Origin of the sequence: Candidatus Symbiobacter mobilis CR, from assembly GCF_000477435.1 — a bacterium.
GTDB classification, from domain to species: domain Bacteria; phylum Pseudomonadota; class Gammaproteobacteria; order Burkholderiales; family Burkholderiaceae_C; genus Rhodoferax; species Rhodoferax mobilis.
This window is the reverse complement of sequence record NC_022576.1, coordinates 918,285-1,033,627: the sequence shown is the minus strand read 5'-3', so window position 1 is coordinate 1,033,627 and position 115,343 is coordinate 918,285. Positions and strand designations below refer to the sequence as shown.

The 115,343-nt window shown below is 61.0% G+C and carries 98 protein-coding genes, 2 tRNA genes and 1 pseudogene (2 of these 101 cut by a window edge); 58 read left to right on the top strand and 43 right to left on the bottom strand.

The window, feature by feature from the left end:
* A protein-coding gene (locus CENROD_RS04305; RefSeq protein WP_022771885.1) for an NUDIX domain-containing protein crosses the window boundary here: on the bottom strand, positions 1–37 show its 5' end (the start). It extends 566 nt beyond the left edge of the window; the window shows 37 of its 603 coding nt (coding positions 1–37); its start codon is at positions 35–37; its stop codon lies beyond the left edge, outside the window.
* Between the two features lie 116 nt (positions 38–153).
* Between CENROD_RS04305 and tadA the strand changes: the two genes are divergently transcribed.
* Positions 154–1,224: a tRNA adenosine(34) deaminase TadA gene (gene tadA, locus CENROD_RS04300; RefSeq protein WP_081699817.1), complete on the top strand. Its 1,071-nt coding sequence runs from the start codon at positions 154–156 to the stop codon at positions 1,222–1,224.
* A 270-nt stretch (positions 1,225–1,494) separates the two neighbouring features.
* On the opposite strand, the gene CENROD_RS04295 is transcribed toward tadA, so the two are convergent.
* From CENROD_RS04295 to CENROD_RS04260, 9 genes are all read right to left on the bottom strand, one after another.
* A complete protein-coding gene (locus tag CENROD_RS04295; RefSeq protein ID WP_022771883.1) occupies positions 1,495–2,859 on the bottom strand; it encodes an IS1380 family transposase in 1,365 nt (454 codons plus the stop codon).
* A gap of 36 nt (positions 2,860–2,895) precedes the next feature.
* On the bottom strand, positions 2,896–3,084 hold the full coding sequence (locus CENROD_RS13850) for a hypothetical protein (RefSeq protein WP_022771882.1): 189 nt from the start codon (positions 3,082–3,084) through the stop codon (positions 2,896–2,898).
* A 165-nt stretch (positions 3,085–3,249) separates the two neighbouring features.
* Positions 3,250–3,558 (bottom strand): type II toxin-antitoxin system HicB family antitoxin, encoded by a 309-nt coding sequence (locus tag CENROD_RS04290; RefSeq protein WP_022771881.1) that lies wholly within the window; start codon positions 3,556–3,558, stop codon positions 3,250–3,252.
* 65 nt (positions 3,559–3,623) lie between these two features.
* On the bottom strand, positions 3,624–4,565 hold the full coding sequence (locus tag CENROD_RS04285) for a tyrosine recombinase XerC (RefSeq protein ID WP_022771880.1): 942 nt from the start codon (positions 4,563–4,565) through the stop codon (positions 3,624–3,626).
* A 55-nt stretch (positions 4,566–4,620) separates the two neighbouring features.
* On the bottom strand, positions 4,621–4,953 hold the full coding sequence (locus CENROD_RS04280; RefSeq protein ID WP_041193266.1) for a type II toxin-antitoxin system HicB family antitoxin: 333 nt from the start codon (positions 4,951–4,953) through the stop codon (positions 4,621–4,623).
* Complete coding sequence (locus tag CENROD_RS04275; protein WP_022771878.1) at positions 4,950–5,204, bottom strand: type II toxin-antitoxin system HicA family toxin; 255 nt, start codon at positions 5,202–5,204, stop codon at positions 4,950–4,952. The genes CENROD_RS04280 and CENROD_RS04275 overlap by 4 nt, the downstream gene beginning before the upstream one ends.
* A 221-nt stretch (positions 5,205–5,425) precedes the next feature.
* The gene (locus tag CENROD_RS04270; RefSeq protein WP_041193817.1) at positions 5,426–6,616 is read right to left on the bottom strand and encodes an IS1182 family transposase; all 1,191 of its coding nucleotides are present in this window, start codon (positions 6,614–6,616) and stop codon (positions 5,426–5,428) included.
* Between the two features lie 90 nt (positions 6,617–6,706).
* Entirely contained in the window at positions 6,707–7,846 is a 1,140-nt protein-coding gene (locus CENROD_RS04265; RefSeq protein ID WP_151194581.1) for a PBECR3 domain-containing polyvalent protein, read from the bottom strand.
* Positions 7,847–8,049: 203 nt separating this feature from the next.
* Complete coding sequence (locus tag CENROD_RS04260; protein WP_151194580.1) at positions 8,050–8,256, bottom strand: hypothetical protein; 207 nt, start codon at positions 8,254–8,256, stop codon at positions 8,050–8,052.
* 509 nt (positions 8,257–8,765) lie between these two features.
* Here CENROD_RS04260 and clpB point away from each other — a divergent pair.
* The 4 genes from clpB (at position 8,766) to CENROD_RS04235 (ending at position 15,077) form a co-directional block, all read left to right on the top strand.
* Positions 8,766–11,354, top strand: a complete 2,589-nt coding sequence (gene clpB, locus CENROD_RS04250) for an ATP-dependent chaperone ClpB (RefSeq protein WP_022771874.1) — start codon at positions 8,766–8,768, stop codon at positions 11,352–11,354.
* A gap of 97 nt (positions 11,355–11,451) precedes the next feature.
* Positions 11,452–12,144, top strand: coding sequence for a sensor histidine kinase (locus tag CENROD_RS04245; RefSeq protein WP_022771873.1), 693 nt, complete (start codon positions 11,452–11,454; stop codon positions 12,142–12,144).
* A gap of 75 nt (positions 12,145–12,219) precedes the next feature.
* Positions 12,220–13,833, top strand: coding sequence for a tetratricopeptide repeat-containing response regulator (locus CENROD_RS04240; RefSeq protein ID WP_041193261.1), 1,614 nt, complete (start codon positions 12,220–12,222; stop codon positions 13,831–13,833).
* Positions 13,834–13,937: 104 nt separating this feature from the next.
* Positions 13,938–15,077 (top strand): hypothetical protein, encoded by a 1,140-nt coding sequence (locus CENROD_RS04235; RefSeq protein ID WP_022771871.1) that lies wholly within the window; start codon positions 13,938–13,940, stop codon positions 15,075–15,077.
* Positions 15,078–15,079: 2 nt separating this feature from the next.
* On the opposite strand, the gene CENROD_RS04230 is transcribed toward CENROD_RS04235, so the two are convergent.
* The 3 genes from CENROD_RS04230 to mnmA all read right to left on the bottom strand — a co-directional run bounded on the left by CENROD_RS04230 (position 15,080) and on the right by mnmA (position 18,603).
* Positions 15,080–16,369: a YihY family inner membrane protein gene (locus tag CENROD_RS04230; RefSeq protein WP_022771870.1), complete on the bottom strand. Its 1,290-nt coding sequence runs from the start codon at positions 16,367–16,369 to the stop codon at positions 15,080–15,082.
* The gene (gene rfbB, locus CENROD_RS04225) at positions 16,333–17,400 is read right to left on the bottom strand and encodes a dTDP-glucose 4,6-dehydratase (protein WP_022771869.1); all 1,068 of its coding nucleotides are present in this window, start codon (positions 17,398–17,400) and stop codon (positions 16,333–16,335) included. The genes CENROD_RS04230 and rfbB overlap by 37 nt, the downstream gene beginning before the upstream one ends.
* A 75-nt stretch (positions 17,401–17,475) precedes the next feature.
* The gene (mnmA, locus tag CENROD_RS04220) at positions 17,476–18,603 is read right to left on the bottom strand and encodes a tRNA 2-thiouridine(34) synthase MnmA (RefSeq protein ID WP_022771868.1); all 1,128 of its coding nucleotides are present in this window, start codon (positions 18,601–18,603) and stop codon (positions 17,476–17,478) included.
* Between the two features lie 241 nt (positions 18,604–18,844).
* On the opposite strand from mnmA, the gene CENROD_RS04215 reads away from it, so the two are divergent.
* Both CENROD_RS04215 and pntB read left to right on the top strand, forming a co-directional pair.
* Complete coding sequence (locus CENROD_RS04215) at positions 18,845–20,500, top strand: Re/Si-specific NAD(P)(+) transhydrogenase subunit alpha (protein WP_022771867.1); 1,656 nt, start codon at positions 18,845–18,847, stop codon at positions 20,498–20,500.
* A gap of 16 nt (positions 20,501–20,516) precedes the next feature.
* The gene (gene pntB, locus CENROD_RS04210) at positions 20,517–21,929 is read left to right on the top strand and encodes a Re/Si-specific NAD(P)(+) transhydrogenase subunit beta (protein WP_022771866.1); all 1,413 of its coding nucleotides are present in this window, start codon (positions 20,517–20,519) and stop codon (positions 21,927–21,929) included.
* Between the two features lie 431 nt (positions 21,930–22,360).
* Here the strand turns inward: pntB and CENROD_RS04200 are convergent, their stop codons facing one another.
* A complete protein-coding gene (locus tag CENROD_RS04200) occupies positions 22,361–22,849 on the bottom strand; it encodes an MgtC/SapB family protein (protein WP_202961174.1) in 489 nt (162 codons plus the stop codon).
* 324 nt (positions 22,850–23,173) lie between these two features.
* Here CENROD_RS04200 and CENROD_RS04190 point away from each other — a divergent pair.
* A protein-coding gene (locus CENROD_RS04190) for an IS3 family transposase (RefSeq protein WP_420795897.1) occupies positions 23,174–24,735 on the top strand; the annotation gives its coding sequence in 2 pieces (ribosomal slippage) (positions 23,174–23,627 and positions 23,627–24,735; 1,563 coding nt in all).
* Entirely contained in the window at positions 24,736–24,981 is a 246-nt protein-coding gene (locus CENROD_RS13845) for a hypothetical protein (protein WP_041193260.1), read from the top strand.
* A 38-nt stretch (positions 24,982–25,019) separates the two neighbouring features.
* Here the strand turns inward: CENROD_RS13845 and corA are convergent, their stop codons facing one another.
* A complete protein-coding gene (gene corA / locus CENROD_RS04180; RefSeq protein WP_022771861.1) occupies positions 25,020–26,006 on the bottom strand; it encodes a magnesium/cobalt transporter CorA in 987 nt (328 codons plus the stop codon).
* Positions 26,007–26,373: 367 nt separating this feature from the next.
* On the opposite strand from corA, the gene hpf reads away from it, so the two are divergent.
* The 7 genes from hpf (at position 26,374) to CENROD_RS04145 (ending at position 33,675) form a co-directional block, all read left to right on the top strand.
* Positions 26,374–26,715 carry a ribosome hibernation-promoting factor, HPF/YfiA family gene (gene hpf / locus CENROD_RS04175; protein ID WP_022771859.1) on the top strand — a complete coding sequence of 114 codons (342 nt, stop codon included), beginning with the start codon at positions 26,374–26,376 and terminating at the stop codon, positions 26,713–26,715.
* Positions 26,716–26,837: 122 nt separating this feature from the next.
* Positions 26,838–27,296 carry a PTS sugar transporter subunit IIA gene (locus CENROD_RS04170; protein ID WP_022771858.1) on the top strand — a complete coding sequence of 153 codons (459 nt, stop codon included), beginning with the start codon at positions 26,838–26,840 and terminating at the stop codon, positions 27,294–27,296.
* A 63-nt stretch (positions 27,297–27,359) separates the two neighbouring features.
* Positions 27,360–28,328 (top strand): HPr(Ser) kinase/phosphatase, encoded by a 969-nt coding sequence (gene hprK, locus CENROD_RS04165; RefSeq protein ID WP_022771857.1) that lies wholly within the window; start codon positions 27,360–27,362, stop codon positions 28,326–28,328.
* 78 nt (positions 28,329–28,406) lie between these two features.
* Positions 28,407–28,643, top strand: coding sequence for a helix-turn-helix domain-containing protein (locus tag CENROD_RS04160; protein ID WP_022771856.1), 237 nt, complete (start codon positions 28,407–28,409; stop codon positions 28,641–28,643).
* A 91-nt stretch (positions 28,644–28,734) separates the two neighbouring features.
* Positions 28,735–30,330: a bifunctional phosphoribosylaminoimidazolecarboxamide formyltransferase/IMP cyclohydrolase gene (gene purH, locus CENROD_RS04155; protein WP_041194054.1), complete on the top strand. Its 1,596-nt coding sequence runs from the start codon at positions 28,735–28,737 to the stop codon at positions 30,328–30,330.
* A gap of 61 nt (positions 30,331–30,391) precedes the next feature.
* Positions 30,392–33,112, top strand: a complete 2,721-nt coding sequence (gene leuS / locus CENROD_RS04150) for a leucine--tRNA ligase (protein ID WP_022771854.1) — start codon at positions 30,392–30,394, stop codon at positions 33,110–33,112.
* A gap of 98 nt (positions 33,113–33,210) precedes the next feature.
* Entirely contained in the window at positions 33,211–33,675 is a 465-nt protein-coding gene (locus CENROD_RS04145) for an LPS-assembly lipoprotein LptE (RefSeq protein ID WP_238551823.1), read from the top strand.
* A gap of 126 nt (positions 33,676–33,801) precedes the next feature.
* Here the strand turns inward: CENROD_RS04145 and dnaQ are convergent, their stop codons facing one another.
* From dnaQ to gyrA, 20 genes are all read right to left on the bottom strand, one after another.
* Positions 33,802–34,515: a DNA polymerase III subunit epsilon gene (gene dnaQ / locus CENROD_RS04140; protein ID WP_041194052.1), complete on the bottom strand. Its 714-nt coding sequence runs from the start codon at positions 34,513–34,515 to the stop codon at positions 33,802–33,804.
* 85 nt (positions 34,516–34,600) lie between these two features.
* The gene (fdx, locus tag CENROD_RS04135) at positions 34,601–34,951 is read right to left on the bottom strand and encodes an ISC system 2Fe-2S type ferredoxin (protein ID WP_022771851.1); all 351 of its coding nucleotides are present in this window, start codon (positions 34,949–34,951) and stop codon (positions 34,601–34,603) included.
* A gap of 18 nt (positions 34,952–34,969) precedes the next feature.
* Positions 34,970–36,823 carry a Fe-S protein assembly chaperone HscA gene (hscA, locus tag CENROD_RS04130; RefSeq protein ID WP_022771850.1) on the bottom strand — a complete coding sequence of 618 codons (1,854 nt, stop codon included), beginning with the start codon at positions 36,821–36,823 and terminating at the stop codon, positions 34,970–34,972.
* Between the two features lie 13 nt (positions 36,824–36,836).
* Positions 36,837–37,391 carry a Fe-S protein assembly co-chaperone HscB gene (gene hscB / locus CENROD_RS04125; RefSeq protein WP_022771849.1) on the bottom strand — a complete coding sequence of 185 codons (555 nt, stop codon included), beginning with the start codon at positions 37,389–37,391 and terminating at the stop codon, positions 36,837–36,839.
* Positions 37,361–37,684: a HesB/IscA family protein gene (locus CENROD_RS04120; RefSeq protein ID WP_022771848.1), complete on the bottom strand. Its 324-nt coding sequence runs from the start codon at positions 37,682–37,684 to the stop codon at positions 37,361–37,363. Before CENROD_RS04120 ends, hscB begins: the two co-directional genes overlap by 31 nt.
* A 10-nt stretch (positions 37,685–37,694) precedes the next feature.
* Positions 37,695–38,105, bottom strand: coding sequence for a Fe-S cluster assembly scaffold IscU (gene iscU, locus CENROD_RS04115; RefSeq protein ID WP_022771847.1), 411 nt, complete (start codon positions 38,103–38,105; stop codon positions 37,695–37,697).
* 84 nt (positions 38,106–38,189) lie between these two features.
* Entirely contained in the window at positions 38,190–39,413 is a 1,224-nt protein-coding gene (locus CENROD_RS04110) for an IscS subfamily cysteine desulfurase (RefSeq protein ID WP_022771846.1), read from the bottom strand.
* A gap of 39 nt (positions 39,414–39,452) precedes the next feature.
* Positions 39,453–39,896 (bottom strand): Rrf2 family transcriptional regulator, encoded by a 444-nt coding sequence (locus CENROD_RS04105; protein ID WP_022771845.1) that lies wholly within the window; start codon positions 39,894–39,896, stop codon positions 39,453–39,455.
* A 94-nt stretch (positions 39,897–39,990) separates the two neighbouring features.
* Entirely contained in the window at positions 39,991–40,296 is a 306-nt protein-coding gene (locus CENROD_RS04100; protein WP_022771844.1) for a ComEA family DNA-binding protein, read from the bottom strand.
* 77 nt (positions 40,297–40,373) lie between these two features.
* Positions 40,374–41,393 carry an ADP-glyceromanno-heptose 6-epimerase gene (gene rfaD / locus CENROD_RS04095; protein ID WP_022771843.1) on the bottom strand — a complete coding sequence of 340 codons (1,020 nt, stop codon included), beginning with the start codon at positions 41,391–41,393 and terminating at the stop codon, positions 40,374–40,376.
* Positions 41,390–42,319: a D-glycero-beta-D-manno-heptose-7-phosphate kinase gene (gene rfaE1 / locus CENROD_RS04090; RefSeq protein ID WP_051360297.1), complete on the bottom strand. Its 930-nt coding sequence runs from the start codon at positions 42,317–42,319 to the stop codon at positions 41,390–41,392. The genes rfaD and rfaE1 overlap by 4 nt, the downstream gene beginning before the upstream one ends.
* Entirely contained in the window at positions 42,316–43,467 is a 1,152-nt protein-coding gene (locus CENROD_RS04085) for a hypothetical protein (RefSeq protein WP_022771841.1), read from the bottom strand. The genes rfaE1 and CENROD_RS04085 overlap by 4 nt, the downstream gene beginning before the upstream one ends.
* Positions 43,457–43,777: a LapA family protein gene (locus tag CENROD_RS04080; RefSeq protein ID WP_022771840.1), complete on the bottom strand. Its 321-nt coding sequence runs from the start codon at positions 43,775–43,777 to the stop codon at positions 43,457–43,459. Before CENROD_RS04080 ends, CENROD_RS04085 begins: the two co-directional genes overlap by 11 nt.
* Before the next feature lie 51 nt (positions 43,778–43,828).
* Positions 43,829–44,149, bottom strand: coding sequence for an integration host factor subunit beta (locus CENROD_RS04075; protein WP_022771839.1), 321 nt, complete (start codon positions 44,147–44,149; stop codon positions 43,829–43,831).
* Between the two features lie 145 nt (positions 44,150–44,294).
* On the bottom strand, positions 44,295–45,986 hold the full coding sequence (gene rpsA / locus CENROD_RS04070; RefSeq protein ID WP_022771838.1) for a 30S ribosomal protein S1: 1,692 nt from the start codon (positions 45,984–45,986) through the stop codon (positions 44,295–44,297).
* 219 nt (positions 45,987–46,205) lie between these two features.
* Positions 46,206–48,218 (bottom strand): bifunctional 3-phosphoshikimate 1-carboxyvinyltransferase/cytidylate kinase, encoded by a 2,013-nt coding sequence (locus CENROD_RS04065; RefSeq protein ID WP_022771837.1) that lies wholly within the window; start codon positions 48,216–48,218, stop codon positions 46,206–46,208.
* 111 nt (positions 48,219–48,329) lie between these two features.
* Positions 48,330–49,196, bottom strand: coding sequence for a prephenate dehydrogenase (locus tag CENROD_RS04060; RefSeq protein WP_022771836.1), 867 nt, complete (start codon positions 49,194–49,196; stop codon positions 48,330–48,332).
* A 36-nt stretch (positions 49,197–49,232) separates the two neighbouring features.
* Complete coding sequence (gene pheA / locus CENROD_RS04055) at positions 49,233–50,315, bottom strand: prephenate dehydratase (RefSeq protein ID WP_022771835.1); 1,083 nt, start codon at positions 50,313–50,315, stop codon at positions 49,233–49,235.
* Positions 50,316–50,378: 63 nt separating this feature from the next.
* Positions 50,379–51,470: a 3-phosphoserine/phosphohydroxythreonine transaminase gene (gene serC / locus CENROD_RS04050; RefSeq protein WP_041194042.1), complete on the bottom strand. Its 1,092-nt coding sequence runs from the start codon at positions 51,468–51,470 to the stop codon at positions 50,379–50,381.
* 126 nt (positions 51,471–51,596) lie between these two features.
* Entirely contained in the window at positions 51,597–54,239 is a 2,643-nt protein-coding gene (gene gyrA, locus CENROD_RS04045) for a DNA gyrase subunit A (RefSeq protein WP_022771833.1), read from the bottom strand.
* A gap of 464 nt (positions 54,240–54,703) precedes the next feature.
* On the opposite strand from gyrA, the gene ompA reads away from it, so the two are divergent.
* The 9 genes from ompA to ntrC all read left to right on the top strand — a co-directional run bounded on the left by ompA (position 54,704) and on the right by ntrC (position 65,475).
* Positions 54,704–55,348 (top strand): outer membrane protein OmpA, encoded by a 645-nt coding sequence (gene ompA / locus CENROD_RS14480; protein WP_022771832.1) that lies wholly within the window; start codon positions 54,704–54,706, stop codon positions 55,346–55,348.
* A 538-nt stretch (positions 55,349–55,886) separates the two neighbouring features.
* The gene (locus CENROD_RS04035) at positions 55,887–57,317 is read left to right on the top strand and encodes a bifunctional enoyl-CoA hydratase/phosphate acetyltransferase (RefSeq protein ID WP_022771831.1); all 1,431 of its coding nucleotides are present in this window, start codon (positions 55,887–55,889) and stop codon (positions 57,315–57,317) included.
* Between the two features lie 9 nt (positions 57,318–57,326).
* Positions 57,327–58,514: an acetate/propionate family kinase gene (locus CENROD_RS04030; protein ID WP_022771830.1), complete on the top strand. Its 1,188-nt coding sequence runs from the start codon at positions 57,327–57,329 to the stop codon at positions 58,512–58,514.
* Positions 58,515–58,592: 78 nt separating this feature from the next.
* Positions 58,593–59,432 carry an EI24 domain-containing protein gene (locus tag CENROD_RS04025; RefSeq protein ID WP_022771829.1) on the top strand — a complete coding sequence of 280 codons (840 nt, stop codon included), beginning with the start codon at positions 58,593–58,595 and terminating at the stop codon, positions 59,430–59,432.
* Between the two features lie 2 nt (positions 59,433–59,434).
* On the top strand, positions 59,435–60,325 hold the full coding sequence (locus CENROD_RS04020) for a competence/damage-inducible protein A (protein WP_022771828.1): 891 nt from the start codon (positions 59,435–59,437) through the stop codon (positions 60,323–60,325).
* 255 nt (positions 60,326–60,580) lie between these two features.
* A complete protein-coding gene (gene glnA, locus CENROD_RS04015) occupies positions 60,581–61,996 on the top strand; it encodes a type I glutamate--ammonia ligase (RefSeq protein ID WP_022771827.1) in 1,416 nt (471 codons plus the stop codon).
* A 233-nt stretch (positions 61,997–62,229) separates the two neighbouring features.
* Positions 62,230–62,748, top strand: coding sequence for a hypothetical protein (locus CENROD_RS04010; RefSeq protein WP_041193253.1), 519 nt, complete (start codon positions 62,230–62,232; stop codon positions 62,746–62,748).
* 69 nt (positions 62,749–62,817) lie between these two features.
* The gene (gene glnL / locus CENROD_RS04005; RefSeq protein WP_081699814.1) at positions 62,818–63,924 is read left to right on the top strand and encodes a nitrogen regulation protein NR(II); all 1,107 of its coding nucleotides are present in this window, start codon (positions 62,818–62,820) and stop codon (positions 63,922–63,924) included.
* A gap of 48 nt (positions 63,925–63,972) precedes the next feature.
* On the top strand, positions 63,973–65,475 hold the full coding sequence (ntrC, locus tag CENROD_RS04000; protein WP_022771823.1) for a nitrogen regulation protein NR(I): 1,503 nt from the start codon (positions 63,973–63,975) through the stop codon (positions 65,473–65,475).
* On the opposite strand, the gene CENROD_RS03995 is transcribed toward ntrC, so the two are convergent.
* Both CENROD_RS03995 and CENROD_RS03990 read right to left on the bottom strand, forming a co-directional pair.
* The gene (locus CENROD_RS03995; RefSeq protein ID WP_022771822.1) at positions 65,444–66,307 is read right to left on the bottom strand and encodes an exodeoxyribonuclease III; all 864 of its coding nucleotides are present in this window, start codon (positions 66,305–66,307) and stop codon (positions 65,444–65,446) included. The two genes, ntrC and CENROD_RS03995, sit on opposite strands and share 32 nt — an antisense overlap.
* Positions 66,308–66,376: 69 nt before the next feature.
* A complete protein-coding gene (locus CENROD_RS03990; RefSeq protein WP_022771821.1) occupies positions 66,377–67,486 on the bottom strand; it encodes a 6-phosphofructokinase in 1,110 nt (369 codons plus the stop codon).
* 941 nt (positions 67,487–68,427) lie between these two features.
* Between CENROD_RS03990 and mraZ the strand changes: the two genes are divergently transcribed.
* The 15 genes from mraZ to ftsZ all read left to right on the top strand — a co-directional run bounded on the left by mraZ (position 68,428) and on the right by ftsZ (position 86,284).
* Positions 68,428–68,859, top strand: coding sequence for a division/cell wall cluster transcriptional repressor MraZ (gene mraZ / locus CENROD_RS03985; RefSeq protein WP_022771819.1), 432 nt, complete (start codon positions 68,428–68,430; stop codon positions 68,857–68,859).
* 6 nt (positions 68,860–68,865) lie between these two features.
* A complete protein-coding gene (gene rsmH, locus CENROD_RS03980; protein ID WP_022771818.1) occupies positions 68,866–69,804 on the top strand; it encodes a 16S rRNA (cytosine(1402)-N(4))-methyltransferase RsmH in 939 nt (312 codons plus the stop codon).
* A 26-nt stretch (positions 69,805–69,830) separates the two neighbouring features.
* Positions 69,831–70,157: a cell division protein FtsL gene (gene ftsL, locus CENROD_RS03975; protein ID WP_022771817.1), complete on the top strand. Its 327-nt coding sequence runs from the start codon at positions 69,831–69,833 to the stop codon at positions 70,155–70,157.
* Complete coding sequence (locus tag CENROD_RS03970; RefSeq protein WP_081699813.1) at positions 70,154–72,193, top strand: peptidoglycan D,D-transpeptidase FtsI family protein; 2,040 nt, start codon at positions 70,154–70,156, stop codon at positions 72,191–72,193. The genes ftsL and CENROD_RS03970 overlap by 4 nt, the downstream gene beginning before the upstream one ends.
* The gene (locus CENROD_RS03965; RefSeq protein WP_022771815.1) at positions 72,193–73,704 is read left to right on the top strand and encodes a UDP-N-acetylmuramoyl-L-alanyl-D-glutamate--2,6-diaminopimelate ligase; all 1,512 of its coding nucleotides are present in this window, start codon (positions 72,193–72,195) and stop codon (positions 73,702–73,704) included. The genes CENROD_RS03970 and CENROD_RS03965 overlap by 1 nt, the downstream gene beginning before the upstream one ends.
* 2 nt (positions 73,705–73,706) lie before the next feature.
* Positions 73,707–75,209, top strand: coding sequence for a UDP-N-acetylmuramoyl-tripeptide--D-alanyl-D-alanine ligase (locus tag CENROD_RS03960; protein WP_022771814.1), 1,503 nt, complete (start codon positions 73,707–73,709; stop codon positions 75,207–75,209).
* Positions 75,203–76,381 (top strand): phospho-N-acetylmuramoyl-pentapeptide-transferase, encoded by a 1,179-nt coding sequence (gene mraY / locus CENROD_RS03955; RefSeq protein ID WP_022771813.1) that lies wholly within the window; start codon positions 75,203–75,205, stop codon positions 76,379–76,381. The genes CENROD_RS03960 and mraY overlap by 7 nt, the downstream gene beginning before the upstream one ends.
* 12 nt (positions 76,382–76,393) lie before the next feature.
* Positions 76,394–77,839 carry a UDP-N-acetylmuramoyl-L-alanine--D-glutamate ligase gene (murD, locus tag CENROD_RS03950; RefSeq protein ID WP_238551821.1) on the top strand — a complete coding sequence of 482 codons (1,446 nt, stop codon included), beginning with the start codon at positions 76,394–76,396 and terminating at the stop codon, positions 77,837–77,839.
* Positions 77,836–79,062 carry a putative lipid II flippase FtsW gene (gene ftsW, locus CENROD_RS03945; RefSeq protein ID WP_022771811.1) on the top strand — a complete coding sequence of 409 codons (1,227 nt, stop codon included), beginning with the start codon at positions 77,836–77,838 and terminating at the stop codon, positions 79,060–79,062. Before murD ends, ftsW begins: the two co-directional genes overlap by 4 nt.
* Positions 79,059–80,177, top strand: a complete 1,119-nt coding sequence (gene murG / locus CENROD_RS03940) for an undecaprenyldiphospho-muramoylpentapeptide beta-N-acetylglucosaminyltransferase (RefSeq protein WP_022771810.1) — start codon at positions 79,059–79,061, stop codon at positions 80,175–80,177. Before ftsW ends, murG begins: the two co-directional genes overlap by 4 nt.
* A gap of 92 nt (positions 80,178–80,269) precedes the next feature.
* Entirely contained in the window at positions 80,270–81,727 is a 1,458-nt protein-coding gene (murC, locus tag CENROD_RS03935; protein ID WP_022771809.1) for a UDP-N-acetylmuramate--L-alanine ligase, read from the top strand.
* 29 nt (positions 81,728–81,756) lie between these two features.
* A complete protein-coding gene (locus tag CENROD_RS03930) occupies positions 81,757–82,707 on the top strand; it encodes a D-alanine--D-alanine ligase (RefSeq protein ID WP_041194026.1) in 951 nt (316 codons plus the stop codon).
* A complete protein-coding gene (locus CENROD_RS03925; RefSeq protein ID WP_022771807.1) occupies positions 82,704–83,552 on the top strand; it encodes a cell division protein FtsQ/DivIB in 849 nt (282 codons plus the stop codon). Before CENROD_RS03930 ends, CENROD_RS03925 begins: the two co-directional genes overlap by 4 nt.
* Positions 83,542–84,804 (top strand): cell division protein FtsA, encoded by a 1,263-nt coding sequence (gene ftsA, locus CENROD_RS03920; protein ID WP_022771806.1) that lies wholly within the window; start codon positions 83,542–83,544, stop codon positions 84,802–84,804. Before CENROD_RS03925 ends, ftsA begins: the two co-directional genes overlap by 11 nt.
* A 121-nt stretch (positions 84,805–84,925) precedes the next feature.
* Positions 84,926–86,284: a cell division protein FtsZ gene (ftsZ, locus tag CENROD_RS03915; protein WP_238551820.1), complete on the top strand. Its 1,359-nt coding sequence runs from the start codon at positions 84,926–84,928 to the stop codon at positions 86,282–86,284.
* 99 nt (positions 86,285–86,383) lie between these two features.
* Here ftsZ and CENROD_RS03910 read toward each other — a convergent pair whose 3' ends face one another.
* Positions 86,384–86,641: a hypothetical protein gene (locus CENROD_RS03910; protein ID WP_022771804.1), complete on the bottom strand. Its 258-nt coding sequence runs from the start codon at positions 86,639–86,641 to the stop codon at positions 86,384–86,386.
* A 218-nt stretch (positions 86,642–86,859) separates the two neighbouring features.
* Between CENROD_RS03910 and hemE the strand changes: the two genes are divergently transcribed.
* The 15 genes and pseudogenes from hemE (at position 86,860) to CENROD_RS03835 (ending at position 104,085) form a co-directional block, all read left to right on the top strand.
* Complete coding sequence (gene hemE / locus CENROD_RS03905; RefSeq protein ID WP_022771803.1) at positions 86,860–87,963, top strand: uroporphyrinogen decarboxylase; 1,104 nt, start codon at positions 86,860–86,862, stop codon at positions 87,961–87,963.
* Between the two features lie 380 nt (positions 87,964–88,343).
* Positions 88,344–90,019, top strand: a pseudogene (gene dnaX, locus CENROD_RS03900) (DNA polymerase III subunit gamma/tau).
* Positions 90,020–90,072: 53 nt separating this feature from the next.
* On the top strand, positions 90,073–90,405 hold the full coding sequence (locus tag CENROD_RS03895; protein WP_022771800.1) for a YbaB/EbfC family nucleoid-associated protein: 333 nt from the start codon (positions 90,073–90,075) through the stop codon (positions 90,403–90,405).
* 60 nt (positions 90,406–90,465) lie between these two features.
* Positions 90,466–91,074 carry a recombination mediator RecR gene (recR, locus tag CENROD_RS03890; RefSeq protein ID WP_022771799.1) on the top strand — a complete coding sequence of 203 codons (609 nt, stop codon included), beginning with the start codon at positions 90,466–90,468 and terminating at the stop codon, positions 91,072–91,074.
* 152 nt (positions 91,075–91,226) lie between these two features.
* The gene (locus CENROD_RS03885; protein ID WP_081699810.1) at positions 91,227–92,156 is read left to right on the top strand and encodes a polyprenyl synthetase family protein; all 930 of its coding nucleotides are present in this window, start codon (positions 91,227–91,229) and stop codon (positions 92,154–92,156) included.
* A gap of 55 nt (positions 92,157–92,211) precedes the next feature.
* A tRNA-Pro gene (locus CENROD_RS03880) sits at positions 92,212–92,288 on the top strand.
* Positions 92,289–92,450: 162 nt separating this feature from the next.
* A complete protein-coding gene (locus CENROD_RS14270) occupies positions 92,451–92,852 on the top strand; it encodes a hypothetical protein (protein ID WP_238551819.1) in 402 nt (133 codons plus the stop codon).
* A gap of 39 nt (positions 92,853–92,891) precedes the next feature.
* Positions 92,892–96,077: a DUF499 domain-containing protein gene (locus CENROD_RS03870; RefSeq protein ID WP_022771796.1), complete on the top strand. Its 3,186-nt coding sequence runs from the start codon at positions 92,892–92,894 to the stop codon at positions 96,075–96,077.
* Positions 96,078–96,079: 2 nt separating this feature from the next.
* A complete protein-coding gene (locus CENROD_RS03865; RefSeq protein ID WP_022771795.1) occupies positions 96,080–96,706 on the top strand; it encodes a DUF3780 domain-containing protein in 627 nt (208 codons plus the stop codon).
* Positions 96,707–96,852: 146 nt separating this feature from the next.
* Positions 96,853–97,086, top strand: a complete 234-nt coding sequence (locus tag CENROD_RS03860; RefSeq protein WP_022771794.1) for an antitoxin — start codon at positions 96,853–96,855, stop codon at positions 97,084–97,086.
* Positions 97,083–97,484 (top strand): type II toxin-antitoxin system tRNA(fMet)-specific endonuclease VapC, encoded by a 402-nt coding sequence (vapC, locus tag CENROD_RS03855; protein WP_022771793.1) that lies wholly within the window; start codon positions 97,083–97,085, stop codon positions 97,482–97,484. Before CENROD_RS03860 ends, vapC begins: the two co-directional genes overlap by 4 nt.
* A 113-nt stretch (positions 97,485–97,597) precedes the next feature.
* Positions 97,598–100,459, top strand: a complete 2,862-nt coding sequence (locus CENROD_RS03850; RefSeq protein WP_022771792.1) for an anti-phage-associated DUF1156 domain-containing protein — start codon at positions 97,598–97,600, stop codon at positions 100,457–100,459.
* 78 nt (positions 100,460–100,537) lie between these two features.
* Positions 100,538–100,792 carry a UPF0175 family protein gene (locus tag CENROD_RS03845; protein WP_022771791.1) on the top strand — a complete coding sequence of 85 codons (255 nt, stop codon included), beginning with the start codon at positions 100,538–100,540 and terminating at the stop codon, positions 100,790–100,792.
* Complete coding sequence (locus tag CENROD_RS03840) at positions 100,782–101,282, top strand: PIN domain-containing protein (protein ID WP_022771790.1); 501 nt, start codon at positions 100,782–100,784, stop codon at positions 101,280–101,282. Before CENROD_RS03845 ends, CENROD_RS03840 begins: the two co-directional genes overlap by 11 nt.
* A gap of 7 nt (positions 101,283–101,289) precedes the next feature.
* The gene (locus CENROD_RS03835) at positions 101,290–104,085 is read left to right on the top strand and encodes a phospholipase D-like domain-containing anti-phage protein (protein ID WP_022771789.1); all 2,796 of its coding nucleotides are present in this window, start codon (positions 101,290–101,292) and stop codon (positions 104,083–104,085) included.
* Positions 104,086–104,221: 136 nt separating this feature from the next.
* Here the strand turns inward: CENROD_RS03835 and CENROD_RS03830 are convergent.
* Positions 104,222–104,311 (bottom strand) — tRNA-Ser (locus CENROD_RS03830).
* Positions 104,312–104,488: 177 nt separating this feature from the next.
* On the opposite strand from CENROD_RS03830, the gene ruvC reads away from it, so the two are divergent.
* Positions 104,489–104,998 carry a crossover junction endodeoxyribonuclease RuvC gene (gene ruvC / locus CENROD_RS03825; RefSeq protein ID WP_022771788.1) on the top strand — a complete coding sequence of 170 codons (510 nt, stop codon included), beginning with the start codon at positions 104,489–104,491 and terminating at the stop codon, positions 104,996–104,998.
* 22 nt (positions 104,999–105,020) lie between these two features.
* On the opposite strand, the gene CENROD_RS03820 is transcribed toward ruvC, so the two are convergent.
* Together CENROD_RS03820 and CENROD_RS03815 are read right to left on the bottom strand one after the other, a co-directional pair.
* Positions 105,021–106,163 (bottom strand): anhydro-N-acetylmuramic acid kinase, encoded by a 1,143-nt coding sequence (locus CENROD_RS03820; protein ID WP_022771787.1) that lies wholly within the window; start codon positions 106,161–106,163, stop codon positions 105,021–105,023.
* An 87-nt stretch (positions 106,164–106,250) separates the two neighbouring features.
* The gene (locus tag CENROD_RS03815; protein WP_081699920.1) at positions 106,251–107,651 is read right to left on the bottom strand and encodes a peptidoglycan DD-metalloendopeptidase family protein; all 1,401 of its coding nucleotides are present in this window, start codon (positions 107,649–107,651) and stop codon (positions 106,251–106,253) included.
* A gap of 571 nt (positions 107,652–108,222) precedes the next feature.
* Between CENROD_RS03815 and tyrS the strand changes: the two genes are divergently transcribed.
* Positions 108,223–109,461: a tyrosine--tRNA ligase gene (gene tyrS / locus CENROD_RS03810; RefSeq protein ID WP_022771783.1), complete on the top strand. Its 1,239-nt coding sequence runs from the start codon at positions 108,223–108,225 to the stop codon at positions 109,459–109,461.
* 39 nt (positions 109,462–109,500) lie between these two features.
* On the opposite strand, the gene CENROD_RS12390 is transcribed toward tyrS, so the two are convergent.
* Positions 109,501–113,187: a PAS domain S-box protein gene (locus CENROD_RS12390; RefSeq protein WP_187292331.1), complete on the bottom strand. Its 3,687-nt coding sequence runs from the start codon at positions 113,185–113,187 to the stop codon at positions 109,501–109,503.
* Between the two features lie 438 nt (positions 113,188–113,625).
* Between CENROD_RS12390 and rodA the strand changes: the two genes are divergently transcribed.
* A complete protein-coding gene (gene rodA / locus CENROD_RS03800) occupies positions 113,626–114,780 on the top strand; it encodes a rod shape-determining protein RodA (RefSeq protein WP_022771781.1) in 1,155 nt (384 codons plus the stop codon).
* A gap of 39 nt (positions 114,781–114,819) precedes the next feature.
* Here rodA and CENROD_RS03795 read toward each other — a convergent pair whose 3' ends face one another.
* On the bottom strand, positions 114,820–115,343 hold the 3' portion of the coding sequence (locus CENROD_RS03795) for a hypothetical protein (RefSeq protein ID WP_151194578.1). Its footprint extends 253 nt past the window's final position; the window shows 524 of its 777 coding nt (coding positions 254–777); its start codon lies off the right edge, out of view; the stop codon is at positions 114,820–114,822.

Sequence of the window (115,343 nt, the reverse complement as noted above, 5' to 3'; positions counted from 1 at the left end):
GGATTCGCGTTTTGTCGATGGTGTAGATGCTGGGCATGGTGTGCAGGGGAAGCAAAAGATAGAGATGGCAGGGAATAGCAAAGGGCAATGGGTAGATGAGGGTAGATAAGGTATGGGGTCGATAGGGTAGGGGATCGATCAGGTGAGGGATGGATGAGGCGGGCGATTTTGCGTGCGGCATCGCAGACGTCGTACCCTCGGGCCATGATCTTGCCCGACGAAGAAGCGATGCTCCATGCCTTGGCCCAAGCGCGGCTGGCTGCCCAACTGGGGGAAGTGCCTGTAGGCGCGGTGATCGTTCGCGGTGGCGAGGTGCTTGCCGCCGCGCACAACGAAGTCTTGCAGAAGAACGACCCCACCGCCCATGCCGAAATGCTGGCATTGCGTAGGGCCGCAGCCGCTGTGGGGAATTGCCGGCTTGATGGATGCACCCTGGTCTGCACGCTGGAGCCGTGCGCGATGTGTGTCGGCGCTTTGGTTCATGCGCGGGTGGGCAGGCTTGTGTATGGGGCGCGGGAACCCAAAACGGGGGCCGTGCGTTCGCAAATGCAGTTGCTGGCGCACCCCGCGATGCCTAACCCTCCGGTAGTGATGGAGGGCGTGCTGGCTGCGGACAGCGCGAAATTGCTGCAAGATTTTTTTGTACAGCGCCGCGCAGTCAGCCGCTCGCAGCGTTGGCCCTTGCGTGACGATGCGTTGCGTACACCGGAGGAACGTTTTGCGTGCGTCGCCTCCCCGTATGTGTCGCGGTACGTCGCCGATCTACCCAGCCTGGCCGGGTTGCGGATGCACTACTGGTGCGAGGGCGCGCAGACGGCTACGGTTGCCCCGGCCATGCTGACTCTGCATGGCCCGCAGGAATGGAGCGCGGCGTGGATCGAATGGATGGATCGGGACCTCACAGCAGGGCGGCGTGTACTGTTGCCAGACCGGATCGGCTACGGCCGCAGCGACAAGCCCAAGAAAGAATCTGCGCACAGCTTGCGCTGGCACGCCGCGATTGCGCTCGAATTGCTCGATCGCCTGGGCATCGGCTCGGTCGAGATTCGCACCAGCCTTGCGGGGATGCCGGTGGCCGAAGCGTTGGCTATGCTGGCGGGGGAACGGGTCGTTGCAATCCATCCCGCCACGCCATCGCTGCTTTCCGAAGCAGTACGCGAAGCGCCGTACCCCGACCGGGGGCACCGCGCAGCATTGCGGGCTGCGCAGCGGGGAAGGGCTTGAAGCAAGGTTCAAGCCGAGCGCAACAGGTCAACCTGAATCCGTGTTCCCTTGGACTGGCCCCTTCCTTGCGGGCCTGAACGCATGAATTTTGAGCGTTCTCCCTTGGGTTCTGCCCTCGTCACCGCCGATCCGAGGAACATTCGGTCGGGATATCAGGGCAAATCTGCCATATCAGTGCCTTCCATCAACGCATTTTCCGCACCTCACGCAAACCCACCCCTTCCGAAAATCCGGAATCCGCAACCTGTGGGCCGTGGCGTTCGCGGGCCATCATCCCGAAGACGCGGCAGTTTGCAACCGCGCCTGAAGGGTGACAAACACCTTGGCATGCGCCGCCACACCGCGACCGAAGTCCAGCACCAGGCGGCGGGCATGGGCCACAAACTTCGCCGCCCGATACATGATCTCCTGCAGCACGGTCTTGATGCGTCGGCGCTTGGCCGGATGCCGGATCGGCGTGATCTTGCCGGTCAGTCCCAACTGTCCCAAGAGGCGCAGGCAGTTGTAGGCGAACGCCGCCAGATGCAGCAGGCTGTCGTTGGTATCGAACTTGCCCGAAGGCAGCCGCTCCAGGTCCAAGTCGGTCTTGAACTCGGAATGAAACTGCTCGTGCATGCCGTGATGTTTGTACAGATCAATGACCTCCGCTGCGTCAACGGCCAGCGTCGTCCACCAGCCTTCCAGTTCGATGTCGGGCACCAACAGGCGTTGCCCTCTCTTGTCGATGCTGCGTTCGATCACTCGGGCCACCAGGCGGAAACGGCGTTTCTCCTTGCCAAAGCTTCGTTCCACGTCTAAAGACAGCACGCCCACCCGCTTGCCGGGCCGCGTTTCCACAAAGCTTCCCGCCGCTTGGGCACGCTCCACCCAGGCCGCCTTGTCCTGTTTGCGCGGATTCCACTTGCAGAGAAAGTCGAAGGATCGCCCCAGGCGGGCGAGCCGGTCTCGTTCCGTCGCCTTGGCAAACAACAGGCGGGCGCTGTCGAAACCGCTGTCCTCGCGCAACAGGACGGGCTGGTCGGCTTGGACCAAACGTTCGATGCGAGGAAACATGCGCTCGTAGAAGTATTCCGTCTTGCTCGCAGAGTGCTGGGAACCAGGCCGCAACTCCAGGCCGATGTTCCAGCCTTCGTTACCGATGTAACCGGCGATCGGGGTATACCCGTCGAACCCCTGGTAGGTGCGTTTCACCTCTTCCTTCTTGGTGCCGCTGTTGTCCATGGCGAAGGTGTCGATGTCGACACAGACAAATCCTTTGTGCGGCGTGATGGGGGCTTCGGTGCGCTTCAGCAGGCGCAGCGACAACTCGTCGGTCCATTCACGGATCGCGTCGGCCTTGGCATCCAGGCGCTGACGCAGCCAAACGCTGCCGGGAACCTTGGACAGATGCAGGGCTTCCTTGAAAAAACGGTCATTGCGGAACGATTCGATGGCTTCGAAGTCGCTCTTGCCCAAGCTCAGCAGCCCAATCGCGCTCTTGACGATGTCCGAGGTGCGCATGCCATGCGACACCGGAATCTTCGGGTCGATCACCGCCTCCACCTGGGCGGCCTGACAGCATTGCCCGATCAGCGCCAGTCCGGAATACGAGGTCAGTTGCAGCTTGCTGGTTTGCTTGACTTCAAATTGCGCCATGTTCGTTTGGGTGAGCCTGAAAATACTGTAATTATCTCATATAATCAATGCGTTATGTGTGCATGGCGGCTGGGTGAACACGGATTCAGGGTCAAGAAATTCGTCTAGCACGACGATCCACCCCGCACGACACAGCGCACCGTTGGCGTGCGCCATATCGGCAAAACGGCGTATCGGTACCGCTTGCACTGCGGGGGGAAGACTTTGGTGCTGAACCGAGTGCATTGCGTCGGCACTAGATTTCCACTTTCACGGGAATGACGGAAAGAATTCCTGCGCAAAGCAGGAATGGATCGGAGAAGTCGAATCCCTATTGTTTGGAAAGGATCGCGGAAAAATCGATGGTTCCATCAGTACGTCATTCCCGCGAAAGCGGGCAACCAGTGCCGCTTACTGTGTGACACGGATACGCAAGGCTTCTTGGGTCAGCATGTTGATGCTTTTGCCTTCGGCTTGCGCGGCAATGGCAAGTTGTTCATTGAATTGGCCAGAGAAATGCCTTCTGGGTTCGATGCCTTTTTCCTTGCAAACCTCCAGGAAAACCAGCAAGGATTTTTGGAACTCTGTTTGTAATTCCTGGGGGTTCTTGCCGTAGAAGTCTGCACCACCGTTCAGCCCAAGAATTTCACCCCGACAAAGATCCAGCTCTTCGTCGTATTCGATCTTGGCGTGATAGCCGTCCACTGTCATTACGTTCATGGTTCTACTCCGTGCTGCGCAAGCCGTTTTTGGGTATTTATCGTTGCATGACTTGGCGCCATCGCTTATTTTTTCTGTTCGGGCCGCAGACGCGCCCGTGGGTGGGCGGCATCGTAGACCTTGGCGAGGTGGCCGGTGTCGAGGCGGGTGTAGACCTGCGTGGTTCCGATGTTTGCGTGACCCAGCAATTCCTGCACGCCGCGCAAGTCGCCGCTGGACTGGAGGACGTGGCTGGCGCAGGAGTGGCGCAGCATGTGCGGATGCACGGGGGTGGACACCCCTGCGCGCTGGCTGCGTTGGCGCAGTCGCTGCCACACCGAGTGCGTCGTTAGCCGGGTTCCCCGGCTGCCCACGAACAGCGCTTCGGCATCGGTGATGGTTCCGTGCTCTGCGCGAACGGCCATCCAGGCCCGCATGGCCGTTACTGCCTTGGCACCAATGGGGACGATGCGTTTTTTGCTGCCCTTGCCGGTGACGCGGGCTTCCCCCGCGTCGATGTCGATCCATCCTTTTGCGGTGGGGCTGGCGTGGGCGTCCAGCGCGCACAACTCCCCCACCCGCAAGCCCCCGCCGTAGAGCAATGCCACGATGGCGGCATCGCGCGCTTCGAGCCAAGGGTCGGCATCGTCGTCGTGGAAATCGGCCAGACCCACGGCATCGTCTACACCCAAGGCTTTGGGCAGGGGGCGCGCCGATTTGGGCGCTCGCAGATCGGCAATCGGGTTGGCGCGAATCTCGCCCAAGCGCCCCAGCCAGGTATAGAACCCCCGCCATACGGACAGCGTCAGCGCAATCGTTTTTCCATTTTTGCCTTGAGCATGGAGCTGCGCCATCCATTTCCGCGCCTGCGTCCGTTCCAGCGTTGGCAGCGCGATGCCTGCTTCATCGGCCAGTTTTTGCAGCCGGGCCAGGTCGAAAGCGTAGAGCGAGACGCTGCGTGCGGCCAGGCGCTTTTCAAAGCGGACGTGGTCGAGGTAGCGCAGCAAAAGGGGGTCGGTTGGGGCCATGGCTTCGCGAACGCGCTGCGGCAGGATGGCGACATTGGCACCTTGCTGACCCCGCTTACTGTGTGACACGGATACGCAAGGCTTCTTGGGTCAGCATGTTGATGCTTTTGCCTTCGGCTTGCGCGGAAATGGCAAGTTGTTCATGCAATGCGGGTGGAATGCGAACATTGAATTGGCCAGAGAAATGCCTTCTGGGTTCGATGCCTTTTTCCTTGCAAACCTCCAGAAAAACCTGCAAGGATTTTTGGAACTCTATTCGCAATTCCTGGGGGTTCTTACCGTAGAAGTCAGCTCCGCCGTTCAGCCCAAGAATTTCACCCCGAAAAAGATCCAGCTCTTCGTCGTATTCGATCTTGGCGTGATAGCCGTCCACTGTCATGATGTTCATGGTTCTACTCCGTGCTGTTCAAGCCATTTGCGAACGCTTGCGACGGCACCTTTGTCCGTGTTCGGGGAGGGGTGCTGCCTGTGAAAGACACGCACTTCGCCAAACAACACAACAGCCACACGGCTACCTTCACGCTCGCTGACCTCGGCACCCAGTTCCTCCAACAAGCCTTCGATGTCGCGCCACGGAATGTTTGCGCTCGTTGGTCTGGCAAAGAGGAGTTCAAGCGTGCATTGGTGTTTTCGCTTCATTGTTAAATGGTACTGTTATCTGAGCCTCTTGCAAAATTCCTGCCGAAGCGAATAGCCGACTGCATTTGTCGCCTATAAATTGCGATTTTTTGGAGTCAAAGGGCTGATTCCGGAGTGGAATCGTTCCTGTATCTATCCTGAAGGTCGATATTTCATGATTCAGCGCGAACGGAAGCCGACATCTGCGGATGCCGTGGATTCCAAGGCGGGAGAAAGGGGGATCATGATCGCAATCGCATCAATTGGTCGGCGCACAACGCCAGTACGCCGAACATCAGGTGGCTCATTACTTTGGTAGCGCCCCTGACCATGAGGTGGCTTGCGCCAAACTCGTCCTTGAGGCGAGCGTTGGTGCGCTCTGCAGCGGTACGTTCGTTGTAGCGAATGGCTTCGTGAGGCAAAAACTCGATCTTCTCGCCTCCACGCGGATTGTGGTCAATCAGCGGGACATGGCCCAGGTTTCGGCTGTCCTCCCGGAGATCATGGCTGCAATAGGCTGCATCCATCAGATCGTAGAGATTCGTCACCCGCTGGGCGCTGATCCGCGACAAGGGGATGGCAGCACGACTGTCGTGCATCGAGGCCGAGGACAGCAATGCAGCGATAGGCACGCCACAGTCGGCCGTGTCGAGGTGCAATTTGTAGCCATTCCAACTGACCTTGTAGCCTTGAGCATTGGACTTGGTACCCCGATCACAAGCTGTGGGAATCTCCTCGATCATCTCAGCCAGTGTTTGTATACGCTGACGCGCTAATGGGGAGGTTTTGGCCGTCTGCTGGCGTTCTTCCCCACTCTTTGGGCGCCCACGCCGCCGCTTGGGCGCGACCGGCGTATCGCAGACTGTGGCCGTTGGCTGGGATGCTGGTGGAGCGTCGGTCGCTGGGGTGGTTGTGGGAACGGATGACGGCGCTTGTGTTGCCTTGACCGAACAGGGGCGCTCGCGTGCTTCGATGGCTGTGCCATCCCGGCTGATGTGCCCAATCAGCTCCTTGCCGAGGTGTTTTTGGATCAAGGCTTCATGCACCCGCTCGGCCAAGCGGGCCTTGGCAAATTCGTCGAAGGCGCGCGAGAAGGTGGCTTCCGAAGGCAGCACTTTTTGGGTCGGAAAACCACAGATGCGGCGCAAGGAACGATCCACGGACAGACGTTCGATCAACCCCACCGTCGTGGTAATCCCCAATACCACCTTGGCGACAAAAGCGTTTGCCAGCCACGAGCGTTCGTGCGGCGGGCGACCGAGACCGCACCACGATGCCCGTACATACTCCTCAAGGCGAACCCACTCCAGGGTATGGATCACTTTCTCCAGTTTGGGTGTCAACGGCCCCACCTCATTCCAGAGTTCGGGCAAAAGCTCTTCCTGGACAATGCTCCAGCGTTGCATGAGAAGTTCGCGTCGATTACTATTCATTTTGCGGGCGTTCGATGTCGGATTGAAGAACTTCATCTTGCCAGAAATGGCGCGCCCGCACCCGATTTTCTTGCCTCAACCAGCAAAAATTCAGCCTCGGAATCGGGGTTTTGCAAGAGGCTCAACTGTGTAAGAATTCAAGCGAGCCGACAGCAGGGGATGATTACTCGAAAGAGACTCGCCCCATTGCGATGAAAGCTGATCGGCTCGCTCAACTTCCATCAGCTCGTGGTCGTAGAAAAGTCGGCCACTGGCATCTTCTTCCACCCTGTTTTTATGCGGCAGGTGGACAGGGATGGCCTTGTGCATCTTGGCAGACGATCCAAAATGGACGACAATCGGCTTATCCCCGGTAACGTCTTGGGCGTAGAGTTTGGGGTCGCGCAGCAATGCATCGGCATCACGCGTACCGGGGTACTTCCACATGGTTTGCAGCGACAGTTGTTTTCTGCCTGTACGAACCTCCTGTACCACCATTTGCGTATCGTCAGGCATGTGCTTCACATAGCTTATACATTTCCTTCCTATTCTGTTCAAATCTCCAACCCTTACCGCATCTGGGTTGGATAGAACATCAGGGATGAGAAGGAGATCGTCTTCCGTTACTGGCACTTGTCCGCGCTTCTTTTCCTGTTCAGCGTCACCATGATGGTTCATGATGTGTTGAATCGCGTATGTGTCAATGGAATGGCCAAACCCGTCAATATCCAGCCCTATCGTCGATGCAATGGCAGATATGCGGATGTCAACAGGAAGAAAAGTGGACGCCTTCCCAGAAAAGTCCTTTGACTTCCACTTTTGGATGACGCCTCTTACGACATTTTTTGCAGATTCCATCGCGGTAGTGAACCTGCCCAAATCGTCATGGTTCGGATTCGCCTTGCGCATCTCGCCGCCCCGCCCGAAGTCTTCCTCGTCTCCTTCCTGGTCGTCGTCGCCGCGGTCATCCTGTTGACCATCGCACCGCCCGATCTCCCCGCGAATCCACTCCACAACGTCGGATTCGCTCATCTTGCCCATGCCAGCGATTAGCCCCAGCATCTTCTTTCGTGGGGCATCCGGCGCTTCCTCGATCACTTGCAGCAGGTGTTTGTACCCGCCCATTTTCTGGATCGCCGCGGCCAGTTTTGCTGGCACCTTGCTGCCGGTCGAAGCCGGTTTGGGCGCTTCCCCAAACAACGTATCCTGCACCGGCACAGCGCGTGCCTTGACCTTCGTCGGCTCTTCCACCGCTTGGCGTAGTGCGGCTTGATGTAGTGCCCCGCCTTGTCTGTGTGCCCCTTGACGGGCACCACTGCATCGAATAACGATCGTTGCTCGGACTTGAAGAAAAACAGCAGACGGATTTTCGTGAGATCGCACATAGGGGTACACCTTGTTGGTGGCCTATATGCTTGTGTCACGACGGGCGATACCGGTCGTCGCCCGTCGCCCTATTTTTCTCGCTCTCTTTTTTCCTGCCCCTCTAGGATGCGCCTATTCGTTTCTATTGCCTCCGGGGTTAGTAGCCCCTGCTTTAGGTATTCCGGTAAGCGATCGAATTCTGGCCGCGTCGTAGGATCAACATACTTTGACCCCCTGTAGTCCGGGTAGTCAAACAATTCCGGGTCAGTTTTTATCAGTTCATTGATGTCCTTCATTTTTTCCTCCATAGCAAGATTCTACGCTCATGCAGTGATTTTGTCAAAGCATCCTTCGATTCTGATGAAGAAATTAGTATTGGCGGTTTCCCTTCGGCAACATTGTTATCATGGAACTTCTATCTTTTCACCATCGGTCTGATTTGATCAAAAGACGATTCGTTTTCAGTGTTACCGAGAATAACGTCAATGGGCACGTACCGACCTGATTGCGATTCTTTTCAGGATCCCAGTTTATGCATTTCATGATGGAGCGCCATCGCATTTTTTTCGATTCGGGCCGCAGACGCGCCCGGGGGTGGGTGGAGTCTGCGCGGACGGTTCCTTCCCCCAGCGGGGCCATCGTATGTACCCATTTTCGTTGGGATTCCAAGTCGCGCCAAGCTGTGACGATGGTGACGATGCACTGGATTCCCGCTTTCGCGGGAATGACGGAATCACGGCTTTCACATTGAAAACCCCCGCCAGGCCCCAACCTGTACCCACAACACACTACGGGGAGAACCGACATGCGCACCGAAAAAATGACGAATACCTTGCAGCAGGCTCTGGGCGATGCCCAAACGCTGGCGCTGGGGGGGGATCATCCGTACATCGAGCCTGCGCACTTGGTCGTTGCGTTGCTGCGGCAGGCCGATGGCCCGCTGCCGCTGCTGCAACGCGCGGGGGTACACGTCGCTGGCTGGCTGGCCGCTTCGGAAGCGGCGCTGAAAAAGCTGCCACAGGTTTCCGGGGACGCGCAGGTGCAAGTCGGCAGAGACTTGGTCACGCTGCTCCAGCAGGCGGAAAAGGAGTCGCTCAAGCGCGGGGATGCGTACCTGTCCAGCGAGATGGTGCTGCTTGCGCTGTCCGACGCCAAGAGCACTGCGGGGGAGCAAGCGCGCGCTCATGGACTGGCGCGCAAGAACCTGGAAGCCGTGATCGACACCGTGCGTGCCGGCCAAGGCGTGGATAGCGCCGATGCGGAAAACCAGCGTGAATCCCTGCGCAAATACTGCCTCGACCTGACCGAACGCGCCAGACAAGGCAAGCTCGACCCCGTGATCGGGCGCGACGACGAGATTCGCCGTGCCATCCAGGTGCTTCAGCGCCGCACCAAAAACAACCCGGTGCTCATTGGCGAACCCGGCGTGGGCAAAACTGCCATCGTCGAAGGGCTGGCGCAGCGCATCGTCGCCGGGGAAGTGCCCGATACGCTCAAAAACAAGAAAGTGCTTGCACTCGATCTGGCCGCGCTGCTTGCCGGGGCCAAGTACCGGGGGGAATTTGAGGAACGCCTCAAGAGCGTGCTGCGCGAACTATCGCGGGATGAAGGGCAAACCATCGTCTTCATCGACGAGCTGCACACGATGGTCGGCGCAGGCAAGGCGGAAGGGGCCATGGATGCCGGCAACATGCTCAAGCCCGCGCTGGCGCGGGGCGAGCTGCATTGCGTCGGCGCGACGACGCTCGACGAATACCGCAAGTACATCGAAAAAGATGCGGCGCTCGAACGCCGGTTCCAAAAGATCCTCGTCGGGGAACCTTCGGTGGAAGCGACGATCGCAATCCTGCGCGGGCTGAAAGAACGCTACGAAAAACACCACAACGTCGACATCACCGACCCCGCCATCGTTGCTGCGGCAGAACTGTCGAACCGCTACGTCACGGATCGCTTCCTGCCCGACAAGGCCATTGATCTGATCGACGAGGCTGCGTCGAAAGTCAAGATCGAAATGGATTCCAAGCCTGAGGCCATCGACAAACTCGACCGCAGGCTCATCCAGTTGCAGATCGAGCGCGAGGCGGTCAAGAAAGAGCAGGACGATGCCTCGCTCAAGCGCCTGGAGCTGATCGAGACGGAAATCGGTTCGTTGCGCTCGCAAATCGCTTCGCTCGAAGAAGTGTGGAAGTTCGAGAAAGCCAGTGCGTTGGGCAGCCAACACCTGCGTGAGGAGATCGACGCGCTCAAAACGACGATTGCCCAGCACACGCGCAAGGGCGACTTCAACAAGGTGGCCGAATTGCAATACGGCAAGCTGCCCGAGCTGGAAAAGCGCCTGCGGGAAGCGCAGGTGCGCGAATCGCACCGCGAAGAGGGTGCTGTTCCCCGATTGCTGCGCACGCAGGTCGGCGCGCAGGAAATCGCCGAAGTCGTCAGCCGCGCCACGGGTATTCCCGTCTCCAAGATGATGCAAGGGGAGCGAGAAAAGCTCCTGGCAATGGAGAAGCACTTGCACCAGCGCGTGGTGGGGCAAGACGAAGCCATCGCAGCAGTGGCCCATGCCATCCGCAGGGCGCGTTCGGGCCTGTCCGATCCGAACCGGCCAACGGGATCTTTTCTATTCCTAGGCCCTACAGGGGTGGGCAAGACCGAGCTGTGCAAGGCGCTGGCGGCGTTTCTGTTCGATGCGGAAAACCACCTGCTGCGCATCGACATGAGCGAATACATGGAAAAACACGCCGTGGCACGGCTGATCGGTGCCCCGCCCGGATACGTGGGGTACGAGGAAGGCGGGCATCTGACGGAGGCAGTGCGGCGCAACCCCTATAGCGTCGTGCTCTTCGACGAGATCGAAAAAGCCCACCCGGACGTATTCAATGTGTTGCTGCAAGTGCTCGACGATGGCCGCCTGACCGATAGCCAGGGGCGCACGGTCGACTTCAAAAACACGGTTGTCGTGATGACGAGCAACATTGGCTCCCAGCTCATCCAGAACATGGCGGGGGAGGATGGGGCGCAGATGCGCAAAGCCGTGTTGGCGGAACTCAAAAACTATTTCCGGCCGGAGTTTCTCAACCGCATCGACGAGACGGTGGTTTTCCATGCCCTGGATGCCGCGCACATTGCAGGCATTGCACGCATCCAGCTTGCCGTGTTGACCGAGCGCCTAGCCAAATTGGATTTGCACCTCGAAGTGCGGGAAGCCGCAGTGGCCGAACTGGCCAAGGTGGGCTTCGACCCCCTGTTTGGCGCACGTCCCCTCAAACGGGCCATTCAGCAGCATATCGAAAACCCGCTCTCCACCCTGTTGCTCGAAGGGCGCTTCCCGCCCAAGAGCACGATCACCGTTGACGTCGATACCCAGCACGGGTCGGCGGAATTCGTCTTTGGGTGACGGGCCGCTTGCTGCAGTGCCGTCAGGGGCTACCGATTCGTGGCCCCCTAGAATCCTTTGCAGTTTCATCTCGATCTGGTATCCCCAGACTTCTGCCATGACCGCCGAAGAAATCAGCTTTACGGATTTGATCGCGTCGTCGATCCACGACATGAAAAACTCGGTCAATATCCAGGTCAGTGCTCTCGAATGTATGGCATTGGATGCGCAGTCCCGGGGGGATCGAGACAGCTTCAAGACCCTCGTTGGCGTCATTGCGCAGGCGTATCGCATGAACGCCAATCTGATCCAGCTCTTGACGCTCTACAAATTCGGCAAAGCCATCTATCCCCTCGACATTTCCGAACAATCGGTGCGGGATGTCATCGACGAAGCGCTGTTGCAAACCCATTCGATGATGGATTTCAAAGGCATTAGTGTGCAGGTGGATTGCGACCCAGGGTGTTACTGGTACTTCGACAAGGATTTGCTGTCTGGCGTGTTGCTCAACGCGCTCAACAACGCCTTCAACTACACCAAAGACCAAATACGTATCGCTGCGATCCCTTGCGATGGCGGGCTGTGCCTTCGGGTCGAAGACAACGGCAGTGGTTACCCCGAATCGATGCTCCACTGCCATGGGGTGTGCGCCAACAAAAGTTCCAACTTTTACAGCGGCAGTACCGGGCTGGGGTTTTATTTCTCCGCGCAGGTGGCCAAGATGCACCAGAACGGTGGGCGATGCGGTTCGCTGACGATCGAGAACGGTGGGCTGTATGGTGGCGGTTGCTTTGTCGTGCAACTGCCCTGAACGGGCCTTGCGCTGCAGGGCTCACGGCTATCACTGCCATGACTGCTTCCCCAGGCTCCGTGCGGAGGGCGTGCGATGACTCTTTCTCTCAAGCAAGCCAGTGCGTTGATCATTGATGACTTCCAGGGAATGCGCACGATGTTGCGCGACTTCGTGAAGTACATGGGGGTCCACCAGATCGACACTGCGAACAGTGGCCGCGACGCGATCAGCCACCTGTCGTCTTCCCGGTACGACATCGTGATCTGCGACTTCAACCTCGGCCAAGGCCCCAACGGCCAGCAGGTGTTGGAAGAAGCCAAGATGCGGAATTTGGTCGGGGTCTCGACGATCTGGGTGATGGTCACCGCAGAAAAAACCCCCGACATGGTGATGGGAGCTGCGGAGACGCGCCCGGACGACTACCTCCTCAAACCCATCAACCAGGTGTTGCTGCAGTCGCGCATCGAAAAACTCCTCGCACGCAAACAATCCCTGGGTGTGATCGAAGCCAGCATCCGATCCCAGGACTACGCTGCCGCCATTGCGCATTGCGACAAGCTCTTGCAGTCCCAGGCCGTCAATCCCCAGGAAGTCTTGCGCATCAAAAGTGATTTGTTGTTGACCGTCGGGGACGATGCTTCCGCACGCGAGCTGTTCGAGGTCGTGCTGGCGCAGCGCAATGTCTCGTGGGCCAAGACGGGGCTGGGCAAGGTGCTCTTCAACAGCGCAGACTACGAAGGTGCAGCCTTGCTCTTCAGCCAGGTGCTGACGGACAACCCGATGTATATCGAGGCCGCAGATTGGTTGGCCAAGTCATACCAAGCGATGGGCAACATGGTCATGGCACAGCAGGTATTGCTGGAGGCAACCAAGCTCTCGCCCAATTCCCCGATGCGCCAAAAGGCGCTGGGTGACGTGGCGTACAGGAATGGCGAGTTGGATGTGGCCAAGACGGCGTTCGAGAAAACGATCAAGATTGGCGAGTTTTCTGCGCACAAAAGCCCGGCTGCGTATGCCCGGCTGGCCGATGTGCTGTCCGATTCCAACGAAGCCATGGAAGCGTTGCACGTGCTCAAGCGCAGCAAGGCCGACTTCCGTTTCAACCCCATAGCCGCGTTGCAGACGGCGACGGTGGAAAGCAGGGTCTACCAAAAAATGGGCCAGTCCGACATGGCCAGGGCTGCCTTGGCGAATGCCGAGCAATTGGCCAACCAACTCGGCAGCCAGCTCTCTGCGGATCTGATGATCGATTTGGCCAAGTCGCATCTTCAGCTTGGCGATAAGCACAAGGCGTTCCAACTGCTCGGTGAAGTCGTCAAGAACAACCACGAGAATGCCGAGTTGTCCGGGGAGGTCGAACACCTGCTGGTGCGGGAACATCTGGCCGAGGAGGGGCATGCCCTGATCGAAGCCTCCCGCAAAGAGGTCATCGACATCAACAACCAGGGTGTGTTGTTTGCCAAGCAGGGGGATTTTCAGCAGGGGCTGAAATTGCTGCGCTCCGCCGTCAAGCGCCTGCCTTCCAGCGAGGTGATGATCGTCAATCTGTGTGGGCTGTTGATCGCGCAGATGAGCAAGGAAGGGTACCGAGAAATCCTGGCAGCCGAGGTTCGCGATCTCCTCAACCGGGTGCATGCCATCAACCCTTCCAACAAAAAGTATTTCAGCTATACCCAAGTGCTGGCCAAAATGCAGCGAGGGGCTTGAGCACTCCTGCTCCGTCGTCGGCGGCGGATTCCACCGCTCCCACACTGGCAAAGCAGTCGGTGCGGTATTTCGGTAGCCCAACCCGGCAGTAACAGATTGACAACATGGATGCATTGCAAACCGCGCTCACTCTCTTCGGAGGTCTGGTACTCGTCGCACTCGGCGGGTACACCTACTGGCAGTTCCGTCGCAATGCAACGCTGCATGCTCCCCATCGCAGCACCTTGCGTTCCCGGCTTGAAGGCGTGGAGGACGTCGAGCCATCCTTGGTCGATCACCCGATTACGGAGGACGGCGCTGCCCAGGATGCTGCTATCCCTGCCAATCTCCCCGCCCATCTCCCTACCGCTGCCGCACCGTCTACGGCGCCTGGCCCCGCACCCCGGCCTGCCGCCTGCCCTGTGGTGCGGTCTGCGCGCTTCCCACGGCCTGCGCTGAACGAGGTGATCGACCTATTGATTCCCATTTCGGTGCCTGCTCCCGTGGCCGGTCATACGGCGATGGCCGTGATGCCGGACATGGCCCGTGTGGGAACCAAGGCCTTTGCCATCGAGGGGTGGAATGAAACCCGGCAACGTTGGGAAGGGCTGCAAGCAGACCAACGCTACGGGCGTTTGCGTGCGGGGGTTCAGCTCGTAGACCGTGCTGGCAGTTTGACACCCGCCGAGCTGGTCGAATGTGAAGAAGTGGTTCGCCGTTGCGCCAACGCAATCCATGGGGTTGCCGAACATGTCGCGGAAGACGCAGTGTTGGCGCGTGCGCAAGACCTATACCAGTTTGCCTGCGCCCACGACGGGCGGTTGTTTTTTCAATTGCGCGTCACCCATGGGGCATGGGGGGTGGACTACGTGCAAGAGATCGCCAGGGAGATGGGTTTCGTACCTGGCGCCGTGTTGGGCAAGTGGGTATTGCCCAGCGCAACGACATCTTTTCCCGTGCTGGGCTTGCAATTCGATGTGCGCGCTGCGTGGGCCGATACGAAGTCCGAATCGGAATTGCATCAAATAGAACTGGGTTGGGAAATCGCACTGGTTCCCCGCAGCGAAGCCCCTTTCCAGCGCTTGCGCACAGTGTCCGCAGCCATGGCTGCCAAGCTGGGTGCAGCCATTACCGACGAAGCTGGCGTGGCTTTGCATGCCGAGGCCATGGAAGATATCGCCCAGCAAATCGATTCGCTGTACGACACGATGGATCAGCGCGCCATTCCTGCCGGTTCTGACTTGGCGCGCCGCCTCTGTTCCTGACCCTACGCTACGGGTACGCACACCTCTTTGATCCCCTCATCTCCTGATCCCCTCATCGCATCCCGCACCCGCAACGCGGGCAGGGGGGCGCGGCGCCACCAAGCGACATCGCCACAAGCCAGCAGCAGCGCACACACCAGGGGTTCCAGCGGGGTTGTGTCGGGGTCGATCAAGAGCACGAGGCGTTCAGGCTCTTCCTGTAGTCGGGCCACCCAGTCCAGGGTGACGAGCGCATCCACCACGCCTTCCAGTTGCACGGGTTCCACCCCTAACGCTATGCCCAGCTCATCAAGGGGCAGGCCCCGCCGGGGCGTGTGGTGGGTGGCATCCAGGGCGCACAGCACGTCCAGCGCCAAAGCAAATTGCCATCCTTGCTCCTGGGGCCGTGCGCTCAAGTTGGCTTGCAGACTGGGTAGATACGCCGCCAGCACCGCGCCGAGCAGGACGATGACCCATGCGATGTAGATCCACACCAGCAGGATCGGCACCGTGGCAAAGGTGCCGTAGAGCACGGAATACGTCGGTACCTTGGCCAAGTACCACACCAGCAGGCGTTTGCCGATTTCGAATGCGGCAGCGACGAACCACCCCCCCGCCCATGCGTGGCGCCAATGCACCCGCGTGTTGGGAACATAGCGGTACATCGCCGCCATGCCCGCAGCCAGCAGTACGAACTGCACTGCGTCCAGCGCCAACCCCACTCCGCCGGAAACCGTGCCGAGGATGCCCTTGGACACAGACAGCGCATAGGTAGTCAGGCTCACGCTCAGCGCCAGCAGTAGTGGCCCCAGCGTGATCGTCGTCCAGTACACCAGTACCCGCTGCCACAGTGGACGGGGCTTGCGCACGCGCCAGATGGCGTTGAGTGTGCGGTCGATCGTCAGTACCAGCGCCAGCGCAGTGACGAACAACACCGCCAGCCCCACGCTGCCCAGCCGACTCGCCTTGCCGGCAAATTGGCTCAGGTATCCCAATACCTGGCGGGCGATGCTGTCGGGGATCAGGCTATCGACCAGCCACCTTTGCAAGGTGATTTGCAGCCGTGCGAACTGGGGGAATGCCGTGAACAATGCCAGCGCCACGGTGGCGAAAGGCACCAGCGCGATGGTGGTCATGAAAGTCAGGCTGCTGGCGCTCAGCGCCAGATGATCCTGGCGAAAGCGCTCGCGTGCGATGAGCGCGGCGCGCTTCCAGGGAAAGCGCTGCAGACGGTCCAGCCAGCCGATCTGCGCCTGGGCTGGGGGAAGCGCGGTGCTCAGGCCACCCCCGGGCGGTACTGCTGCGTCATCCATTCGCGATACGCCCCGCTTTGCACGTGCTCGATCCACGCAGGATGGTCGAGGTACCACTGCACGGTCTTGCGGATCCCCGTCGCAAAGGTTTCCGCCGGTTTCCACCCCAGCTCGGCTTCGATCTTGCGTGCGTCGATGGCGTAGCGCCGGTCATGCCCGGGGCGGTCTGCCACGTGGGTGATCTGCTCGCGGTAGGGCTTGCCGTCTGCGCGTGGGCGTAGTTCGTCGAGCAGCGCGCAGATCGTGTGGACGATGTCGAGGTTCGTCTGCTCGTTCCACCCGCCGATGTTGTATGTCTCCCCCAGGCGGCCTGTTTGCAGCACGCAGGCGATGGCGCGGCAGTGGTCGATGACATAGAGCCAGTCGCGCACCTGCTGGCCATCGCCGTAGATCGGAAGCAGCTTGCCCGCCAGCGCGTTGACGATGGTCAGCGGAATGAGTTTTTCCGGGAATTGGAACGGACCATAGTTGTTGGAGCAATTGGTCGTCAATACCGGCAACCCGTAGGTGTGGTGCCAGGCCCGAACCAGATGGTCGCTGGCCGCTTTGCTGGCGCTGTAGGGGCTGTTGGGTTCGACGCGGTGCAGCTCGGTGAACGCCGGTTCCCCAGGCCGAAGACTACCGTAGACCTCGTCGGTCGAGACGTGCAAAAACCGGAACGATTCCTTGCGATCCGGCGGCAGCAGCATCCAGTAGCCATGCACGGCTTCCAGCAAATGAAAGGTGCCGACGACGTTGGTGTGGATGAAGTCGCCGGGGCCGTGGATCGAGCGATCGACATGGCTTTCCGCAGCAAAGTGGACGATGGCGCGAATCTGGTGCCGTTCGAGCAGGGAGGAGATCAGCGCACGGTCGGCGATGTCCCCGACGACGAAGGTGTGGCGGGTATCTTCATGCAGGGCGTCGAGGTTTTCCGGGTTGCCCGCGTAGCTGAGCTTGTCCAGGTTGACCACGGGTTCGCCTGTTTGCGCAATCCAGTCCAACACAAAGTTGGCGCCAATAAACCCAGCACCGCCGGTAACCAAAATCATGGGGAACGCTCCGGAAACAGTTGAGACAAGCCACGGTACCCAAAGTCAAGGGACGCTGTGGAAGGGACGCAAATTTTAGGAAGAGGGTGTTGTCCCTGCTGCATCAATGACTCCTCCGCCGAGGCAAACTTCTCCGTCGTACACGACGGCGGACTGACCGGGAGTAACAGCCCATTGCGGCTGCGCAAAATGCAAGGTGAAGCGCCCGTCTTCTGCTGCGCGCAGGGTGCAGGCCACGTCGCGCTGGCGGTAGCGTGTTTTGGCGGAACCCATCGTTGCCACCCCTGGAGTGGGGGGGGCAATCCAGGAAGCATCGCTGGCATGTAAGGTATCGGACAGCAGCCAGGGATGTTCATGGCCCTGCACAACCCACAGCGTGTTGGCAGGGATGTCCTTGCGCGCCACGTACCAGGAAGCGCCTTCCGGCACGCCACGCACGCCGCCGATGCCAAGGCCCTTGCGTTGCCCCAAGGTATAAAAAGGCAGCCCGCAGTGTTCCCCAAGGGTGACGCCGTTCTCGTCCCGGATCGGCCCACGCTGCAAGGGGAGGTACCGGGTCAGGAACGTGCGGAAATGCCGTTCCCCGATAAAGCAAATTCCTGTCGAGTCTTTCTTGGCTGCATTGGGCAGGCCGATTTCCCGGGCAATGCGCCGTACCTCGGTTTTGAGCAGGCCCCCGACGGGGAATACCGCCTTTGACAACTGCTGCTGCGTGAGCCGGTAGAGGAAATAGCTTTGGTCTTTGGACGGATCCACCCCACGAAGTAGCTCGTACCACCCTGTTTCCGTGTTGTGGCGAACACGTGCGTAGTGCCCGGTGGCGATGGCGTCCGCGCCGATTGCCATCGCATGTTCCAGGAATGCCTTGAATTTGATTTCCGCGTTGCACAGCACATCCGGGTTGGGGGTGCGGCCCCGCCGGTGCTGTTCGAGGAAGTCGGCAAAAACCCGTTCCCTGTACTCGCGGGAGAAATTGACGTGCGCGATGTCGATGTCGAGCACATCCGCCACGGCAGCGGCATCGACGAAATCCACCGCCGCAGCGCAGTGGGATTCGGTGTCGTCGTCTTCCCAGTTCTTCATGAAAACGCCAATTACCTCATGCCCCTGCTTTTTGAGTAACCACGCAGCGACGGCGGAATCGACACCGCCACTCAGCCCGACGACGACCCGGGCAGGACGGTGCAGCAAATCGTTGGACATGGACAAGGGAGTAGAAAAGAAGACAAGGCAGGATGCCGGGGGCCAAAAAAGGCCTGTTCTGTTCCAGCAATGGGACAGGGAAGGCAGCCAATATGGCAGGGGCATTGTGCCTATGTGGAAGCGGCGGTATGCACGAACGACGTGGCACCCTCGCCCCAATCTTGCAACGCAAAATGCGGTAAGCTCATAGGCTTTTCTAAAAGCCCCCCCCTTTTTCCTCATCGAACTCAAGGAGTAGTTCATGCAAGCTGGAACCGCCGTCCAGGGCGCAGTGGGTTCTTCCCCAGCCCCAGGATCTTCCCCATCGCCGCAGTGCATTGGCGTGTTGCGCGAGACCTATCCTGGCGAAAAACGTGTCGCCACGGTGCCCGATGTCGTCGCCAAGCTCATCAAACTGGGCTTTTCCGTGGTTGTGGAAAGCGGGGCGGGGGAGGCATCGAGCATCGGTGACGATGCCTACCAGGCCGCCGGGGCCAGCGTCGTTCCAGATGCGAAGCAACTGTGGGAGCGCGCGGACATCGTCTTCAAAGTACGTGCGCCGTCGATGGACGAAGTCGCTGCGATGCCCGAGGGGCGCACGCTCGTCAGCTTCCTCTGGCCTGCCCAAAACCCCGAACTTCTGCAAGCGCTGGCGGCCAAAAAAGCCACGGTGCTGGCAATGGATAGCGTGCCGCGCATTTCCCGTGCGCAAAAGCTCGATGCCCTCAGCTCGATGGCCAACATTGGCGGCTACCGCGCCGTCATCGAAGCCGCGCATCAGTTTGGGCGGTTTTTCACCGGACAAGTCACTGCCGCAGGCAAGGTGCCTCCGGCGAAAGTGTTTGTCATTGGCGCGGGGGTGGCTGGTCTGGCTGCTATCGGCGCTTCCGTCGGGTTGGGCGCCATCGTGCGGGCCAACGACACCCGGCCCGAGGTGGCGGATCAGATTCGCTCCCTCGGCGGGGAATTCGTTCCCGTCGAATACCAGGAAGAAGGTAGCGGCGTCGGCGGGTACGCCAAGGTGATGAGCGAGGGCTTCCAAAAGGCCCAACGCGAAGTTTTTGCCAAACAGGCCAAAGAAGTCGACATCATCATCACCACGGCGCTGATTCCCGGCAAGCCTGCTCCCCGGCTCATCACGGCGGAGATGGTGCAGTCGATGAAGCCCGGCAGCGTGATCGTCGATATGGCTGCAGAGCAGGGGGGAAACTGCGAACTGACCGAACACGGGCGCGTTGTCGTCAAACACGGCGTGACCATCATCGGCTACAGCGACCTGCCCAGCCGCCTGCCCACGCAGTCCAGCACGCTCTATGCCACCAACCTGCTTCGGCTGACGGAAGAGCTTTGCAAGGCCAAGAATGGCGTGATCAACGTCAACATGGACGACGAAGTCATCCGTGGAACCACCGTCGTCAAGGAAGGCAACGTCACCTGGCCCCCACCGGCGCCCAAGCTCTCTGCCGCACCGGCTGGAGCGCCCAAGCCTGCTGCTGCACCCGTCGCCAAAAAATCGGCGGGGCATGGGCACGGGGCAAGCAGCGAGCCAATGGCCGCAGGCACGCTCACGGCCATGTTCGCCGTGTTTGCGCTGGTCTTCTGGTTCGTCGGCGCCTTCGCACCGGCAGCCTTCCTCGCGCACTTCACGGTGTTCGTATTGGCTTGTTTCGTCGGGTACATGGTCGTTTGGAACGTCACCCCTGCGCTCCACACCCCGCTGATGAGCGTGACCAACGCCATTAGCAGCATCATCGCCATCGGTGCGCTCGTGCAGATCGCTCCCCCGCTGGCGGCGAGTGCTGCGGAACCATCCCCATGGATATTCGGTTTGGCTTTCGTCGGCATCGTGCTGACGGCGGTCAACATGTTCGGCGGATTTGCCGTGACCCAGCGCATGCTGGCCATGTTCCGCAAGTAATTCAAGGAGTACATCGATGTCTGGCAATGTAGCGACGGTCTCCTATATCGGAGCCACCATCCTGTTTGTGTTGAGTCTGGGGGGGTTGTCCCACCCCGAAACTTCGCGCCGTGGAAACCTGTACGGAATGATCGGCATGACGATTGCCGTGCTGGCGACCATCTTTGGCCCGCGCGTGACTGCTGCGGGCATTCCCTGGATCGTCGGCGCCATGGTCGTCGGCGGGGCCATTGGCCTCTACGCTGCGCGCACGGTCAAGATGACGCAGATGCCCGAACTGGTCGCGCTAATGCACAGTCTTGTCGGCCTGGCCGCCGTGCTGGTCGGCTTTGCGAGCTACATCGACCAATCCCTTGGGTTGGAAGGGGCGGAAAAAGCGATCCATGAGCTTGAGGTGTACGTCGGCATCCTCATCGGCGCCGTCACGTTCTCGGGGTCGGTCATCGCTGTCGGCAAGCTCAACGGCAAGATCAATGGCTCGCCGTTGTTGCTTCCGGCCCGGCACTGGCTGAATCTGCTGGGGTTGTTGATCGTCATCTGGTACGGTGGGGAGTTCTTGGATGCGCACACGGTGTCCGATGGGCTGATTCCCCTGTACATCATGACCGCCATTGCCCTGCTGTTCGGGGTCCACATGGTCATGGCCATCGGTGGGGCGGACATGCCTGTGGTGGTGTCGATGCTCAACAGCTATTCGGGATGGGCTGCTGCCGCCACCGGGTTCATGCTGTCGAATGACCTGTTGATCGTCACCGGGGCGCTCGTCGGTTCCAGTGGCGCGATCCTGTCGTACATCATGTGCAAGGCGATGAACCGAGGTTTCGTCAGCGTTATCGCTGGGGGTTTCGGTACCGGTACGCCAACGGCTGCCTCGGCTGCCGGAGCACAGGCTCCTGCGGGGGAAGTCCAGCCCATCTCCGGCACGGAAACGGCGGAACTGCTCAAGGACGCCAAAAACGTCATCATCGTTCCCGGCTACGGCATGGCTGTGGCACAGGCACAGCACACGGTTTTTGAAATCACCAAAGTGCTGCGCGAACGCGGGGTCAATGTCCGCTTCGGTATTCACCCCGTTGCAGGGCGGATGCCGGGGCACATGAATGTGCTGCTGGCGGAGGCCAAAGTGCCCTACGACATCGTGCTGGAAATGGACGAACTGAATGACGACTTTCCGAGCACGGACGTCGCCATGGTCATCGGGGCGAATGACATCGTCAACCCCGGCGCACAGGACGACCCCACCAGTCCGATTGCCGGGATGCCCGTGCTCGAAGTCTGGAAGGCCAAGACCTCAATCGTGATGAAGCGCAGCATGGCTTCCGGCTACGCGGGGGTGGACAACCCGCTCTTCTACAAAGACAACAACCGCATGCTCTTTGGCGATGCGAAGAAAATGCTTGACGAAGTGTTGGTTGCTTTGAAGGTTTGAGCTTGGGTTTGCGCTTGTATTGCAGGAAAGCCACGCAGACTACCCGCTGACAACGCTGACCAGACCAACCCCCGCGCCGCAAGGTTCGGGGGTTTTTTTGTATGCGCCCAGCATGGGCGCGAACTTATGGGGTAGAAGTCGCCCTGTGGGAGAACTGGACTGGGCTTATCGTGAGCAATAGTAACCAGATGTCCAGAACCCCGGTTATCAATCAGGCCCTATCCAACGTGTGGTTACAGGAGCAGGGTTTGCTGAGTGTGAAAGACCTGTGGTGCAAAGCACAGGGGTACATGGTTATGAAGCGAAAGACTTTGTCGAGCGAGCCGACTTGTTGAACCGCCCACTGCGGACCCGCACGGTGGGTGGTGTGGGGGGCGACGGTTAGAAGCCGTTGCCTACCCGATTAGGCTTAACAACACTTTGCCCCCGCTTCACTCTTTACTTTTTCTGTTATCTCGTACGATCCAAGGAACTACGGAAAGGACGAATAGGGCTACAAGAGTGCTCAGGACGGCAGTCGATTCCCGCCCCATTCCTGCAGCCACGCCGATTGCTGCTGTTACCCATATGCCTGCCGCCGTAGTCAACCCCCGAGTTTCCACTTGTTTGGTTCCCAAGATTATGGCTCCGGCTCCAAGGAAACCCACCCCGGCGACCAGGCCCTGCAACACCCGAGTTAAATCTGCGGTTGATGCCCCGGCTTGTTGGGGAATGAGGACGAAGAGCGCCGCCCCGATGGCAACCAGCATATGCGTTCGTACCCCCGCACTCTTGCCTTGCTTCTCCCGCTCGTACCCCAGTAGACCGCCAAGGGCCGCAGCAACCAGAAGGCGTAGTGTGATACGTGTAATCTGCGTTGCATCTGGGATATCGGAGAATTCCGACAGCAGGGTATTCCATATCTCTTGCCACATGCTCATAGTCCTCATCACTTCTCGTTTTTCTGTGCTTCGTCCGGTTCCTTCATAAGCCCGCCCAACGCCTGACATAACAGGTCGGCCGAAGGCAGGTCCGGTTGATGGAAAGGTGCGCGCCCAGCATGGGCGCGAACTTATGGGGTGGAAGTCCCCTGTGGGAGAACCGAATTGGACTCATCGTGAGCAATAGTAACCACTAGCCGACGGCAAGGGCTGCTTCGCGAGAAGTAGTCTGGAGGAAGCCTGAGAGCAAAAGTGCGAGACCCCCCTATGTCACAGTAGATGTCCGATAAATTGTGTAGCCTGGGGGCGGAGAAGGACACCGATATGACGAGATACAGCCTGGAATTTCAGGAACAGATAGCACGCAAGATGATGCCACCGAACAGCCAAAGCATTGCGAAGATCAGCCAAGAGACGGGCGTTTCAGCGCCCACCTTGTACGCATGGCGGAATCGATACCGATCACAAGGTCACGTAGTACCCGCGAAGCCAGAAGACCCGCAAGGCTGGGACTGGAAAGCGAAGGCGGCTGCGGTGCTGAAGACGGTGGCGATGAACGAGGCGGAGAAGGCCGAGTACTGCCGACAAAATGGGCTGCACCCCGAACACCTCCAGGCATGGGAGCAGGTGTTTGAAGAGGCGGACAGTATTCGAGGCCCGGTCAATGCAGGGGATATTGGAGCGGAGCGCAAGAAGGTCAGGCACCTGGAAAAGGAGCTGAAGCGCAAGGACAAAGCATTGGCGGAGGCGGCTGCACTGCTGGTGCTGTCAAAAAAAGTCCAGGCCATCTGGGGCAGCAAAGAGGAAGACTGATCACCTCGGAGCTGAAACAGATGGCCATAGACCTGATCAAGGAAGCGTGCCAGCAAGGAGCACGTGAGAGCAAAGCCTGCGCAGTGCTGGAGATAACGTGCCGTACCCTTCGGCGATGGCGGGAACAGTTGCGCAAAGAGGGAGTGCTTAGCGACCGACGCATGGAAGCGGCGCAAGAGCGCATTCATCCCCAAGCGTTGACGGCAGAGGAGAAGCAGGAGGTACTGGATGTGTGCAACAGCGCGGAATTTGGGAGCTTGCCGCCGTCGCAGATCGTTCCGATACTGGCGGATCGTGGGAGGTATCTTGCATCGGAATCGACGTTTTATCGGGTGTTGAGGGAAGCAGGGCAGTGCAACCGACGAGGTCGAGCGCGGGCACCGAAGCAGACGCAGCGGCCACAGGCATGGGAGGCAAGTAGCCCGAATCGTGTGTGGACGTGGGACATCACGTACATGCCGACACTGGTGAAAGGGGAGTTCTACCGGCTGTACATGGCTGTGGACGTATACAGCCGGAAGATCATGGGCTGGGAAGTGCATTGTGAGGAAACGGCACAGCACGCTGCGATCCTGATCGAGAAGGCGTGCATGGTGCATGAGATCACGCGGGAACAACTGGTGCTGCACTCGGACAACGGAAGCCCGATGAAAGGAGTGACGATGCTGGGAATGTTGCAGAAGTTGGGGGTGGTGCCCTCATTCAGCCGCCCATCGGTGAGTGATGACAACCCATACTCGGAGAGCTTGTTTCGGACGATGAAGTACTGCCCGAAATACCCAGCCAAGCCATTTGGGACGCTGGATCAAGCGCGTGAGTGGGTACTGGGATTTGTGACCTGGTACAACAACGAACACCGGCACAGCGGGATAAGGTTCGTAACGCCAGAACAAAGGCACCGGCGGATGGACCAGGAGCTGCTCGCAACCCGCAGCAGGGTGTATGAACAGGCCAAGGCAGCCAGACCACAACGGTGGAAGAGCCGAGCGGTACGGAATTGGTCACCTGTTGGAACGGTGTGGCTGAATCCAACCAAAGAACATCGGGCGCTCCTCAAAAGCGAGAGTGCCTGAGTGAAAAAAGCGGACATCTTTCTTGACAAACACCGAAACACCAAAGAGCAAATATCTATTTTCGTCATAGGAATGGTCTGGGTCATGGATGCACGAAGAGTGGTCATCACCAAATACCTCCGTAGCTTCCAGAAACGAAACACCATGCATGGTTATCAAGCGAAAGACATCGTCGTCGAGCGAGCCGACTTGTTGAACTGCCCACTGCGGACCAGCACGGTGGGTGGTGTGGGGGCTGGAAGCTAGAAACTCTTGGCTACCCGATTGCCCCAAGTGGCAGCGCGTTACTTCAGCCACCCACGGCGGCGGAAGTACCACATCGGCAGCAAGGCGCTCGCGGCCATCAGTGCGAGTGCAGCAGGGTAGCCCCCGCGCCAGGCAAGTTCCGGCATGTACCGGAAGTTCATGCCGTACAGGCTGGCAATCAGCGTTGGTGGCAGCAAGGCCACGCTGGCCACGGAAAAGATCTTGATGATCTTGTTCTGGTTGATGTTGATAAAGCCGACGGTGGCATCCATCAAAAAGTTGATCTTGTCGAAGAGGAAAGCTGTGTGGGAGTCGAGCGAGTCGATGTCCCGCAAAATTTGCCGTGCTTCTTCGACTTGCGATGCCGTCAACATCTTGATGCGCAGCATGAAGCTCACCGCACGGCGCGTGTCCATCGCATTGCGGCGGATGCGCCCGTTCATATCCTCTTGGTGGGCGATGGCGGCCAGTACGCTGCTGGCCAGGTCATCGGTCACGTCCCCGGATAGCACCAGGCGGCTGACGCGCACCAGTTCGTCGTAGATCCCTTCCAGCGTATCGGCGGAGTACTCGGCATCGGCATCGTAGAGCTTGAGCAAGACGCCCTTGGCATCCTCGATCAAACCCGGCGCCCTGCGCGCGCGCAGGCGCAGCAGCCGGAACACGGGAACGTCTTCATCGTGGATCGAAAACAGCACGCCTTGGCTGGGGAGGGCTTCTTCGGCAAGGTTCAGGATGAACGCCACCCGCACCGTATGGGGGTCTTGGATGTCCGCGACCAGAAAGTCGCTGCGAATGTGCAAGTCCCCGTTGTCTTCCTTGTGGAACCTGGCGGACTCTTCGATGTCCTCGTTCATCGCATCGTCCGGGATCGACAGCCCGAAATACTGCTTGATCCACTGCTTTTCCTCCGGAGTGGGAGACTCCAGATCCACCCAGATCGGACGCAATCGGGACAGCTCCTCCAGGGAATCGATTTCTTCCTGAAAGAGGCGGCCGTTGGCAAGAGTGAAGGTGTTGAGCATCAATGACCCCTGGCACGCATCGCTATCACTCCAAGAACCGCACCAACACAAGGAAGAGTGGTAGGTATGGGGGAGGTATGGGAACAGTGCAAGCAGAGTGGGCAAAGATCGTAGCATCGCGCACCACATGGATGCACTGGTGCATCGGTGGTGTAGCCTGGGAACCATGCCCAGAGTTGGGGCAAACGATGCAGTGGGTCACTTTCGGTACGTTCTTTGTCGCTACTGCGAATGCATTTCTTCGCATAATGGAGTACATCGCTTGGCGTGCTCTTGTGGGGGGGCAGCGACGAATCCAGTTCTGTAGAGCGCTTTCCCGCCATCGATGGTTTCGATGGCATTTCAACCAGAAGCTAGGAGGCTTTGTATGAACTTGACGATCAGTGGTCACCATCTGGAGGTCACACCTGCGTTACGCAGTTACGTCACCACCAAGCTCGACCGCATTCGAAGGCATTTCGACCAAGTCGTCGACGTCAAAGTGCTGTTGACCCTCGAAAACCTCAAGGAAAAGGAGCGCAGGCAAAAAGCGGAGTGCAACATCCACATCAAGGGTATCGATCTGCACGTGGAAAGTGCGCATTCCGATCTGTACGCAGCCGTCGACGAGCTTGTCGACAAGCTCGATCGGCAAGTCGTTCGCCACAAGGATCGCATCCAGTCGCACCATCATGAGGCGCCGAAGCGTGACGCCTCAATCATTGGCTGAAGCCTTGCTTGGAGCGTTTTTCGCTTCGATACACTCCCGCCGCCCGCCCCTCAGGGGTGGGCGGCTTTTTTTTCCCCGGCGGGGTGGAATGCAGTACGGCTGCACCCCAGGATGAGGCCACGATGAATAGACTCGCTTCCATTCTTTGTGTCGAGCAGGTGCTCGTACAGGTGGATATCACCAGCAAGAAAAGGGCTTTCGAGGAAGTGGGACTGCTGTTCGAAAGCCTGCATGGGTTGAGCAGGGCACTGGTTACCGACAGCTTGTTTGCTCGCGAGCGCCTGGCTTCGACCGGGCTGGGGCATGGGGTGGCGATTCCGCATGGGCGCATCAAAGGGCTGAAAACGCCCATGGCTGCCGTCATCCACGTGGAACACCCCATCCCTTTTGAAGCGCCGGACGATGCCCCTGTCCACCTGATGGTGTTCCTGCTGGTGCCGGAACAATCGACCCAAAAGCACCTCGAAATCCTTTCTGAAATTGCCGAAATGCTGGGCGATGAGCATCTGCGTGATCGCATGTTTGCGTCCACGTCCGCCGAAGAGCTGTTTCGGACGATCGCTGGCTGGCGCCCGGTCTGATCGCCCAGTCACCCGATCACCCGATCGAATCGTTCCCCTGACCGTTGTTCCCGGCACCCCTGGATGAAACCCGAAGTCATCAACGCGGACTCCCTGTTCGAGGAGTTCCGCTCCAAGTTCCAGTGGGAGTGGGTCGCCAGTTTGGGGGCTTTTGATCGCACCTTTGATGCCGTGGCGGTTCGGGCCGCCCGTTCCGGCGCGGACTTGGTCGGGCACCTTAACTACATCCATCCGTACCGAATCCAGGTGCTGGGTGAGCGGGAAATCGATTACTTATGCAATACCTCTACCGAGGACTGCGCCCAGCGTATCTCCCGCATCGTGACGCTGGAACCCCCGGCGCTGATCCTTGCCGATGGGCAACTCGCCCCGGGAGCGCTGACCTCGATGTGCGAACGGGCGCAGATCCCCATGTTCGCGACGCGGGCTTCGTCTGCACTGGTCATCGACGTGTTGCGCGCCCATCTCTCCAAGCATTTTGCGGATCGCTGCATGATGCATGGGGTCTTCATGGACATCCTGGGGCTGGGGGTGTTGATCACCGGGGAATCCGGCCTGGGGAAGAGTGAACTCGGCCTCGAACTCATCTCACGCGGCAACGGGCTTGTTGCGGACGATGCTGTGGACTTTTACCGGGTGAACCAAGACACGATCGAAGGCCGTTGCCCCGAGCTACTCAAAAACATGCTCGAAGTGCGTGGCCTCGGGCTGCTCGATATCTGCTGCATCTTTGGCGAAACGGCGGTGCGCCGCAAGATGCGCCTGCACTTGATCGTTCACCTGGTTCGCTGCGAGTCGCTGGATCGCGACTACGAGCGCATCCCCAGTGAACCGTGTACCCAGGAAGTGCTCGAAGTGCCGATTCGCAAGGTCGTCATCCAAGTCGTTGCAGGGCGTAACTTGGCCGTGCTTGTCGAAGCCGCAGTGCGCAACACGATCTTGCAGTTCCGGGGCGTGGATACCTACAAGCGCTTTGTTGAACGGCACCGGCTGGCCAGCGAGGCCGCGAGCAACGACAGCGCTTTGCCCTGAAACGGCCGAATTACGTTGCACTGACGTTGAATTTACGTTGCACTCTTGCGCGATGCGCACAAGGCGCTTTGCCCTCCCATGAAAACCATTCCCATCGCCGAGTCCGTTCGCGCCAATCTCCAGAAATATCTCGACGATTTGCAGGGCATTCCTCCGACGAATTTGCACGCCATGCTGATGGCTGCTGTCGAAAAACCCTTGCTGGAATTCGTTCTGGAACGCACTGGCAACAACCAGTCTCTTGCCTCCCAATGGCTGGGCATCCACCGCAACACGCTGCGCAAAAAAATGCAGGAGCAAGATTTGTTGCTGTAGTTTTGTTGCTGTAGTCGTTCCTGTGCAAGTTGTCTATTTTTTCGTTGTCTACTTTTTGTTGTTTTCCTATCCTTGATCGACCATGAACGCCATGAACGTTTTGATTTCCGTCTCCGACAAAACCGGTATCCGCGAATTTGCCGCAGGGCTGCATGCACTGGGCATGCGCTTGCTTTCGACGGGGGGAACGGCCAAGTTGCTCCGGGACGATGGCCTACCGGTGACGGAAATCGCCGAATTCACCGGCTTCCCCGAGATGCTCGACGGCAGGGTCAAGACGCTCCACCCCAAGGTTCATGCAGGTTTGCTGGCGCGGCGGGATGTGCCCGAGCACATGACCGCGTTGCAAGCCCATGGGCTGGAAACCATCGACTTGCTCGTCGTCAACCTCTATCCCTTTGAAGCCACCGTTGCCCGTGCGGACTGCCCGCTGGAAGACGCCATCGAAAACATCGACATCGGTGGCCCGGCGATGGTGCGCAGCGCGGCCAAAAACTGGAAGGACGTCGGCGTCGTCACCGACCCATCCCAATACACCCAGGTGCTGGAAGAGCTGCGCGCCCACAAATCGCTCTCGCCCCGGAGCCGTTTTGCGCTGGCCGTTGCTGCGTTCCAGCGCATTGGCCAGTACGACAGCGCGATCAGCGACTACCTGTCTTCGATCCGGTCTTTCGACGACATCGACGAAACCGGCCGTGTCCAACGCCAGGCTTTCCCTGCGCAGACCTGCTTGCAGTTCGTCAAGCTCCAGGATTTGCGCTATGGCGAAAACCCTCATCAGATTGCGGCGTTCTATCGCGACCTGCACCCCGCGCCCGGAACGATCGTGACTGCCCGGCAGCTTCAGGGCAAGGAACTGAGCTACAACAACATCGCCGATGCCGATGCGGCGTGGGAATGCGTCAAGAGTTTCGACCCCGTGCAAGACGGCGTTGCCTGCGTCATCGTTAAGCACGCCAACCCTTGCGGCGTGGCCGTCGGCACCGCTGCTGTGGAGGCCTACGACAAGGCTTTTCGCACGGACCCCACGTCTGCTTTCGGCGGGATCATCGCGTTCAATGATGTCGTTGACGAATGCGCTGCGCACCTCATCTCGAAGCAATTCGTCGAAGTGCTCCTCGCCACGGACTACACGCCCGGAGCCTTGGAGGTGTTCAAGAACAAAGCCAATGTCCGCATCCTGCAAATTGCGCTGCCCCCCCAGGGATGTGCATCTTCCCAGGCAATCGACTGCAAGCGTGTCGGGTCGGGGTTGCTGATGCAGTCTGCGGACGATGCGCAACTCGATCCTGCCAGCCTACGCACCGTCACGAAGCGCGAGGCTACCCCCCAGCAAATGCGCGATCTGCTCTTTGCATGGAAAGTGTGCAAATTCGTCAAGAGCAATGCGATCGTCTACTGCAAGGATGGCATGACCCTGGGCATCGGCGCGGGGCAGATGAGCCGCCTTGATTCCGCACGCATCGCTTCGACCAAGGCGCAGGCTGCGCAACTGTCGTTGCAAGGTTCCGTCGTAGCCAGCGATGCCTTCTTCCCCTTCCGGGACGGGCTTGATGTGCTAGCCGACGCTGGCGCGGCCTGCGTCATCCAGCCTGGCGGTTCGATGCGTGACCAGGAAGTCATCACCGCTGCCGATGAGCGCAACGTGGCCATGGTGTTCACCGGGGTGCGGCACTTCCGGCATTGAGCGCCGTTTGCCCCACCCTAACCCTTCTCCGCTGGAGGAAGGAATGTAGGAATCAATGACCATGTTGGACAAATACCTCCCCCAAGATATAGAACGCCTGGCCCAGGAACAGTGGCGCGTGCGGGACGCCTACCGCGTCACCGAACACGCCACCGACGAAGCCGGGCGCCCCAGGCATAAGTACTACGCATGTTCGATGCTGCCGTACCCCAGTGGCAAGCTGCACATGGGCCATGTGCGCAACTACACGATCAACGACATGCTGACCCGGCATCTGCGGATGAAGGGCTACAACGTCCTCATGCCGATGGGGTGGGATGCCTTCGGGCTGCCTGCGGAAAACGCTGCGCTCAAGCATGGCGTGCCCCCCGCGCAATGGACTTTTTCCAACATCGCGGCGATGAAGGCCCAGATGCAGGCGCTCGGCCTGGCCATCGACTGGAGCCGCGAAATCGCCACCTGCATCCCGGAGTACTACCGCTGGAACCAGTGGATGTTCCTGCGGATGCTCGAACGCGGTATTGCATACCGCAAAACACAGGTGGTCAATTGGGATCCGGTCGACAAGACGGTATTGGCCAACGAGCAAGTCATCGACGGACGTGGATGGCGCACCGGCGCCCTGGTCGAAAAACGCGAGATTCCGGGGTACTACCTGAAGATCACGGACTACGCCGAGGAATTGCTCAGCCACGTGCTGCACGACAACCTGCCTGGCTGGCCCGACCGGGTCAAAAAGATGCAGGAAAACTGGATCGGCAAAAGCGAGGGCGTTCGCTTTGCCTTCCCCCACGACATCCGTGACGAAGCCGGGAATCTGATCCAGAACGGCAAGCTCTACGTCTTCACCACGCGCGCCGACACGATCATGGGGGTGACGTTCTGCGCCGTCGCCCCCGAACACCCGATTGCTGCGGCAGCGTGCCAGCGCAATGCGGAACTGGCCCAATTTGTCGAAGCCTGCCAGCGTGGCGGAACCACCGAAGCGGAAATGGCGGTGCGCGAGAAAGAGGGAATGCCGACGGGCTTTGTCGTGACGCACCCCTTGACGGGACAAGCCGTGCCGGTATGGGTGGGCAACTACGTTCTGATGGGCTACGGGGACGGCGCTGTGATGGGCGTTCCCGCGCACGACGAACGCGACTTTGCCTTTGCCAACAAATACGGCTTGCCGATTCAGCAAGTCGTTGCGCTGGCTGCCAATCCCGGCGAAGCCTTTGACCCCACGGTCTGGAAAGACTGGTATGCCCAGACACACGGAACGGTAGCGGTGCATTCCGGTTCTTTTGATGGGTTGGACCACAGGCACTGCGTCCACGCCGTCGCGCAAAAACTGGTGTACATGGGGCTGGGGGAAAAAACTGTCACCTGGAGGCTGCGGGACTGGAGCATCTCCCGCCAGCGGTACTGGGGCACTCCGATCCCGATCATCCACTGCGAAGAGCACGGAGCGGTTCCTGTTCCAGATAGCGATTTGCCCGTTGTGCTGCCGTTGGACTGCATCCCCGACGGCACGGGCAACCCGCTCGTCACGCACGAAGGCTTTCACGCCGGGGTCACCTGCCCGATCTGCGGCAAACCCGCACGGCGCGAGACCGACACGATGGATACCTTCGTCGATAGCGCGTGGTACTTCCTGCGGTACCTTGACCCCCACGATACCCAAGCCATGGTGGGGGAGGGGGCACGGTACTGGATGCCGATGGATCAATACATCGGCGGCATCGAACACGCCGTGCTGCACCTGCTCTACGCCCGTTTCTGGACCAAAGTCATGCGTGACCTGGACCTGATCGAGGAAGACGAGCCATTCACCCGCCTGCTGACGCAGGGGATGGTGCTGAACCAGATTTATTCGCGCCGCACCCCGCAGGGAGGCAAAGAGTATTTCTGGCCCCAGGATGTCGAACCTATCCTTGATGAGGAAGGCAAGATCGCGGGCGCCACGCTGCTGCGCTCCGTCGGCGGGCTGCCTGCGGGAACCAGGATCGATTACGAGGGCATCGGGACGATGTCCAAGTCGAAAAACAACGGCGTGGATCCCCAGGCGCTGATCGACAAATACGGTGCTGACACGGCCCGGCTGTACACGATGTTCACCGCGCCGCCGGAGTCTTCCCTCGAATGGAACGACGGCGCCGTGGAAGGCAGTTTCCGTTTTCTGCGCCGGGTGTGGGCGTATGCGGCGCGGTTCGACGTTGTCAATGCCAACGCCGATGCCGAGGCCGTGCAGGCCAGCATCGCGGGGGTGACCCGGTTGCAGGATGTGCCTTTTGGCGACAAGGCGCGGGCATTGCGCAGGGAAGTGCATCAAGTGCTGGGGCAAGTCAACCACGATTACGACCGCATGCAGTACAACACCGTCGTCAGCGGGACGATGAAGATGCTCCATGCGCTCGAAGACTTCGACCCCGCAGCGTGCCCCGGCGCCATCGTCGCGATGGCGGAGGGATTCGGCATCCTCCTGCGCTGCCTCTATCCCGTCGCTCCCCACCTGTGCTACGTGCTGTGGCAGGAGCTGGGCTATGCAGCCGTTCTGGGCGACCTGCTTGATGTGCCCTGGCCCAGGGTGGATGCCACCGCGTTGCAGCTTGATGAAGTCGAACTCGTCTTGCAAATCAACGGCAAGCTGCGCGGTGCGGTGCGTGTTCCTGCCGATGCCGGGCGCCATGCCATCGAACAGGCCGCGTTGCAAAGCGAGGCGTTTGCGCGGTTTGCGCACGGGGCTACGCCCAAGAAGATCGTCATCGTCCCTGGCCGGCTGATCAACGTGGTGGTGTGATGCTGCTCTTCGGCGCAGTGGTAGGCACCCCCCGTGTGTGCCAGATTCGGGGAAGGTTCCGGGCGTGCCGAAGGTTCTTGTGGTGGATGCTGTGCGCCTTGGCTCTTTCCCTCTCCCTTGCGGGCTGCGGATTCCACCTGCATCAAGGCCCTGGTTTTGCCTTTGACCGCATCGCCATCGCTCCCCACCCGGGCGGGGCCGTAGCCCAGGAGTTGCGGCGCGAACTGTCCCGCTCAGTCACTGTGCTGGAGCCAGGGGATGTTGCAGCCCAATTGCTGGTGCGCATCGACCACGAGCAGTCGGAAAAAACCGTCGTCGGCATCAATGCTGCCGGGCAGGTGCGCGAATTGCAGTTGCGCTACAAGGTGCGTTTTGCCGTAACCACCCCCACTGGCGAAGAACGCATCCCCGAAACCGAACTGCGGCAACAACGCGACTTTGGGTTCCATGAATCCTACGCACTGGCCAAGGAAGTCGAAGAAGCCGCCCTGGTGCGTGACATGCAAAGCAGCATCGCCAGGCAACTGGTGCGTAGGCTTGCGGCGATACAGGATGTGCGTTGAGCGTTGAGCGTAGGGAAACGCAAGCCGAGGCACAGCGTGTGGTCGGGTTGATCTGGGCTTCGCAAATTAGGGCAGTGGGAAAAGCGAAACGGTGCATTGGGGATGGGGGATGAGGGATTGCTGCGGTCAATGGGGGAATGCAGGTTCCACCTTGCGCCAAACCGTCCCCCCCTTGCTGGCTTTGTCGATTTGGCACAGCACTTCCTCGTGCGCTGCGCGTTCTGCTTCGTCGGCGTACACGATGGGCAGATCCAGACCACGGAAGTCGATGGTCACCCCTATCGCAGCGTGACCTGGGCCGTGCGCGGCATCTTGGATGGCCAGGACGTTTTGCCCACGGGTCATGCAGATCGTGACATCGGCAAGCAGCTCTGCATCCAGCAATGCGCCGTGCAGGCTGCGTCCTGAGCGGTCGACTTCGAGCCGGTCACATAGGGCATCGAGCGAATTGCGCTTGCCGGGGTAGGCGTCGCGGGCCATCGCCAGCGTGTCGGTGATGCTGGCCACCCAGGACTTCAGCGGTGTCTTGCCGATGCGTGCAAGCTCCATATCCAGAAAACCCGTGTCGAACGGCGCGTTGTGGATGTAGACGTCAGCCCCACGCAAGTAGGCCAAGAGTTCCTCGGCGATTTGCGCGAAGACCGGTTTGTCTTGCAGGAATTCGCTGGTGATGCCGTGTACCCGCAGCGCGCCCTCTTGGATGTCGCGTTCCGGGTTGACGTAGCGGTGGAAGTGCTTGCCCGTCTTTTTGCGCTGGACGACTTCGACGCACGCGATTTCGACGATGCGGTCGCCCTGGTCGGGGGATAGGCCGGTTGTTTCGGTGTCGAGAAAGACCATCCGTTTGCGGGCGGCCCCTTTTTTGTTTGCAGGGTGATCGCGACTTCCATCGCTCCTACCTTGGGCATCCACCTTGCTGGCGGGATTAGCGTGCGGCATGGGGTTCCTCGCGGGCATGGTTGAGCGAGTATTTGGGAATCTCTACGGTCAAATCCGCCTGCGTTATCCGGGCTTGGCAGGCTAGGCGGGACTGCGGTTGTAGCCCCCATGCGCGGTCGAGCAGGTCGGCTTCCGCATCGTCGGGTTCTTCCAGCGTGGCAAACCCTTCGCGGACGATGACGTGGCAGGTGGCGCAGGCGCAGCGCATTTCGCAAGCGTGTTCGAGCGCGACGCCATGCTCCAAAAGCGCCTCGCAAATCGATGTGCCAGCCTCTGCGGGAACCTGTGCGCCCTGGGGGCAGCATTGGGGGTGGGGAAGTACCGTGATCGTGGGCATGGTTCGTGCAGTGCAAGGCTATAGGGTGCGGACATCCTTGCCCGTAAGCGCACGCTGGATGTAGCGGTTCATGCGCAGCGCGGCAAAGGCTTCGGTGCCCTGGATAAGGGCTTGGGTGGCGGTTTCGATGCGGGCCACGTCGCTGGTGTCGAGGTTGGCGCGCACGGCGGCCAGCAAAGCGTCGATGTGGGTGCGTTCCGTGGGGTGGAGCAGGTCACCATCGCTGTGTAAGGCGGAGTCCGTCGCCAGGGCGATGCGGTCTGCTTCCACCCGGGCCTGGGCAAGGGCGCGGGCTTGCTTGTCGGCTTGCGCCATCGCCATGCCATCTTGGAGCATGTGCGCGACTTGGTCGTCGTCCAGCCCATACGAGGGCCGCACACGCACGCTGGCTTGGACGCCGCTGGTGCTTTCCTGCGCGCTGACTTGCAGCAGCCCGTCTGCGTCGATGGTGAAGGTGACGCGGATGCGCGCAGCTCCGGCGGCCATTGGCGGGATTCCCCGCAGTTCGAAGCGCGCCAAGCTACGGCAGTCTGCGGCCATGTCGCGTTCGCCCTGCACCACGTGCAGCGCCAGCGCAGTCTGCCCCTCCACATAGGTCGTGAAGTCCTGCGCACGGGCACAGGGAATGGCCTCGTTGCGCGAGACGATGCGCTCCACCATCCCCCCCATCGTTTCGATGCCCAGCGAGAGGGCGACGACATCGAGCAGTAGTACGTCGTTGGCGTTGCCGCAAAGTTGGTTGGCCTGGATGGCCGCGCCGAGCGCGACGACTTCATCGGGGTCGAGGTCGGTCAACGGCGGCTTGCCGAAAAAGGATTCCACTGCATGGCGCAGGTGCGGCATCCTCGTCGCGCCGCCGACCAGGACGACGCCATGCACTGCTGCTGGTTGCACGCGGGCATCGCGCAGCACGGCGGCGACGGCATCGAGCGTGCGTGCGGTCAGCGGTGCGGCGATGGCGTCGAAATCGGCGCGGGACACATCGAGTGTGATGGGGATTTCTGACCACGTGACCTCGAAGAGCGCCACGTCATGGGTAGAGAGGGCTTCGCGGCAGGCGCGCGCCGTGGCCCGGATCGCTGCGCGTTCCGCAGCAGGGGCCTGTTCGATGGGAGGCAGCCCCAGGCGTTGGAGCACCCATTCAGCCAAGAGCAGGTCGTAATCATCCCCTCCCAGCGCGGTATTTCCCCCGGTCGCGATGACCTCGAACACGCCGCTCGACAGGCGCAGCAGCGAGACATCGAAGGTCCCACCGCCGAGGTCGTAGACGGCGTAGAGGCCCTCGCTGGCGTGGTCCAGCCCATAGGCCAGTGCAGCGGCGGTCGGTTCGTTGAGCAGGCGCAGCACGTCCAGGCCGGCAAGCTGTGCGGCATCTTTGGTGGCTTGCCGTTGCGCATCGTCGAAGTACGCCGGAACGGTGACGACGGCTGCCGTCACAGGTTCGTGCAAGGCGTTCTGCGCACGCTGGCGCAGCGTGTCCAGAATGGCTGCGCTGACTTCGACGGGAGACCGCTCCCCACTGCGGGTGCGCAACCCCAACATGCCGGCATGGGCAACGAAGTCATAGGGCAGGCGTCGGAAGCCGACCACGTCGTCGAGGCTGCGGCCCATGAAGCGTTTGACCGATGCGATGGTGTCGTGGGGATGCGTCACGGCGTGGGGCAGTGCGTCCCACCCGATGGTGCGGCTACCGTCCTCCGCGTAGTACACGACGGAGGGCAGCAGCTTGCGCCCCTGCGCATCGCCGAAGCAGACGGGACGCCCTTCCAGCACGGTCGCGACGAGGGAATTCGTCGTTCCCAGGTCGATGCCCATCCCGATACGCCGGGCTTTGGCGGGGGCAGCAGGTTCGAGGATGTCTAGCAAAACCATGGCAGTGGGGGCATCAGGCGGGGGGGAGGGTTTGCAGCCGCTGTTCCAGCCGGGAACGGAACCGCTGCACGAACATCATCGTGCGCAGTGCTTGCGCGGCTTGGGCGTAGTTTTGCTGGTCATCGATCAAGGTGGCGATGTTGGACCACATCCGGTCGTGCAGCAGGGTCACTTCGGATTCCAAAGCGTGGAGCTGTTCGGGGGTTGCAGCGGCATCAAGTCGTTCCCCCCATTCGATCTGGCGCAACAGGACGTCTTGCGGAACGTGCGCGCCGCCCATCGCGCCGGGTTCGATGGAAACGCCGCCCAGTGCGCATAGCGTTTGCGCACGTTGCAGGGGGTCGCGCAGGCGCTGGTAGGCCTCGTGAACGCGCACGGACCATTGCATCGCGACCCGTTGTGCAGCCGCGCCTTGGTCTGCGAAACGATCTGGATGTACCAGCTTTTGCAGCGCCCTGCGGCGTTCCTCGATCTGGGCGGAATCCTGTTGGAACCGCCGCTCCAGGCCCAGCAGGGCGAAGTCGTCGTCGTGCAGGTTCACACCCGAAAAGACCCCCCGCAACCGCATTGGTCGCGTTCCTGGGGGTTGTGGAATTTGAAGCCTTCCTTCAACCCTTCCCGAACGTAGTCGAGGGTCGTTTCTTCCATGTACACGGCGCTGCGCGGGTCGACATAGACCTGCACGCCGTGGTCGGTGAACACCATGTCGTCGGGGTCGGCTTCGTCGACGTATTCCATGCGGTATGCCATGCCGGAGCAACCCGTGGTAACGACGCGAACCCGGATTCCCAAGCCCTGCCCGCGTTTGGTCAGAGCCTGTTCGATGCGCTGCGCTGCGCTGTCGGTAATGGTGATTGCCATGGGGGCCTCTTTAGGGGGTGTCGGGTTGCGCAGGGGTATCGCCGTGCTTGTTGCGGTAGTCGGATACGGCGGCTTTGATCGCGTCTTCGGCCAGGATCGAACAATGCACCTTGACGGGGGGGAGCGCGAGTTCGCGGGCGATGTCGCTGTTGCGCAGCGCCACGGCTTCGTCGAGCGTCTTGCCCTTGACCCACTCGGTCACCAGCGACGACGACGCAATTGCGGAACCGCAGCCGAAGGTTTTGAACCGCGCATCTTCGATCTTGCCGGTATCAGGGCTGACCTTGATTTGCAGCTTCATCACGTCGCCGCAGGCGGGCGCGCCGACCATCCCTGTGCCTACCGAGTCGTCCCCTTTGTCGAAAGACCCGACGTTGCGGGGGTTGTTGTAGTGATCCATCACTTTTTCTGAATACGCCATGCCACACCTCCTTCGATTTGTGATCCACCTGGGCGATGTCTATCTCTGTTGAACTCTATTGATCTCGGCGATGTCCGCCTGGGTTCAATGCGCCGACCATTGAATGGTCGAGGGATCAATGCCTTCTTGCACCATCTCCCACAGCGGGCTGAGCGCCCGGAGTCTCGCCACGTTACTGCGGATCGCGGTGATGGCGTAGTCGATGTCTGCTTCGGTCGTCCATCGTCCCATCGTGATGCGCAGGCTGCTGTGCGCCAGTTCGTCACTGCGCCCCAGGGCACGCAGGACGTAGCTGGGTTCGAGCGACGCGGATGTGCATGCAGACCCGCTCGACACCGCCAAATCCGGCATACCCATCAGCAGGGATTCGCCTTCGACGTACGGGAAGCTGACGTTGAGGTTGTGCGGAACACGCCGATCCAGCGAACCATTGACAGCGGACTGGTCGATCTCGCGTAGACCGGCAAGCAAGCGCTGATGGAGGCTGCGGATTCGCAATAGCTCGGTGTCCATTTCTTCGCGGGCGATGCGGTAGGCCTCGCCCATTCCGACGATCTGGTGCGTGGGCAGGGTTCCGGAGCGCATTCCGCGTTCGTGCCCGCCGCCGTGCATTTGGGCCTCGATACGCACCCTGGGCTTGCGCCGCACGTAGAGCGCGCCGATGCCTTTGGGGCCGTAGGTTTTGTGCGAGGCCAGGCTCATGAGGTCGACGGGGAGGTTTTGCAGGTCGATGGCCACGCGCCCCGTGGCCTGCGCGGCGTCCACGTGAAAAAGTACGCCCTTGTCCCGGCAGATGGCGCCGAGGGCCGCAATGTCCTGGATCACGCCGATTTCGTTGTTGACGAGCATGACGCTGGCAAGCACCGTATTGGGCCGCAGCGCAGCGCGGAACACTGCGGGATCGACCAAGCCATCGGGCTGCACGTCGAGGTAGCTGACGTCGAAGCCTTGGCGTTCGAGTTCTCTGCAGGTATCGAGCACCGATTTGTGCTCGGTTTGGAGCGTGACGAAGTGTTTGCCCTTGGATTGGTAGAAGTGCGCAGCGCCTTTGAGCGCGAGGTTGTTCGATTCGGTCGCCCCAGAAGTCCAAACAATCTCGCGTGCGTCGGCGCCGACGAGTTCTGCCACCTGGAGTCGGGCCGCTTCCACGGCTTTTTCCGCGCGCCAACCCCAGGCATGGCTGCGGGAGGCAGCATTGCCGAATTCCTCGCGCAAATAGGGCAGCATGGCATCGACCACCCGCGCATCGCAGGGGCAGGAGGCGCTGTAGTCCAGGTAAACAGGTGCGTGGGTGGGGGTGGGTTCCATACGCTGCTCGAAAAAGGATACGGAGTGCAGGGCGGGTGGTCAGGGTACGGGAATCAGCTCGGCAGATGCAGTCCGGGCATGGTGGTCTTCAACGAGATGTTGGAGGGTGACCGATTCGAGAAATTCCATCATGCGGATGTTGAACAGGTTCCACAAACTATGCGTCAGGCAGCAGCAGCCATCGCCCAAACAATTCGCCTCGCCTTGGCAGCCTGTGGCATCCAGGGGCTCCTCTACGGCAAGCAATACCGCAGCAACGGACACTTCTGCCGGGGAACGCGCCAGTTGAAACCCCCCTTTGGCACCGCGTACTGATTCGACGAGCGCAGCCTTGCGCAGCCGATGGAGAAGCTGTACCAAAAACGGCAGAGGGATGAGCTGTCGTTCGCTGATAGCCGATACCGACACAGGCCCCTCGCCCCAGCGCAAGCCCAGATCGACCATTGCAGTGACGGCAAAGCGGCCCCGAGAACTCAAACGCATTTGGCGAAACCTCAGGCTGGATTATGAAAGCTGACTATTTTGGTCAAGTATAAACCCATTGTGCAGGACAGACAACCAGCGCATAGGCTGGAGTTCAGGGCTGGCTGGCCATTGGCGATGGGGGCGTTGCGTAGTAGGGCACCCCGTTGACGGTGATGCCCTCCGCAGAAAAACGTGCTGCCTTGATTTGTGCGATGCCTTGCACGCGGTCGATCAGGTCTGCCCAGTCCCGAAACGGGGCTTTGCTGCGTTCGGCCAGGATCTTGCTGGATGTGCCGGGGCCGATGCCCTTGATGCTGTCGAGCTCGGCCTCGGAAGCCTTGTTGATGTCGAGGCCGGCAAAGCACACTGCGCAGACCAGGGAACTGGAGAGAAGAAAGAAGGTGTTGCGCGCCATCATGGCAAAGCTCCTAGGGGGGTGGAAATACAAGGGGAAATACAAGAGGGGGTGCAAGGAGGAGGGAATGGGGGAGCGGTTCAGCCGTGTTGCAGCATCCAAGCCACATAACGAGAGACGCCTGTATGGACATCGGCAAAGTCGTGCATGCAACCCGTAGAACGCAATTGGGTCAGATCGGCCTCGGTATGGCACTGGTATTTGCCGTGCAAGGCCTCGGGAATCGCGATGTACTGGATCAACCCCTGTAGCGTCATTGCGTCGAGGCTGAGCGTTGACAGCCCTTGCGCAGACCGCATCGCGTTAACGACTGCGTAGGCCAGGTCGTTGAAAGGTTGGGCCTTGCCGGTGCCGACGTTGTAGATGCCGGAGACGGCTGGGTGGTCAAAAAACCAAAGGTTGACCGCGACGACATCGTCGACGTAAACGAAGTCGCGCCGTTGTTCCCCAGGGCCGTAGCCTCCATATTCGCCAAAGAGCCGCACCTTGCCGTCTCGCAGGAATTCCTTGTACTGGTGGAATGCGACGCTGGCCATGCGGCCCTTGTGTTGTTCGCGGGGGCCGTAGACGTTGAAGTAGCGCAGCCCCACGACCTGCATCACGCGGCCCGAAAAGGCGCGTTCAAAAGCCAGCCCGCATTCGCGGCGCATACGCTGGTCGAGTAGCAGCTTGGAGTAGCCATAGACGTTGAGGGGGCGTTCGCAAGCAGGCTCTTCCCGGAACCCGGTGCTCGCCCCGTAGGTGGCTGCGCTCGATGCGTAGATCAGCCGCGCCCCCCGCTTCTGGCAAGCCTGGTACAACTTGACCGAGGTGGTGAAGTTGTTGTGCATCATGTACTTGCCATCGGTCTCCATCGTGTTGCTGCATGCACCTTGGTGGAAGATGGTTTCAATCTGCCCGTAGGAGCCTGCGGCAAATTCCGGGTAGAACACATCGGCGTCGATGTAGTCCGTGATCTGGGCATCGACCAGATTGCGGAATTTGTCGCCTTCGGTGAGGTCGTCGACGGCCAGGATGTCCGTGAAGCCGCGTGCGTTCAGCCCTTGAATCAGATTGCTACCGATGAATCCGGCTGCGCCGGTGACGACGATGCGGGTCATGCGAACAACTCCTCGTAAGTGATGGTGGCGGTGCCGAATTTTTCGACGACCAGCCCGCCGGCGCGATTGGCCAGGGGCACTGCGTCGCGCAGCGACTGCCCGGCGGCGACCAGGGCAGCCATGGTGGCGATGACGGTGTCGCCCGCTCCGGTTACGTCGAACACCTCGCGGGCTTGCGTGGCGACGCTGTAGGGGCCTGTTTCGTCAAAGAGGGTCATGCCCTCTTCGCTACGGGTCAGCAGGATGGCTGCAACGCCCAGGCGCGTGCGCAGCGTCTGCACCCATTCCTGAAGCTGTGCTTCGCTGCCCCAAGCGCCGATGACCTGTTGCAGCTCCAAGCGGTTTGGGGTGATGAGCGTGGCCCCGGCGTAGCGCGAATAGTCGCAGCCCTTGGGATCGACCAGCACGGGCAGCCCCCAACGGGTTGCGTGCGCGATCATGTCGGCAATATGGCCCAGCCCCCCCTTGCCGTAGTCGGAAAAGAGCACGGCATCGTGCGTAGGCAGCAATTCCGCGAAGGCGGCAGTTTGGGATGCCAGCACTTCCCGTTGCGGGGTGTTTTCAAAGTCGACGCGGACGAGCTGCTGGTGCCGTCCAATCACCCGGAGTTTGACGGTAGTTTTGAGCGAAGGATCGCGGGCGAGGTGAGGGCGAATCCCTGCACGTTCCAGCAGGGCTTCGAGGCTACGCGCTGCGTCGTCTTCCCCTACCACCGAGAGCAAGGTGGTGCGTACGCCCAGCGCAGCGAGGTTGGCTGCCACGTTGGCCGCGCCGCCGTTCCGGTCTTCCTCGCGCTGGATGCGTACCACAGGTACCGGCGCTTCGGGGCTGATGCGATCGACATCGCCATACCAGTAGCGGTCGAGCATCACGTCGCCGACGACGAGTACCCGGGCCTGGGAAAGTCTGTCCTTGGTCAGGTTCATAGTTCTTCGACCCGGCGCGGGGGGAAGGTTTCCCACCCCAGGCAGCCAGGGCATTGCCAAAAGTGTTGGGTGAGTTCGAAGCCGCATGCGGCGCAGCGGTACCGCAACAAGGGACGTGCTGCATGATCCAGCGCCCGCAGGACGAGGGCGCGCGGCTCCGGCGGGGCGAAATCCTGCCGTTCCAGCCACCGTGACGCGGCAATGAGCGAAGGCTCTTGCTCAAGATGGCGCAGATACCAACGTTGCGCTGTGCCGTCTTGCGCATGGGTACCAAGCTGGACGAGGGCCTCCAGGATGTCGATCGAGGGGCGGCTTTGGTACGTGGAGCGCAGCAGGTCGAGCGAGGCTTCCACGTTGTCGCAGCGGATTGCAGCCTGTGCCAAGGGCAGTGCGATCAGCGATTCCGAGGCTTGACAGGCCGTCAGCGCATCGCACAAGGTTTGCCAAGCGGCTTCCTCCTTCCCCGTCGAAGCGAGCCACTGCGCCAGCGCTAGGCGCGGGCGGGCGTTGTGGCTACACAGGCGGATGGCGTGGACCCAGTGTTCCTGGGCTGTCTTGGTGTCGTCCAGGGCAAGGGCTTGTTGGGCTTGTTCGCAGGCGTAGTGCGCCATGCGGCCGCTGAAGTCGCCGTCGCCGGTGCCGTGGAGTTGCTGTGCAACGTCCATGGCTCGGCCCCAGTCCCGGGCGCGCTCGTAATTGCTGAGCAGCGCAAGCTGTGCCTGGGCTGCCATCGCAGTGCCTTGCAAGGGCAGTAGCGCGGCTTCGGCATGGTCGAGCAGGCCAGCGTGGATGTAATCCAGCGCCAATGCGTACTGTGCTTGGCAGCGGTCGCCGTCGCTCAGGTCGGCGCGGGAGAGCAGGTGTTCATGCACGCGCACGGCACGGTCGAACTCTCCGCGTCTGCGGAAAAGATTCCCCAGCGCGAAATGCAGCTCGGACGTGTCGGGGTCTTGCTGCACGGCTTCGATGAAGGCATCAATGGCCTGGTCGTGCTCTTCGTTGAGCAGGTGGCGCAGGCCCGCAAAGTACGCCCGGGGAGCCTGTGCGGACTCCCATCGTGCCTGGCGCAAGTCGATGCGGGAGGCGAACCACCCCAGCATGAACGCGACGGGCAAGGCCCACAAGGCCCAGCTCCAGTCAAACTCCATCGAGATAGGAATCGGGGAGGGAACTGGGGGACGGCGCAGCCGCCGGGGCCGCAGCCGTGTCTCGCGGTGGAACCGGCGCAGGGCTTTGCAACTGTCGGTGGCGCCACCACCAGGGGAGCATGCCCAGCACCCCGACGACGACCCCACCGGTGAACGCGATGAGTACGATCAACGCGAGCGATGCGCTCCACGATGTTCCAAAGAAAAAGTGGACGTCGACGGGATCGTTGTTGTTCAGCGCAAAGGCAAACAGCACGAAAAACACTGCGCACCGCAGCGTCCACCGCACCAGGAATTGCAGCAGTTTCATCGGTGCCAGGGTTCCTCAAAGGATGCAGGGAAAAACCTCAACCATCAACCATCAGCCCTCGAAATGCGATGGCTCGGCGACGGCGGTATCGACGCCATCGTTGACGGAAAGTCGCATCGTTTTGCCAGGCTTGAAGTGCAACACCCGCTTGGGGGGAACTTCCACCTTGTCGCCATTGCGGGGGTTGCGACCGACCCGGGATGCGCGGGAGCGTAGGGAAAAGCTGCCGAATCCGCGTATTTCGATGCGTTGTCCGTGTACAAAGGCGCTGGTCATCATGTCCAAGATGGCCAGAACGACGTATTCGGCATCGTTTTGGGTCAGGGAACCAAATTGGGCCGACATTTCTGCGATCAGATCAGACCGTGTCATAAAACACCTTTCCGGGAAGCCACACAGCGTTCGCAGGAATGCGGCAGTATGGTGGATACGGAAATATCGTGGGTGTCAAACCGGGGCGCCTGCCGTGGTTCCCGGGGGGAACGCAAGGCAGGGCCTGCACCGGAACCAGAAGTCTTTAGGACTCCAGGTTGTCGAGTTTGGCACGCAACAACGCGCCAAGGTTCGTCGTCCCTGCGTTCTCGCGGGAAGCTTGCTGCTGCAAGGTAGCCATCGCTTCGCTCTGGTCGGCGACATCCTTAGCCTTGATCGAGATTTGGATGCTGCGGGCCTTGCGGTCGATGTTGAGGACGACAGCGGTGACTTCGTCGCCTTCCTTGAGCACGGTCCGGGCATCTTCCACACGGTCGCGGGAGATTTCGGAAGCGCGCAAGTACGCAATGACCTCCGGGCCTAGAACGACTTCGGCGCCCTTGACGTCGACAGTCTTGACCTTGCCGGTCACCACGGAACCCTTTTCTTGCACAGAAGCGAAGGTGGTGAAGGGATCGGCGTCAAGCTGTTTGATCCCCAGCGAAATGCGTTCGCGCTCGATATCCACGCCGAGCACCACGGCTTCGACTTCCTGGCCCTTCTTGAATTCGCGCACGCAGTTTTCGCCGGATTCCGTCCAAGATAGATCGGACAGATGCACCAGCCCGTCGATACCAGCAGCCAGCCCCACGAAGATGCCGAAGTCGGTGATCGATTTGATCGGGCCTTTGACACGATCGCCACGCTTGGTGTTCTGGGCGAATTCTTGCCAAGGGTTGGCGCGGCATTGTTTCATTCCCAGGCTGATGCGGCGCTTGTCTTCGTCGATGTCCAGCACCATCACTTCGACTTCGTCCCCCATGTTGACCACCTTGGCCGGAGCGACGTTCTTGTTCGTCCAGTCCATTTCGGACACGTGGACGAGGCCTTCGATGCCAGGCTCGATTTCCACGAAGGCGCCGTATTCGGCGATGTTGGTGACCCGCCCGAACATGCGCGTGCCGGAGGGGTAACGGCGGCTGACGCCGAGCCAGGGGTCGTCGCCCATCTGCTTGATCCCCAGCGAGACACGGTTCTTTTCGGTGTCGAACTTGAGCACCTTGGCCGTGATTTCCTGCCCCGCCTGCACGACTTCGGTGGGGTGCCGCACGCGGCGCCACGCCATGTCAGTGATGTGGAGCAGGCCGTCGATGCCGCCAAGGTCGACGAAGGCGCCGTATTCGGTGATGTTCTTGACGACGCCCTGGACGATGGCTCCTTCCTTGAGCGTGCTCATCAGTTTGGTGCGTTCTTCGCCCATCGATGCCTCGATGACAGCGCGACGGCTCAACACGACGTTGTTGCGCTTGCGGTCGAGCTTGATGACCTTGAACTCCATCGTCTTGTTTTCGAAGGGAGTGAGGTCTTTGGTCGGGCGGGTATCAACCAGGGAACCAGGCAGGAAAGCCAGGATGCCGTTGACCATGACCTTGAGGCCGCCCTTAACTTTGTTCGTCGTCGTGCCGGTGACGAATTCCCCGGACTCGAGCGCACGTTCAAGGCTCATCCACGATGCCAGACGCTTGGCGGTGTCGCGGCTCAGGATGGTGTCGCCGTAGCCGTTCTCGACCGAGCCGATGGCGACGGAGACGAAGTCGCCGCCCTGTACCTCGACCTCTCCATGGTCGTTCTTGAACTCTTCGATGGGGATATAGGCTTCGGACTTGAGGCCGGCATTGACCACGACGAAGTTGTGTTCGACGCGGAGCACTTCTGCGGTGATGACCTCACCGGGGCGCATCTCCGTGTGCTGGAGGGATTCGTTGAACAGATCGGCAAAAGACTCTGACTCTGACATGGGAAGTACGGAAAAAACCGTCGTGGATAGGGTACACGGACAAGCCGTGAAAGGGACAAAAAAACACCTCGCCAACGCTGGGTCAGCGTTACGGCGAGGAACGACTCTTCGTGGCAAACCGGTAGTGCCCGGGCAGGGACACGGAACGGACGCAGCGGAGCGGGAGAGAAGGGGAAAAAGCGGGGGAATAGCGGTGAAAAGCGAGGGGAGAACCCAGAGTCAGCCTGTCAGGCCAAAGGGCCGCCGCTGCTGCCACCAATCCCACACCAGCTCCACGGACTCCTCGACCGACAGAGCGGAGTTGTCCAGCAACACGGCGTCCTGAGCGGGCACGAGGGGCGCAACGCTGCGGGATCGATCCCGCCGGTCGCGCTCCATCAGGTCAGCGCAAAGATCATCAAGTGTAGTCGATACACCCCGCGCAACCAGTTGGGCGTGGCGGCGCCGGGCGCGTTCTTCGGCGCTGGCATTGAGGAAGATTTTGAGGGGGGCATCGGGAAAAAGCACGGTGCCCATGTCTCGTCCATCGGCCACCAAGCCGGGGGATGTGCGGAAGGCGCGCTGCACGTCGAGCAGTGCCCGGCGCACGGCAGGAAGTGCCGAAACCTGCGAGGCCAGCATGGCGCAACGCTCGGATCGGATCGCTTCAGTCACGTCCGCGCCATCAAGCCACACCTTGTCTTGGTCGAAGACGATCTTGCATTGGGGCAACAGCGTGGCGATGGCCGTTTCCCCTTCAGGCCCGATGCGCAGGCCTTGCCGTTCTGCGGCCAGCGCAGCGATGCGGTACAACGCGCCGGAATCAAGGACGTGGTAGCCCAGGCGGCGTGCCAGCGCAGCGGCGAGAGTACCCTTGCCGGATGCGGTGGGGCCGTCGATGCACAGCACGGGAATGTGTTTGGATGCACTGTGGGCGACGGCAAACCAGGTATCGAAAAACGTAGGAAAAGTCTTGGCTACGCATCCCGGTTGCTCGATGCGCACCGGCAGCGCAGCGGGGTTGCACGCGGCGAGCGCGCAGCACATGGCCATGCGGTGGTCGTCGTAGGTATGGATGCTGGCCGTTTTCCAGCACGTGGGCGGGGCGATGCGCAAAAAGTCCGGGCCTTCCTCTACCGTGGCACCCAACTTGCGTAGTTCGCATGCCATGGCCGTGATGCGATCCGTTTCCTTGACCCGCCAACTGGCGATGTTGCGCAAGGTCGTTGGCCCTTGCGCGTAGAGCGCCAGGGCCGCCAAGGTCATCGCGGCGTCGGGGAAGTCATTGGCGTCGATGTCGATGCCGTGCAGCAATCCCCGGTGGATGGCGAGCGCGTCCTGGCTCGCACTGACGTGGGCGCCCATAGCCCGCACTGCATCAACGAAACGCAGGTCGCCCTGGATCGAGTCCGTGCCAAGATGCTCGATGCGAATGGGGTCGTTCGCATCGGCGGCGATGGCTCCGAGTGCAATGAAGTAGCTGGCGGACGAGGCATCAGGCTCGATCGCGTAGGCGCCCGGGGATCGCAACACGCTGCCAGCGGGAATCGTGAAGCGTTGCCACCCCGCCTGCCGTACCACCACGCCGAACCGCGCAAGCAAATGCAGGGTGAGGGCCACATAGGGGCGGGAAATCAGCTCTCCCTCGACGTCGATGGTCACGTCTTGCGTGGCCACCAACGGCAAGGCCAATAGCAAGGCTGTGAGGAACTGGCTGGAGACATCGCCACGAACCCGCACGGGAGCGTCCAGCCGGAGTGTGGGACTTTGGATGCGCAGAGGCGGATAGCCGGGGGTGCCCAGGTGCTTGATGACGCAGCCTAGGCCGCGCAGCGCGTCGACGAGGTCAGCGATGGGGCGCTCGTGCATCCGGGGCACACCGCGCAAGGTGTATTCCCCACCGGTTAGTGCGAGCACGGCAGTCAATGGGCGCAGTGCTGTGCCGGCGTTGCCAAGATAGAGGTCTGCCTTGCGTTGGACAGGTGCATTCCCCATTCCATGGACGATGCAGCGCGTTTCTTCCTGCTTGATGGTGCAACCCAAGGCACGCAGTGCGGAGAGCATCACCTGCGTATCGTCGCTGTCGAGCACGTTTGTCAGGACGGTATCGCCCGCGCAGAAGGCGGCAAGCAGCAGTGCGCGGTTGGAAATGCTTTTGGAACCGGGCAGGACGATACGGCCCCCGGCCCGGGCAACGGGGGGCAGGTCCAGAAAGGCCACAGGCGGGTGGGCAGGTAAGGCGGTAAGACTCATGGGCTACGGGGCAGGCCGCGAAGATCGGGCAGGTAGAGAAGCGGAAAAGGCCGACTGGGTTGGATAGGCGGGGAGGTCTGACAAGGCCGGGGATGCAGGCCGTGCCCAGTGTCAGGATGAGGTCATCGTCCAGCGTGCGCGGGCGGTGCTGGCGCGGTGCAACAGGCTATCGAGCGCCGGGGCATCGCCTGCACGCATGGCGGTGGTGAAGGCTTGCAGTTGCGAGTGCAAATGCTCGCATTGCTGTAACACGTTGGCGCGGTTGGCCAGCAGGATGTCGCGCCAGACTGCGGGGTCGCTGGCGGCGATGCGGGTGAAGTCCCGAAAACCCGGCCCGGCAAGCGCGAGGTATTCCGCTGCATGGGTTTGCCCCAGGATGGCATTCATCGCGGCAAAAGCGACCAAGTGCGGTAAGTGGCTGACTGCCGCAAACGCAGCATCGTGCTCCTGCGGCGTTGTGCGCACCACAGTGGAACCCAGCGCAGTCCACAAGGTCTCGGCGGCTTGCAGCAAGTCTGTACGTCCCTGTTCCAGGGGGGTAAGGATCACCTGTCTGCCTGCGTACAGCTCTGCATCGGCGTGCTCGATGCCGGCACATTCCTTGCCCGCGATGGGGTGCGCGGGGACAAAAGACTCCAGATGTTCCCCCAAGGTTTGCAGCGCGGCATCAACCACGTCGCACTTGGTGGAACCCACGTCCATCAGGAGTGTGCGGGGTGTGAGGGTGTCGCGAATCGCGGCAAATGTCGCAGCGGTGGCGGATACAGGAACGGCGATGAGCACAAGGTCAGCGCCGGAGGTAGCGTCGAAGGGCGAGGATGCTGCGATGTCGATAGCGCCCATCGCCAGCGCACGTTCCAGCGATTGGCGCCTAGGGCTGTACCCCACGATGCGCCGAACCAAGCCCCGGCGGCGCAGCGCCAGCGCGAACGATCCACCCATCAACCCGCAGCCAATCAGGCCCAGTTGCTCGAACATGGTCGTTGTGTGTCGTTGTGCCTCGTTGCCGAGTGTCTACGCTGGTTCCGCGACGGGGTAGCAGCCCAGCACCCGGTACAACGAGCACAGCGCTTGCAGTGCCTCCAGCGCAGCCTGGACGTTGGGTTGGTCGGGGTGGCCCTCAATGTCGAGGAAGAAGTGGTACTCCCACTGCCCGGAACGAGCGGGGCGCGATTCGAAGCGGGTCATCGAAACGCCGTGCTGCTTGAGGGGCGCGAGCAGGTCATGCACGGCGCCTGGGCAGTTGGGTACGGAGACGACGAGGCTGGTGCGATCCTTGCCGGTAGCTTGCGGCTGGGGCAGCGTCTGCGGAAGGCAAACCACTGCGAACCGCGTCCGGTTGTGGGGTTCGTCCTGGATTGCGCGGCAGACAAGATGCAGCCCATGTTCCATCGCTGCGCGTTCCCCGGCGATGGCTGCCCAAGAGGGGTGGGTCGCGGCCATCGCGGCGCCTTGGGCATTGCTCGATACGGCGTGGCGTTCCGCATGGGGCAGATGCGCTTGCAGCCAGTTCTGGCACTGGGCCAGCGCTTGGGCGTGCGCTGCAACCACGTCGATGCCCGCCAAGTCCTGGGTACTGCGCAGCAGGTTGTGCTGGACAGGCACATTCGTCTCGCCAACGATATGTAGCGGGGACTGGAGCAGCAAGTCCAGGCTGCGCGAGATGACACCTTCCGTGGAGTTTTCGATGGGGACTACGCCAAACTGCGCGCTCCCGGCAACTGTTGCGCGAAATACCTCGTCGATGCCATGGCAATGCACCAACGCGACGCCATGGCCGAAGTGGCGCCAGACTGCCTCTTCGCTGAACGTTCCCGTAGGGCCTAGGCAGGCGACGTGCAGCGGAGCTTCGAGGGCACGGCATGCCGACATGATTTCCCTCCAGATCGTCACGGTGGCCGTTGCAGGCAAAGGGCCGGTGTTGTGGGACTGGACACGGTCGAGCACCTGTCGTTCCCGATCTGGGTGGAACACGGATGCCCCGGTTTCGCGCTTGAGGTGGCCGACTTCGAGCGCCAACGTCGCGCGGCGGTTGAGCAGGGTAAGCAAATCCCTGTCGATGGCGTCGATCTGGTTGCGGAGTTCGGTCAGGCGCATGCAAATCTCCGGGGATGCAGCAGGGGTCGTCGTGGGTACTGTGCTCGGTGGAGACGCCTTGCGTCAGCCATGAGTCTGTTCGAAGTCGCGCAGGTACTCGACCAGCGCCAACACGCCTTCCATCGGCATGGCGTTGTACAGGCTTGCGCGCATCCCGCCCACCGATTTGTGGCCTTTGAGCTGTAGCAGGCCCCGATCCCTTGCGCCAGCCAGAAAAGCGTCTTGCAGTTCTGCGTCACGCAGGTGAAAAGGAATGTTCATCCGCGATCTGCATGCGGGGTCGACCGGGTTGGTATACAGCGCAGACTGGTCGATGGCCTCATAGAGACAGCGGGCTTTGGCGGTATTGCGTGCCTCAACTGCCTTGATCCCCCCAAGACGCAGCAACCATTGGAAGACGAGCGAGGCGATGTAGATCGCGTAGGTCGGCGGCGTGTTGAACATCGACCCGTGTTGCGCGACGGTCTGGTACGTGAACGCAGAGGGGCAGGTGGGCAATGCGCGGTCGAGGAGGTCTTCGCGGACGACGACGAGCGTTAACCCGGCAGGCCCCAGGTTTTTTTGCGCCCCGGCAAATGCCAGCCCTACGCGAGACCAATCGACCGGGCGTGAAGCGACATGGGAGGAAAAGTCGATCACCAGCGGGGCATCGCAACCCAGCGCACGCAAGTCGGGCAGCTCGTGGAATTCGACGCCGTGGATCGTTTCATTGCTGCAAAGGTGGATATACGCTGGGCGATCGCTGAGCTGCCAAGTCGCCGGGGCGGGCAAGGTCGTGAACCCGGTGTCCTCGCTGCTGGCGGCAATGTGCGCCCGGCAGTATTTCTGCGCTTCCTTGGTGGATTTTTGGCTCCATGCGCCGGTGACGACGAAGTCCACCGTCTCACCACGAGAGAGGTTGAGCGGAACGATGGCGTTCTGCGCCCATGCACCCCCTTGCATGAAAAGCAAATGGAAGTGTTCGGGAATGGCCAGCAGCGTGCGCAGATCGGCCTGTGCCTGGGCATGGATTTGGCCGAACTCCTTGCCACGGTGGCTCATTTCCATCACGCTCATTCCGCAGCCGTGCCAATCGAGCATCTCTGCTGCGGCAATAGCAAGCACCTCTTCGGAAATGGCGGCGGGGCCGGCAGAGAAGTTGTAGGGTCTAGACATCATCGAAGCGACTTCTCGAAGCTCCCCTCGCGCAGCGGGAGAGGGGTTGGGGGTGAGGGAAATGGCCTGGACTTTCCAGATTCAGGGCGGTTGCGCAAAGTCATGGCAGTGACAGGGGGTCATGCATTACTGCGGCCCATCGCCACCCGATTCGTCTTCTGCCACAGTTTCTGCCGTGGCAGACAAGCTCTCGCTTTCGGCGATGCGTTCCAGTCCGATCAATTGCGAGCCTTCGTCCAGCCCGATGAGTGTGACTCCTTGCGTGGCGCGGCCTAGCTCTGGAATTTCGTTGACACGGGTACGCACGACGACCCCACGGTCGGTCATGAGCATGATTTCGTCGCCTGGGTGTACGAGGGTGGCCGCGACGACCTTGCCGTTGCGGTCGGATTGCTGTATCGCGATCATTCCCTTGGTTCCGCGCCCATGTCGCGTGTACTCGGCGATGTTCGTTCGCTTGCCATAGCCATTTTGGGTGGCGGTCAGGACACTTTGGTTTTCGTCTTCGGCGACGAGCATCGCGATGACGCTTTGCCCTTCTTCCAGCATCATCCCGCGCACGCCGCGAGCGGTACGACCCAGGGGACGCACATCGCCTTCGTCGAAGCGAACGGCCTTGCCGCCGTCGCTGAAGAGCATCACGTCATGGTTCCCGTCGGTCAAGGCGGCGCCGATCAGGTAGTCGCCTTCGTCGAGGTCTACGGCGATGATCCCCGCCTTGCGCGGGTTGCGGAATTCGTCGAGCGCGGTTTTCTTGACCGTTCCCATCGACGTGGCCATGAACACGTAGCGATCTGCGGGGAAATTGCGCATCTCCGCAGTCAGCGGGAGCACGACGGTAATTTTTTCCCCCTCCTGCAAGGGGAACATATTGACGATGGGCCGCCCGCGCGAACCCCGCGAACCCTGGGGAACCTCCCACACCTTGATCCAGTACAACCGCCCACGGTTGCTGAAGCAGAGGATGTAGTCGTGCGTGTTGGCGATGAAGAGCTGGTCGATCCAGTCGTCCTCTTTCGTCGTCGTGGCCTGCTTGCCGCGGCCGCCCCGGCGCTGGGAACGGTACTCTGCCAAGGGCTGGCTTTTGATATAGCCGGTATGACTGAGCGTAACGACCATGTCGGTCGGGGTGATCAAGTCTTCGGTCGATAGATCGAACGACCCCGTTTCAACGACGCTGCGGCGCAGCCCCAGCTTCGTCTGCCCAAACTCGGCGCGGATGGCGCGCAGCTCATCGGCAACGATCGTCGTGACGCGCTGCGGGCGGGCCAAGATGTCGAGCAGATCGTCGATCAGGGCGATCACTTCCTTGTAGTCAGCAACGATTTTTTCCTGCTCCAGCCCAGTCAGCCGTTGTAGGCGCATCTGCAAAATTTCCTGCGCCTGCGCTTCCGAAAGCCGGTAGAGGCCGTCAGCGCCCATGCCACAACGGGGATCGAGCTGCGCAGGGCGGTAGTCGTCTGCGCGAACCGGGGTGCCGTCTTCGCGGGAGCGGTTGAGCAAATCCTGCACCAGCCTGCTTGGCCATGCGCGTTCCATCAGCCCGGTGCGTGCGACTGCGGGAGTGGGGGCGTTGCGGATGATCGCGATGAAGTCATCGATGTTTGCGAGTGCCACCGCCAAGCCTTCGAGCAGATGACCACGCTCCCGGGCCTTGCGCAGCTCGTACACCGTGCGGCGGGTGACGACTTCGCGGCGATGGTCGAGGAAGACATCGACGAGCTGGAGCAGGTTGCACAGCTTGGGTTGCCCATTGATCAAGGCCACCATGTTCATGCCAAAGGTGTCCTGGAGCTGTGTCTGCTTGTAGAGGTTGTTGAGGATGACTTCGGGCGATTCCCCGCGCTTGAGTTCGATGACGAGCCGCATCCCCGACTTGTCGGATTCATCCTGGATATGGCTGATGCCGTCGATCTTTTTCTCATGCACCAGCTCTGCCATGCGCTCTTGCAGCGTTTTCTTGTTGACCTGGTAGGGCAATTCGTCGACGACGATGCATTGGCGCTGGCCACGGTCGATGTCTTCGAAGTGGCACTTGGCACGCAACACGACCCGGCCACGCCCGGTACGGTAGCCTTCGCGAACGCCATGCAGCCCGCAGATCGTCGCCGCAGTGGGGAAGTCTGGCGCTGGGATGATCTCCATGAGGTCCTCAATCATGGCCTCGGGATGTTCCAGTCTATAGAGGCAGCCATCGATGACTTCGTTGAGATTGTGCGGTGGAATATTCGTCGCCATACCTACGGCAATGCCGCCGGAACCGTTGACCAGCAAGTTTGGCAGGCGCGTAGGCAACACCAGTGGTTCGCTTTCGGAACCGTCGTAATTGGGGCCGAAATCGACGGTTTCCTTGTCGAGGTCGGCCAACAATTCGTGCGCGATCTTGGCGAGGCGAATTTCGGTGTACCGCATCGCCGCTGCGCTGTCGCCGTCGACCGAGCCGAAATTGCCCTGGCCGTCGACGAGCATGTGGCGCATCGAAAAATCTTGCGCCATACGCACGATCGTGTCGTAGACCGACTGATCCCCGTGCGGGTGGTACTTGCCTATGACATCGCCCACGATACGCGCAGACTTTTTGTAAGGCTTATTCCAGTCGTTGCTCAACTCGTGCATGGCGTAGAGCACACGCCGATGCACAGGTTTGAGGCCATCGCGCGCATCGGGCAAGGCGCGCCCGATGATCACGCTCATGGCGTAATCCAGGTAGCTCCGGCGCATTTCGTCGGAGAGACTGGTGGGGAGGGTTTCTTTGGCGAAGGCAGTCATGGCTGGAATCCCGCTAGGGCTGGCACTGCACCGCAGACCGGCGGGAAAGAGCCTCGTTACAAAGCCGTGGGCCGTTGGTCATGAAGCCCATGATGCCCTGGAGGGGGCAGATCAACGGATACGCTTGATCTCGTCCCGATCCCGTCAAGGGTGCAGGGCATCCCGAACGCGCTGAGCGAGCGGGTCTGCGCACCAGGAAACCCAAGATTCTATCCAGCAGGGGGGCAATGTCGTTGTCGTGCAACGAGCACTTGGTTTGTAACCCGGGAAACGTGTCCTGCTGGCACGGGGAAACTAGTTGGAATGCGCTCTGCAGGGAGTCTGTGGCAAAATCATCGGAGCGTTTCAGCACTAAGGGTGTAGGGCGTCGGGGTAGTTTCGAGATGTTTTCTCGTACTTCTCCCCACCTGCTATTTATCCGTACGTTCGCAGCTTGGCTGCGGTTTCATTTCTGAAGGAGAACCATGAAGAAGCTCAATCAAGTCGCCACGCTGTTGGCCTGCGCCACGTTGGCGGGGGGGGCGGCTGCGGCCCAGGATATCGACAACTGGCGTGCCACCGACGGAACGGTCTGGAGGAACGGGACGAACGAGCTCTGCTGGCGTGACGCGTTCTGGACTCCTGCCACTGCCGCAGAAGGTTGTGACGGTGCCTTGATCGCCGCCAAGCCACAGTCCGCGCCCAAGCCTGAACCTGCTCCCGAGCTTGTCGCCCCCATCGTTACGCCGCCTTCTCCGCCTCCTGCGCCGGTAGTGATGCCCGAAAAAGTGACGTACTCTGCGGATGCGTTCTTCGACTTCGACAAAGCCGTGCTGAAAGCCGAAGGCAAATCCAAACTTGACGATCTCGCTGCGAAGGTCAAGGGTGTGAGCGTGGATGTCATTTTGGCTGTCGGCCATACCGACGCCATCGGCACCGATGCGTACAACCAAGGGTTGTCAGAGCGTCGTGCTGCCGCCGTTCGCAATTATTTGGTGTCCAAGGGCATTGACGCTGCGCGTGTCAAGGCGGAAGGCATGGGGGAAACCAAGCCTGTTGCCGACAACAAGACCCGCGACGGTCGCGCTCAAAACCGCCGCGTGGAAGTCGAAGTTACCGGAACGCGCTAGGGCGGGATGGCTACAGAGCGTTCCCCTGCGAAGCACTCCTCTGCGTGGCATCTGCCTGATTCGGCGGGTGCCACAAGGTTTGTTGTTTCAAGATTGCTGTAGCGAAGTCACCCGTTGTAGTTCGTTTTTCTTTTTCAGCCCGCTTGGGAGCGATCCCGGCGGGTTTTTTGTTTAGGACTTACGCTAAGTTGTCTTTGCTAGGCATACCTGTGCTGACAGTAGGAAGCAGTACGGCAAGTGGGTATAACGACGCTGGGGCAGTTTGTCGTAAGTCCTACTATCGACTAAGAACCTATTCCAGTAGGGGCTGCGCCATCGCATTGCACGTGGCGGCGGTGCTCGGAATCCTCATGTACTGTCAGTACATTCCGGTTCCTGCGCTCCGGCGCCACGCACACTGCTTCGGCTCGCCTGCCTACTGAAATTGGTTCTAAGTCTTTCTGCGTCTCTCGTCCCCAAGTACTCCCCGGGGTTCGTGCCACGTAAAATTTCCTGTTTCATTTCATTTCCGAATTCCTCCATATCCCCTGGATTTGCCATGAGTCACCCAACCGACAACGAATGGACGGAAAACTTCACGTTTGAAGAAATTTCCGTCGGACAAAGTGCATCATTGATGCATACCCTGACCCTTGCAGACATCAAAAAGTTTGCCTGTCTTGCAGGTGGGGCGGCACGTGAGGAAGCTGTGTCCTCGCAGACCGAGTACGCCAGTGCCAGTCTGCAAAGCGGGGTCGTTGCCCATGGGATGTGGAGCGGGATGCTGATTTCCGCTTTGCTCGGAACCCAATTTCCCGGAACGGGTACCTTGTACCAGGGGCAGGATTTGCGCTTTATCGAACCTGTCCGGGTTGGGGACACGCTTACCGTCTCGGCCACGGTGGTCTCCAAGGAGGCGACGACTCGCCTCGTCGTGCTGGAGTGCCAGGTCAACAACCAATTTGGTGTGAAAGTCGTCGAGGGCACCGCCCGTGTCCTCGCACCGCAAAACAAGTTGCGGACACGCAGGGTGCTGTCTTCCGACTGTCAACCCTATGACCCCCAAGCCCGCTTCCAGGCGTTGCTGGCGCTGGGCAAGGGGTTGGACCCCGTGCGCTGTGCGGTAGTGCATCCTTGTGACGAGATTTCCTTGCGTGGGGCGATTGATGCAGGGATGCGCGGGTTGATCATCCCCGTGCTCATCGGGCCGGAGGATCGCATTCGTGCAGTGGCCGAACAGACGGGGATCGATCTGCACGGCGTCGAGATCATTGCGCAGAGCCACAGCCATGCTGCGGCAGACATTGCGGCCGAATTGGCCATCAATCGCGACGTCGAAATGTTGATGAAGGGCAGCCTGCATACGGACGAACTGCTCCATGCCGTCGTCACCAAGCCGGGGTTGCGCACGGGGCGGCGGATGTCGCACGTCTTCCGCTTCGACGTTCCGATGTATTCCAAGCCTTTGCTGATTACCGACGCAGCGCTCAACATCCGCCCGGGGCTGGCCGACAAGCTCGACATCGTGCAAAACGCGATCAACTTTGCGCGCATTCTGGGCGTGCAGACGCCGAAAGTTGCCCTGCTGGCTGCGGTGGAGACCGTCAACCCCAACATGCCTTCGACCCTTGACGCGGCTGCGTTGTGCAAGATGGCCGACCGGGGGCAGATCACCGGTGGTTTGCTTGATGGCCCGCTGGCCTTCGACAACGCCATTTCTCCGGAGGCTGCGCAGATCAAGCGGATCAAGTCCGACGTCGCCGGGCAGACGGACATCCTGGCAGTGCCGGATCTCGACAGCGGAAACATGCTAGCCAAGCAGTTGGAATACCTGGCCGGTGCCAGTGGTTCCGGCATCGTGCTGGGGGCGCGGGTTCCTATTGCTTTGACCAGCCGTGCCGAAGGGGTGATGAACCGCGTTTCGTCTGCGCTGCTGTCGCTGCTGGTCGCGCACAACGCACGTCGTGGCCAGTCCCGCGTCGTTTGGTAAGGGGACACGATGGGCATTCTGGCCGTCAATGCGGGGTCTTCTTCGCTGAAGTTTTCCCTCTTCCCCCTGGTGGATTCGCAGGTGCTGCCGCAGACCTTGAGCGGTCGCATCGAGGGACTGGAACCTGGTGGCACGCCGAAATTGGAGTGGCGTTGGCGTGGGGAGGTGTCCTCTCGCGATCTGCAATTTGGCCCGGGGCCAGTGTTTGCCCAGGCATTGCAGGGGTTGCGCGATTTGTTGGGGGAACTGGACGGTGACACGACGCCTGTCGCCGTGGCGCATCGGGTCGTGCATGGCGGGGCGCAGTACCGGCAGAGCGTGGTTGTCGATGCCAAAGTATTGGCCGACCTTCATGTGCTGATTTCGCTGGCCCCTTTGCATCAGCCCCATAACCTGGAAGGGATTCGCGCCTTTGCCGACATTTTCGAGGGCGTTCCGCAGGTGGCGTGTTTTGACACGGCCTTCCACGCCACCTTGCCCGAGGTCGACTACCGCTTCCCCCTGCCGGAATCCTTGTATGTACAGGGGCTGCGCCGGTATGGCTTTCATGGCCTGTCCTACCAGTATGTGATGGGCGCCTTGCCACAGTACAGCGGGCGTGCCAAGGGCAAGGTGTTGATGGCGCATCTGGGCAATGGCGCGAGTTTGTGTGGCGCAGTGGGCGGCGAAAGCCGGGCGACGACGATGGGTTTTTCGGCCCTGGATGGTCTGATGATGGGAACCCGCACCGGTTCGCTTGATGCGGGCGTGATGCTCTATCTGATGGAGCAGGGCTGGGATCACGACCGGATGCAGCGCCTGCTGTACAAGGAAAGCGGGCTGCTCGGCGTGTCCGGGTCGTCGGCGGACATGCGGTTTTTGCGTTCCGACCAGGGCGACAAGGCCCGCTTGGCCGTCGAGATGTTCCGCTACCGCGTGCTGCGGGAAGCCGGTGCCATGGTGGCCTGTATCCAGGGGATCGACGTCCTCACTTTCAGCGGGGGCATCGGCGAACACGACGTGGCCCTGCGCAGGGAAGTGGTGCGTGGTCTGGCGTGGATGGGGATCGAGATCGACGAGGAGCGCAACCAGTCCGTACCGCGCGGCGCAGTGACTGCGCTGCATACCCCGTCCAGCCGAGTCGAAGTGTGGGTGGTTCCCACCGACGAGGAAGTCGTCGTAGCGCGGGAAGCAGCCCGATTGGTGTGTGCAGGCTGAAGCGCATTGGTGCAAACCCGGCAACGTGCTGGCCTCGGGGCGGCGCAGCAGGGTGCCGGTAGCGGTGCAGGGGGGCGAATGTCTAGGCTGTTCGATTCCTTCTGGCGCGCACTGTTGTGCAGCATGCAACCGAGAGTGTTGTTCCTCTCGCTGGTTCCTTTGGCGCTAATGCTGTTGCTGGCCGTCGGTTTTTTTACGCTGTACTGGGACTTTGCGCTTGACCTCGCGAGCGAGGCGCTTACGGCATCTGCGTGGGTGCAATCCGTATCGGAGTGGTTGCAGCAGCATGGGCTGGTGAGCTTGGTGTCTGTCGTTGCGCCCTTGCTGGTGATGTTTGCTGCGTCGATTGTTGTGCTCGTTCTTGCGTTGTTGCTGGTAGCGCTGTTGATGACCTCCTCGCTGACCGATTTCGTCGCTGCACGGCGATTCCCCCACTTGGAGCGCAAAAAGGGTGGTTCGTTGCTGCAGAGCGTGTGTTGGTCGATCGGTTCCACGGCGCTGGCTTTGTTAGCGTTGTTGTTGTCTGTTCCCTTGTGGCTGGTGCCTCCGCTGGTGTTGCTCGTGCCTCCGCTGATCTGGGGCTGGCTCACGTACCGCGTGATGGCTTTTGATGCGCTGGGTATCCACGCCAGCCGGGAAGAGCGCACGGAACTGTTTCGCAGACACCGGCTCGAACTGCTATCGATCGGCCTGATCGTTGGCTATTTGGGCGCAGTTCCTGGGGTACTGTGGGCTTCCGGCGCATTGCTGGCGACGATCATCGTGGTCGTTCCGGTGGCGATTTGGCTCTACACCTTCGTCTTCGCTTTGTCTTCGTTGTGGTTTGCCCATTTCGGCCTTTCCGCGCTGGAAGCGCTGCGGCAAGAACGCAGCGGTGAGCCTGCCATGGCTGTGCGGGCAGCGCAGGGGGCAGCGTGAGCATGTCGCCTATCCTGCCCCGTGCGTTGCCCGGCGCCGATGTCGGGCTGATCGTCATCGGTGACGAAATCCTCTGCGGAAAGCGGCAGGATCGGCACTTTGGTCACTTTGTCGAACTGCTGCGCGCACGGGGGCTACGGCTGTCCTATTCCCTGGTGCTCGGCGATGACCCTCTGCGCATCACCCAGGCGTTGGAAAGGGTGATGGGAACCGGGGATATCGTTTTTTGCACCGGCGGCATCGGCGCCACCCCGGATGACCATACGCGGACGTGTGCGGCGCGGGCACTCGGTGTGCCCCTGGCTCCGCATCCTGAAGCCTGTGCCCTGATTGCCGGGCGCATTGCGGAAATGGCGCAGGCTGGCAAGTGGCCTGCCGACCTCAATGCCGAGGAAAACCGGCGACGGCTGGAGATGGCGGCATGGCCTCAAGGGGCGCATCCCATTCCCAATCCGTACAACAGGATTCCTGGGTTCAGCGTAGGGGATGTGCATTTCCTTCCCGGTTTCCCCGTCATGGCTTGGCCGATGGCCGAATGGGTGTTGGAGCAGTACTACCGCAGTCACTTCGCTGTCGGAAATTGGATGGAGCGCTCGGTCATCGTGCGTGGGGGCATGGAAGCGGCTTTGGCGGGGTGGATGGATCGCATCGAGCGCGAGTTTCCAGGTGTCAAAGTATTCAGCCTACCCAGCGTCGACCATCCGCAGTGGGGGCACCACATCGAATTGGGTGTCAAAGGCGCGCCTGAGGCGGTCACCACGGCTTTTGTTGCGATGTTGTCGTACTTGCAGCAAGCGGGCATTCCCGACGAATGCATCGTGCATCTTCCATGCACTGCCCCCCAGTCGATGGCATACGATGCCACGGTATGCACCAATATGGTGCATGAATGATGCATTCTGGTGCATTGCCCATGCTTATGCCTGTATGCGGTGCATCGAGTTTGCCGGAATCCTGGTTCTTGACCATGCACGCTGCGCCATCGTTGCGCACTCTGCCTGCATGGTGCAAAACAGTCGCTTTCGTACCCGAAAGGGTTCTTGCAGCAGGTCGCCATGGGCTGTGGCGCAGCGCCTGCAGCAGGGATCTCTGGCATGGAAACTGCTTCATGTCAGGGTTTTTTCAACCACAGCACTAGGAGCGCATAGATGGCAAAAACCGTCGCAGACGTCATGAAGATGGTGAAGGATCACGAAGTCAAGTTCGTGGATTTCCGGTTTACCGATACCCGTGGCAAAGAGCAGCACGTCACCGTGCCGATCTCGCATTTCGACGAAGACAAGTTCACCCACGGGCACGCTTTTGACGGGTCGTCCGTTGCGGGGTGGAAGGGGATCGAGGCCTCGGACATGCAACTCATGCCTGACCCGAACACGGCCAACATCGACCCTTTTTACGAAGAGACCACGCTGTTCATGAGCTGCGACGTGATCGAGCCGAGCGATGGCAAGGCCTACGACCGCGATCCCCGTTCGATTGCCCGCCGTGCCGAGGCGTACCTCAAGGCATCCGGCATCGGGGACGTTGCCTACTTTGGTCCCGAGCCTGAGTTCTTCATCTTCGATAGCGTCCGTTGGGACACCGACATGTCCGGTACCTTCTTCAAGATCGACGAGTACGAAGCGCCCTGGAACTCCGGCGCCAAGCTCGAAGGCGGGAACCGGGGGCACCGTCCCTCGGTCAAGGGCGGGTATTTCCCTGTTCCGCCCGTAGACAGCACGCAGGATATGCGCGCAGAAATGGTGCAGGTGCTGGAAGCGCTGGGGATTCCCGTCGAGGTGTTCCACCATGAAGTCGCTGGCGCAGGGCAAAACGAAATCGGCACGAAGTTCAGCACCCTGGTTGAGCGTGCAGACTGGACGCAGGTGCTCAAGTACGTCGTCCTCAACGTCGCCAACGCCTACGGCAAGACTGCGACGTTCATGCCCAAGCCCATCGTCGGGGATAACGGTAGCGGGATGCACGTGCATCAATCCGTCTGGAAAGATGGCAAAAACCTCTTTGCTGGCGACGGCTACGCTGGGTTGAGCGATTTCGCGCTCTACTACATCGGCGGGATCATCAAGCACGCCCGTGCGCTCAATGCCATCACCAACCCCGGTACGAACAGCTACAAGCGGCTCGTTCCCGGGTTCGAGGCACCGGTCAAGCTGGCGTATTCGGCCAAAAACCGCTCGGCGTCGATTCGCATCCCCTATGTCGCCAACCCCAAGGCGCGCAGGATCGAAGCACGCTTCCCCGACCCCCTGATGAACCCATACCTGGGCTTTTCCGCGTTGCTGATGGCCGGGATCGACGGGGTTGAGAACAAGATCCACCCTGGGGAAGCTGCAACGAAGGATCTGTACCACCTGCCGCCCGAAGAGAACGCGCTGATTCCGACGGTGTGCCACAGCCTGGACCAAGCGTTGGAGTGCCTCGACAAGGATCGCGCTTTCCTCACCAAGGGGGGCGTATTCACTGACACGATGCTTGATGCGTACATCGAGTTGAAGATGAACGAAGTCACGCGGTTGCGCATGGCTACGCACCCCATCGAATTCGACATGTACTACTCGCTCTGATCCTCGGCAGGACAGGGTTCCCCCGTTTCCGTGCGGGGGAAAGGGGACGGCGCAAGCCGTCCTTTTTTTTATCCCAGATAGTCCATGAGGGTTTGCAAGTGGGTATCACGACGCTGGGGTAGTTTTGCACAAGTCCTTTTATGGGAAACTTCCCGCGACACTGCGACGGGGGTTGCAGGCCAAGCAAGCTGGAGGCATCGGTGTACGCAAAAATTCTTGGTGGGGTCTTGTGTATGGGGGGGCTGGTGTTGGCCGTTGCCCATGCCCAAGGGATGATCTACCGCTGCGGCAACGAATACACCAACACCCGCCCCGATGATGCGCAGGTGCGGGGCTGCAAGGTGCTCGAAAGCGGCAATGTCACTGTGGTGCAGGGGACGCGGGTTCACCGTCCCATCGCGTCGGTAGCGGAACCTGCCTTAGGCCAGTCTGGTGCGCAGCGACCCAGTTCCGGGGCGCAAGGCATGGAATCGCGGCCCGCGCAGCCCCAGCAGCCGGATGAAGGGCGGGGTTCCGATGCACGCCGCATCCTCCAGACCGAACTGAAAAAGGCAATGGCCCGGCAGGAAGAGCTGGAGCGCGAATACAACGGCGGTACCCCCGAAAAGCGTGGCGACGAGTCGCGCAACCACCAACGCTACCTGGATCGGGTGGCCGAAATCCAAGCCAACCTGGCGCGAAACGCCAGTGATATTGCCGGCATTCGCCGGGAACTCGAACGGCTGGGCGGGGATCGTTCCTCATCGCGGTGAACGAGCAGCCTGGGGCACTGCCTAGGCTGAGGTTGTACAGCGCCTGGCCTGTAATACCAGGCAACCACCATGCGGAAATCCACCATGTCGCAGGGGCGTAACCCTACCGCGAGGCCGACGTTGCCCGGAGTAGCGGAAGGAGGATGTACCGCCTTCGACTTGCTTTCCACGCTGATTGCCGTCGTGGCGGTAGATGGCACGGTGCGTTGTGCCAACGCTGCGCTGGAAGATGCGCTGGGCGTTTCCCGCAAACAGATATTGGGTGCGCATTTGCCAGACAGCTTTTCGCATCCCGATCAACTCCGGTCGATGTTGCAGGCGGCAGGGGGTTTTGCTGCACTGCGCTTCGATGCCTTGCTCTCCCGCCCTGGACGGGATTCCTTGCCGGTACACGTGCTCTTGACCCGAACTGATCGGGAAACGGTCATCGTCGAGATGTTGCCGTTGGAAATGCAGGCGCGCCAGGAACGGGAAGACCGCTTGACCGAACAGACCCGCGCCAACCGGGAAATGTTCCGCAACCTCGCGCACGAGGTCAAGAACCCGCTCGGAGGCATTCGGGGCGCTGCGCAGTTGCTCGATATGGAGCTGGCGTCCCCGGAATTGCAGGAATACACGCGAGTCATCATCCATGAGGCCGACCGCTTGCAGTCCCTGGTCGACAAGCTGCTGGCTCCGCACCGGCATCCGCACACGGTAAGCGATGTCAACATCCATGAGGTGTGCGAGCGGGTTCGCACGCTGATCCTTGCGGAATTTCCCAGGGGGTTGACCGTCGTGCGCGATTACGACACGTCCCTGCCGGAGTTCCGTGGCGACCGTGAACATCTCATTCAGGCGGTGCTCAACATTGCACGCAACGCCTGCCTGGCTTTGGAAGAACGTCTGGCCAGCGCCGATGCGCGGATCGTTTTTCGAACCCGCGTTGCACGGCAAACCACGATCGGCCGCCAGCGCTATCGCCTGGCACTGGAATTGCGTGTGATCGATAACGGGCCTGGAGTTCCGGAAGCCATTCGAGACCGCATCTTCTACCCCCTCGTTTCGGGGCGGGAAGGGGGATCCGGGCTGGGGTTGACGCTGGCGCAAACTTTTGTCCAGCAGCACTTCGGCACTATCGAATTCGAGAGCATTCCGGGATGCACCGACTTTCGCATCCTGATACCCTTGCCTTGAGTGGGCGTGGGGGGATGCGGAGGCAGCCCGAATGCAGGAGCACACCGCATGAAACCCATTTGGATCGTTGACGACGACCAGTCGATACGCTTCGTACTCGAAAAGGCCCTGTCCCGGGAAAGCTTGGTCACCCGCAGTTTCGCGACTGCGCAGGAGGTATTCGAAGCGCTGGAACATGGCGGAGACCCCCAGGTGCTGGTCAGCGATATCCGTATGCCTGGGGTGTCCGGCCTGGAGTTGCTCGACCGGATCAAGGCCCGGCATCCGGGGCTGCCGGTCATCATCATGACGGCGTATTCCGACCTGGATAGCGCCGTCGCTGCGTTCCAGGGCGGGGCTTTCGAGTATTTGCCCAAGCCCTTTGACTTGCAGCGAGCCGTGGAACTGATCCGCCGCGCTGTCGAGGAAAGCCATCGCGAAGAAGTCGTCGAAGAGCGCATGACCCACGCGCCGGAACTGCTGGGCCAGGCTCCGGCGATGCAGGATGTGTTCCGGGCAATTGGGCGGTTGAGCCAAAGCAACGTCACCGTGCTGATCACCGGGGAATCCGGTACGGGCAAGGAACTGGTGGCCAAGGCGCTGCACAAACATTCCCCGCGTTCGGATGGGCCGTTCATCGCGATCAACATGGCGGCCATTCCCCGTGATTTGCTCGAATCCGAACTATTTGGGCACGAACGGGGGGCCTTTACCGGCGCGCAGACGATGCGCAGGGGGCGGTTTGAGCAGGCGAATGCGGGAACGTTGTTTCTCGACGAAATCGGCGACATGCCGATCGAGCTGCAAACGCGGCTGTTGCGCGTGCTTTCCGACGGCCACTTCTACCGCGTGGGTGGGCACGCTGCGATGGCGACCAACGTGCGTGTGATTGCCGCAACGCACCAGAACCTCGAACAAAGGGTGAAGGAAGGCGTGTTTCGCGAGGACTTGTTCCATCGCCTCAACGTCATCCGCCTGCGTCTGCCTGCGCTGCGGGAACGGCGGGAAGACATCCCCGGCCTGACCCGTCATTTCCTCCAAAAAAGCGCGTTGCAGTTGGGGGTGGATCCCAAGCGTATTTCCAAGGCTGCGCTGGCGTGGCTATGCAGTTTCGATTTCCCTGGCAACGTTCGTCAGCTTGAAAACATCTGCCATTGGCTCAGCGTCATGGCCCCGGCGCAGACGATCGAACCCAAGGATCTGCCCCCGGAAATCAACGTGACCGGCGTAGTGCCCCGCGTAGGAGGGATCGAGCCTGTGGGAGACGATGCCCAGGCCGATCCGGTGCCACTTGGGGATGCTGTGCCGCCGTACAGCGCGGCGCATCCGGCTTCTGCAGGGCATTCATCGCATCCAGCGCAGGCAGGGTGGGAGCAGGCGCTTACAGCCCATGTGTCCGGGCTGCTGGAACAAGGCAGCGCAGACTTGTGGCGTTCCCTGACCGAACGATTCGAGACCTGCCTGCTTTCCGTGGCCTTGGAATCGACGAGGGGCCGCAGAATGGAAGCCGCGCACAAGCTGGGGATCGGCCGCAATACGATCACCCGCAAGATGCAGGAATTGGGGCTGTAGCCGACGAGATGCAGTGCAGGGCGCCAGGCTCCAGCTCCACCACTACAGGGGCATGGTCGCTGGGGCGTTCGTTGCGGCGGGGGGCGGTGTCGATCCAGCAGCGGCGGACCGTCGGGGCCAGTGCGTCGCTGACCAAGATGTGGTCGATGCGCATCCCTTGGTTGCGGCGGAAACTGCCGCCTCGGTAGTCCCACCAAGAATAGCTGTGGGGCGGTTGGGCGAAGCGCCGGAAAGCGTCGCGCAGCCCCAGCGATACCAAGTCATGCAGGGCATCGCGTTCTGGCGCGGTGCAGCCGATTTGCGCGGACTGCGGGTCCCAGACATCGTCGTCATCGAAGGTGACGTTGCAGTCTCCCATCAGCACCAATGCCGGGTGGGCAAGCAACTCGTCCTGTAGCCACTGCCGCAGGGCTTTCATCCACGCGAGCTTGTAGGCAAACTGGCTGCTTGCAGGCTCTTGCCCATTGGGAAAGTACGCGCACACCACGCGAACCCCGCAGCCCGAATCATTGAGGTTGATGAGGGGGGCGGTACAGGGGCCGATGGTGGCCGAGATCACACGGGCGTTGTCATCGTCGAAGCTGGGAATGTTGTGTACCACGTCCCGCATTGGCAAGCGCGAGAACAAAGCCACCCCGTTGTAATGCGGTTGACCAAAGAAGGAAGACGCATACCCTGCCGCAGCGATCGCGTCGGCCAACGTGCTGGTGCTCGCGTCGGGCAGTTTTGTTTCTTGCAACGCCAATACATCGACCGGGTTTGCACGCAGCCAGTCCAGCACTTGTGGAAGGCGCACGCGCAGCGAATTGACGTTCCAGGTGGCGAAAAGCATGGGGGGGAAACAAAAACCCCGGAGGGACTAGGCAATCCACTCCGGGGTTACTGTGGGAGTAGGGGGAAATCAATCGCCGAAGCTGATTCCCAGATCGCGCCCGGTTTGCAGGGTGTCGCAGTCCAGGGGAACGGTGCGCATGCGGCCGGCTACTTCGGAGAGAGGGATGTAGTCCACCCCCAACATGCCCAGTGCAACCATGATTCGGTTCATGCCCAGATCAAGCGCACGGACGGCGGCGGAGCCGAAGCGCAGGGCGGTCAGGCGGTCGAAGGCAGTCGGACCGCCTCCGCGCACCAAGTGGCCCAGTACGACGGAGCGAACTTCTTTGTGTGTGAGGATTCCCAGCTCCCTGGCAACATGTTCCCCTACGCCGCCCAGCCGTTCCTGGTGCCCGACTTCGGCGGGGGCCTTGATTTCCATGCCGCTGCCGCAGGCGTGCGCAGCCTCGGCGACAAGGACGATCGAGTAGTCGCGCCCTTCTGCGCTGCGCTGGCGAACTTTGTTGGCGACTTTGTTGATGTCGTAGGGAATCTCGGGCAAGAGAATGGCATGGGCGCCACCGGCAATGCCAGCATGCAAGGCAATCCACCCTGCATAACGGCCCATCACCTCGACAACCATCACGCGGTTATGACTTTGTGCCGTGCTGTGCAATCGGTCCAGGCATTCCGTGGCGAAGCTCACTGCGGAATCGAAGCCGAAAGTGGTAAAGGTTTTGTCCAAGTCGTTATCGATCGTCTTGGGAACGCCAATCACGCACATGCCGTACTTTTCACAAAGATGTTCGGCGATGGTTAGCGAGCCATCGCCGCCAATGGAAATGAGTGCGTCGATTTCGTGCGAAGCGAAATAGGCGGCAATTTCCCCGGTACGGTCGATTTCTGACGTTTTGCCGTCAGGCGTAGTCATCGGGAAGGACATTGGGTTGCCGGTGTTCGTCGTCCCCAGGATGGTTCCGCCCAGATGGCCGATGCCGCGAACCCGATCGCGCGTGAGGCGGATGACGCCGTTGCCGTCGTAGCGCTCCGGGAACAAGATGCCGTTGAACCCTTCGCGGATGCCAAAGCAATCCCAACCACGGTTGGCTGCCGACACGGCAACGGCTTGGATGACGGCGTTCAGGCCGGGGGCGTCTCCGCCACCCGTGCAGACTGCGATTCTTTTGATCTTTTTCATAAGTGCTCCTGTGCTATGTACGAGTTCGTAGTGGTGATCTTCTCAGTAGAGGTTTCCAAGATGCCTAGGATTCCCAAGCATGGAGAGAAGCATGATTGATGTGTATTGATGAATGGTTGGATGCAAATGACCAAAAAATTGCCAAGAATCTGCAAAATAGAGATTGATGGAATAGATTGTCACTGGGGTGTCACTGGACTGTCACTGGGGTGCAAATGCCAGTGTATTGTGCTTATATTGATTTGTTGCAATATATTGCAGGGTAGTGCAGTGTATTGAGTGCTAATTATTTATTAATTTAGTATTAATTAAATAATAAAATTGAAGCAATCAGCTTCACGACGGGCTTTACGACGAATGTATGGTGCTGTCAAATTTTTCAGGATATTATGAGGTAATTGCAAAGTATGAAATTACAAAATGGGAGATGGCATATTTACAAAATGATAACGAAGAAATTGCCAAAACCAGCCAAAACCAAGATGTAACAACCTACTACGGAATGTTACCACGGAGGGTATGGGAAGTCAGGCAGGGTGCCATTGCCAGCAGGAAGCGGAAGCGGTGTGCGCACTGTCATTTTCGAGAAAATTGAGGCTAAGTAATTGTTTCGTAAGGACTAGCAATGGGAAGAGGGCTGGCATGGTGGGGATGCGTTGTATAGGGAATACGTAGTGCTATCGGCAAGGAGGCGAACGGGGCACGGGGCAATGTCCTCTTTCATGGCTGCGACAAAGTATCCAAGCGGCTTGCGTGCTGGAGGAATCGGAGTAATGCTATAGAAAGGTGTAGTGATTCCACAAAGCTTGTCGCGAAAACGGTGCAAAGTGGCTCTGCTATAGTCCGTCGGCAGTGGGAAAAAGTGGTGAATTGTGGCGATTTGTGGGGCAGTGGCCCAATGCTCGTGCAGCAAAACCTTTGTTCTGTAAGGACTTCAACCGGTGTTCCAGGGGTCGACCAAACTGAACCTCGACGCCAAGGGGCGGTTGATGGTGCCTGCGCGGTATCGCGATGCGCTGCTGACCAGCGTGCAGGGGCAGCTCACGGTTACCAAGCATCCGCATGGTTGCTTGCGTATCTACACAAGGCCGGCTTGGGAGCAGGTGCGCGGCGAACTGTCCGCGTTGCGGGGCGAGGGGGCGCTGTGGTTGAAGCGCATGTTGCTGGGCCATGCCATGGATGTGGATATGGATGCCAGTGGCCGCGTGCTGATTCCGCCAGAGCTACGCAGCGCAGCGCTGCTTGATCGCGAGTGCCTGCTGCTGGGGGTGGGAAAGTGCTTTGAATTGTGGGATTGGGGTTCGTACGAGTCCCAGGAAAAACAGCACGCGCAAGGGGAGATGTTGGCAGCGGTCTCCGACTTTCTGGAGTAGCCCGCCATGCCTGCAGAGAGGTCGCATCAGAGCGTGATGCTCGCGGAATCCGTTGACGCCTGGCTGGGCGAAGCGGGGCAGAAGGTAGGGGCACTGTTTGTCGATGGCACGTTCGGATGTGGTGGCCATACCCGGGAGCTGTTGCGCAGGGTGGGGCCTGATGCCCGGGTCCTTGCTTTCGACAAGGACCCTCATGCTGTGGCGCAAGCCATGCAAATTGGCGATTCCCGGTTTTCCATTTCCCACGGTTCGTTTTGTCAGATCGAGGGCTTGCCTGCATCCAGCGTCGATGGGGTATTGCTTGATCTGGGGATGAGTTCGGCGCAGGTCGATGACCCAAGCCGGGGTTTCAGTTTTTTGCGGGATGGCCCATTGGACGGGCGCATGGATTGCACGTCCGGGCCAACGGTGGCGCAGTGGCTGGTACAGGCCGATGCGCAGGAAATCGAGGAGGTGATTCATGATTACGGTGAAGAACGGTTTGCTCGCCCCATTGCAAAGGCGATTGCTACACATTGCAGGGCCCAGGGCGAAATTCGCTCCACCCTGGAGCTGGCGCGGATCGTTGCGGGCGTGGTCCGGACGCGGGAGCGTGGCCAGAACCCGGCTACCCGCACATTCCAGGCTTTTCGGATTCACATCAATCGGGAACTGGAAGACCTGCGCAATGCCCTAGACGCCACGCTGCGCGTTCTGCGCCCGGGGGGGCGGCTGGCGGTGCTGAGCTTTCACTCGCTGGAAGATCGGATCGTCAAGCGTTTCATCGCACGGCATTCCCGCGAGGAAGTCGACCCCCGTCTGCCGCCCGTCTTGGCCCGCGTCGTATTGCCTTTGCGGCAGTTGGGGCGGATGCGTCCCAGTCCGCAGGAAGTGGCGGGCAACCCCCGCGCACGCAGCGCGATGCTGCGGGTGGCGCAGCGTATCCCAGAGAGTGGTAAGAAGTAAGAAGAAGGTAGAGAGGTAACGGCACCATGATGACCATCCATTTGAGCCTGCTGGCGATGGTCGTTGCCAGCGCAATGCACCTCGTGCAAATCCGGTTCGAGGCGCGGTATCTGCATAGCGAACTGCAGCGTGCTTTGGTTCGCTCGCGTGTGCTGCAGCAAGAGCACCTGGAGCTGAGCGCAAAAGCGCAGTCTTTGGCCCAGTCTCGCAACATCAGCGAGCAAGCGGGTAAGCGTCTGGGCATGGGTACGCCTACGCCGTGGAGCACTATCGGCGTCGCCGGGCGGCAGCATGTTCGCAGTACACGGCCTGCCGCAGTGCAGGCCGTGCAAGTCGCTATCCCGGCGCCATGACAAAGCCCTTGCAGTCATCGCAGCGGGCGGGGGGAGCATCCGCTCCGGGGTTGGGTGCGGCGTGGAGGATTCGCCTCGTGCTTGCCCTGTTCTTTCTGGCTTTTGTCGGGGTCATCGTGCGGGCGGCGTATTTGCAGGGCATCGATAGCCAGCGGTACGTCAAGCTGGGGGAGGATCGCCAAGTCGTCAACATTCCGGAGCACGCGCAGCGCGGACGCATTCTGGACCGCAACGGCGTGGAGCTGGCTACCAATCGCGTGGTATTCAATATATGGGGCGACTTCTACTACATCCCGGTGCAGGCACGCGGCAGCCTTGCAGCAGCGCTGGGCATTCCTTTACAAGAACTTGAGGCCAAGATTCCAGTTACCCGCGACGTGCCTTTGCGGCGGGGGGTGGAGGACAAGCTGGCCCGACAGGTGGCTGCGCTAGGAATTCCAGGGGTGAGCGTGCGTCGTACTGCAGATTCCTCGGCTAGCTCGACGGTCACTGACCCCGTACCGGCTGCCCCTACCTTCGATATAGGGGTCGATAGCAATGTACTTTCCAAGAAGAAGGAAGACATCTATCCACTCGCTGCAACGCTAGAGTTGAGTGCCAAGGTTGTGGAAGATCGGATTTCCAGCATCCGAGCTACGAGCCTGCTGGCGCGTGGTGTCGATATCACTGTGTCCGAGCGGGTCAAGGAGTTGTGCCGTACCTGGGTTGCGCCGACCCTGGACGCCAAGGGAAGACGATCGCAAGGAATCCGTGGGATTTACCAGGAACGGATCGAGAAGCGCGTGTATCCCGAAGACACCTTGTTTGCGCAGGTCGTCGGGTTCGTTGCAGGAGCCAAGGCTGGCGTGGAACAAGCGTTCGACCAGACCCTTTCTGGGCGGGATGGGTGGCGTGAGGGGATTCGCGATGGCAGCGGGCATCTGGTGGAAGAAAGAGGCCCGGGTCGGCCCAAGCAAGACGGCCAGGACGTTGTGTTGAGCCTCGACCGCAGAATCCAGCATCTGGCTTTTGAGGAAGTCGGGCGCGCCATGCGGGAGCACAAAGCCAACTTTGGCAGTGCGGTCGTGCTCGATGTGCAGTCGGGCGAAATCCTGGCCTTGGTTAGCGCTCCCAGCTTTTCCCCGGCGCAGATCGCCAATCTCGAAGAGGGGCGGGATCATGCGCTGACCGAGGCCTTCGAGCCGGGATCGACGATCAAGCCCATCGTCGTTGCGCAGGCGATGGAAAAGAAGTTGGTCGCGCCGTACACCACGTTTTCCACGATGAGCTACCGCATTGGCAGCACGACGATTACCGATTCGCACCCCGCGCCGAAGATGACGGTCTCGCAAATCATCCAGAAGTCCAGCAATGTCGGGGTGACCAAGATTGCGCTCAAGCTCGATCCCGTCGATATGTGGGCGTTGTTCGACCAACTGGGTTTTGGCCGCAAGCCAACAGTCCCATTTCCCGGCGCATCGTGGGGCACCTTGCGGCCCAACAAGCCGCTGCGCTGGCGGCCCATTGAGCAAGCCAGCATGAGCTTTGGGTACGGGCTTTCTGTGAGCCTGTTGCAGCTTGCACGGGCGTACACGGTATTTGCCGATGGCACCATGCCTAGCATGTCGCTGCTGCGCGTGAAAGACCCCCAAACGGTAGATCGCACGCCGGTGCTGGGTGCGAAGGTCGCAGCCGAGATGCGCAAGATGCTCCGGTTGGTGACTGCCGAAGGGGGAACGGCCCCCCATGCACAGGTTCGTGGGTATTCCGTCGGCGGAAAAACGGGCACTGCCCGCAAGTACCGGGGTGGTGAGAGCGGTGGATACCGCGACAAGAAGCACCGTAGCCTGTTCGTGGGGCTGGCGCCGATCGAGGCGCCGCGCATCGTCGTTGCCGTGCTCGTCGACGAACCCAGCGCGGGCCACTACTACGGTGGGGACGTGGCGGCGCCCGTGTTTGCCAGGGTCGCTGCGGGGACACTGCAAGCACTCGGGGTGGCGCCCGATGCCAATGTGGTGCCGCATTTCGTGACGGATATGGTTTTGGAGGACGAGTGATGGATGCGGTAGCGTCGACCGAGGAAGCCGTGCGCTGGCTGCGCAATCGGGTCAGGGGGACACTGCGTTCGGACAGCAGGGCCGTGCGCGAGGGGGACGGTTTTCTTGCCTGGCCCGGGGAGCACGGGGACGCCACCGCCCATGTGGAGGATGCCTTTCGGCGCGGCGCTGCCGGGTGCCTGGTCGATACACAGGTTGCGCTTCCTGCTGGGGTGGACGACAAGCGCTGCGCCGGTTATGCCAACCTCAAAGCCGATGCCGGGAAGATTGCCGCAGCGTTTTGCGATTACCCCAGCACGCAGGTCACGGTGATTGCTTTCACGGGCACCGACGGCAAAACGTCTTCCTCTGTGTGGTTGAGCAGGGCGCTATCGGCGCTGCGCAAGGTGGCGCCCATTCCCTCTGCCGTGATCGGCACCCTCGGGATGGGGGTGTACCCGGATTTGGTTCCCACGGGCTACACCACGCCGGACGGCGTCACCCTGCAAGAGGGGCTGGCGCGTTTTGCCCAGCGTGGGATTCGCGTCTGCGCGCTCGAAGCCTCGTCGATCGGGATCGAGGAACACCGGTTGGACGGAACGCTCGTCCATACCGCCGTGTTCACCAACTTGTCGCCGGAACATCTGGATTACCACGGGGACATTGATACGTATTTCCGGGTCAAGTCCCGGTTGTTCAGTTGGCCGGGGTTGCAAGCGGCGGTGGTGCATGTCGATGACACGTATGGTCACGAACTGGCGCGGCAACTGGGTGCCCGCGAAGCACGGGGGGCCATTGAGCTGTGGACGACATCTCTGGGCGCCCATTCCTGGGCGCGGTTGTGCGCTACCGACATCGTCCACAGCGGGCGGACGTTGCAATGCCAGGTTCGGGAAGGGGGGCGATCCGTTGCCTTGTCTGTCGGGCTGATCGGGGAATACAACGTCGCCAACTTGCTGGGGGTGATCGGGGCGATGCGCAGCCTGGGCGTGCCTCTCGATGCTGCTGTCGAAAGCTGTTCCCGGCTCAGCCCGGTGCCTGGGCGGATGCAGTGTGTAGGGGGCCATGGCCAACCATTGATCGTCGTCGATTACGCCCACACCCCTGGGGCACTGGGCAAGGCCCTGCAAGCGTTGCGGGCCATTGCTGCTGTGCGCAAGGGGCGGCTGTGGTGTGTGTTTGGTTGTGGCGGAAACCGCGATGCGAGCAAGCGCCCGCTGATGGGGGCCGTCGCGGCCAGCCATGCCGACTGCGTGGTCGTCACCAGCGACAACCCTCGCAATGAAGCGCCCGACGCCATCATCAGCCAAATTCTGCTGGGGCTGGGGGGGGTGCCCGACCTCGTCGTCGAACCCGACCGGGGCTTGGCCATTGCGCAAGCCATCTCGCGTGCATCGGTGCAGGATGTGGTGTTGCTTGCCGGCAAGGGGCACGAAAACGTCCAGGAAGTCGCTTCGCAGCGCATTCCGTTTTCCGACCTCGACGAGGCCGTGGCCGCGTTGCGCGCATTCCATGCGAAGGAAGCGGTGTAGCCATGAGCATTGCCAGTCTGGGCACCCTCGCCCATATCGTCGAGGATGCCGAAGTTGTTGGCTCGGGTAGCGCCTGGGCCGCGCTGCAAATCCAGCGCGTCCATACGGATACCCGCACCTTGCAGCCCGGCGACCTGTATGTTGCGCTCACAGGCCCGCGCTTCGACGGCAACGCCCTGCTGGCCCAAGCCTGCGATGCGGGGGCCGTCGCCGTGGTCTGCGCAGGCGAGGTAGCGCGGAAAACCTTGCCTACGCTGGGATGTCCGGCATTCGTCGTTCCCGATACCCGCCGTGCGTTGGGGCAGATTGCGCACGCGCACCGGTTGCGTTGTATCGCGCAGGTCGTTGCCATCGCCGGGAGCAATGGCAAGACGACGGTGACGCAGATGGTGGGAGCCATCCTGCGGCATTACGCGGGGGATGCGGCGCTTGCCACGGAAGGGAACCACAACAACGAGATCGGCGTGCCTCTGACGTTGCTGCGGCTCACGCTACGGCATCGGTACGCTGTCGTTGAGCTGGGGACGAACCACCCCGGAGAAATCGCCGTGCTTGCCCGCATTGCGCAGCCTTCGATTGCCCTGGTCAACAACGCGCAGCGGGATCATGTGCAGTTCTTTGCGAGTGTGGAGGACGTCGCACGCGAAAACGGCGCAGCCCTCCAAGCCTTGCCTGCGTGGGGAAAGGCCGTCTATCCCGCCGATGAGGCATACGCCTCCTTGTGGGCAGAGATGGCCAGCCACTGTGGTCGGATCATGTTTTCGGCCAGCGCCGACATTGATGCCACGCTGCGGCTGCTCGACGCAACGTGGAAGCAAGACCGTTGGCAGATTCGCGTCGCAATCTCGCAAGTCGAGCGCGAATGCACGTTGCCGATGCCAGGGTGGCACAACGTGCGCAATGCACTGGCGGCTGCGGCTTGTGCGCTGGCGGCCGGACTGCCATGGGAGCCGATTGCGCAGGGGCTGGCTTCCTTCACGCCAGTGCGGGGCCGTAGCAGGGTATACCGGTGCAGCGTGCAGGGGCGGGGGCTGACCGTCGTCGACGACACCTACAACGCGAACCCGGATTCGATGCGTGCGGCCATTGATCTGCTTGCCACACTGCCTGCGCCGCAGTGGCTGGTGCTGGGCGATATGGGCGAGCTGGGCGCCGATGCGTTGGCGATGCACAGGGAAGTGCTGGAGTACGCCTTGTCCATGTTGCAGGGAACGATCTACACCATCGGCCCGCTGTTCGCCGAGGCTGCTCGGAGCTGCGCTGGGGGAAGCGATGCCGTGCAGGCGCACCAAGAACACGGAGCACTGCTTGCGTCGATGTTGCCAGCGCTGCCTGGCGCAGGCAGCGTGCTGTGCAAAGGCTCCCGCGCCATGCGGATGGAGACGGTGCTCGAAGGCGTGCTGGCCGCTTGCGACGGTGCTACGGATCAGGATAGCGAGCATCGTGCGGATCATCGTCAGGCACACCAGGATTGCCGCCATAGAAAGGAAGACCGTTCATGTTGATCTGGCTTGCACAGTGGTTGCAAACCCTTTTTCCCGATCATGGGTATCTGCGGGTATTTCAATACCAGACGTTTCGCGCCGTGATGGCCGCGATGACAGCGTTGCTCATCGGCCTGCTCAGCGGGCCTTGGGTGATCCGCACGCTGGCTGCGCTGAAAGTGCAGCAGCCGGTGCGCACGGACGGGCCGAGCACGCACCTGGAAAAACACGGCACCCCGACGATGGGCGGGGCGTTGATCCTGTTAAGCCTGGCTGCATCGACATTGCTGTGGTTTGAATGGAGCAACCGCTTTGTCTGGATCGTCCTGCTCGTCACTGTGGGCTTCGGCGCGGTGGGGTGGGTGGACGACTGGCGCAAGGTCGTTCGCCAGGATCCTGACGGCATGCCCGCAAGAGAAAAGTACTTCTGGCAGTCGCTCATCGGCCTCGTGGCGGCCTTGTATCTGGTGTTTTGCATCTCCGAAAACTCCAACGCACGGGTGCTCGAACTGTTCTTTCACTGGGTGGAGTCGGGGTTTGATGTCAGCCTGCCCCCCAAAGCGGGGTTGATGGTGCCGTTTTTCAAGGAAATCAGCTACCCGCTGGGTGTCTGGGGCTTCGTCGTGCTGACGTATTTGGTCATTGTGGGGACGAGTAATGCCGTCAACCTGACCGACGGGCTGGATGGGCTGGCGATCATGCCCGTCGTGATGGTCGGCACCTGCCTGGGCGTGTTTGCCTACGTTACGGGCAATGCCGTGTTTTCACGCTACCTGTTCTTGCCGCATATCCCCGCTGCGGGGGAGCTGATCGTCTTTTGCGCGGCAATGTCTGGTGCCGGGCTGGCCTTTCTGTGGTTCAACGCCTACCCTGCCGAAGTGTTTATGGGCGATGTGGGCGCGTTGGCGCTGGGGGCGGCGCTGGGAACCATCGCCGTCATCATCCGGCAGGAAATCGTGCTGGCCATCATGGGCGGGGTGTTTGTCGCCGAGGCTATTTCGGTCATGGTGCAGGTGAGCTATTTCAAGTTCACCAAAAAACGGTTCGGAAAGGGGCGCAGGATTTTGCTGATGGCGCCCCTGCACCACCATTTTGAAGAGGGCGGATGGGAGGAAACACAGGTCGTCGTGCGGTTTTGGATCATCACGATGTTGTTGTGCCTCGTGGGGCTTTCCACGCTGAAATTGCGTTGACAGGAGCCAACCGTGGGGCATGTGCTGGTCGTGGGAATGGGGAAGACGGGAGCAAGCGTTGCGCACTGGTGTACACGCCAGGGGGAGAGGGTGACGGTCGTCGATACGCGAGCAAACCCGCCGGGAATGCAAGCGCTGCAAGCCGCGTTGCCTGGGGCGACGTGCCTTGCGGGAACGCTGGGGGTTGCGCTCGTCGAAGCGGGCGAGGTCGATCGGATCGTCCGTAGCCCGGGACTGCGCCCGGCAGATTGGGCGGCACTCAATGTGGCAGCGCAGGCGCGGGGCATTGCCGTCGAAGGCGAGTTGTCCCTATTCGTGCAAGCCCTGACGCTATTGCGTGGCGAGCGCGGTTATGCGCCCATCGTGCTCGGGGTGACGGGCACCAACGGCAAGACGACGACGACGATGCTCACTGGCGCGTTGATTGCCGGGGCGGGCCGTACCGTGGCCGTTGCGGGCAATGTAGGTTTCCCCATGCTCGATACCTTGGCGCGACATCTGGATGCGAATACCTTGCCGGAGGTGTGGGTGCTGGAGCTATCCAGTTTCCAGCTCGACGGCATGCAAGGGTTTGCCCCCAAGGCGGCGGTCGTACTCAACCTCACGCAGGATCACTTGGACTGGCATGGGTCGATGGAGGACTATGCACGGGCCAAAGCATGTATTTTTGGGGCGCGGACCTTGCGCGTGCTGTACCGGCATGATCCCCTGGTCATGGCGATGCAGCCCGACGATCTTGCGCTGGCGCAAACCGTAGGGGTCGATGTGCCCAGACAGGTTGGGGACTACGGCATCGAGCGTGTGGCAGGCGTGGATCATCTGGTGCGTGCGGTGCAGGGCAGTGCCGGGGTCGAGCACGCACTATTGCTGCCTTGTAGCGCGCTGCGCATCCATGGTCTGCACAACGCGACGAATGCGCTGGCCGCGCTGGCGCTGGCCGAGGCAGCGGGCTGCCCGATCGGCGCCGTGCGCGATGCCCTGTGTGCGTACCGGGGCGAACCGCATCGCGTGGAGGCCGTGGGGCAGATCGCAGACGTGGCTTTCTTCGACGACAGCAAGGGAACGAACGTCGGCGCCACGGTGGCCGCCCTCGAAGGGCTGGGGCCGCAGCGGCGGCTCATCGTGCTGCTGGGTGGCGATGGAAAAGGGCAGGATTTCGCCCCCCTGGCGGAACCCGTTGCGCGGTATGCACGTGCGGCGATCGTCTACGGACGGGACGGCGCGTGGATCCATTCCGCCCTGGGAGACAGTGCTCCGGTGTACGAAGCCACCAGCTTGCAGCAAGCCGTCGATATTGCCGGTGGGGTGGCCCAGGCGGGGGATGCCGTGCTGCTCTCCCCCGCATGTGCGAGCTTTGACATGTTTGACGACTATGAACACCGGGCGCGGGTGTTTCGGGATGCTGTGCGCGAATGGGCCGACAAGACAGGTCACCCCTTGCAGGAGCTGCAACCATGAGCGCTGCGGTCACCATGGCACGGGGGGGAATGTGGAAGCGGCGCTTGCAGGAAGAAATCCGCGCCACGATGCCCCAGGGACTGGATGCACTGCTGTTTTGGGCTGTGGTGCTGATTGCGTCGTGGGGGCTTGTCATGGTGTATTCCGCCAGCGTTGCGATGCCGATGTCCAACAAATTCGCCTCGTTGTCGCAGTACCACTATTTGCAGCGGCACGCCGCATGGTTGATGTTGGGCACGGTCGCTGCGCTGGTGGCATACCGTATCCCCACGGAAATGTGGGAACAATGGACGCGGCTATTGCTCGTGCTGTCGATCCTGATGTTGTTATTGGTGCTGATTCCCGGCATCGGCAGGGAAGCCAAGGGAGCAACGCGGTGGATCAATTTGGGGGGCTTGGGCGTACAGCCTTCCGAATTCGCTAAGCTGTCCGTGCTCCTTTTTTGCGCGCAGCACATGGTTCGTAATGGGGCCGTCGAAGGCACAGGGCTGCAAGGGTTGCGCGCTTCGCTACATGCGGTCATGCCCGTTGGTATCGTCCTCACGATCATGGGGGGGCTGTTGCTGTGCGAACCCGACCTTGGCGCGTTGGTCGTCATCGTTGCGATTGCCGTAGGGGTGGTTTTTCTGGGGGGTATACGCCCATCGCTGATTCTGTTGGCGCTGGGTATTGTCGGGATCGTCGTCACGTTGGCAATCATGAAAGTGGATTGGCGGTTGGGCAGATTCCTGGCATTTTTGAACCCCGTGGAAGCGATGAAGGAATATGGGTACCAATTGGTGATGTCGCTGATTGCCGTCTCGCGCGGGGGGTATCTCGGCGTGGGGTTGGGCAATGGGGTCGAAAAATTCGCTTGGCTGCCCGAACCGCATACGGACTTTTTGTTTGCGATCCTGGCCGAGGAAACGGGGTTCATGGGGGTTGTTCTGCTTGTGCTGTTCTTTGCCGTGGTGGTGTGGCGAATCGTTCGCATCGGTGACAAGGCCGTGCGGTTGCGTCGGCCTTTTGCCGGGTTGGTGGCAATGGGTATTGGGGTCTGGTTTGGCTTTCAGACGCTGTTCAACATGGGGGTGGTTTTGGGCTTGTTGCCTACCAAGGGGCTGACCTTGCCGTTGATGAGCTATGGGGGGTCGGCGATGTTCGGCAACCTGCTGGCATTGGGCATCGTGTTCCGCATTGATGGGGAAAACCGAGGCCTACGTAAGGGGGAGGGGAGACGGTGAGCGCCAAGGTCTTGATCGCTGCCGGGGGTACGGGGGGGCACATCTTCCCCGGGCTGGCCCTTGCCCTCGCGCTGCGTGAGCAAGGGTGCGCGGTGCATTGGCTTGGCGGCCGCCAGCACGGCGCTGCCCCCAGCATGGAGTGCCGGGAAGTGCCACAGCATGGCATCGATATCTCGACGATCGAGTTCGGCGGCTTGCGTGCGAAGGGGTGGATGCAGTGGGTGCTGCTGCCATGGCGGCTGCTGCGTGCGCTGTGGCAAACCCTGCAAGTGTTGCAGCGGGTTCGGCCCGATGTGGTGGTCGGGATGGGGGGATACCTGAGTTTCCCAGCGGGCGTTGCAGCCGTGTTGCGCGGGATTCCTCTGGTGGTGCATGAGCAGAACGCCGTCACTGGCTTGGCCAATCGGCTGCTTTTTCGGCTGGCGCGGGAGCGGTTCACGGCTTTTCCGAGCATCCACCCTGCCGCGCAGTGGGTGGGCAACCCACTACGGTCTTCCTTTGCGATGCAGGGGGCGCCGCAGGAGCGCTACGCGGCGCGAACGGGCCGGTTGCGACTGCTCGTCATGGGGGGCAGCCTGGGCGCGCAGGCGCTCAATACCGTCGTTCCCGAAGCACTGGCCGGGATGGAAGAGTCACGCAGGCCCGAGGTCGTACACCAATGTGGCAGGGCACACATTGATACCGTGCGTGCCTGCTATGCCGAGGCCGGGGTCGATGCCGAGGTGTTGCCGTTCCTCGAAGATCCCGCGCAAGCCATGGCCAACGCAGACGTCGTGCTCTGTAGAGCAGGTGCGGGAACAGTCACCGAGATTGCTGCGGTGGGCGTTGCCAGCGTCTTCGTTCCCTACCCCTACGCCGTGGACGACCATCAGACGCACAACGCCCGCGTGCTCGTCGATGCCGGCGCGGCATGGCTCATCCCGCAAGACCGCTTTACATCCGCTGTGTGGCGTGACTGGCTGTTGCGGGCCAGTCGAACCGAACTCCAGCAGCGGGCGATACGCGCCCAAACCATGGCCAAGCCCGACGCAGACCGGCAGGTGGCGGCAGCCTGTTTGCGGTTATCCGAACATGCTGCGGGCGCGACCTTGTTTCCTCCTTCTTTTCCTCGCTAATTGCCCTTCACCCCCCCACCCCTCTCCCGTTGGGCGAGGGGGAGCTTCAAGAAGCCGCTTTGCGGCTTGCACAGTCATCGTTTTTTCCAGTTATGCGGCACGCAGTTCAATCCATATTTTTCGTCGGTATCGGCGGCGCCGGAATGTCCGGCATCGCGCAGGTGCTCCACAACCTGGGCTATATCGTTTCCGGTTCCGACCAGCATGACAGCCCGGTATTGCAACAGTTGCGGACGATGGGGATTCGCGTCTTCGTCGGCCACGACGCAGCGCATATCGACGGTGCGGATGTCGTCGTCGTGTCGACGGCGGTGGTTGCAGACAACGTCGAAGTGCAGGCGGCGCGGAGTCGGCGTATCGCGGTCGTTCCCCGCGCTTCGATGTTGGCGGAGCTGATGCGCTTCAAGCCAGGCATCGCCGTCGGGGGCACCCACGGCAAGACGACGACGACCAGCCTCATCGCCAGCGTGCTGGCCCGTGCGGGGCTGGACCCCACCTTCGTGATCGGCGGGCGGCTCAATAGCGCGGGGTCGAATGCCGGGCTGGGGCGGGGGGACTACATCGTCGTCGAGGCTGACGAATCCGATGCCTCGTTCCTCAACCTCTCGCCGGTGATGGCTGTCGTGACCAACATCGACCAGGATCACATGGCCACCTACGGGCACGACTTCGACAAGCTCAAACAGGCCTTCGTCGACTTTCTGCACCGGATGCCGTTTTACGGGACTGCGGTGCTGTGTACGGACGATCCCGCAGTGCGCAGCATCATTCCGCAGCTCACGTGCCCGATGGTCAGCTACGGATTTGACGAGGATGCGCAGTTCCGTGCAATCGACGTGCGTGCGCAGGGCGGGCAGATGTATTGCACCGTGTTGCGCACTGTCGAGGGGGCATCTTCGCGGCTGGACGTGGTGCTGAACCTTCCCGGCAAGCACAACGTGCTCAATGCTTTGGCTGCCATTGCCGTGGCATCGGAGCTAGGCTTGGCCGACGAGGCCGTGCTCGACGCACTGGCCTCGTTCACCGGCGTTGCGCGGCGCTTTCAACGGCACGGTGCCTTGCCCGTGGCCGCCAAGGGATCGAGCGACTGTTCCGTGGGTTCCGTGGCCGGTACCTTTGAGCTGATCGAAGACTATGGCCACCATCCCTCGGAGATCGCCGCAACCCTGGAAGCGGCTCGCGGCGCTTTCCCTGGTCGCAGGGTTGTGCTGGTGTTTCAGCCGCACCGCTACAGCCGCACCCGCGACTGCTTCGATGACTTCGTCAAGGTGCTGTCGCGTGCGGATACGCTGGTGTTGTGCGAGGTCTACGCAGCCGGGGAGGCCCCGATCGTTGCCGCAGATGGGCGCAGCCTGGCGCGTGCGTTGCGGGTGGCGGGCCATGTGGAACCGCTGTTCGTCGACGATATGGCTGACCTGCCGCAGGCCATTCTGGATGCTGTGGAACCTGATGACATCGTGCTGTGCATGGGTGCCGGGTCGATCGGGTCTGCCTGCCCCAGGTTGGTAGAGCTGGCACACCGCCATGCGGGGACGGAGGGGCAAGCATGAATAGCACGCTGCTCCCGGGGCCAGCCGCCATGCCCACCGCCCCGGCGCAGGCGCAGGATGGGGGCAAAGTGGCTGTGTTGTTTGGCGGGACTTCGGGCGAGCGCGAGATTTCGATCCTCTCGGGCACAGCCGTTCTGCAAGCCTTGCAGGCGCAGGGGGTTGACGCCATCGCTTTCGACCCCGCTTACCAGCCGCTGACCGAGTTGCGAACCCTGGGCGTGTGCCGCTGCTTCATCGCCTTGCACGGGCGTGGAGGGGAGGACGGCACCGTGCAGGGGGCGCTGGAATTGCTGGGGATTCCCTATACCGGTTCCGGGGTGCTGGCGTCCAGCATTGCGATGCACAAGGGCGTGACCAAGCAGCTTTGGCGTGGTGCGGGCTTGCCTACGCCCGATTGGCGAATCGCCTTGCGGGAGGAAGAAGCGCTGCAAGCCCTGGACGCACTGGGGTTGCCGATGGTCGTCAAGCCGTGCCGCGAAGGATCGAGCCTGGGCGTGACCATCGTTCGCGACCCTGCGGAATGCGCGGCCGCGTACCGGCTTGCCGCGCAGCGCGATGGTGAGGTGCTCTGCGAGCGCTTTGTCGATGGCGATGAGCTGACCGTGGCCATCCTGGACGGCGCCGAAGGGCCGCAGGCCCTGCCCGTGCTGCGCATCGTCGCGGAAGATGCCTGCTACGACTACCAAAACAAATACTTCAACGACACCACCCGCTACTGCATGGACGTACCCGCAGCGCTGGCGCAGTCAGTGCAGGAGCGTGCGCTGGGTGCCTACGCCGCCTTGCGTTGCCGGGGCTGGGCGCGTGCCGACGTCATGGTCGATCGCGCCACCCAAGCTCCGTTGTTGCTCGAAATGAATACCTCGCCGGGAATGACCAGCCATTCGCTCGTCCCCATGGCTGCGCGTGCGGTGGGCATGGAGTACGGCGCGCTGTGCATGCAGGTACTGGGCTGCGCTACCTTGGACGGTGCGCCATGATGGTTGTCGCAGACAGCGGATATGCTGAGTCGAGTCCCTCTGCCTTCGTGCATGGGGCGCTGGTGTTCGTCCTTGCCGGAGTCATCGCCCTGGGGGGGTACTACATCTTGCGTCTGCCGGTGTTTGATATTCAGACGCTGTACCTGGGAACGATTTCGCGGCACTACAACGTCGAAACGTTGCGTGCCAATCTTCAGCCGTTGCTGCAAGGCTCCGTGCTGGCCGTCGATTTGGCAGGCATTCGCACGGCGGCGGAACATTTGACATGGATTCGTCGCGCTGGTGTGCGTCGGCAATTTCCCGACCGCCTGTTGCTGGAACTGCATGAGCACCAGCCCGTTGCCTACTGGGGTACGGACGGCGAGCAAGGGTTGCTCAATGGCCACGGCGAGGTGTTCTATGCCAACGCGGGGGAGATTGGCGGGAAAGAAGGGGAGCCGCCCCTGCCCAGGCTGTACGGCCCCGCAGGCAACGAGGCTGCGGTGTTGCAGATGTACCGTGCGTTGCACCCCCTATTCGATGCACGGGGACTGGTGCTGGAACGGCTGGAGCTGAATGCGCGCAACCGGTGGAAAGGGAGCATGGCGCCGTCGATTTCGTTGGAATTGGGTGGGGGTACCCCTGGGGAGATTCGGGCGCGTATCGAGCGCTTTCTCGATACGGTTCACGAGGCCACTGCCCAGCATCAGCGTAGCTACAACAGCCTGCAAAGCGTCGATTTGCGGTACCGGGATGGGTACGCTTTTCGTTTGCTTGGGGTCAAGGTGCTATCGGGGGAACCCCTGGACACAGAGGCCAGCGTTGCGGCAGGCACAAGACATACGGGGGGACGCGATGGGGAGTGACAACAAGGAATTGCTCACTGCGCTGGATGTCGGCACCTCGCAGGTTCGCTGCGTAGTGGCCCAGCTTGCGCAGGAACGCGACGGCGCAGCGCAGGCGTATGAAGTGCTGGGGGTGGGAACGGCGCCATGCAGCGGTGTGCGCCAAGGGGTCGTCAACGACATGGATGCGACGGTCGACGCTATCCACAATGCCACCAATGGGGCAGTAGCGGCCTGTGGGTGCGATGTGACCAGGGTCGTGGTTGGCATTAGTGGCAGTCATTTGCGGTTTGGCAATGGCAATGGCTCGTCGCACCTTCCTCACCAAGAAGTCTTGCAATCAGACGTAGACCATGTGGTGCATATCGCCTCGCTCATCGGGTTGCCAGAAGAGACGGATCAACTCTATGTCGAGCCGCAGGAATTCGGGGTCCAGCAAGGGTGGGTGCGTCACCCCGTAGGAATGACTACGTCGTGGATTGATGCCCACGTCCATGTCGTCACCGGGTTGCACGTCCATATCGAAGACCTGCGCCGTTGCGTGCTGCGCAGTGGGATTGAGGTGCAGTGCATCATCCCTGCCTCGCGGGCGAGCAGCGCTTCCGTGCTTACCGCAGACGAGCGCGAGCATGGGGTCATCTTGCTCGACGTGGGCGCGGGGACGACCGATATCGCGGTGTTTGCCGATGGCGCCTTGCGGTGTACCGGGGTGATCCCCATAGGGGGCAACTTGGTCACCAGCGACATCGTTCAGGTAGTGCATACCCAAACCATCGATGCGGAACGGCTCAAGATCGAAGAAGGCTATGCGCTGCGCACGCTCCCCGGGGTGGATGGCACGCAGTTGCTGGCAGTGCCTGGGATTGGCGGTTCCGCCAGTCGAATGATCGAACGGGATTACCTGGCCATGGTGATCGAAGCGCGGTGGCGGGAAATCTTTTTGCTGGTCTTGATGTGGCTGGGGGAGGCAGAGTGCGAGCTTGCCAAGACGATGGGTGTCGTGCTGACTGGGGGGAGTTGCCTGACTCCCGGGGTCGCGGCACTGTGCTCCCAGGTCATGCACGTGCAGTCCGTTCGTCTGGGCGCACCGAGCTACGACGGTCTCTATGCGGATGTCGTTAACAACCCCGGATTTGCCACGGCGATGGGGTTGCTGGATGTCGGCATGCAGAAGCGTTTCATGCCGCGCCGCACTGCATCGCAGCAACAGTGGCCCGGCAAGCTGAAGTCACTGTGGAGCGACGCGATGGACTGGCTTCATGGAGAGGGGTAGCAGGCTCTCCATTCTGGTGAATCGGTCCATGGGGAAATTTGTGAATCGGCGCGCCTGGCCCCGGGCGTCGCGGATAGTGGGGAATGGGGGAATAACCATGCAGGGAAACAAAGGAGCGGACATGCACAACAGCAATATGACCAAAGGGTTGCGTATCGATTTGGAAGAGGATGCGGACGTGGCGTTGCCATCCCGCAAGAACAAGGCATGCATCAAGGTGATCGGGGTGGGGGGCGCAGGGGGCAATGCGGTGCGCCACATGATCGAAAAAGGGGTGAAGGGCGTGGAATTCATCTGTGCCAACACCGATGCGCAAGCCTTGGAATGCATCACTGGAGCACGGCTGATCCAGTTGGGCAAGACGGGGCTGGGCGCTGGCAATCTGCCTGTACAAGGGGAACAGGCTGCGCGGGAGACGTTGCCGGAAATCGAAGAAGCCATCCATGGCGCAGATCTGCTGTTCATCACGGCGGGCATGGGTGGCGGCACGGGAACCGGGGCTGCCCCCGTCATCGCCGAGCTGGCGCGGCAGAAGGGCATTCTGACCATCGCCGTCGTGACCAAGCCCTTCAAGTTCGAGGGCAATCGGCGGAAGAACAACGCTGAGGCCGGGTTGCTTGCGCTGGCAGCGCATACCGATGCACGGATCGTCATTCTCAATGCCGAGTTGGCGAAATGCCTCAGCCCGGATGTGCCGCACAAGGAAGCATTTGCCTACGCCGACGATGTGTTGCGGTATGCCGTGGGGGGGATTGCCGAGGTCATCAATATCCCTGGGGTGGTGAACGTCGACTTGGCCGACATCAAGACCGCAGTGAGCAACTCCGGCAAAGCGCTGATGGGAACCTCGGTGGCGACGGGCGCTGATCGCGCAGTACAGGCTGCCAAAGCAGCCATTTCTTGCCCGCTGCTGGAAGGGGTGAACCTGCGCGGCGCTACCGGGGTCATCGTGTTGGTGTCGGGGCTGGAAGGCGAGCTGAAGATGAAGGAGGTCGAAGATGCCACCGATGTCGTGCTGCAAGTGGCCGACCTCGACGCACAGATCGTCGTGGGAACGGCCTACGACGACAGCCTGGCGGGGAGCGTGCGCGTCACGGTCATCGTCGCGGGGCTGCAAGAAAAGGCCCATGGGCTGCCAGCGCCAGCGGCAGTGACTGCAACAACGGCGGTCGTGGATACGGTGACGGAGTCCCGCGAAATCAGCGACGCCAAAGAGGCCACCGCACCACGGGACTTGCGTGCGCCCACGGTGGGGGCACGTCCTAACGCCTCGCTGCGCGGCGCGCCGCTCTTTCCGCCGCCCCCTCTTGCGCCGATTCCGGGGCGCCGTCCTGCTGGCAGTTATGAGCCTGTCGTCCGCCCAGGCGTATGGAGACCCATGCACAGCCAGGGAGCGCAAGACCCCCGGCCAGGCGCGGTGGAGCCTGCAGCAAGCGATGATTTGTCCACGCCTGCCTGCTTGCGGGTGCCTTCGAACTGAGATGCCTGTTGTCGCATCCGGTGTCGTTGCATCGGGGCCTGTGGAACCCCAGCAATCCAGGGGCCATGGTGATCCCACCTAGGCCATGGTTTTTTGGCGTCAGTGCAGCGGGAAGTCGTTGTCGCAGAACTCTGCATCGTCCAGCTCCTGGGCGTCGATCTCGGCATCGATTTCCGCCAACCGTGCCAGGACAGTGCCAGCGCGGCCAATCAGGGGTTTGTCCAGCGGGCGCCAGAGGTGGCGGCGCAGGCTGCGCAGTTGTTCGGATTCCTCCATGCATTGCAGCACCCGTTCGGGTTCCAGGATGAGGCTGAAGGGGTGGAAGGCTGCGATGGGGTTGTCGATGGCTTCATTCATGATGGGATCCTCGGGGGTTACAGGGGAAAAAAACAGTGCAATGCCGTGAAAAGAACTGTAGACCCCCTTTATTCCCGGTGTAGTAAGCGCCGGGATAGACCCTGTGTCGGAAAAAACCTGACAAGCCTGTCGGACACAATCGCCGCGCTGCAAGCCTGCTTCGCCGCAGCCTGAGGGGCTGGTCGTTGCGGGAACCACTCTTCCATGCCACCTTTGCCATGACTGCTTTCGCACCCCTACAGAACGACACGTTTTTGCGCGCTTGCCTGCGCCAACGCACCGAATACACCCCGGTATGGTTGATGCGCCAGGCAGGGCGGTTTTTGCCCGAATACCGTGCGCTGCGCGCCAGGGTTGGCAGTTTTCTGGATTTGGTCTCCCAGGTCGAATTGGCCACGGAGGTCGCTTTGATGCCGATGGAACGCTTTGGCCTCGACGCAGCGATCCTGTTCAGTGACATCCTCGTCATTCCCGAAGCGATGGGCCTGGGGTTGTCGTTTCTTGCCGAGGAAGGCCCACGCTTGGCCCAGCCCGTGCAGGACGACGCTGCCGTTGCCGGACTGCATGTTCCCGACCTGGAGAAGCTGCGCCATGTGTTGGACACAGTGCGTGCCACCCGCATAGCCCTGGCCGGAAAGGCGCCGTTGATTGGCTTTGCAGGCAGCCCCTGGACGCTGGCGTGCTACATGGTTGAAGGATCGGGGTCTACCGACTTTCGCACGGCACGGACGATGCTGTACCGCCGTCCCGATTTGCTCAATCGGGTGTTGCGAGTCAACGCCGACACGGTGGCATCCTTTCTCAATGCCCAGATCGAGGCTGGAGCGCAGGCGGTCATGCTGTTCGACAGTTGGGGTGGGGTGCTTTCCGGCGCGGCCTATGAAGAGTTTGATCTCTCCCCATTGCGCCGGGTGCTGTCCAGACTGCACCGGGAATACGACGGGGTGCGCATTCCGCGTATCGTGTTCGCCAAGGGCGCGGGCAACCGTTTGCAGCATCTGTCGAAGCTGGATTGCGATGTCATCGGGCTTGATTGGACTGTCGATCTGCAAGAGGCCCGTGCAGTGCTTGGGCCTACCAAGGCATTGCAGGGCAACCTCGACCCCCTGGCGCTGCTGGCCAAACCAGCGGTGGTGGAAGCCGAGGCCAGCAAAGTATTGCGCGCCTTCGGGCCTGTCCACATGGGCGTTGGCGAAGGGGCTACGCACATCTTCAACCTTGGCCATGGGGTGCATCCACATACGCCGCCGGAACATGTCGCAGCCTTGGTCGATGCCGTGCATGGCCATTCCAAGAGCCTGCGCCGGGCTGCCGCAAGGTAGAGATCGCACCACACTTGCTTGTGCCGTGTAGGAGCGACGGCAGTGGCAATGGTGCGATGGTGCGCTGTTGGAGCGGTTTTTGTGCTAGACGCTGCTGTACTTATGCACAACGCGAGTGACCAAGGTTTTGCGAGCGCCAAGGGCCGTCCGGTGGGGACGTTGTGCTCCAGTCTTTTGTAACGCATTGATATTTCGTGCCTCTGCCCGATTGCATCCGAAATGGGCAGCGCGGAAAGTGCCTTGATTTGTAAAGGAAGGCATACGCTGTTACCGAGTTGCCCACAAAGTTTTCCACAGATTCTTGGGATGACTGTGTACAAGCTGGGCGCAGGCAGTGGGCGGTCGGAATAGGAAATCCCCCACCCATAGAATCCCCAGCCATGTCGTATTTGGTATTGGCGCGAAAGTACCGCCCACGTGATTTCACGCAGATGGTGGGGCAGGATTCGGTGGTGCGTGCGCTCACCAATGCCTTGCGCTCCCAGCGTTTGCACCATGCGTATCTGTTCACCGGTACGCGCGGGGTCGGCAAAACTTCGGTATCGCGCATCCTGGCCAAGTCTCTCAACTGTCTGGGCGCCGATGGTCAGGGTGGGGTGACGGACAGCCCTTGCGGGGTGTGTGAAGCCTGCATGCAGATCGACGAAGGGCGCTTCGTCGACTACACCGAGCTTGATGCTGCGTCGAACCGTGGCGTCGACGAGGTGCAGTCCCTGCTGGAGCAGGCGGCGTACAAGCCGGTGCGTGGTCGCTTCAAGGTCTTCATGATCGACGAAGTACACATGCTCACGCAGACGGCGTTCAATGCGATGCTCAAAACGCTGGAAGAGCCGCCCGACTATCTGAAGTTCGTGCTGGCGACGACGGACCCGCAAAAGGTGCCCGTCACCGTGCTGTCCCGCTGTCTGCAATGCAATCTGCGCCCCATCGCTGCCGAGACGATTGAGGAACAACTGCGCCGTGTGCTGGAGAGCGAAGGCGTGGCTGCCGATGCCCTGGCACTGTCGTGGATCGCACGTGCTGCGCGGGGGTCGTTGCGTGACGCGCTGAGCTTGACTGATCAGGCTATTGCGTTTGGAGGCGGGGCAGTGCAGACGCCTTCCGTGCGCGAGATGCTCGGTTGTGTCGATCGCTCGCATGTCTATGCGCTCCTTGACGCGCTGGGCCATGGGCAGGGCAGGGCAGTCGTCGATACGGTCGATGCGCTGCGTTCCCAGGGGCATGACGCTTCGTCGACGCTGGAAGAAATGGCCGTCGTTTTACAACGGATGGCGGTGCTCCAGATGACCGGGTCAGGCAGGAAGGGCGACGCTGCCCATCGCCATGTTGTCGGGGCGGAGGAGGAACAGGCGGAATTGGCGCGGCTGGCCACGCTGCTGCCCCCGGACGAAACCCAGCTCCTGTACAGCATCTGCCTGCATGGCCGCGCGGAGTTGTCGCTGGCGCCGGACGAATACGCAGGCTTGGTCATGGTGCTGTTGCGCTTGCTGGCGTTCCGGCCAGCGGTGGAGGACGGCGCTGCGGAAGAAAAAAAAAAGGGTTGACTGCCCGTGCGCCCGCCCCATCTGTCGTCCCCCCCCCATCTGCATCGCTCCCAGAACCTCCGGCACGTCAGTCTGGCACAGACAGGCATCCCGAGCCTGCCGTGGCGCAGCCACCTGTGGCGCCGAGGGCCGATCATGGCGATTTTTGGTGCCCGCTGGCCGAGCAATTGCTGCAAGACCCTGCCGTGACGGCGATGGTGCGTGAACTGGCGTTGCGTTCGCAGTTGCAGGATCGTCAGGGCGATGTCTGGACACTGCTTGTCGAAAGTACCTCGCTCGTGCGCGATGCCAACCGCGACAGGCTGGCTGCTGCGCTGGAGCGGGCAGGGTGGAAGGTGCGGCTGACGCTGGAAGTGGGCGCAGTGACCGACACCCTGGCACTGCGCCGTGCAGTCGAACAGGGCCGCCAGCAGGAACGCGCTGCGCAGATCGTCGCAGCCGATCCCTTCGTCCAGGCGCTGGTGCGAGAGTTTGGGGCGAGAATCGTCCCCGAATCCATCCGCATGATGTAGGCGGCATCGGGGCCGCGCACAGCGTTTTTTTGCACAACGAACAAGGGACAGGTATGTGGAACAAGGGACAGCTTGCCGGGTTGATGAAGCAAGCCCAGGCGATGCAGGACAACCTCAAAAAGGTGCAGGAGGAACTCTCTGTCACGGAGGTGACGGGGGAATCCGGCGCGGGGCTTGTCAAAATCACGATGAGCTGCAAGCACGACGTGCGCCGGGTAGCGATCGACCGCAGCCTGTTGGTGGAAGACCAAGACATGCTCGAAGACCTTGTCGCCGCTGCATTCAACGCTGCCGTGCGCAAGGTCGAGGACGTCACTGCAGAAAAGATGGGCCAACTCTCCGCTGGCATCCCTGGGATGCCTGCCGGGGTGCAGTTCCCGTTTTGACCGTCTTTTTTGATCATCTCTTTTTGATCGTCCCCTCGCTTTGCGGGTTGGCGTTGCTGCATGTCCGGTTCCAGCTCGGTGGATTCCTTGGTGGAGGCCTTGCGGTGTTTGCCGGGGGTCGGCGCCAAGTCTGCCCAGCGCATGGCGTTCCATTTGCTGCAACACGACCGGGCAGGGGCGCGGCGCTTGGCGCAGTCCTTGGCAGAAGCCGTTGACGCGATTCAGCACTGCGTGCTGTGCCACACCTTCACGCACGAGGAGGTCTGTAGCCTGTGCAGCAGCCCGCGCCGGGATGCCACCAAACTTTGCGTCGTGGAAACGCCAGCCGATTTGGCGGCTATCGAGCGCACGGGGGCGTATCCGGGCAGGTACTTCGTTTTGATGGGGCGACTTAGCCCGCTCGATGGCATCGGCCCCAAGAATATCGGGCTCAAAAAGCTGTTTGATCGCGTGCAGGCTGGCGGCGTGGCGGAAGTCATTCTGGCCACGAGTTTCACTGCTGAAGGAGAAACCACCGCGCACTGCATCGCCGAAGGGCTGAAGAATATCGAAGGGCTGGTCGTCACCCGGTTGGCCCGGGGGGTGCCGATGGGCAGCGAGCTGGAATACGTGGACCTGGGCACGATTGCGCACGCGCTGCTCGATCGGCACAGGGGTCATACGTCATAGCGTCATAGCGTCGTTCTATCTCCTTGCCCTACTGCTTCGCACTGTCTGATAGGTTCTACGTCCCATTTCTATAATTTTTGCCTTCGTGGAATTCCATCTTGCCTGCTACTAGCCTCCTCAGCCCTTGCGATTTGGGCCTGATCGCCGCAGACATGCGCGCCCTCGACGAGGTCATTGCCCGTCGGCTCCAGACCGATGTCGTGCTCGTCGGGCAGGTGGCCCGGTACATCATCACGGCGGGGGGAAAGCGGCTGCGTCCCGCGCTGTTGCTGCTGCTGTGTCAAGCGTTGGGATACCGGGGCGAACAGCGGTTCAATCTGGCAGCGGTGGTCGAATTCATCCACACGGCCACCTTGTTGCACGACGATGTCGTGGACGACTCGGCATTGCGCCGGGGGCGCCCTACGGCGAACCAAGCCTTCGGACGTCCAGCCAGCGTACTCGTCGGCGATTTTTTGTATTCCCGGGCTTTTCAGATGATGGTGGAAGCGCAAAGCATGGCCATCATGGGGGTGCTGGCCGACGCTACCAATGTCATCGCCCAAGGCGAAGTCATGCAGCTCATGAACATGAAGGATGCCGCGCTGGATGAGCAGGGTTACTTGCAGGTCATCCGTTCCAAAACCGCCAAGCTGTTCGAGGCCAGCGCACGGGTGGCGGCCATCTTGGCTGGGGCACCCCCGGAGCTGGAAGCAGACTGCGCCACGTATGGTCAGGCGCTGGGTACCGCGTTCCAAGTTATCGACGATGTGTTGGACTACACCGGAGATGTCTCGCTGACTGGCAAAAACCTCGGCGCAGACCTGCGGGAAGGCAAGATCACGCTGCCGTTGATTTTGGCCATGCGAAAGGGGAGCACCGCCCAGCGTGCGTTGATCGAACAGGCCATTGAAACTGCGGACTGTTCTCGCATTGACGCGGTGCTTGAAGTCGTCGCCCAGACTGGGGCGTTGCAAGCAGCCCTGGAAGTTGCTGCGGTCGAAGCGCACCGTGCAGCCGAAGCCACCCGCCGCTTGCCCGATGGCCCCCACGCACGGGCCTTGCTAAAATTGCCCACTGCTTTGTTGCAACGCCAGTGTTAGATGGGCTGAGCAAATTTTCGCGGCGCGGCTTGTAGCGTTTGCAGTCAAAACAACTCGGAATGTGGCGCAGCCTGGTAGCGCACTTCGTTCGGGACGAAGGGGCCGGAGGTTCGAATCCTCTCATTCCGACCAATAAAATCAACGGGTTAGCAGAATTTGGCTGCTAGCCCGTTTTGCTTTTCAGGTCTTGAATGCTGTTTTGGCCTAACTGCTTATGCAATCAGGGTTGCACGTTGGTTGTCTGTCAATCAGTGCTTCGCAAATGTCAGTCAGTGCGCTGTGGCGCAGACATGATTGACACGGCTCGCTGTCGCATCGTGGCTGGCACCCCAGTCGCCCTATGGTTTTGCTGGCATCTGGGCATCAGTCAGGCGCTACGCGCAGGGTTCTGGTCAGCCGCTTCGCCGTGCATCTGGTGTTTGCCCCCGCCCACCCTCAGGGCTCGCTTGCTTCGCAGCGTCGCCCGCGCGGTCTGCCCGTCTGCCCCCTTCCGCCAAGACCGCCACGCTGACATTTCGTATTGAGCTCAACATCAAAGAAGCGCTATGCACTGCCGCCGACCGCGACCACCGATCCATTGCCAACATGGTGGCGGTGATGATCCGGGAGCACTGCGCGTGCGTGGGCATACCGATTCAGGAAAAGCAAGCTGCGCCAGAGCCAGAAGCCGCCAAACCCAAGCCACGCAAACGTTAAAGCACGCGCAACTCTCACAGTGCAACCACTGAGCCAGCCATGAGCATCCACACCCTTTGCAAACCCCGTCCGTCCGTCCATGCCGTCGACCGCCGCGCTACTGTTCTCAATCTGGATACCTTCCTCAAAGGGCAGGTAAGTGGCGCTGAATTCTTTGAAGAGAACTACTTCACCCACGGCATGCTCACGCTGGTGGACAGAGCGTTTCGGCATTTGGGCGGTTCGGGTGCTGGGTCTTCGGTGTTTTTACTTTCACAGGCCATGGGCGGCGGTAAGACGCACAGCATGATTGCGCTGGGCTTGTTGGCGCGAGACCCCGCGTTGCGTAGCAAGGTGCTCACGGGCAAGCAAAACCCCGCCCCCAAGCTCGGCACCTGCCGCGTGGCGGGCTTCAATGGTCGAAGCACTGATGCGGCGGGTGGCATCTGGGGCGCCATTGCCGAACAGCTTGGCAAAGTAGAGCAGTTTGCCCGCTACGTTTCACCCTTGCTGAGTGCCCCAGGCCCTGAAGCGTGGAAGCAACTACTGGGCGGCGAGCCGCTGGTGCTGTTTCTAGACGAGCTGCCGCCGTACCTTGAATATGCCGTTGCGGTGCCAGTGGGCAATGCCGACCTCGGTGTCGTCACCACCGCCGCGCTGGCCAATCTGTTCGTCGCCGTGGCCGACATGGACAACGTTTGTCTGGTGCTGTCTGATTTGGCCGGGTCAAACTTCACTGGCGGGCAGGCTGTACTCCAGAGCGCATTCAATCGCGCGGTGCAAGGTCTCACCGGCGAAGCTCGCCGTATTGCCGTGCCCATCACGCCGGTCAATCCCAACGGCGACGAGCTGTATCACATTCTGCGCAAACGCCTGTTCGCGCAAGTGGCACCAGATGCCGAGATCAAAAAGGTGGCTGAGGCCTACCGCGAGGCGCTGCGCGAGGCAGTGCAAATGGGCTTGACCACCACATCGCCCGAGACGCTGTTCACCCGCGTGATGGATGCGTACCCCTTCCACCCCGACCTGCGTGAACTCGTTGGCAAGTTCAAGGAAAACGAAGGCTTCCAGCAAACTCGTGGCGTGATTCGCCTGATGCAAATGGTGGTCTCCAACCTCTGGAAATCCGGCAAGGCCGACGCCATCGACTTGATTCACCCCTACGACCTTGACTTGAATCTGGATGAAATCGCGTCTGAAATCCGCACCATCAACCTGTCGCTGAGCGAAGCCATCGCCCACGACATCGCCCATGCGGGTGATGCCGAGGTAGAGCAGATCGACCTGGTCAACGGCAACTCCGATGCATCCGATGCCGCACGCCTGATCCTGGTGGCTTCGCTGTCCACCACGCCGGGTGCTATCCACGGCCTGCGTGAATACCAGTTGGTGGATTGCCTGCAACGCCCTGGGCGCGACCTGTCCACCTTCAAGGCCAATGTGCTTGACAAGCTGGCCACCCGCGCCTGGTATCTGCACAACTCCACCGACGGCCGCCTGTACTTCAAAAACCAGCAGAACCTGGCCGCCAAGCTGCGCTCCATGGCGCTCTCACTGCACACTGAGACTGTAGACCGCATGCTGCGTGAGCACTTGGAGTCTTACTTTTCTGCCTCGCTGCGCGATTGCTACCAGGTCATCAAAGTGTTGCCGCCACCTGACGAGGTGCAGGTTGAGTTGGAAAAGACCACTCTGGTCATCGTGCGCCCGGGTGGCCAGGCCAACCAATTGCCCATCTCCGCCGACTGGCAAGCGTGGTGGGCACAGCAGCAGTACAAAAACCGTGTGCTGTTTCTTACCGGTTCGCGCGACACCTTTCAAAAGGTGCTCGACTCCGCCCGCCAAACCCGCGCCCTGCAAAGCATTGAAGACGAACTACGCTCCGAAAACACCCCGTCTGACGACCCCCAGTGGCGCGCCCTCGATACCCTGCGCGACCGCGTGGGCTTGCAGTTCACCGCTGCACTCAAAGAAGCGTTCGACCAAATTGTTTACCCGTCCATCCATTCCGCACTGCGCGCCACTGGCACAGACCTGGCCTTTGCGGGCAACCAGAGCGGCGAAGCCACGCTGCGCCACACCCTGGAAGGTGCGCAAAAGTTCACCACCAAGATCGACGATGACAGCTTTCGTACCCGTGCCGAAGCCCGCCTGTTTGGCTCGGCGGATACCAAGGTGGTGCTCTGGTCGGACTTCAAACGCGCCGCTGCGGTGAACACTAACTGGCCGCTGCACAAGCTATCTGCGTTGGATGACCTAAAGGCCGACTGCCTGCGCCGTGGCCTGTGGCGCGAAGAGGGCAACCACATTCGCCGTGGCCCGTTTCCTCCGCCCGTGCCCGAAGTCGTGGTGCGAGAACTCTCCATGCAAGACGACGGCGACGGCACCACCTATTTGAAAATTGAACCCCTGCACGCCCCAGTGGTCGTGTTTGAAACCGGTGATGCCGAACCCACCAGGGCATCCACCCCCGTGCCCACACCCACGCGCTTTGATGCGACTGCACTGCGTTACCGTTTTCTGGCCTTTGACCCCGCTGACATGGTGCGCGACAGTGCGGTGAAAGAATGGACGGCCAAGCTGCGCCTCAAATACCAGTTGAACCACCGGGGCGATCACTATGAAGTGGAGCTGCTGGCGCTACCCAAGGCGAACAGCATCGCCCTTCGCTACACCACCGACGGTTCCTCCCCCACCAGCGCGGGCACCGCCACCTATGACGGGCCTTTGCGTGTGCCCGCCAATTGCCGCGTGGTCTGCGCCATGGCGGTTTCCTCCGAGTACGGCCTCAACTCCGAGGTCATTCGCATCACCATCCCGCAAAAAGGTGGGGCCGAGCGCCCACCCATAGACCTTGCCACCCCAGCCCGCTGGACGCAACAAACCAAGCTGGACGACGCCAGCGCGGTGTGGGACACCATCATGCGCCTGGAGCAGGCCAGTGCGGTCATGGCCCACGACATCAGCCTCACCGCCGAGAGCACCGACGGACAGCAAAACGTGGAGTATTCAGGCGCGCTGGACAGCGGCTACGACGCTGTGGCGGTGAAAGCCATTGCGCAAAAGCTGCAAGACATTGTCAGCGGCGACACGCCAGCCATGACCCTGCGCATGACCATCGGCAGCCTGGCGTTCCCCACCGGGCAGGCGCTGCTGGACTGGCTAAAAGCCACCAACCAGCCGTTCAACGCCGCCAAGGTTAGCCAAGCCGCCAGCGCGTCCGGCAGCCAGACATCAGGTAAATAAGCATGGCCCGCGCACCTGCATCTGCCACCCGCAAGGTTGTTGGCCTGGGTTTTTTACCCGAAGAAGCCCGGCACGGCTTTTTGATTGACGTGCCCAAGGGCAGCGCCGCCGCTGAGATGATCTGCATCACCGAGCACCGTGGCAACGACCTGGACCATCTGGGTGCCCTCACCGTGGCCACGCCGTCGTCCAACGACCCTGGGCTGCGCGTGGTGATTGACCGCGCACGCTGGCTGGCGCTGGCCCCGGCTTTTTGGGACGAAGCCAACCGCCGCCTGCGGGCCAACGGCCTGCCGGTCGCCAAGTTTCAAAAGAACCCCGGCAAACCCGTGCCGGTGCACCCCTCACTGGGCAAAGAGCTGTGCGTGCTGTGCTGGGCGGTCGAAGATGCCTCGCCAGACGACATCCCCAACGCGCTGCACAACTGGGAAGCGCTGGCCCCCGAGGAGCGCTGGTGGCTCTACACCATGACCGTAGCCACCACCGGCCAGGCCATGCAAAAAGGGCTGGGATGGCGTAAGGCACTGCGTGCCGCGATTGCCGACAACCCCTTCGTCAAGGGCGAAGGCTTGTCGCCCAAAGCCCGGCGCGAGTTGCTGGGGCATTCGCAGTTGTCGCTGGCGCTGTAAATATATGCCAAATATGCCTCTAGCCCATATAGAGCAAGCGCTAGCAGCTATTGTTTTTGATGCTTTTCCAATCGGCACGCCGAACTGTGACTGACACCGTAACAAATAGTAGCTATCATTGGTAACCACCAATTTGGGAGACTGACATGAACACCGCACGCCTTTTTCAATCCGGCCGCAGCCAGGCCGTTCGCTTGCCCAAAGAATACCGGTTTGTCGGCACCGAAGTGATGGTCAAACATTTTGGCAATGGTGTATTGCTGCTGCCGGTAGATGACCCGTGGCAGACGTTGGCGGCTGGACTAGCGGCCTTTGAGCCCGGTTTTGTCTTGACCCGCGAGCAACCCGACGCGCAGATTCGCGCTGAGATTGCCCCATGATCCTGCTTGACACCAACATTTGCATCTACATCATCAATGCCAAACCAGCAGGGGTGCTGGCGCGTTTTCAGCAGTACCGGCTGGGCGACATTGGGCTGTGCAGTGTGGTTGCTGCGGAGCTGGCGTTTGGTGTCGCCAAAAGCGGCTCGGCACGCAACCGCCAAGCGCTGGAGATGTTTCTGGCCCCTTTGAGCATTTTGCCGTTCGATACTGCAGCCGTTTGGACCTATGGCGACCTGCGCGCTGACCTGGAGCGCCGTGGCACCCCCATTGGCTCGCTAGACACCATGATTGCCGCGCACGCCCTGAGCCAAAACGCGCTGCTGATCACCAACAACACCCGTGAGTTTGCCAAGGTGCCAGGTTTGCAACTGGACAACTGGTTTGTTGCGCCTTGAAATTTATACAAAATTGCCAGCCAGCGCCCGTCCAGCAAGCATAGGCAGCTATTCATTTTGAGAAGCCTACACGCCTGCCCAAAGCCTGCTAACCCGCAATCTGACTGCACCCCATGCCCACCTTCATCGAAACCCAGTTTCCGATTGCGCGACTTTCGGCGGAGTCTTACAAGGAGCGTAAGGCCGGGGCCAGTCAAACGCTGACAGGCTTGGGCAAATGGTGGGGCCGCAAGCCGCTCGTTCTGGTGCGTGCATCCATTCTGGGCATGTTGATGCCAGCATCCAGCGACACCAAAAAGGACCGCGAAATCTTTCTCAAGATTCTGACGATGGACGACGACGGCACCTGGCAGCGTTGCAAGCCTGCCGTGCAGCGCAAAACCAGCCGCGCCGCCTTCGGTGCCTTGCCCTATGCCGCACGCATTGCCGATTGCGAACGCCCGGAGAATATCGACGGCCCCACGGCCGCCGCTTGGGCAGAAATCAACGCCCACCTGAATACCACCGCCAAGAATCTGCCCGAACTCGTCGAGCAACTCGGCCAGCGTACTTTTGGCCACACACCCCGCGTGGGCGATGCCTTTTGCGGTGGCGGCTCCATTCCGTTTGAAGCGGCGCGTATCGGCTGCGAGGCGTTTGGCTCTGACTTGAACCCTGTGGCCGGGCTGCTGACCTGGGCCAGCCTGAACCTGCTGGGGGGCGGCACTGCCGTGCAAGAAGAGGTGATGCGGGTGCAGGCTGAGGCGCTGGCTGCTGCTGACCAGCAGGTCACCGCCTGGGGCATTGAGCACAACGCGCAGGGCGAACGCGCCGAGGCATTTTTGTACTGCGTGGAAGTCAAGCCTGAAGGCTGCGACTACTACATCCCGCTGGCCCCCAGTTGGGTGATTGCCGAAAAATACCGCATCGTCGCCCGCTGGACGCGGGTGGCGGGCTCAGACCGGCTGCAGCCCGAAGTGCTGGCGGTGACGGAAGCCGAGTTCAAAAAATACAAGGACAAAAAAGGGGCCACGGTGGTGGACAGCCGGGTTGTTGACCCCTTCAATGCCAATCGTTCATGGTCGGTGGAAGCCTTGCGTGGGCCGGATGGCTTGCGCCACTGGACCAATGACGACGTGGTGCCGCGCCCCGGTGACGTGTTTCAGGAACGGCTGTACTGCATCCGCTGGGCCAAAACGGTGCTGCACCATGGCAAGCCCAAGCTGGTGCGCCGCTACGCCGCGCCCGATGCAGCCGACCTGGCGCGTGAGGCCAAGGTGATGGCCTTGTTGCGCGAACGCTTTGCCAATTGGCAGCGCGAGGGGTTTATTCCGTCGAGGGCGATTCCTGCGAGTGGCGCTGAAACTGATCGTCTATTTCGTGAGCGCGGCTGGACCCATTGGCATCATTTGTTTACGCCACGGCAGTTGTTGATGCATGGGCTATTTTTGGAGCTTGCCCTTGACCAAGCAGAGCAATCAAAGAAATTTCATGTCGCCTGTCTGATTGGTGTTGCAGCATCCTCTGATTGGAGTTCAAAACTCTGCCGGTGGACCCCGCAACTGGCCAGGAGCGGCGGGATAGGTGCGTCTGTCCAGACGTTCTATAACCAGGCACTCAATACACTGTTTACATGGGCAAACAGGCCATTTGATGGCTTTAAGAATGTTGTCGGAATTTCCGTAACTACAGATAAAGCAATTGGAAGCGCTTCACGCATTTACCCTAGCGATGCCCGTGATTTGCGTGAGACTTGCGATCTCTGGATTACGGACCCACCCTACGCCGATGCCGTCAACTACCACGAACTTGGCGATTACTTTCTTGCCTGGTACGACAAACAACTGACCAAAGCCTTTCCCGAATGGATCCCCGATGCCCGCGCCGAACTGGCGGTGCGCGGTGACGGCGAGGAATTCCGCCGTTCCATGGTCGAGATTTATCGCAACCTGGCCCGTCACATGCCCGACAACGGCCTGCAGATGGTCATGTTCACCCACCAGGACCCGGCAGTCTGGGCCGACCTAGGCATGATCCTGTGGGCTGCTGGACTCAAGGCCACCGCCGCGTGGACGATCAGCACAGAGACCGAAGCCGCCGGCATCAAGAAGGGCAACTATGTGCAGGGCACCGTCTGCCTTGTCCTGCGCAAGCGCACCGCCGTTGAGCCCGGTTTTCTCGACGAGGTCTATCCGCTGGTCGAAGACGAGGTGAAGCGCCAGATTGCCTCCATGCAGGCACTGGACGAAGACGGAGAACCCAACTTCAACGATGCTGACTACCAGCTTGCCGCCTACGCCGCCGCGCTCAAGGTACTGACGCAATACAGCAACCTCGATGGCAAGGACGTGGAACATGAAGTCTTTGCCGTGCGCGGCAAGGGCGAAAAGAGCGACTTCCAGACCGTGATCGAACGGGCACTGGGCATCGCCTGCGACACGCTGGTGCCGCGTGGGCTGGACAATGCCTGGCGCGACCTTTCGCTGGTCGAACGCTACTACTTGCGCGCGTTGGACATCGAAAGCCGGGGCGAGCGGCGCAAGGGCATGTACGAAGAGCTGGCGCGCGGCTTTGGCGTGCTGGACATCAAGCCGCTGCTCAAAAGCGACAAGGCCAACGGCGCACGCATGTTCACGCCCACCGGCCTTGCCGCGACGCAGCTTGCCCCGGTGGGTGGCAGCGAAACGAATACCGCCGTACTACCAGCCCGCCGTGACCGCGCGAGTGCAGGCGCTGCGCACCCCTTCGCCGCCGCCCCGCTGCGCCACCTGATGTTCGCCATCCGCGAAACCGCTGCCGCCGACAACAGCCCGGAACCCGGTCGCCAATACCTGCGCGACACCTTCGGCCAGGGCTACTGGGGCAAGCGTGAAGGGTTTGTCTTCCTGCTCGAATGGCTCGCCGCTTTGGGTAACGCCGTTGGCATGAGTGAGTGGGTCGCCGACTCCGAAGCCGCCCGCCTGCTGGCCGGTCGGCTACGCAATGACCATGCGTGAGGCGACCAAAGTAGCATCCGTAGGTCGGGTTACGCCTGCGGCTAACCTGACCTACCAACTTGTTCCAAGGAGTAAGCCATGACCCAACTTATTCTTGAAATGCCCGAATCAGCGTTTGCTGGCCTGCATCAGGCACCCAAAGAATTTGCGCAAGAGATGCGCATTGCCGCCGCTGTGAAATGGTACGAACTGGGTCGCCTATCGCAAGGCCGCGCCGCCGAGATTGCCGGACTGACCCGGGCCAAATTCATTGATGCGCTGTCGCGTTACCAGGTCAGCCCGTTCCAGTACACCGCTGAAGAACTCGAAGAGGAATTGCGCGATGCGCATTGACTCGATTGTCATCAACGCGTCGCCACTGATTACGTTGTTTCGCAGTGGCCAAGCGCATATCTTGCCGCAACTTTTCCATCGAATCATCGTGCCCTATGCGGTTTGGCAAGAGGTGGTGCTCGACGATTGGGACGACGCGCCCGTGCGTGAACTGCGGCAGCAGACCTGGCCAGTCAGAGAACACGTTGACCCTTCGCCAAGGGTTGCAGCCTGGGCACTTGGTGCGGGTGAAACAGCAGTATTGAGCTATGCCTTGGCAAACCCGCCTCTGCGTGCCGTCATTGACGACATGGATGCGCGGCGCTGTGCGCAGACCTTGGGTATTCCCATATTCGGAACCGGCGGACTGCTGGTGCTTGCCAAACGGCGCGGCTTGCTGGACTCGGTGGGTGTAGCGATTGAGAAGATTCGCGATGCCGGGCTGTGGTTGTCAGAGGATGTTGTCCGAATTCTGAAGACGCAAGCGGGTGAGTATGAAGAAGAGCCATAACTGACCGATGCTCACGCGCCATTCCAGCCGCCGCAGCCGCCTTGACCAGTCGGTGCTGACCCAGCGCCTGAACGGGGCCATCAGCTACGACCGCATTGCGGGCTACTTTCGCTCTAGCCTGTTTGAAGTGGCGGGCGAGGCGCTGGCCAGCGTGGCCGGGCCGGTGCGCATCATTTGCAATTCAGACCTTGATCCGCAAGACTTGGTGACTGCAGCCGCTGCGCAAGCCGCGCTGCGCCGCAGTTGGTGCGCGGGCACGCCCGAAGATGCACCACCCGCCGCGCTGCCGCGCTACCGGAAGTTATATGAGGCGTTGACCAGCAAAAAGCTGGAGGTGCGGGTGCTGCCCGATTCAGCGTTTGGCCTGATTCACGGCAAAGCAGGGGTGCTGCGCTATGCCGACGGTACTGCAACCTCGTTCATGGGCAGTGTGAACGAGAGCCTGTCGGCCTGGAAGCTGAACTACGAGTTGCTGTGGGAGGACAACGATCCCGACACCATCGCCTGGGTGCAGGAGGAGTTTGATGCACTGTGGAACGACCCGCGTGCTGTGGATTTAAGCGTTTGCCCGTTCATTGTGCAGGACGTGCAGCGCATTGTTTCCCGTACCGTCATTGAACCCGCTGAGTTGACAGCGATTGCCGACCCCACCCTGGTAGCGGCTGCAGCGGCAGTGGAAACACCGGTGTACCGGCGCGATCAGGGCTTGTGGCCGCACCAGAAATACTTTGCCAGGCTGGCGCTGGAGCGGCATCGGCTGGGCGGTGCGCGCTTGGTGCTGGCTGACCAGGTGGGGCTGGGCAAGACGGTGCAGTTGGCCATGGCTGCCATGCTGATGGCGCTGGACGACCCGGAGGGCGGGCCGATTCTGGTGCTCGCGCCCAAGCCACTATTGCAACAGTGGCAAGACGAGTTGATGGAGTTGCTGTCCTTGCCCTCTGCCCGCTGGAATGGCAAGGCGTGGGTGGATGAGAACGACCTGGAGTACCCATCTGAGGGAGCCAAGTCGCTGGGCAAGTGCCCACGGCGCATTGGGCTGGTGTCGCAGGGGCTGGTGGTGCGCGGCTTATCTGAAGCCGTTGGACAATTGCTGAGCCGCCGCTACACCTGCGTGATCGTGGATGAGGCGCACCGCGCCCGCCGCCGCAAGGTGCCCAAGGTGGATGCCGACGCCGACGAAGTCAACGAGCGCGCCGAGCCCAACAAGCTGATGGCTTTTTTGCGCGACATTGGCCCCAAGACCAAGAGCATGTTGCTGGCCACCGCTACCCCGGTGCAACTGCACCCGGTGGAGGCGTGGGATTTACTGCACATTTTGTCGCAGGGCAATGACGGCGTGCTGGGGGGCTGGACGCATTCCAGCCCGTGGTTTCAGGCCAGCCGCTGCCTGGACATTGCGACCGGCGATGCCGAGGTGCCGACTGCGGATGTGCGCAGTGGTTGGGAGTATGTGCGCGACCCCTTGCCATCCAAGTTTGAAAACCCGGCTTTTGACCGGATACGTCGCAGCCTGGATGCCAGCGATACGTGCTGGCAATTCACCCCCGAGAGTCTGGACAAGCTATCCCCCGCCATTCGCCGCGTGCAACTGCAAAACGGGCTGCTGCCCGAGTACGGTGCCAACTTCAACCCGCTGCTGCGCTGCATCGTGCGCCGCACCCGCGCCTACCTGGAGGCGACCATCAACCCGGCCACAGGCGGCTATTTTCTGCCCAAGGTGACAGTGGAGTTGTTTGGCGAAGACAACGAGGGCGCGCTGGTTTTGGGTAGTTACCTGCGTGATGCCTATGCGGAGGCGGAAGAGTTTTCGCAGTTGCTCCAGCAACGGGTTAAAGGTGCTGGCTTTTTCAAGACTTTGTTGTTGCGGCGCATGGGTAGCTCGATGGAAGCCGGGCGACGCACCGTTGCCAAGCTGCTGGGCGAAGAGCCTGATACCCCGGATGAAGAAGATGATGATGACCCTGAAGAAGAGGTGCCGGTTCAGGTGGGGCGGCCGCCGCAGGGGGCCAGTGATTTCAAGAACTTCACAGACAAAGAAATTGATTCGTTACGACGATGCCTGAGCCTGCTCAAGCAAGGTGGAAACAACGACCCCAAGCTAGAGGCTCTGATTGGCTATCTGCGTGGCACCCATCCGGGAGTGTCCGCGAGCTGGCTAGACCGGGGCTGTATCTTGTTCTCGCAGTATTACGACACGGTGCGCTGGATTGGCGACGAAATGGTCAAGCGGGCAGAGTTTGCGGGCATGGACATTGGGCTTTATGCGGGCAGCAACCGTTCCGGCTTCTGGCGTGACGGTCGGTTTCAGCGTTGCGACCGCAATGTACTCAAAGGACGTGTACGCGCGGGTGACCTCAAGCTGATGCTAGGCACCGATGCCGCATCGGAAGGCTTGAACCTGCAACGCCTGGGTACACTCATCAATATCGACTTGCCGTGGAATCCGACCCGGCTGGAGCAACGCAAGGGCCGCATCCAGCGCATCGGCCAGGCGCGCAATGAAATCTGGATTGCCAACCTGCGTTACCGCGACTCGGTAGAGGATCGCGTACATCAGGTTCTGGCCGACCGGCTCGAAGCGATTCACGGACTGTTCGGCCAGATTCCCGATACGCTGGAAGACGTATGGGTGCAAGTGGCGATGAACGACGAGGCCGCCGCCAATCAACTCATCGACCGTACTACCGCCACGCGCAACCCGTTTGATGTCAAGTACAGCAAGGTGGAGGATGCGGACTGGGAGACCTGCGCCTCGGTGCTGAATGGGTTGAGCATGCGGGAGATGCTGTCTCAGGGATGGTGATTGTTGGCGCATGCTCGATCTTCTTGCCCCGGCTGTTTTTGGCAACTACTCCTTGGCAATGAACGGCATACCAAGGATCAGCAGAAGGGAGAAAGAAGTAAAAAAGCGCCCTGAAAGGCGCTTTTTTACTGAATTCTGGCGGAGAGGGGGGGATTCGAACCCCCGGATGGGTTACCCCATCGCCTGATTTCGAGTCAGGTACATTCGACCGCTCTGCCACCTCTCCGGGAAACGAACATTGTACGGGGGGTGGTTGTCAGGTTCGATCAAGGGGGCAGGGGTCAGGTCCGGTAAGGTCAAGGCCAGCCAGGGCAGGGAGCAGCGGTAGAGCTGTACGTCCACACGTTCTTGCACTTGTTGCATCTCATTTGCATCTATTGGACGCACCCATTGCAGGAAGGGCATGAGGATTCTCGGTATCGATCCAGGGTTGCGCACCACGGGATTTGGCGTGATCGACACCCAGTCCTTGACGCTGGGTTACGTAGCCAGTGGAACCATTTCGACCCGGCATCTGGGCAAGGACCCGCTGCCGGATCGGCTCAAAGTGCTCTACGACGGGGTGCGGGAGGTGGTTGAGCGCTACCGCCCCGATTGCGCGTCGGTCGAGATCGTTTTCGTCAACGTCAACCCGCAGTCCACCTTGTTGCTGGGGCAGGCGCGGGGCGCGGTGATCACCGCACTGGTGTCATGCGGACTGCCCGTGGCCGAGTACACGGCGTTGCAGATGAAGCAGGCTGTCGTTGGGTGGGGAAGGGCCAGCAAAGGCCAGATTCAGGAGATGGCGCGCCGCTTGCTGGGCCTTTCCGGGCTGCCCGGCCCTGATGCTGCGGATGCGCTGGGCATGGCGCTGACGCATGCTCATGCTCGCGGCATGGTGCAACGGTTGTCGTTGTTGACGGCACAGCCGTAGTTCCTCGTCCATGTCTACTACCCTACCGCCCGGGGTACCAGGCACCCAGGATGCGAGGCCCGCTCGCACCTGTTACGCGGGGCAGAGGCAGGGCGATGCGGTGCTGGGCCAGCAGCGCCATCCAAGCGAAGGCGCACGCTTCGACCATCGTGGCGTGCAGGCCGTAGTCGTCGGAAATGCCTACCTGCACTTCAGGCAGCCGTTGTTGGATTCGCCCCAGCACATGCCGGTTGTACGCACCGCCACCGCAGACGATGAGCCGTTGGCAGCCTGGGGCGTAGCGCAACACGCAGTCTGCGCAGGAGGCTGCGGTCAGCTCTGCCAGCGTGGCTTGGACATCGGCGGCGGGCACATCGGCAAAGTCTTGGCAATGCACTGCAAGCCATGCTTCGTGAAAGCGATCCCGCCCTGTGCTTTTGGGCGGGGGGCGATGGAAGTACGGGTCGCTGCCCATCCTTTGTAGTAGGTCCCCATGCACCCGACCCGTAGCTGCCCAGGCCCCATCGCGATCCATGGGCTGCCCCAGGTGGCGACGCGCCCAGGCATCCATCAGCACGTTGCCGGGGCCGCAGTCGAAGCCTATCCCATCGTTGTCGGCGCCCGCAACCAACACCGATAGGTTGGCGATGCCACCGAGGTTCAGTACGGCAGTGGAGGTGCCGTCACTGCCGAATGCAAGGCGGTGGAAGAAGGGGACGAGCGGGGCGCCTTGCCCCCCTGCGGCGACGTCCCGGCTGCGGAAATCGGCCACGACGTCGATTCCCGTTCGTTCTGCCAGCAAGGCGGGGTTGGCAAGCTGGATTGTGTAACCGTGCAGCGGGTCTTGGGGGGAGGGGCTGTGGCGAACGGTTTGGCCGTGCGCACCGATGGTGTCGATGTCTTGCGCATCCATCGCGGCATCCTGCAACAGTTGTTGCACGACGTGGGCATACACCTCCATCAATGCGTTCGAGGCCAGGGCGGCGCGGTGCAATTCGTCATTGCCGCTGTGTTGCAGCGCGAGGAGCTCGCCAGCCAACGCGGGGGGCATGGCTTGGCTGGCGCGCGCCACAACCTGGAAAGCTGCCCCATCGATGCGCAACAGCACCCCGTCCACGCCGTCGAGGGAGGTGCCAGACATCAGCCCGACAGCCACACCCCGTAAGGCGCTAACGTTGGCAAACATTTCTTGCGGGAGAGGGCTGGGGGGTGAGATATCCAGCCTACGGTTTGGCAGTGCTAGGAGAGCGCGGCTACCTGGACGGCTGCCGGATCATTGCATGCTGGTGGGTTCGATTTGCCGCGCAGCAGCGAGGTGCTGGCGCATCTGGGTGGCGATGCGTTCGAAAGAAGGACGCATCGCAGTCGGCAAGGATGGGGAGGCAGCTTGGCGTGCGATGGTCAGGGGGTCGATGTGGACGCCGGATACGCGGAACTCGAAGTGCAGATGCGGGCCGGTTGCCCAGCCAGTGGATCCCACTGCGCCGATGCGTTGCCCTTGGGTGATGGTTTGCCCCTTACGGACATCGATACGGCTCAGGTGCCCGTACACCGTCGAGTTTTTGGCATCGTGTTGAACGAAGACGACATTGCCATAGCCTCCCTGCCGACCCGTGAAGGTCACGACGCCGTCTCCCACCGAGCGGATGGGGGTGCCGGTGGGCGCAGCGTAGTCGATGCCACGGTGATGCCGCATCGTTCCGAGGATGGGATGCAGACGCATCGAAAACCCGCTGGTGATGCGGGAAAACGCCACGGGGGACGCCAGGAAAGGCTTGCGCAGGCTTAGCCCTTCGGGGGTGAAGTAGGCGCCGGTTCCTTGCGATCCAGCGAACCACATCGCCCGGTAGGTCTTGCCACGGTTGACGAACTCTGCGGCCAGAACCTTGCCGGTGCGCAGCACTTCTCCGTCTGCTTCCAGGGTTTCGTATACGACGGAAAAACGGTCTCCCTTGCGCAGGGCGCGATGGAAGTCGATGTCGCCGGAAAAAATTTCCGCCAATTCCAAAGCGATGCTGTCCGGTACGGATGCTGCGTCGGCGGCGGCAAATAGCGAGCTGCGGATCGTCGCGCTGGCCAGCCGGGTCGAACGTTCCAACGTTGCGCTTTCCAACAAGGAGCGAAAGCCGGAATCCGTGCGCTCGACGACGAGGCGGAGAAATGGAGAGGGTTTGTCCAAGGAGGGTTCTTCCGCAGCCCAGCGCGCCACGAGGCGATGCATCTGCCGGTTGGGCAGCGATTCCGTGCTGACGAACTTTCCGCTACGCCCCAGAATCTGGCGGGCCGTGGGGTCATTGCGCAGGAAGGCGGCAGCGGCGGGGTCATCGACCCCCATGCGTCGCAATAAGGTATCCGCCGTATCGTTGTGGCGCGTGGTGTCCGAGCGATACAGCAGCAGTGGGGCGGGTTCTGCGGCACCTGCTTCCTCGTCTGCATTGCTGCCAATCTGGGTCAGGTTCGCAACGGATTCCAGCACGTCACGAACGGGAAGATCGGCAGCATCCGGGGCGAGGGACACCACAGCCAACGCAGCGCCAGCGCCCGTGAGCCACACTGCGGCCAGCAAAGAGAGAACTTGCCTGGTCGGCCGCGTAAATAGTGAGGACAGTAGCGAAGACAGCAGCGAGGAAAAAAGAGGGGGTGTGGGGGCAGTGCGCAATGAGTAGGGAGACAACGAAGAGGCAGGGAGAGCAACGGGGCGGAAGCGGGGGGAAGTACGGGGTTCGATCACTGCGCAGTCCACGAGACGTTGGGAAAAGAACCGGTACGACGCAGGGGCCGACCCGGGGCAAGACGCACCCCGTTAGTCCATGGCACAAGGCAATCCAAGCATGCTGGAGCGCTTGCGGAAGGTACGAGAGGCGTGGGGAATGTGCCGCAGAAGCCGGGGCGCAACACCCACGACATTGGCTGGACGAAAACCTAGAATCTTGCGGATTCCAGTTCGGCGCGGCTTTCAAACCAATGCTGTAAGTATAGCGGTCGTATAGCTGGCTTATCGCCGCCTTTCGTCGCCAATACAGCAGCCCATAGCAGCAAATAGCGGCAAATAGCAGCCAATAGTCGCATGTAGCAGGCTATAGCTGTGTATTGCGGCCTAAAGCGGTGTGTATAGCGGTGTAAAGCGGTCCATTCTTGTCGGACGGTTTTTCCTTCGCTCCCCAGTTCTTTTTTCGGGGTTGCCGAAAGTGTCGTGGTCGTTGCATGGCAATCGGCCTATTCGTTTTCTTTCTCCCCCCTTTGTTATGAGTGCCAATCCCGTCGTCAGTGAGCGCGTTCGCGAAGCGTTGGCCTTGACTTTGCGAGGCTGCGAATCGCTGGTCTCCGAGCAGGAATGGGCTGCCAAATTGGCGCGTTCCGAGGCTACGCGCACCCCGTTGCGCATCAAGCTGGGGCTGGACCCGACAGCCCCGGACATCCACCTCGGGCACACCGTTGTACTCAACAAGATGCGGCAATTGCAGGATTTGGGTCATACCATCGTGCTGCTGATTGGTGATTTCACGACCCTGATCGGCGACCCGACCGGCAGAAACAGCATGCGGCCTTCCCTTTCCCGCGAGCAGATCGAAGCCAATGCACAGACCTATTTCCGCCAGGCATCCCTAGTGCTTGATGCGCAGCGGACGGAGATTCGCTACAACAGCGAGTGGTTCGACGCGATGGGAGCGCGGGGCTTGGTGCAGTTGGCTGCGCGGTACACGGTGGCGCGGATGATGGAGCGCAATGATTTCCATGACCGTTTTCGCGCTGGCTTGCCGATTGGGCTGCACGAGTTTCTCTACCCATTGATGCAGGGGCACGATTCCGTGGTTTTGCGCAGCGACCTCGAAGTCGGGGGAACCGACCAGCAATTCAATTTGCTCATGGGCCGACATTTGCAGGCAGAGTGTGGGCAGGAGCCGCAGTGCATCCTGACGATGCCGTTGCTTGAAGGCTTGGATGGGGTCGACAAAATGTCCAAGAGCAAGGGGAACTACATCGCCGTGTGTGAGGACGCCAACACGATGTATGCCAAGGTGCTCAGCATTTCCGATGCACTGATGTGGCGTTGGTACCCCTTGTTGAGTTTCGAGTCGGCATCGCGCATTGCCGCGCTGCAGCGCGAAGTGGAGGAAGGGCGCAACCCCAAGGAGGCGAAAGTTGCCCTGGCGCGCGAGATTACGGCGCGTTTTCACGGCGCTGCCGCTGCGCGTGCTGCGGAGGAAGACTTTGCTTTGCGTAGCGCCGGAGGCATCCCCCACGACATCCGGGAGGTGGATATCCCCCTCGAAGCCGGGGAGCACGCCACCGGCATTGGGGCGTTGTGCAAGCGCGTGGGGCTGACTGCGTCGATCGGCGAGGCCAACAGGTTGATCGACGCAGGGGGGGTGCGCGTGGATGGCTGCGCGGTGTCGGACAAAGCGCTGCGGCTTGGAACCGGAACCTACGTGCTACAGGTTGGGAAGCGCAAGTTCGTTCGCGTCACGCTCCAAGCAGCGTAGCCCGGGCTGCCGGTCCTCCGTAGAGCGGCCATTACGTCATTACGCAGCGCGCCCAGTCACCTTCCGTAGCATCTGTACCAGCCCGTTGATGTGGAAGGGCTTGCCGACGTGTTCGTTCATCCCCGCTTCGAGGCACGCGGTGCGGTCGGAATCCATGGCGTTGGCGGTCATCGCGACGATGGGCAGGGTATCGGCATCGCGGTATTCGCGCAGTACGCGGGTGGCGGTGAGGCCATCCATCACGGGCATCTGCATGTCCATTAACACCACGTCGAAGGGCGTTTCGCTGGCCAATACGGCATCGACTGCTTCTTGACCGTCTTCTGTCAAGGTGACGAGAGCGCCTTCTCCACGGAGCAATTCTTGGGCGATCTGGCGATTGACCGCGTTATCTTCGGCAACCAGAATGCGCATGCCCTGTAGCCGGGAGCCTGGGGCATCGCTCGCCGTCTGCGTCGAAGGCTGGGGCATGGCGTCGAACGCAACGGTCTGGAGAGGAACGGTGAAGTGAAACTGGCTTCCGCTGCCTAGTTCGCTTTGCAATTCGAGCTTGCCGCCCATCAATGCAATCAACCGCTGGCTGATTGCCAAACCCAGGCCGGTTCCGCCGTAGCGGCGGCTGGTAGAAGATTCCGCTTGCGTGAACCCGCTGAAGATGCGTGCCTGGTTCTCCGGGGCGATGCCAATGCCTTCGTCTTGCACCGAGAACTGCACATGCACGGCGTCGGGGGTATGGTGTACTGCGCGGATTGACAAGGTGACGCGCCCTTTGGGGGTGAACTTGACGGCGTTGCCGCAGAGGTTGACCAACACCTGTTTGATGCGCATGGAGTCACCGGTCAGCATCGCAGGCAGCGCGGGGTCGATGTCGGGTTCATATTGCACGGGGCGATTGCCGATGTAGGCATCGACGATGACCCGCAGATCCGACACCAGTTGCGCTAGATGGAACGGATGGGGGTCGAGCGTCATCTTGCCTGCCTCAGCCTTGGAAAGGTCAAGGATGTCGTTGATGAGCGCCAACAGCGATTGCGCCGCGCTTTCACTCTTGCTGGCGTAATCCGCCTGTTGGGGGCTTAGCTCCGTCTTGCGCAGCAACGTAAGCATGCCGAGCACCGCATTCATGGGGGTGCGAATCTCGTGGCTCATATTGGCCAGGAACTGGCTCTTGGATCGCGAGGCCTCTTGGGCAGCTTCGGTGGCGGCAACCAGGTCGGTGATATCGACACGGAACCCCACTGTGTATCCATTGGGCATGCGGCGTTCGACGATCCGCAGCGTGCGCCCATCGTTGAGCCGCTGGTTGAAGCGGGAAGACGATTTCCGGTGCAAAGCCAACCGCTCCGCAAGCCATTGCTCTGCATCTGGTGTATCCAGTTGGAATTGGCCCCGTTCGATCCCGACCCGTAACACAGACTCAAAGCTGTGCCCCGGCTGGATGACATCGGTGCAGAGCGGGTATACATCCCGGTATCGCTGGTTGCAGATGACGAGCGTGTCTTGGTCGTCGTACAGCGCAAAGGCGTCGTCGAGTGCATCAATCGACCCGGCCAGCAAGTCTGCGTATTGCTGCGCCAACGCTTCGCTGCGGCGGCGCTCGGTGATTTCCTCGAAGAGATAGAACCGGCCGAAGTAGTGGTCTTTTTCGTCCCGGATTTGCGTGGAAAACCAGCGTACTGTGCGCTTGCCGACAAAAGCAAGCTCGCCTTCGACCGTGCTACGGTTTTCGGGGTCGAGCAGTTCGTTGTCCGGGCCGCAGTCCACGCAATCGTTGGACAACATGGGTTGACAGGTAGCGCGCAATGCCGCGAACCCCATGCGCCCTGCGTCCACGTCGCCAGACAGTGCGGAAATGCCCCAGATTTCGTAAAACCGCCGGTTGGAATACAACACCTTGTCGGTACGGCCATCGACGACGAGAAACCCGAGGGGAGAAGACTCGGACATCATCCGCAGCAGGGACTGGTTCCAGTGCAGGGACTGTTCGGCCAGCTTGCGTGCAGTGATGTCGATGCGGATGCCTACAAACTTGGCGGGTTTGCCATCGTCGCCAATGAAGGACGCAATGAAGGTGTCGACCCAGAATAGGCTTAGATCCTTGGCCCTGTTGCAGACTTCGCCCCTCCACGGGTAGCCGCTGCGGATGCATGTCCACATGTCGTCCCAGAACGAGCTGGGATGTATGCCGGAGTGGAGGATCTTGTGGTTGTGCCCGATAAGCTCTTCGCGGCTGTATCCGCTGATGTGACAAAACGCATCGTTGACGCTGGTGATGCACCCATGCTCGTCGGTGGTCGAGACGATGCCGAACAGGTCGAGCGTGCTCATGAGCGCATCGTTTTCCCGCATGGCAGACTCCAGTCTGCTTTGCTGCTGCTTGCGCTCGGTGATGTCGGATTCGACGGCCAGAAAGCCAGTCACGCTGCCCTGGGAATCGTGGATCGGCTGGATATCCATCGATAGCCAGTATTCCTTGCCGTCTCTGCGCCGATTGAGAAGTTCACCCTGGAATCCTCTGCCTGCGTTGAGCGCCTCGCGCATTTGTCGGATCGTCGCCGGATCTGTATTCCTGCACTGGAGCAGGCTGGGCGACCTGCCCACGACTTCTTCGGCGGTGTATCCGCTAAGCCGTTCGAAACCAGGATTGACCCAAGTGATGCGCCGTTTGAGGTCGGTAATGATGACGGCGTTGGAGGTGTTTTGCGCGACGAGGGCCAGCCGTTGCAAATCCTGCGTCATGCTCTGTGCCAACAGTTCCGCTCTACGGCGTTTGTTGACTTGCAACCAGAGCAACAGCGCCAGCAATGTGCTGGTGAACGAACCACCCAGACCAATCAACCACGCCAACGGATTGGCCATTGCATGCGTGTAGCTGGAACTACTGGTGACGATCAGCGACAAGGATCGCCCGTAGATTTCGATGGGCAGGGTGGATTGGAACTGTTGCCCGGCGGGAGTCATGTTCTGGAATAGCAGCTTGGGCCGTCCTTGCGCGGGAGCGTCGTCGTACAAACTCAACCCAAGGTATTCGGAGGTCATGAGGTCAACCCCGCTGAGCAATTCATGCAGCGAGAGAGGTGCGTACAGCACGCCCAGCAGCGCGGTGCGGCGCGTAGCGGGGGAATGGGTCCACGCTCCAGACCGGTATACCGGGAGGTACAGCACCGTACCGATCGAGTGGAAATGATCGCGAAGCAGATGTACTGGAGCAGTCAACGTCGGCGTACCCCGGTCGATGGCCGACTCGATGGCATGACGACGGTGGGCTTCGGAACCCACATCCACACCCAACCCGCCTGTGTTACGACCGTTAGGCTCGTAGTACTTGATGAGGTAGAGAGGGTCATCGTCAGTGATGCCCAAATCATGGATCTGTAGGTCGGGTGCTTGATCGGCTCGTTCTTGTTCGAGCCACTGTGGCAAGGCATCGCGGGGAACCCTCTCTATCCATCCGATGCCACGAATCCCCGCAAAAAGAAAAACGAAATCCTGGGCGGATGCGTATTGCGCAAATTGCAGCCGATGGAAGTCCGGTGAGTGGAGAACGTGGGTACGCGTCGTGCTCAGCAGATATAGCGGGCGTTGAAGTCGGAGAATGACTTCGTGCCGGACGCTGTCGGCGATGCGATGGAACTGGTCTTCCGCAGTCCGCATCAGCCGGTGTTCGACGCTGATGGCCGTCAGTACGGACGCAGACGTTCCCAGCAGCCAGATCCCAAGGGCCAAGCCAAAAATACGAATCCGGGGCCACAGGGGAGACAAAGTACGCCAGAACACGAAAACGCAGGGGAGGAGATACCGCAGACACTGCCCAACGGCTACCGTGGGCAGAGGGGGAAGAGGGGAAAGAGGGGAAAGAGGGGAAAGAGAGAAGAATTTTGAGTGTATCAACCGCGATTCCACCTTGAACCCAGATAGTCCACTAGGCGCACCTTCGGTGCTGTTTCCGTGCAGGCGGCGCATTGGCGGCCATTTTTGCCCTTCTTCGTTGTTCATAGCTCAAGCTATGAACGCCTCAGTCAGGCCAAAACTGCCTCGCCACTGCATCCACCTGCCCTGCAAACCCTAGTGGACTATCTGGGTTGAACTGATCCATCAGTTCACGGAGGGAATCGATGTCCGGGGGGTCGGTGACCACCCAAGCTGCTTTGGGATAATTTTCCCGTGGCTACTGCGCTGTCCAACCCCACGTTGATGCACCGCCTGTTCCGTTGGGTGCAGGGGTTCGATGTCCCGTTGGCTATTGCGGCGGTGGGGTTGGCTGGTCTGGGGTTGCTGGTGATGTATTCCTCCGGTCATGACCATGGCACCCGTTTCGTCGATCACGCCCGCAACATGCTCATTGCTTTGGCTGTCCTGCTGGTGGTGATGCACATTCCGCCCCAGAGATGGATGGAGCTGGCCGTTCCTGTCTACGTCGTGGGTGTGTGCTTGCTGGTAGCCGTGGCGCTCTTTGGCGTGGCGCGCAAGGGGGCGCAGCGCTGGCTTGATGTGGGCATCACGATTCAGCCCAGCGAGGTGCTCAAAATCGCCGTTCCGCTCGTGCTGGCATGGTGGTTTCAGAAGCGCGAAGGCCAGCTCCGCGCTGCGGACTTTCTGGTGGCTTTTGCCATGCTGTCGATTCCGGTCGGGCTGATCATGCATCAGCCGGATTTGGGTACGGCGCTGCTCGTACTGACTGCGGGCATGGCGGTGATGTACTTTGCCGGGTTGAGCTGGACCTTGGTACTGCCCCCCCTGATCCTGGGCGGTGTGGGCATTTTGCTGCTGATCGTGTGGGAACCGGAACTGTGCGCGCAGGGCGTGCGCTGGCCCGTGTTGTATGACTACCAGCAGCAGCGAGTGTGTACTTTGCTCGACCCATGGAAAGACCCCCTTGGCAAGGGGTTTCACATCATCCAGGGAATGATCGCCATTGGCTCTGGTGGGGTGTGGGGCAAGGGATTCATGAAAGGGACGCAGACACACCTGGAGTTCATCCCGGAGCGGACGACCGACTTCGTTTTTGCCGCCTACGCTGAAGAATTCGGATTGCTGGGAGTGCTGGTGCTGGTGGCGCTCTATGTGTCGCTGGTATTGCGTGCCCTGGCGATTGCGGTCGATGCACCCACGATGTTTGCCCGGCTTCTTGGTGGGGCCATTGCGGTCATCATTTTTTGTTATGCCTTCGTCAATCTGGGCATGGTCAGCGGCATCCTTCCCGTCGTCGGTATTCCGTTGCCCTTTTTGAGCTATGGGGGCACGGCGATGGTTACCCTGGGCGTATGTCTGGGGATCCTGATGTCGATCGCCCGATCACGTCGGCTCATGCCGGGTTGAACCCAGATAGTCCATGAGGCGCACCTTGGGAACATGCGCTCAGAGATCGACCTGGTGCATGGTTTTGACGTCCCCGGCTTCAGTCAGGAAGACTCCCGAGCTGCGTACCTGCCCCAGCGTGCGGTGGTCGTCAGTCTGTACGGAGAAGGGGGTTTGTACCCGCCCTAGATAGAGCGCTCCCACGCCGGATTGTTCGAGCGTGGACAGCGTTTGTGCGCCCTGGGCATCGGCCGTCCACACACGCAATTGCGAGAAGACGGGATCGTTTTCGTCGATCCAGCCATTGCCGTCTTGGTCGTGCTCTGCCAGGTCTGCAAAGCCGTCTCCGCTGCGGGGGCCAAAAAGCTCGCTGCCGTCGTCGATGGCGCCATTCCCATTGCGATCCAGTGCCAGGAACCCGCTGCCCGTGGCGGGCATGGCAATGCTGTCGAGGGTGCCATCGACGTTCAGGTCGAACGAAAACTGCATGTCTTGCAATTCCACGCCGGTACCGTCGAATTGCAGGAGCAGCGGATCGGTGAGGGGGGCAGCGGCTTGCTGCGTCCCAATCCGTGTGGACTGGT

What these genes read in the sequence shown, in the direction of transcription:
- CENROD_RS04020 (WP_022771828.1), top strand. Translation starts at nt 59,435, where the DNA reads ATGTCGCCTATCCTGCCCCGTGCGTTGCCCGGCGCCGATGTCGGGCTG.
- CENROD_RS03910 (WP_022771804.1), bottom strand. Translation starts at nt 86,641, where the DNA reads ATGAATGAAGCCATCGACAACCCCATCGCAGCCTTCCACCCCTTCAGC.
- CENROD_RS03845 (WP_022771791.1), top strand. Translation starts at nt 100,538, where the DNA reads ATGACCCAACTTATTCTTGAAATGCCCGAATCAGCGTTTGCTGGCCTG.
- CENROD_RS04270 (WP_041193817.1), bottom strand. Translation starts at nt 6,616, where the DNA reads ATGAATAGTAATCGACGCGAACTTCTCATGCAACGCTGGAGCATTGTC.
- ftsW (WP_022771811.1), top strand. Translation starts at nt 77,836, where the DNA reads ATGAGCGCTGCGGTCACCATGGCACGGGGGGGAATGTGGAAGCGGCGC.
- CENROD_RS03870 (WP_022771796.1), top strand. Translation starts at nt 92,892, where the DNA reads ATGAGCATCCACACCCTTTGCAAACCCCGTCCGTCCGTCCATGCCGTC.
- CENROD_RS04295 (WP_022771883.1), bottom strand. Translation starts at nt 2,859, where the DNA reads ATGGCGCAATTTGAAGTCAAGCAAACCAGCAAGCTGCAACTGACCTCG.
- rpsA (WP_022771838.1), bottom strand. Translation starts at nt 45,986, where the DNA reads ATGTCAGAGTCAGAGTCTTTTGCCGATCTGTTCAACGAATCCCTCCAG.
- CENROD_RS04280 (WP_041193266.1), bottom strand. Translation starts at nt 4,953, where the DNA reads ATGAACATCATGACAGTGGACGGCTATCACGCCAAGATCGAATACGAC.
- ompA (WP_022771832.1), top strand. Translation starts at nt 54,704, where the DNA reads ATGAAGAAGCTCAATCAAGTCGCCACGCTGTTGGCCTGCGCCACGTTG.
- CENROD_RS04065 (WP_022771837.1), bottom strand. Translation starts at nt 48,218, where the DNA reads ATGAGTCTTACCGCCTTACCTGCCCACCCGCCTGTGGCCTTTCTGGAC.
- ftsZ (WP_238551820.1), top strand. Translation starts at nt 84,926, where the DNA reads ATGCACAACAGCAATATGACCAAAGGGTTGCGTATCGATTTGGAAGAG.
- ntrC (WP_022771823.1), top strand. Translation starts at nt 63,973, where the DNA reads ATGAAACCCATTTGGATCGTTGACGACGACCAGTCGATACGCTTCGTA.
- CENROD_RS04085 (WP_022771841.1), bottom strand. Translation starts at nt 43,467, where the DNA reads ATGGAGTTTGACTGGAGCTGGGCCTTGTGGGCCTTGCCCGTCGCGTTC.
- CENROD_RS04285 (WP_022771880.1), bottom strand. Translation starts at nt 4,565, where the DNA reads ATGGCCCCAACCGACCCCCTTTTGCTGCGCTACCTCGACCACGTCCGC.
- rfbB (WP_022771869.1), bottom strand. Translation starts at nt 17,400, where the DNA reads ATGATTTTGGTTACCGGCGGTGCTGGGTTTATTGGCGCCAACTTTGTG.
- gyrA (WP_022771833.1), bottom strand. Translation starts at nt 54,239, where the DNA reads ATGACTGCCTTCGCCAAAGAAACCCTCCCCACCAGTCTCTCCGACGAA.
- CENROD_RS04105 (WP_022771845.1), bottom strand. Translation starts at nt 39,896, where the DNA reads ATGCGTTTGAGTTCTCGGGGCCGCTTTGCCGTCACTGCAATGGTCGAT.
- clpB (WP_022771874.1), top strand. Translation starts at nt 8,766, where the DNA reads ATGCGCACCGAAAAAATGACGAATACCTTGCAGCAGGCTCTGGGCGAT.
- CENROD_RS13850 (WP_022771882.1), bottom strand. Translation starts at nt 3,084, where the DNA reads ATGCACTCGGTTCAGCACCAAAGTCTTCCCCCCGCAGTGCAAGCGGTA.
- murC (WP_022771809.1), top strand. Translation starts at nt 80,270, where the DNA reads ATGCGGCACGCAGTTCAATCCATATTTTTCGTCGGTATCGGCGGCGCC.
- recR (WP_022771799.1), top strand. Translation starts at nt 90,466, where the DNA reads ATGTCCGGTTCCAGCTCGGTGGATTCCTTGGTGGAGGCCTTGCGGTGT.
- pntB (WP_022771866.1), top strand. Translation starts at nt 20,517, where the DNA reads ATGTCTGGCAATGTAGCGACGGTCTCCTATATCGGAGCCACCATCCTG.
- CENROD_RS04025 (WP_022771829.1), top strand. Translation starts at nt 58,593, where the DNA reads ATGTCTAGGCTGTTCGATTCCTTCTGGCGCGCACTGTTGTGCAGCATG.
- CENROD_RS04260 (WP_151194580.1), bottom strand. Translation starts at nt 8,256, where the DNA reads ATGAAGGACATCAATGAACTGATAAAAACTGACCCGGAATTGTTTGAC.
- CENROD_RS04010 (WP_041193253.1), top strand. Translation starts at nt 62,230, where the DNA reads ATGGGGGGGCTGGTGTTGGCCGTTGCCCATGCCCAAGGGATGATCTAC.
- hpf (WP_022771859.1), top strand. Translation starts at nt 26,374, where the DNA reads ATGAACTTGACGATCAGTGGTCACCATCTGGAGGTCACACCTGCGTTA.
- corA (WP_022771861.1), bottom strand. Translation starts at nt 26,006, where the DNA reads ATGCTCAACACCTTCACTCTTGCCAACGGCCGCCTCTTTCAGGAAGAA.
- CENROD_RS03835 (WP_022771789.1), top strand. Translation starts at nt 101,290, where the DNA reads ATGCTCACGCGCCATTCCAGCCGCCGCAGCCGCCTTGACCAGTCGGTG.
- tadA (WP_081699817.1), top strand. Translation starts at nt 154, where the DNA reads ATGAGGCGGGCGATTTTGCGTGCGGCATCGCAGACGTCGTACCCTCGG.
- hscA (WP_022771850.1), bottom strand. Translation starts at nt 36,823, where the DNA reads ATGGTTTTGCTAGACATCCTCGAACCTGCTGCCCCCGCCAAAGCCCGG.
- CENROD_RS04245 (WP_022771873.1), top strand. Translation starts at nt 11,452, where the DNA reads ATGACCGCCGAAGAAATCAGCTTTACGGATTTGATCGCGTCGTCGATC.
- CENROD_RS04060 (WP_022771836.1), bottom strand. Translation starts at nt 49,196, where the DNA reads ATGTTCGAGCAACTGGGCCTGATTGGCTGCGGGTTGATGGGTGGATCG.
- tyrS (WP_022771783.1), top strand. Translation starts at nt 108,223, where the DNA reads ATGAGTGCCAATCCCGTCGTCAGTGAGCGCGTTCGCGAAGCGTTGGCC.
- ftsL (WP_022771817.1), top strand. Translation starts at nt 69,831, where the DNA reads ATGATGACCATCCATTTGAGCCTGCTGGCGATGGTCGTTGCCAGCGCA.
- CENROD_RS03860 (WP_022771794.1), top strand. Translation starts at nt 96,853, where the DNA reads ATGAACACCGCACGCCTTTTTCAATCCGGCCGCAGCCAGGCCGTTCGC.
- CENROD_RS03840 (WP_022771790.1), top strand. Translation starts at nt 100,782, where the DNA reads ATGCGCATTGACTCGATTGTCATCAACGCGTCGCCACTGATTACGTTG.
- vapC (WP_022771793.1), top strand. Translation starts at nt 97,083, where the DNA reads ATGATCCTGCTTGACACCAACATTTGCATCTACATCATCAATGCCAAA.
- pheA (WP_022771835.1), bottom strand. Translation starts at nt 50,315, where the DNA reads ATGCGCCTGACCGAACTCCGCAACCAGATCGACGCCATCGACAGGGAT.
- ruvC (WP_022771788.1), top strand. Translation starts at nt 104,489, where the DNA reads ATGAGGATTCTCGGTATCGATCCAGGGTTGCGCACCACGGGATTTGGC.
- CENROD_RS03965 (WP_022771815.1), top strand. Translation starts at nt 72,193, where the DNA reads ATGGATGCGGTAGCGTCGACCGAGGAAGCCGTGCGCTGGCTGCGCAAT.
- hemE (WP_022771803.1), top strand. Translation starts at nt 86,860, where the DNA reads ATGACTGCTTTCGCACCCCTACAGAACGACACGTTTTTGCGCGCTTGC.
- hscB (WP_022771849.1), bottom strand. Translation starts at nt 37,391, where the DNA reads ATGCGGTTGCGGGGGGTCTTTTCGGGTGTGAACCTGCACGACGACGAC.
- CENROD_RS04160 (WP_022771856.1), top strand. Translation starts at nt 28,407, where the DNA reads ATGAAAACCATTCCCATCGCCGAGTCCGTTCGCGCCAATCTCCAGAAA.
- CENROD_RS04235 (WP_022771871.1), top strand. Translation starts at nt 13,938, where the DNA reads ATGGATGCATTGCAAACCGCGCTCACTCTCTTCGGAGGTCTGGTACTC.
- glnA (WP_022771827.1), top strand. Translation starts at nt 60,581, where the DNA reads ATGGCAAAAACCGTCGCAGACGTCATGAAGATGGTGAAGGATCACGAA.
- CENROD_RS04275 (WP_022771878.1), bottom strand. Translation starts at nt 5,204, where the DNA reads ATGAAGCGAAAACACCAATGCACGCTTGAACTCCTCTTTGCCAGACCA.
- CENROD_RS03925 (WP_022771807.1), top strand. Translation starts at nt 82,704, where the DNA reads ATGATGGTTGTCGCAGACAGCGGATATGCTGAGTCGAGTCCCTCTGCC.
- CENROD_RS04110 (WP_022771846.1), bottom strand. Translation starts at nt 39,413, where the DNA reads ATGGAACCCACCCCCACCCACGCACCTGTTTACCTGGACTACAGCGCC.
- CENROD_RS03930 (WP_041194026.1), top strand. Translation starts at nt 81,757, where the DNA reads ATGCCCACCGCCCCGGCGCAGGCGCAGGATGGGGGCAAAGTGGCTGTG.
- hprK (WP_022771857.1), top strand. Translation starts at nt 27,360, where the DNA reads ATGAAACCCGAAGTCATCAACGCGGACTCCCTGTTCGAGGAGTTCCGC.
- ftsA (WP_022771806.1), top strand. Translation starts at nt 83,542, where the DNA reads ATGGGGAGTGACAACAAGGAATTGCTCACTGCGCTGGATGTCGGCACC.
- CENROD_RS04290 (WP_022771881.1), bottom strand. Translation starts at nt 3,558, where the DNA reads ATGAACGTAATGACAGTGGACGGCTATCACGCCAAGATCGAATACGAC.
- mraY (WP_022771813.1), top strand. Translation starts at nt 75,203, where the DNA reads ATGTTGATCTGGCTTGCACAGTGGTTGCAAACCCTTTTTCCCGATCAT.
- CENROD_RS04100 (WP_022771844.1), bottom strand. Translation starts at nt 40,296, where the DNA reads ATGATGGCGCGCAACACCTTCTTTCTTCTCTCCAGTTCCCTGGTCTGC.
- fdx (WP_022771851.1), bottom strand. Translation starts at nt 34,951, where the DNA reads ATGCCCACGATCACGGTACTTCCCCACCCCCAATGCTGCCCCCAGGGC.
- CENROD_RS04075 (WP_022771839.1), bottom strand. Translation starts at nt 44,149, where the DNA reads ATGACACGGTCTGATCTGATCGCAGAAATGTCGGCCCAATTTGGTTCC.
- CENROD_RS04200 (WP_202961174.1), bottom strand. Translation starts at nt 22,849, where the DNA reads ATGAGCATGTGGCAAGAGATATGGAATACCCTGCTGTCGGAATTCTCC.
- CENROD_RS03960 (WP_022771814.1), top strand. Translation starts at nt 73,707, where the DNA reads ATGAGCATTGCCAGTCTGGGCACCCTCGCCCATATCGTCGAGGATGCC.
- CENROD_RS04030 (WP_022771830.1), top strand. Translation starts at nt 57,327, where the DNA reads ATGGGCATTCTGGCCGTCAATGCGGGGTCTTCTTCGCTGAAGTTTTCC.
- CENROD_RS03865 (WP_022771795.1), top strand. Translation starts at nt 96,080, where the DNA reads ATGGCCCGCGCACCTGCATCTGCCACCCGCAAGGTTGTTGGCCTGGGT.
- mnmA (WP_022771868.1), bottom strand. Translation starts at nt 18,603, where the DNA reads ATGTCCAACGATTTGCTGCACCGTCCTGCCCGGGTCGTCGTCGGGCTG.
- CENROD_RS03990 (WP_022771821.1), bottom strand. Translation starts at nt 67,486, where the DNA reads ATGAAAAAGATCAAAAGAATCGCAGTCTGCACGGGTGGCGGAGACGCC.
- serC (WP_041194042.1), bottom strand. Translation starts at nt 51,470, where the DNA reads ATGTCTAGACCCTACAACTTCTCTGCCGGCCCCGCCGCCATTTCCGAA.
- rfaD (WP_022771843.1), bottom strand. Translation starts at nt 41,393, where the DNA reads ATGACCCGCATCGTCGTCACCGGCGCAGCCGGATTCATCGGTAGCAAT.
- rsmH (WP_022771818.1), top strand. Translation starts at nt 68,866, where the DNA reads ATGCCTGCAGAGAGGTCGCATCAGAGCGTGATGCTCGCGGAATCCGTT.
- purH (WP_041194054.1), top strand. Translation starts at nt 28,735, where the DNA reads ATGAACGTTTTGATTTCCGTCTCCGACAAAACCGGTATCCGCGAATTT.
- CENROD_RS04240 (WP_041193261.1), top strand. Translation starts at nt 12,220, where the DNA reads ATGACTCTTTCTCTCAAGCAAGCCAGTGCGTTGATCATTGATGACTTC.
- CENROD_RS03885 (WP_081699810.1), top strand. Translation starts at nt 91,227, where the DNA reads ATGCGCGCCCTCGACGAGGTCATTGCCCGTCGGCTCCAGACCGATGTC.
- CENROD_RS03895 (WP_022771800.1), top strand. Translation starts at nt 90,073, where the DNA reads ATGTGGAACAAGGGACAGCTTGCCGGGTTGATGAAGCAAGCCCAGGCG.
- CENROD_RS03850 (WP_022771792.1), top strand. Translation starts at nt 97,598, where the DNA reads ATGCCCACCTTCATCGAAACCCAGTTTCCGATTGCGCGACTTTCGGCG.
- CENROD_RS04080 (WP_022771840.1), bottom strand. Translation starts at nt 43,777, where the DNA reads ATGAAACTGCTGCAATTCCTGGTGCGGTGGACGCTGCGGTGCGCAGTG.
- CENROD_RS03970 (WP_081699813.1), top strand. Translation starts at nt 70,154, where the DNA reads ATGACAAAGCCCTTGCAGTCATCGCAGCGGGCGGGGGGAGCATCCGCT.
- dnaQ (WP_041194052.1), bottom strand. Translation starts at nt 34,515, where the DNA reads ATGGTCTTTCTCGACACCGAAACAACCGGCCTATCCCCCGACCAGGGC.
- CENROD_RS04230 (WP_022771870.1), bottom strand. Translation starts at nt 16,369, where the DNA reads ATGGATGACGCAGCAGTACCGCCCGGGGGTGGCCTGAGCACCGCGCTT.
- iscU (WP_022771847.1), bottom strand. Translation starts at nt 38,105, where the DNA reads ATGGCGTATTCAGAAAAAGTGATGGATCACTACAACAACCCCCGCAAC.
- CENROD_RS04120 (WP_022771848.1), bottom strand. Translation starts at nt 37,684, where the DNA reads ATGGCAATCACCATTACCGACAGCGCAGCGCAGCGCATCGAACAGGCT.
- rfaE1 (WP_051360297.1), bottom strand. Translation starts at nt 42,319, where the DNA reads ATGAACCTGACCAAGGACAGACTTTCCCAGGCCCGGGTACTCGTCGTC.
- glnL (WP_081699814.1), top strand. Translation starts at nt 62,818, where the DNA reads ATGCGGAAATCCACCATGTCGCAGGGGCGTAACCCTACCGCGAGGCCG.
- CENROD_RS04170 (WP_022771858.1), top strand. Translation starts at nt 26,838, where the DNA reads ATGAATAGACTCGCTTCCATTCTTTGTGTCGAGCAGGTGCTCGTACAG.
- CENROD_RS04035 (WP_022771831.1), top strand. Translation starts at nt 55,887, where the DNA reads ATGAGTCACCCAACCGACAACGAATGGACGGAAAACTTCACGTTTGAA.
- CENROD_RS03820 (WP_022771787.1), bottom strand. Translation starts at nt 106,163, where the DNA reads ATGTTTGCCAACGTTAGCGCCTTACGGGGTGTGGCTGTCGGGCTGATG.
- CENROD_RS03995 (WP_022771822.1), bottom strand. Translation starts at nt 66,307, where the DNA reads ATGCTTTTCGCCACCTGGAACGTCAATTCGCTGCGCGTGCGCCTTCCA.
- CENROD_RS04215 (WP_022771867.1), top strand. Translation starts at nt 18,845, where the DNA reads ATGCAAGCTGGAACCGCCGTCCAGGGCGCAGTGGGTTCTTCCCCAGCC.
- leuS (WP_022771854.1), top strand. Translation starts at nt 30,392, where the DNA reads ATGTTGGACAAATACCTCCCCCAAGATATAGAACGCCTGGCCCAGGAA.